This window comes from Nodosilinea sp. P-1105, assembly GCF_012911975.1.
In the GTDB taxonomy this organism is placed as follows: domain Bacteria; phylum Cyanobacteriota; class Cyanobacteriia; order Phormidesmidales; family Phormidesmidaceae; genus Nodosilinea.
In genome coordinates this window covers 1-115,343 of the sequence record NZ_SMDQ01000012.1, presented here as the reverse complement: position 1 = coordinate 115,343, position 115,343 = coordinate 1, and the positions used below count along the sequence as shown (strand labels likewise).

The following is a 115,343-nucleotide window of genomic DNA, read 5'->3' as shown; positions in this document are numbered from 1 at the left end:
TTGCTCTTTTGGCCCACCCCACTCAGGTCGATCGTCTGTTTAACTGGCTGGGGAAACAGCAGCAGGTACTGACTCACTTTCAGCTCTTAGCCCCGGCGGAAATTGCTCAGCGTTTGGCCCAAACCTGGGGGGCGAAAGGCATCGATTTGGTGTCGCTGTCAGGCAATACCCAGGGCAGTGATATTCAGCTCTCCGCCCAAATTTTGGCCGGGGAGATTGCTGGGGTTTTGTTTTTTGCCGATCCCCAGGGCCTTGATCGTGATTTCCCCAGCTTTACCTTAGTTCTGCGGGCCTGCCAACTCCAGGGTATTCCCATCGCCCTCAACGAGATATCAGCAATGTTGCTGTTGCGAGGCATGGCCCGCAGCCAAATTGCCTACATGATTTTTAATCCGGTGGCAGGGCAGGGGGATCCCAACGTGGATCTGACGACGATTCGCAACGTGCTGGAGCCTCAGATTTTGGTCAATGTGATTATGACCAAACCTGATGTCGATCCAGCCCAACAGGCTCACGAGGTGATTACCCATATTAAGTCCAAAACTGACCATGACCTGGGCAGCAGTCTATTGATTGCCTCGGGGGGAGATGGCACGGTATCGGCGATCGCCGGAGCCGCTATGAATACAGGTATTCCGTTGGGCATTATTCCGCGAGGCACGGCCAATGCCTTTAGCGTTGGCCTGGGTATTCCCACCAAATTGCGGGCCGCTTGCGAAACTATTCTGGCGGGCAATACCCATGTGGTAGACGCGGCCCGGTGCAATCAAACCCCGATGATCTTACTGGCGGGGTTAGGGTTTGAAGCGGGTATGGTCGATAAAGCCAGCCGTGAACTCAAAAATGAATTGGGGAATTTGGCCTACCTGCTAGCCGGGGTACGCCAGTTGGCTACGGCTCAGCCCTTTCAGGCCATCGTGGAAATGAACGGGGAAGTGACCGAATTTTCGACCACAGCAATTACCGTGGCGAATGTGGCCCCCCCCACCTCTGTACTGGCCCAGGGGTTGGGGGCCGTTATTCCTGATGATGGCCTTTTGGAGGTCACCATCTCCACTAGTCAAACCCGGTTGCAAAATATCAAGGGACTGGCTTCCCTGATGGCCTCGGCCGCTCGTAAGGTGCCTACTCAGCGGGATGATATTCTTTGTTTGCGCACCCCCAAACTGAAGGTCACCACCACCCCTGCCCAAAAGCTAGTCATTGATGGCGAGATTGTCGAGGCCAACCCGATTGAGTTTGAATGTCTGCCCCAAGCACTGACTGTGTTTGCGCCTTTGCCCACGGTCTAGCTACTTTCCCAAGACTACAGTTCCTGGGGCACACCCTCAGCCCAGTCGCGACCTACCCGAATCGTGATGTCTGAGTCTAGGTCGCCCGTCGATTCTGTCAAGACTCGTCCCACTCCGATGACAGATTGTACTGTAGCAGCACTACTGCGATCGCCCCGTTGAGCAATCACCTCGGTGCGACGGCTGACAGTGCTCCAATTTTCAGTCACGTAGACGTTTCTAAAGCCACTGTCATGGAGGTAACTAGCTACAGCAGAGGCGGTTTCGGCATCACCAGAAGCATTTTGCACCGCGATCCGCAAATTGGAGATAGAACGGACTCCAGAATTGTCGACATAGCGACCGGTGGTATTGACGTTGAAATAGGTTTGCAGCACGTCAGCGGATGCATCCCAGTCGGGTAACCAGTAGCTGGCAATATATTCGGCTGGTCCACTAAACCGTCCCGGCAGCATCACCATATTCAGGTCATTAGACTCAATGTCTAAGCCAAAGTTAGCTAGGGCTAGCATTTCCTCTAGGGTGAGGTTGGTATCAATGTATCGCTGCAGCACGCGCACCGCCTGGGGAAGGCGGGGAATCACCGTTGGGTGGGTTAACCGCTCCCGAAAGGCCCGCAGCAATAGTTGCTGGCGCTGCACCCGACCAATGTCCCCCGTATTATTGCGGTAGCGGGCAAACTGCTCGGCTTGGTCCCCGTCCAGGGTTTGCCAACCGGGGTACAAATCAATGTAAAGTTGCTGGGTTTGATCGGTGTACTCCATCCGTTTCGGTACATTCACCTCGATGCCGCCAACCAAGTCCACCATTTCCCGGAAGGCGGTGGTGTTGATGCGTACATAGCGATCGATGGGGATATCCCCCAGGTTGTAGGCAATGGTCTGAGCTGCCAGGGCGGCCCCCCCCTCGGCATTGGCCTGGTTAATTTTGTCCGTGCCATGGCCCGGAATCTGCACCCGCGTATCCCGGGGAATTGACAATACACTCAGGCTTTGGCTGTCTGGGTCAATCCGCACGAGCAGCAGCGTATCGGTACGACCTGCAAACACGGCGTCAGAGTGACTAGGGGTGTCCAGGACTTCATCAATGCCCATGACTAAAATGTTGACTGGACGAGTCACCTGGTAGCGAAAGCCCGATTTCCACAGATCGCCCAGACTGGCGGCAGGTCGAGATTGACCCATATGACCGGGTAGGGGCAGCATCAGCGCCGCCGTTGCCCCCAACAGCCCAGAAACCAGCGCCGTACCCACAAATAATCCACCCCAAAGGAAGTGTCGTAGGGCTTTACCCATGGGCGATCGCTTGGGTTTAACCGGCCCATGGCTTGCAGGGGCTTCACTGGGAAGCACCTCTATGGTCGCAGGAACAACAGCCACCTCTTCTGAGGTGGCGACAGTGGCGTTCGGCTGCGGAGGCTTAGTCTGATTAGTGGGTGGCTCGGCTGAGCTAGAACCATCTGAGGCAGGGGTCTCTGAGTTGGTTACCTGATGAGTTTCGGCTGGCTGGGAACCAGCTGGGAAGGACTCGGCTGCTGGGCCGTCGTCTTGGCTATGGCTAACACAGGTGGCCTCTGTCTCGGAACTGGGCTGGCTCCCATTAGATGGCAGTGATTCGTCGTCAATTAGTTTATTTTCCTGGGACTCAGACTTCTCGGTACCCTGGGATGGCGTAATCATCTGCACCTGCTTCGCTAGCTTCACTCCTCAACCCCCAACAGACCAACTCCAAGGTTTTGGGTAAAGCCGGCCCCATCAGTGCTCCCATCCTAACCAAATGGGGATAAGACCGGATCTAACCTAGGTTCAGCGTTGGTCAAAACTTCGTAACAGATTGATGTGTTAATCAATATTAAGCTAATTCTGACCCACTGCCTCCATCCAGAGAATAGGATTGGGGCTGTGGTTGACACCAAAGCCCTGGTTGCAGATTTTGAAGCAAAGCCTCAGGTTGTTCTAGGTCAAGGCTTTGAACCATTCACTATGAAATCTTGATATTTAGGATTGTTATACAAAATGGCGAAATTGATTCCAATTATCTTAGCGGGGGGCAAAGGAGAACGATTCTGGCCCGTCAGTCGTCTGGCGCACCCCAAGCAGTTTCTCTGTTTAGATGGCAGCGATCGCAGTTTGCTGCAGGCCACCGCTGACCGGCTGCTGCCCATAGCGGGGGGATGGCAGGATCTGTGGGTGGTGACCGCCGCCCATTTGGCTGACGGTGTGCGCCAGCAACTGCCCCACCTGCCAGAGGCTAACCTACTGGTGGAACCGGTGGGGCGCGACACCGCCCCCGCCGTCGCCTGGGGCAGCTTAGAGGTGGCCCGGCGCTATGGGGAAGAGGCGATCGTCGGGTTCTTCCCTGCCGATCACTGGATTGCCGATCAAGCCGCTTTTGGCGATACCCTGCAGGCCGCCGCTGAGATGGCTGTCCGTCAAGGGGCGATCGCCACCCTGGGCATTACCCCCACCTACCCCGCCACTGGCTATGGCTACATCGAGCAAGGAGAGGACGCTGGTGCCTATGGGGGACTCCAGGCTTACCAGGTCAGCCGCTTTACCGAAAAGCCTGACGCCCCTACCGCCCAAACCTTCATCAATAGTGGTCGATTCAGCTGGAACAGCGGCATGTTTATCTTTCCCGCCGGGGTAATGCTGAATGAGTTCAAAACCCACGCCCCAGAGTTAATTCAACCGATCCTAGAACAAGGGGTTAACGCCTACCCCAGCCTCGACAAGCTCAGCCTCGACTATGCGGTGATGGAAGCCACCGATCGCGCCTATGTGATGCCCGTCACCTTTGGCTGGGATGATCTGGGCGACTGGAATGCGGTGGAGCGACTGCTGAAACAACCGGGGGATAAAAACGTGGACCTAGCCACCCACTTGGCCATCGATACCGAAGGTAGCATTGTGTACAGCGCCAACCCTGACGAAGTAGTCGTCACCATTGGTCTAGAGGATGTGGTGATCGTTCGAGATGGCAATGCCACCCTGGTGGTCCGCAAAGACCGCACCCAAGACATCAAAGCGGCGGTTAAGCAGTTGGGCCAGGAGGATCGGTTTCAACATTTGCTCTAGCCGGCTGACAAGTCGGGATGATAGGCGGGAGGCTTTTGTTCCCCGATTTTTCCAGAGCCCCGGTTTTTCCAGAGCCCCGGGTTTTCCAGAGCCCCGGTTTTTCCAGAGCCCCGGTTTTTCCAGAGCCCCGGGTTTTCCAGAGCCCCGGGTTTTCCAAAGAATGATCCCCGTTTCCTAAGGGCTTGGTATAATGCGATGATCGTATCGTTATGAGCAGGCTGTCGCGGCAGCAGACCTGTGGCAGGGGGTTTTTTGCCATGCATCCAACCATTGACGACATCGACTTCCAGGCTCGCCAGGGAAGCGTAGCGGCCATCATTCAAAAGCTGAATGATCATTTTGTCGAGGACAGCATTCGCACCCGGGCTATTCAGGACAATGGCATTTTGCAACTCTTAGTTGAGGCACCTACCGCTGATCGTCTACCCAAAGACGACATTGTAGAGCAGGTGCGCCATGTGCTGGAGTCCATTAGCCCCCGGGGCATTACTCGGGTCAATATCAACAGCCGTCTGGTGAAAGAACAGCAGTTACTTTGGTTGGATGAAATTAAGCGCGATCCCGAAAATAGCTTGCTGTGGCGAGAGCCCATCACCCTAAAGCGACCCAACGCCCTGGTGCGATTTTGGCAAGACTTGCGGGCCCCCCGCCAGCGGAACCCCTACTTAGACGATGTGCCCCGCAAGAAAAGTCCCTCCAGTCGGCTGGCCTTTTGGCGGGGTATTATTGGCGGGGCCAGTTTGGTCCTATTACTGCTGATGGTGGGCTGGGCCACCAAAGACTGGCTGGGGCTGAATCTGAACTTGGGAGGGACACAGGTTCAGACAGATGAAGCAGAGGCGGAGGCTGAACCAACTGCCGCTGCCTCCCCCGACCAGGATCCGTTCGTTATGGCTGTGCGCATTGCCCAGCAATCCGTAGAAGATGGCCGAGCTGCGGCAACCCCGGCAGAATGGCTAGACCTGGCGGTACGTTGGCAGCGTGCCTCTGACCTGATGGCCGAAGTTTCCCCAGAGGACGACCGCTATGAGGTGGCCCAAGACCGCATTCAGTCCTACGCCACTAACAAAGCCCAAGCCCTGGAAGAGGCGGAGCGCCTCCAAGCGCAGCCCCAGAATTAGCCTGGACAGCATTAGCCTAAAATTAAGGACTGTTAAATCTATGCGACGGCTGGGTATACCCATGCAGAAATCGGATAATGGCCCAGCAGCACCCCCACTAAGTTTGTTATATCGAAGAGGATGACGCTTCAATACTCTTTTTATGAAATCCTCTTCTTCTGCTTCCTCTTCTACCCAGACCCCTAACGCTCGGTTGAAAGCTTCAGCCTGCCATGACCAGGACGACTTTAATGCCTGGGCTGAGGCAGTAAAACAACAGATGCTGGCGGCATTACAAAAACGTCAGCATGATTAGGGACTGGTGATCAACAGCTGCCAGCCCTGGCCCTGGTGGCCGTAGTCCAAAGCCTGGGGATGAAATATTTCGGCCAAAATTTCTAGGGATTCCACCAGGCGAGGGCCAGGTCGATTGAAGTATTGATTGCCATCGGCAATATAAACCCGCTGGTGACGTACGGCTTTAAGCCCCGCCCAGGCAGGATGGTCGATCAGGGCCTGGCTTTCTTGGCGGGTGACCGCCAGGTCATAGCCGCAGGGCATGATCACGATGATATCTGGGTCGGCGGCGGCCAGGTCTTCCCAGGTTATCCAGGGGGAATGGTGGCCGACGGTACCAAATAGGGATTTGCCCCCCGCCAACTGCACCAGTTCCGGTACCCAGTTGCCAGCGGCCATTAGGGGATCTGTCCACTCAATACAAGCCACCGTCGGCTGGGATTCTTGCTGGGTAGCTTGGCTGATACAGGTATTCAGGCGCTGTTGTAGGACTGTCAAGGCCTCTGCCACCTGGTCTTGATGGTTTTCCCCCAATAGCGCGGCTCCCACCCGCTGTATGTCGGTCCATACGTCTTGCAAGCAGGTGGGTTCTAGGGAAACGATCTGAGGCTGGCTACCGATAAGTTGAGCGACGGCAGTCTCTACATCGCCTAGGCTGACGGCGCATACCTCACATTGGGCCTGGGTCAGAATGTGGGTGGGTTGCAGGGTCTCTAGCAGGTCGGTTTTGACTCGGTAAACGCTAAGGGCGCCGGTAAGTAAATCGGTGACTCGCTGGTGAATGGTGGCGCTATCCCCGGTAGGGTCAAATTTAGGTTCGGTACAGACGGGCAGAGCCTGCACCGCCGGGGGATAGTCACATTCGTGGCTGCGGCCCACTAAAAACTCCCCCAACCCTAGGCTGTGGACAATCTCTGTCGCACTGGGGATGAGGGAGATAACCCGCAGGGGGGGCTGAGTCATAGGATTTAGGCGGAGGTACTGGCCAGAATCTTTTCGGCAATTTTGTCTGGCACCGGGTCTAGATGATCATAGCCCCATTTGAAGAAACCAACCCCCATGGTCAGCGATCGCAGCTCTAAGATCATAGTCTGCATTTCCGCCTGGGGTACAAAGCCCGACACCACGTCCCAACCGGACCAGTCGGCTTTGGCTTCATAGCCCAGGATTTGCCCTCGCCGTCCTGGAATCAGCTTCAACACATTGGCGGTAAAGCTGCTGGGCACGGAAATGTCCACCAGAGCGATGGGTTCCAACAGGGTGGGGCCACAGGCCAATAGCCCTTCCTGCATGGCAATGCGGGCCGCTTGCTTAAAGGCCTGGTCAGAACTGTCAACATTGTGGTACGAGCCGTTGGTTAGGGTGACCGCCAAATCCACCACCGGAAAGCCCAGGGGACCGTGGTTCAGGTATTCCCGTACGCCGGTTTCGACGCTGGGAATGTATTGCTTGGGTACGACCCCGCCGACGATGGTGTCACTAAAGCTAAACCCCTCCCCCCGGGGCAGCGGTTTAATCGACAGGTACACATCTCCAAATTGGCCATGGCCGCCGCTTTGGTGCTTGTAGCGCCCGTGGATGGAGTCTACTGGCTGGCGAATGGTTTCTTTGTAGGGCACCAGGGGCAAATGGGTGGTCATGGGCAGGTTATATTTGCGGTTGAGGCGATCGATGGCCAGGTTCAGGTGTACATCCCCCTGACCCCATAAAATCACCTCGTGGGTGTCGCCGTGTTGTTCCCAGGTCAGGGAGGGATCTTCTTCCATCAGCTTTGCCATGGCACCACTGAGCTTCACTTCATCGCTACGCTTTTCTGGGGTGATAGCTAGAGCATAGACTGGGTCGATGGTGGGGGCTTTGGGCAGAACAGTGCTGGGGGTAGTAGGGCTACCTGTGGTCAGAGTGTCGCCAGTTTGGGCGGCTTCTAGGCGGGCGATCGCTACCACTTGTCCCGCCTGGGCTGTAGATAGGCTGGTTTGCTGGGTACCCAGCAACTCGTACAGACCGCCCATGCGATCGCCGTTCAGGCTATCCCCATCCCGTAGTTCTCCCTGCCAGACGCGCACCAGGGAAAGCTTACCCCCTTGAGGGGTGTAGTAGGTCTTCAGCACTTGGGCTACGGTTTCGGCGGCGGGGAAGGCTAGGCCACGATTTGTTTGGGTGGTCTCGGGGGCGGGGGCTTCTTTAACCAGAGCATCCAATAGGGGACGCACCCCATAGTCCGCCTGGGCTACCCCAAACAGCACTGGCACCACTAAGTCGGCTCCCAACTCCATCTTCAAGTCGTTGATAATTTCCGTTTCCGGCGGGGCGATGTCTTCCAGCAGTTCTTCCAGCAGATGGTCATCAAAATCGGCTAGGGTTTCCAGCATCTCGGCCCGAGCCACCTGCTCCTCGGCTTGCAGGTCCGCTGGTAGGGGCACTGGATCCGCCGGGGCACCACCATGGTAATGGAAGGCCTGCTCGGTGACCAAATCGATAAAGCCCACGAGCTCCCGGTTTTGGCGAATGGGGTACTGCTGGGGAATCACGGGCCGTGAGGAAACGGTTTTGAGTGCCTCTAGCACCTCGGCAAAGCTGCCGTTAGCCCGATCCAGCTTATTGACCCAAATAAGGTGAGGAATATTCCAACTGTCGAGAAACTGGAGCAGGGGCGACAGGGTCAGCACCTTGTTGGGGTCGGCCTCGCACACCACCACTGCTGCCCCAACTCCCACCAGGGCATTCCAGGTTTCCTGCTGGAGCTCCACCGAGCCGGGGCAGTCTAAAAACGTAAAATGAATGCCGCCGTACTGGGTACTGGCGGCATTTAGTTCTACAGTCATCTGGCGATCGCGAGCTTCCGGTGAGCTGTCACCCAGAGTATTGCCATCGTCTACATTGCCTTTGCGGGTAATCGCTCCTGTTACTGAGAGAATACTTTCTAAAAGGGTGGTTTTACCGCTACCGTAGGCTCCCACCAGCGCTATATTGCGCGAGCCTAAACTGACGTTTTGAGTCATAGCTAACTCCTTGCCACTTATCTATGGCACTTAGGGAAAAGCCGATACCATTGCGAGCCAGCACCTGCGAGCCAGCGCTAGGGAGAAAACACTCGGCGAGCATCCACCCAGTCAGCCATAGCCGCTAGCTGTGAATCACAATTGCGCCTAGAAATCGCACCCAGACACGATCAAGCTAAACCCATACTAGTCAGCTGCAAACAGGTGGCTTACTTTACCCTAATCGCCTGGCATCTGAATGGGATGGACTTGAATTGAAGTGACTCGGCTGGTCTAACCTCAGATTAACCCAGCCATAAAACATGATTGACGTCAGTTTTAGAAAGTTCACCAAATAAAATGTTAATAGGAGTGTATTTATTAACTCGTAACATTACAGGGCTCAACACTTGCCTAATCCGATTTTGTTGAGCCATTAGTTGAGTCATGAACAAAATGCCAAAAGATTTAAGCTTCAGTTCTGGCTTGATTCTGGCTTGATTCTGCAGGATGCCTGTATGGTATTAGTAGGATATCATCTGGGTATAAAGGGTGGTTAATTTTTTTAGGCCAAAAAAGACAACGTTAACGCCACAACAACTGGCTCGTGCCTGCCGTCGTTTAGGCTGGATTGGCTTGGTCTTGCAGATTATGTTGGGAGTCGGGCCACTATTGGTCGTGATCACCCAAGTGCTGCTCAACCTGGGGCGTTGGCAAATGACCTCTTTTTCTGCCGGGCTATGGCTAGCTGTGGTCTGTCTACTGCTGTTGCTCTTCAGTATTTACTGGTGTTTTCGCTACATCTCGGTGGCTCGTCGTCTAGACAGCCAAGACCTAAGGCCCGCTAAATCAGAGGTGAAGCGCATCCTTAGCATTGGCCTGCTAACTAACCTGATCATTATGGCCCTATCGGTCTTGATCGCCCTTTGGCGGGTGAGTGAGCTGACCTGGAAAATGCTGCTACTCCCCCAAGGTGCTACGGTTATTAGCCCAGGACAAACGGCCACAACCATGACTCAAGGGGCATTGATTACCCCATCTAATATGATCGCTATCCATGCGATGATCAGTGCGATCGCAGCTGGGTTAGTAGGTGCGATCGTGGCTTTGATCCTAATCGCTCAGGTGGCTAAGCATCGCCCTCCGGCTGATGCCTTTAGTTAAGAAACCTCTCTTACCTATAGTTCCATAGAGGTTTCATATATTCCCGCTTTACCATATTGGGTAAGGCATTTTTTGGCTTGTCGTTCTTGGGTGAATAGCCTATAAGTGGTGAGCCCAGTTTTGCATTTATTCAGGTGACTGAGGATAAGCATGGTTTTTTCTCGTTATGTTGTGGCTACTGCTGTGTCGGCTCTAGCCCTAGGATCCGCAGCTTGTGTGGCCCCCACCGACGTGGCTGAAATGTCTCCCTTAGTGGGCACAGAGTGGGAACTGCGGCAAATTCAGATGAACGATGGTCAACTACTGACGGCACAGCCGCCCCAAAACTACACGGCGGAATTCTCAGATGATGGCGAAGTGTTTGTCCAAGCTGACTGCAACCGTGCCATCGGTCAGTACACGGTAGAAGACGACAACCGTTTATCGATAACCATGGGGCCCACCACCCTAGCCGCTTGTCCAGAAGGCTCCATTGGAACTGAATTTCTAGAGGCCTTGAATAACTCTGCGCTGTACTTCTTCCAAGGCGATGATCTGTTCATCGACATGCAGTTTGACAGTGGCACTATCCAGTTTTCTGGCACACCTACCCCACCGCTCGTGGGTACCGTATGGCAGATGCAGCAAATTCAAATGGCTGATGACACCCTGATTGTGGCTGATTCACCCGAAAACTATACGGTCGAATTGATGGACGACGGAGAACTGCTGGTGCAAGCTGACTGCAACCAGGGACGTGGTTCCTACACCTTAGGACCTGACCGCCGCTTGGACGTTGGCGAAATTGCTACGACTCGCATGGCGTGCCCTGAAGGTTCTGTTGACAATGAATTTGTCCAGGCTTTGAGTAGTTCTGACCTTTACTTTTTTCAGGATGGTGATTTGTTTATTGACCTGAGGTTTGGCAGTGGCACCATGCAGATGTCTGCCCAGTAGATGTGCCTGACTATCAACTCTAAATCTCTTGTCATCAACTAATTCAAGTCATTGAGGTAAATACTATGACAACCAATTTCACTCCTGCAGCAGAAATCAAAAAGGCGACTGGGTGGGTCATTGCCCTGAGTATCGCGCTAATTATCTTGGGTGTGCTTGCCATTTTGATGCCGACGTTGGGTTCAGCTTTCTTTACGGCTACGATTGGCTGGCTAGCCCTGATTAGCGGCATCATCATGATTGTTCAGTCATTCCAGTCAAAGCCAGTTAGGGGATTTTGGCTAAATCTGATTGTAGGTATTTTCTATGTCATTGCTGGTCTGTACATTTTGTTTAACCTGGGTGCAGCTATCCTAGCCCTAACCCTGGCTTTTGGCATTTTATTCATTGCCGAAGGGGTGTTTACGATTATTATGGGGTTTACTAACCGGACGGGTAACAGCATGTCTTGGTTGGTGGTGCTTAACGGTATCATTACTCTAATTTTAGGTATTTTGGTACTGAATAACTGGCCATTTAGTGCCCTGTGGTTAATCGGGCTTTATGTGGGCATTAGCCTGCTGTTCAGTGGGATATCCTTGCTAGCGGCCTCTCTGGCTGTGCGGAAGGCAACGACAGAGACCACCGCCACTTAGGAGCTTTTCAACCAAAGCAGATAGCCGCTTTGGTTAGTGATTTTGGTTGCCATAGGGTGGGCATTGTCTCCCTGTCAGAAAACTGTTGAAAAACAGTTTTCTGACAGCAATCAATCATGATGCGGTCCCCTTGGCTCTAACCAAATCATGGCGTTGGCGTAGTTTCCTGATCAGGTAATCTCTCTAGCGATCGCGATACCAGTAGCCTTCTACCACGATGATCAAGCCGCGGGACCAATTCCTTCGGGAAATTTACGAAGTCGATCCTGACAATAACGCCTACATGATCGAGGTGGCTCTAGATAGCTACGCTGACATTTTCAGTGAGTGGGACCCGGCTCCATTTAAACGACGTGATCTAGATCCTGATCTGGAAGTCTATCTGGAAGCTGGCGCAGAGGACATTCCCCAGCGTTATTCGATTGAGCTCTGCTTTATTTTGCCCTCTGGTAGCCGGGATAATCAAGCGGAGGTAGAATTTCTCACCGGGTTGAGGAATAGTTTTGCCTTTAAGACCTATCAACTGCGAAAAGAGATTAAAAAAGACAATCATCTGGTGCTGCGATACATTGTCATGGGGTTTGTGCTGCTATGGTTTGGCACCACTTTTCCGCGTTATCTTGTAGAAGGAACGGCCACATCAATTGCGGTAGAAGGGATCTTTATCGGTGGTTGGGTGTTTCTTTGGGAAGCGGTTTCGCTATTCTTTTTCACCAATCGAGAACTTTACATCAAACATCGCACCTATCAGCGGTTACAGCATGCCCCAGTGATTTTTCGAGAAACTGGTGGCTACAGCTAATCGGGGAAGGATGGGTGAGGCGAGAGGGAGATAGATGCTGATATCCAAAACTCAAAATTCAGAATCGAGAATTCAGCTCCCCATTTCGTGATAAAACCATGAAGCAAGGTGCCTGAACCAGGAAAACAGGCATTAGCTGTCTTGATCGAGGTATTCCCATGTCCCCATCCTCCCCATCCCTACAGGGCCAGGTCGCTGTTGTTACTGGTGCATCGAGGGGTATTGGTCGAGCCATAGCAAGCTCTTTGGCTGCCGCAGGGGCCCAGGTGGTGGTTAACTATGCTCGCTCTAGCACTGCGGCGGAAGAACTGGTGGCCCAAATTACTGCCGACGGCGGCAGCGCCCTGGCAATGCAAGCGGATGTGTCCCAAGTGGACCAGGTGGACGCCCTGTTCAAAACTACCTTAGAAAAGCTGGGCCGTATCGACATTCTGGTGAACAATGCTGGCATTACCCGCGATACCCTGCTGCTGCGGATGAAGCCCGAAGACTGGCAAGCGGTGATTGACTTGAACTTGACCGGCGTGTTTCTCTGTACCCGGGCCGTGGCTAAATCGATGCTGAAGCAGCGATCGGGTCGGATCATCAACATTGCTTCCGTGGCGGGGCAAATGGGCAACCCTGGCCAAGCCAACTACAGTGCCGCCAAGGCTGGGGTGATTGGCTTTACCAAAACCATCGCCAAGGAAATGGCCAGTCGGGGGGTGACAGTGAATGCAGTGGCTCCTGGTTTCATTGAAACCGATATGACTGGCGAGTTACCCAACACTGACGAGATCCTCAAGTACATTCCTCTGGGTCGATTTGGCCAGCCTGAGGACATTGCCGGTATGGTGCGATTTTTGGCAGCGGACCCGGCAGCGGCTTACATTACCGGCCAGGTGTTTAATGTGGATGGCGGCATGGTGATGGCCTAGAGGCTAGTACCGCCTGGTAGAAAGGTGACCACCTTGATGGAGGGTGTCAGGTTCTCGGTGTCAGGAATAGTTGGCCGACTTATGCCGCAGAGTACTGGGGAGTTGACTCCCTGGCTCATGGTTCTAGAAAGGGTTGCTTCTCCTGGGGGCTGAGGAAGGAGGCCCGGAAGGAATTGTGGGCCAGTTGTTGCATTTGGCGATCGCTAAGGTCCAGGGCGGTTTGGGCTGCGGTCATATTTTCCAGCAGATAGCCGCCAAAGTAGGCCGGGTCGTCGGAGTTGACGGTAACACATAGCCCCAGCTCCAGCAATTGCTTCAGGTTATGCTGGGCCATGGATTCAAACACACAGAGCTTGATATTTGACAGGGGACAGACTGTGAGTGGAATCTGGTGTTCGATTAAATAGTCCACCAGGGCGGGATCCTCCACGCAGCGCACCCCATGGTCAATGCGTGACACCTTGAGTAACTGAATGGCTTCCCAGATGTACTCGGGAGGACCTTCCTCCCCAGCATGGGCTACTGTTAAAAGCCCCTCGGCCCTGGCCCGGTCGAAGACGGCCTGAAACTTAGACGGGGGATGCCCCAGTTCTGAAGAGTCTAGGCCCACGGCAATGATGTCTTCCCCATAGGGCAGGGCTTGCTCTAGGGTGGCCATGGCGGCATCGGCACTGAGGTGGCGTAAAAAGCAGAGAATCAGCCCGGAGGAGATGTCTAAGTGGGTTTTGGCATCTCGCAATGCCTGGGTAATGCCATGGTGAACGGTTTCATAGGGGATGCCGCGATCGCAGTGGGATTGGGGATCAAAAAAAATCTCAGTATGGCGCACTCCCTGGGCTGCACACTTGTGCAGGTAGGCCCAGGTCAGGTCGTAGAAATCCTGCTCGGTTTGCAGCACCTGGGCACCAGCGTAGTACAGGTCTAAAAACGACTGCAAATTTTCAAATTCATAAGCCGCTCGCACCGCTGCTACCGAGTCGTAGGGCAGCGATATCCCATTGCGCTGGGCTAAGGCAAACATCATGTCGGGTTCTAGGGACCCTTCAATATGCATGTGTAGTTCCGCCTTCGGCAAGGTCAGTAGGGGCAATGCCATAATCCACCAGAGAATGAATCTTCCTGATTCTACTGGCTTTCCAGCTCAGCCCTGGTATTGGTTTACTCTATGGAGTGCTCTCCAGCCATGGGCGCCCTGGCCCTTCTGCTGATCCCTAGCTTAGCCTGGGGTTAGGCTGGCGGCGGTTGATAGATTGGCCATACCTGGGGCCAACCATGCTGGGCCTAAACGGCGTTATCCGGTGTTGATGGGGGGGCATCAGACTGACCCTCCTGGTCAAGGCGCGCTTGATCCAAAGGATTGTCCGGTTGGCAACGGGCCACGTGCACCAAGGCATCCCCTTGATTTACCAAGGGATTTTGGCCATGGCCAATCACCACCCCCGCCAGGGAGCTACGCACCTGCACCGGTTTGTCCCCAAACGTATCGGTGATAAACCCTAAGGGCTGACGCTTTTTCACCACGTCGCCTAAGCTCGCAGAGCGGTGCCAGATGCCCCCCCGCGACGCCCGCACCCAGCGACTTTCCCAGGCTTCTAGGGTGTCGATGGAGGCGACTGACTCTGGCGGAGGATACATGCCCAAGTAATCCATCACCCGATATATCCCCTCGACCCCAGTCTGGATAGCATCGGCATCAAACCGCAGCGCCTCCCCCGCTTCATACACCAAAATCGGGATGTTACGTTTGGCCGCCGCCTGCCGCAGGGACCCATCTCGATGACTGGCATGGAGCATTACCGGGGCACCAAAGGCTTGGGCAAACCTGTAGGCAGCCGGGTTTTCTAAGTCTGCTCTCACCTGGGGTAGGTTAGTGCGATGGATAGCTGCGGTATGCAGATCAATGCCGTGGGTGCATTGGCTGACCACTTCTCTCATAAATAGGGCCGCTAGTCGACTAGCCAACGATCCCCGCGCCGACCCCGGAAACGATCGGTTCAAGTCCCGCCGGTCAGGTAGGTAGCGAGACTGCTCTAGCAGACCAAAAATATTTACCACCGGCACCGCAATCACAGATCCGGTCAGGCGATGGGGTTTTAAGGCTTTAACCACCCGGCGAATAATATCCACGCCGTTAAGCTCGTCCCCGTGGATGGCAGCACTTAACCACAGCCGAGGCCCCGGCCTTTTACCGCTGATCACGGTTACTGGTAGGGACATCATCGTGCCTGTGGGCAGACGGGAAACGGGTAACTCTAGCCGTACCCGCTTACTGCGGGGAATCACTTCGCCACCGATTGCCAAGGGAGCAGGGATCACCGTTAGGCCATCTGCGGTTACCTGCCTCGAGGAGTCTGGAATATGTTTCACCGATAGGAACCTCCAACCCTGGGGAGGGCTCACTGTGTCGCCACTATAGCGAATAATCTCTCAAGTCCAAATTTATCGTGGCAGCCCCGAACGCCGATATAACTGCTAGAAAGACTCGGCATCAGTCGGTTACCTGTTCCCAAGCCCTGACCGCTGGTCCCTAGACCCTGATCTTCTATTGGACTGGCAAGACTGGCAACAACAGCGTGACGAAGTAATAGACTAGCGCCCCGGTGAAAACATAGCTGTCCGTGCGATCCAAGATGCCGCCGTGGCCAGGAATTAGATCCCCAGAGTCCTTAACCCCAGCATCTCGTTTCATCAGGGATTCCGTCAGGTCCCCGAGTAGACTAGAGGTACCAACCATCAGCCCCAGGGCTCCCCCCGATAGGGGCCAAAGTGGCCATTGCAACCAGTAACTGCCGGCTAAGGCCACAACCATACTGCCTAAGACCCCAAAAACAGCTCCTTCTACGGTTTTTTTGGGGCTGATGTTCGACAACGGTGTGCGGCCAATGATTTTACCGGCTGTATAGGCCCCAATATCAGCGGCCCAGATGCAGCCAAAGGCGATTAGCGTCAGGGTGAGTCCCAGGGGAATGGTATCCAGAGGCGGCCACCATTGATCGGGCCAGTAGCCCCCCAGGGGCAGGGTGGCTTCTAGGTTGCCCAAGTCTCGCAGGCGCACCCAAAAGCTAGGTAAATAGCCGCCATAGAACAGCCCCAAAATAGAGGCCGCTACATCTGCAATGGTGGCTACTTTGGGCTGAAACAGTAGGTAAAAGCAGATGAACGTGCCCCCTAGGGGCAGCATGGCATCGGCTAAAGACGAGGAAAGATGGGCGGTAATCAGCATAATTTGACTGACAACCAGGGTGGTTTTAGCGGCAGGTAAGATACCTTTGGCCTTGACTAGTCGAAAAATTTCGAGTTGCCCCAAAAAAATAATCACCCCAAACCCTAGGGTAAAGTACCAGCCCCCCAACAAAATCATGGCCAGGGCGATGGCGATGGCGACTAATCCACTAATAATGCGAGACCAGGGCATAGGCGGTAGCAAGTTAGATCTAGCCCTTAGGTTAGACAGAGGAGGTAAACAACTCCAAACCTTATACGGGTAGGGCTAGTCTAGGATAAGTCATTTATGCCCGTTGCATTGTCTACCGTTATTCAATGAAACGCCTCTGGACTTGGCCGCTACTAAGGTCGAGGTACTTGGCCAGTAAAGCTCTGCTGCAAAGTCGCTGTGCGGCTATCGAGGGTTTCTCGGGGGGCTGGCATCCAGAGGGATTCGTAGAAGAAGAAGGCCATACCGGCATAGTCGCGATCGCGTACTGCCACCATTTGATCGGTAATGTGATCCATGCCCACCGGAGCCGCTCGTAAGCCACTGAGGATGCCAATACTGGTGGGAATCCGCCGCCGAGATCCCTGGGCCGAGGGCTTATTCATTTCCCACATAAACCGGTTTTGGTCACTGCGGTACACCTGGATAATCATCTCATCCACAATGCCTCGGTTCACCCACTCCGGCCAGTCTTGCAGGTAATTCACATAGGCAAAGGGGTAGGGGTTGGGCGAAATGGATAGCACCGCCTGGGGCCGCCGGGCTTTCACCAGTTTGTATACCTCTTGTAAAAAGTCGGAAATCTTATTAGCTCGCCAGGCTAGCCACTCTGGATCCTGAGCGTTGGCGGGGGGGAGGCGACCATTGTGCTCGGCCCGGTACAGGTTAATGGTGTAGGGGTCATAGCCAAAGTCCACAGGCAAACCCAGATGGTCATCAAACTGGAAGCCATCCACCTCGTAATTCGTCACCAAATCGTCGATCAACTCCAGCATAAACTTCTGGACCTGGGGATGAAACGGGTTCATCCAGCGGCGGGGAATCACGCCCCCCTCCATCCAGATGCCAGGATCAAGGGTGGGGTCTGTCTCTGGTTCTTCTCCATCTAACTGGGCCTGCCAGGACTCCAGGGTTAATGCCTTGGTTTGGACCAGGTCCGGGGTGGGACGGCCTGGCACCTGAGCTCCCTGTAGTGCGGCTGTTAGCTGATCCCTAGCCTGAGGTGGGCGGCGATCGCCCCTGGAAACAGCCGGTCTCGGTTCTGCCAACCGCTGGGTGAACCAGTCAGGGTGACGACGATACAGCACATAGTTATCTGGGGCCATAAAGCCGAATTCAAACCAGGGCACCACCGCCATGCCCCGAGCGTGGCCAAAGTCGATGGCCTCTTGCATCATGTCCCGCTCTTCAGCGGCTTCCCCGGGGCGGGGGGGCCGCCGCTCTCCATAGAGAAAGTGACTAATGCCCAATTCTCGCTGGGCGGTGCGGCTGGGGTAGAGGGTGTAACCCCAGTTCCATACCACTGGGTAAAGGGTGTTGAAATTGAGGTCGGCCAGGCGATTGATCCCTGACTCTAGAGCCTCGGTGGAAAAGAGCACCTGGCTGTCGATGTTGGTCAGCCACACCCCCCGCAACTCGCGGTTGGGGGTAGCCACGGTCGTCGGTTGGACCTGGGCAATCCAGGCGGGGTCAATCCAGCGGCGCAGGTTGGGGTCGGGGGCGGCGCGACAGACCAGAGCCGCCGCTTCCCCCCGGGTTAGCCGCTGGGTTGGGTTGAGGCGATCGCCCTCTGGATAAGTCACCACCATGCCCTGGGCCAGGGCCGCCGCTACCCCTTCCCGGGCGTACTGGGGCACCTGCCGTCCATCCCTCAGGCTGGTGTTGATCAAGGTGTTGGCCGCCAGTTCGTAGTTGGCCCCTACCTTGGCTGCCAGGGCCATGATCGCCTCGGCCCGCACCAGGGGGCGGTCGGGCTGGTAATACTGGCTGGGATAGTGGGCCGCTACGGTAGGGGCCTCTGGAATCCCCAAGGCCCGCTCCAGGGGATTGGCCCAACCTCCCGATTGGGCTGGGGGACTGATCTGATTTAGTAACGCCACATAATCCCCCCAGAGGATGGGATCGTCGGGGTAAAAGCGTCCACTGGCATCGGCGGCAATCCACCGTTGCTGGGCCAGGGCGGTGATACAGCTAGCGGCCCAATGCTGGCGAATGTCGGTGGGAATCGCGATCGCTGGGGTGATCGGGCCATTATCGGTTGGCCACTGCTTGACCGCTGGCGAGGTGACCTGGGCTGCTGGGGTAGGCTTCGCTTGAAGCGGTGGCGTGCCCTGAAAGCCTAAAATTAACCCTAACACCGCCAAGAAACAGCCCAGTTGCTGCAACCGTCGCCACCCTAACCGATTCAAGCCCATCGTTTTCTCCACAACGCCAATGGTATCCCCATCAGCCGATCTGACCAACCGGCTAGATCAGCGTTAATTAGCACCTTCCCATGCCAAACTAATTGGCCTGGACTATCGGCTACTGCCACAAATTATTATCCACCGCTGCGTTTCGCTTGATAACCTTTGGCCACTAAAAGCTCCACCAGCGTTTGGGCGTGGTCTCCCTGAATTTCGATAACGTTATCTTTGGCCGTGCCCCCAGTGCCACACTGGGCCTTGAGCTGCTTAGCCAGAGTATTCAGCGTATCGGGCTTGTGCTGAAATCCGCTAATCACTGTGACAGTTTTGCCCCCTCGTCCCTTGCGGCTGACCTGTACTTTCAAGGTTTGCTGGTTAGGGGCGCGATCGGGCACCGCCCGTGCCATCGGATCGGGCTTGCCAAACTCGCGATAGACGTTGCGATTGCGATCTTTTCCTTTAGCCATAGGGGGGGTGGACGTCATGTCAGCTGCCTTACAGCATAGAACAGAACGAAAATAAGATGGCAAGCCCTTACTCTATCTAACGATTTGGCTATCCTCTGTCACACCTGAAAAATATCGGCGATCGCAGTGCTAAATCCTGGTAGTAGAGGAGACGATAGGGTATCACCTACCAGAAGCGTGCTGACCAGCTGAAGCTGGGCGTCAGTGCGGCGATAAATCTCCAGGGTTTTGAGTTGCCAGTTGACGATCCAGTACTCTTGCACACCGTAGCGGGAATAGAGCTTTGGCTTGACCTCTTTGTCCCGTTGTTCATTTAAGTCTCCTGGCGAGAGAATTTCAATCATCAATTCTGGAGCGATAGTTAGATGTCCGGCATCGTCCACACCATTGGCTAAGCGCCCTTGGCTAACCCATGCGACATCGGGAATGACGGCATCAGTCGGCGAGAAAATTACCCCTGGTGCTTGAAATGCTGCCCCCAACTTAGTTTGTTCAGACCAAAGGTCTAACCGTACGTGTAATTTTCCGGCTGCGCCCTGGTGGCGGATGTGGGGGGCACGGGTCACGTAAAGCTCTCCGTCAATCAATTCGTAGCGCTTCCAACCACCATCATCGGGCATGGCAGTCAGATCACGAATTGTCCAAGGCTGGAAGTTAGTAACCATGCCTGATTTTCCCTTAAACTGTCTGCTCCTGGAGCACCTGATTGTCTTGACGCAGGTAGGCTTGAATAAACGCCTCCAGCTCACCCGCCATTACATCGTCGATGGCGGTGGTTTCCACCCCCGTGCGCAGATCCTTCACCATTTGGTAGGGGTGAAACACGTAGTTGCGGATTTGGTTACCCCAGGCGGCTTCTACCATGTCGCCGCGAATTTCGGCGATTTCTTGAGCCTGTTGTTCCTGGGCGATAATCAACAGTTTCGCCTTAAGGATAGCCATCGCCTTTTCCCGGTTCTGCAGCTGCGATCGCTCTTGGGTACAGCGCACTGAAATTCCTGTAGGCAGGTGGGTAATGCGTACCGCCGTTTCCACCTTATTGACGTTTTGGCCCCCCGCCCCACCAGACCGAGAGGTTTTTATGTCCAGATCTTTGTCGGGAATATCCAACTCGATACTGTTATCTAAAATCGGCATCACTTCTACCCCGGCAAAGCTGGTCTGTCGCTTGCCATTGGCATTAAACGGGGAAATCCGCACCAGCCGGTGAGTACCCTTTTCAGCCTTCAGGTAGCCAAAGGCATAGCGGCCAGTAATTTCCAGAGTGGCCGACTTCAGGCCAGCCTCCTCTCCTTCTGACAGTTCTACCAGGTGTGCCTGGTAACCCTGTTGCTCAGCCCAGCGGGTATACATGCGCAGCAGCATTTCGGCCCAGTCTTGGGCGTCGGTGCCCCCAGCCCCGGCATTGATGGTGAGCACGGCCCCTCGCTTGTCAAAGGGGCCAGACAGCAGCTGTTGCAATTCCCACTGGTCCAGGGCGTGGGTCAGCTGGGCAACATTGGCCTGAGCTTCCTGGAGCAGGGCGTCGTCGTCGTCAGCCTGCAATAGTTCTAAAACTGCGGCGGCATCCTCTAGGCTGGTTTGCCAGTCACTCAGCTGGCTAAGATTGGCCTTGTAATCACTCAGCTCCTGTAGCGTGTCTTGGGCGGTGGTTTGGTCGTCCCAAAAGTCGGGCTGAGCCGCCAATTGCTCTAAATCTTGAATTTTGGCTTCCAGGGCCGGAACGTCAAAGATACTCCTGGGCTTTACCCAGGCGCTCAGTGAGCTGATCGAGATCACGTTTTAGATCGACGGTATCAAGCATGGGGAAGGTGGGTGAAGGGTTAAGAGGTGAAGAAGTAGGGGGTGGGGGAGATGGGGAGGGTGGGGGAGATGGGGAGGGTGGGGGAGATGGGGAGGGTGGGGGAGATGGGGGAATTTTGGATTTTGGATTTTGGATTTTGGATTTTAGATTTTGGATTGAAATCGTAGGGCGCATTAGCGGTAGGGGTCTTGGTCTTGGTGGTTAACCTAGGGCCGCAATGCACGGGCTGGTGGGGTGGTTTTGGATTTCAGATTTCAGATTTTGGATTTTTCTTTTTTCGTTCTGCTACGCAGGGGCTACGCCCTACGTTTTTCATCCCTCCCCTGTGGTGGGCGGTGCTCACCACAGGGGAGCATCTGCTCCAGAAGGTCACCCTAATCGCGGTTGATGGCAATCAGCAGCCGCAGAATAAACACAAACAGGTTGATGTAGGTCAAGTACATCGACAGGGCCGCCGACAGGTACTGCTCGTCTTTGTAGGTGCGGGGCAGAATGAAAAAGTCAACCACTGACGCGCCCACAAAAATCAGTACCCCAAAGCCGGAAATGGCGATATCGAGGAACTGAGGAACGGGACCGCCAAACAGGGTAAAGATAAACTGACCGACCACCGCCAGCAGCACACCCACTACCCCAAGTCCCACAGTGCGGGTGAGGGCAAAACCGTCTTCTTCAGACAGGTTAGAGCCAATTTGCCGAGCGGCGATGAAGACGACACCACAGGCCAGGGCAGCAGAACCAATGCCAGCGATACCTACCCCGGCAGTGCCCAGAGCTACGGCGATTAGACCGCTGAGGGTGTAGCCGGTGAGCAGGCTGTAGGTGGCCAGCAGCGGCAGGGCAGTACTGTTGTTGCCCTTGGCTGCAATATTGCTAGCCACAAAGAACAGGGCGATTTGGGCAATTAGCGCCACCCAAAAAGTTGGCATAAAAATGCCGGGGTTGTTGGTCATTACCCCTAAACCGCCAAAGGACCCTAGGGCGGTGATGATTAACCCGCCGCCCACAAAGGGTAGGGCGTTTTTAATCACGTTTGGCCCCACTAGGGCTTGACCCTGGGCCTTTTGAATGGCTTCACGAAAGTTACTAGTGTTACTCAAAGCCTTATCCCCTAGAACACAATAGATATAAGTCAACCATACCCAAAGCTAGCAGCAGCAAATGTAATGAAATGCCAAAGGCGATACCGCTGTGACATCTAGTCAGCGGGCCGAACCCCGCGAAAGTATTAGCTTTAGGTGTAATTTGATTGGTAATGACTTATGTAAATTCTAGTCAATTTTCTTGAATTAGGGCACCTATCCCCAGGTTCGGACATCCGTAGCTATAGCGCTACGTTTGATGATTGATACATTGGAGCACCACCATGGAGACGCCTACTGAGGGGGCAGATCGCCCCCGGTCACTGAGATATCCCAAGAAATATTTCAAGTTTTGGATTCAAACTGGTCTGATGACCGCCCTGATGGTGTTACCTAACTTAGGTACAGCCTTCGCCCAAACCACTACCGCCTCAAATGTGATTATCATTCGGCGGCGACCACCCGTGGTGATTTGGCCCTATCCCCGTCCTGCATCGGAAACGGAAACGGTGCGGGTGGAGTTTGACGCTCAGGGGACGGAATGGGGGGCAGTGTATTTGGATGGACGGTTGATCTATCGGCCCCACAATTTTGATCGCCGCAAGACGATTCACCTGCGCCCGGGGGGCTATCGCCTGGAAATTACCGGGGTGGTGCGATCGGATCTGTGGGCCAGTGGTTATTTGGATATTGGCCGCGATTCCTCGCAGATTGTGGTGGTGCGGTTTTCTAAGACCGGCGGGGTCTCGGTGTCTGGGAGTCCTTATGTTTGGATCCCAGATTAGCGGGGGTCAGCGATCGCGCCCATGAACAGTAGGCTACCGGTGTGGCGATCGCGGATAGCCGCAAAGAAAGGCCGGTCTACTTCCATCGTGAAGGGTTCCTCCTCCGGAATCATAATCGAGGTGGGCATGATGCCAATCGACGTGGCGGCGGCGGCTTCCGTCCCCTCTTCAGTGACATCGATAAAGGTTTTGTGGCGTACCTGGTTGATAAATGACTCTAGCTCGGTCAGGTTAGAGAAATCGGCCCGACCGGCTTCAAAGGCAATGCCCATGCCCAGTGCCTCCAGGGCTGGAATCAAATCCGCCTCATAGGCAAACTGAAATCGGGGCAGCTGAATTTCCCCATCCTGTCGCCGCATTTGCTGCATCCACTGTTGCCAGGTGGCGGGGGTAAGTTGGGCATAAAAGTCGTCCAGGTCGGTGCCTTCGGCTGGCAAAATTACCTCGAAGCTGAGGGAACCGTTGCCATAGGGCAGGCTAATGGCCTGGAATTGGTCGGTTTCCAGATAGAAGTAGTTGCCCCCCTGCACCATGCGAGGGTGCTGAATTTCGGTGCCGTCGGCCAGGGTAAAGGGGCGATCGCGAGTTAGTTCGGCCTCGAATGCTTCAGCCCAGTCCCCCTTGAAGTACACCGCATTAATCAAAAACATCAGTTGGTCCGGGGGAATGTCGTCCACGATGGTAGGAATGCGATCGCGGGTTTCCGCCTTTACCCAGTCATTGATCTGGTCCTTGGCGGCGGGGTCGCTGAAGTTCAGGTGTGCCACTTCGGCCCCATAAGCCCCCTCTACCCGTCGGATAAAGGCCTCGTACACGGGTAGGTTTTGGTTAACCCACAGGGAATTGGCGATGGCCAGGTCCACCTCTGGGTCTAGACCCACCAGATAACGGCTGAGGGCCTGGTTGGCCTGGTTTACCTGGTCCAGATCCATCCCCTGTAGGCCTAGTACCTCCGCCATGGCAGTTTGGGTTTCAGCCGCCGCCCCGTTATAGGCCATGGCCAACGCCATCCCCACGCTGGTGGGAGACACCAGCACATTATCGGTAGGAGATTGCTGGCGCAGTTGCTCAAACAGGCCAAAGCCGAACTCAAGGTTAGCCTGGGTCAATTGATCATCCACAGCCGTCGCCTCAGTCACATCATCAGTTTCAGCGGGGGCAGGCCGGACCTCAGTCTGGGCATCAGCTGCAGCGTCCAGGGAAGGGCGAGCCTCAGCTGTCCATAGCTTCAGCCCCAGGGTTAGGGCCACAGTACCGCCCAGTAAGGCGACCCAGCCGATCCATCGGTATTGCATGACACAAGGATTGGTTAACGATGGTTCTACCTTGCCACGACTGCCGGTGAATCTTAGCCTGGTTTCAGGAATGGAAACCTCAGAATTGATCAGCCCTATAATGATTCAGCCTTGCTTAGGAAATTTCTGAGAAAGACAATCCCGCTTGTTGCCAGCAATCGTAGCCTTCGTAGGGTGGGCATTGCCCACCATTGGGGAGACTGGTTTCCAGATGCTACTTAAGCTCCCAGGGTGCTTGGATCTATCCACGGTGAATCTCGGAGTATTCCAAGGCAAAACCCTGGGAGCTGTACCGGCATTCTAGTATTCTAAAGCTGAAGGAACTCACCGATGTGCTAAGGCCCAAACCCTGGACACACCGGGAGTTACCCTCTACCTGCTGCGCCCGAGCTACGCCCTTCTGCCTTCTACCTTCTGCCACTCACCCGCCTAAGCTAAGAAAGTAAAATCTGCTAATCCCCTACCTGTTGTCAATCCTGTGGTTTACCCCATTGCTTCCATCAAACAGCTTCCCCGTCCCAGGTTGCCGGGCGATCATCCCTGGCTCGCCCAGGGGCTCTCTGGGCTGAAACAGCCTGTGGTCCATAGCTTGCGCCAGCAAAACCCCTACCTCTGGGGACTGGGGTTGGGCAGCTTTACCCTGGGGCTGGTGAATGGCGCTTTGGTGATATCGGCGGGGATAGGACTAGTGGCTTACCAACAGTTTTTGGCGCTGTCGCCTGCCCAGTGGCAAACCTGGAAGCAGAAATTGCAGCAGACCCTGCCGCTGCCCAAAACGACACGGCAGCAGGCGTTGGTGTTCAGTGTGGGAGCGTGGGCCAGCACCTATACCCTGACGGCCCTGTGGCATAACACCCATTCCCTACTTTTGGCCCTGATTTTAACCGGCCAGTCTGCCTTAATGTTGTTTGTTGTGGCGGCTCTGTTGCGATCCAACGATGCCCGATTTCCGGCTCCCGGGGCAGTAAACTCTCAGCCTCCAGCCCCCCAGAGCGAGCCCATATACGCCTTTGAACAACGCCTGGAGCAGTTGAGCCACAGCGATCCCCTGCAGCGGTTGGTGGCGGTCCGGCAGTTGCTGCGGTTGGCCGCGGTGGCCCAGCAAGAGGTTGGGGTCGGGGTATCGGCGCGATCGCACCTGATCGACTGTTTCCACCTGATGCTGGCCCACGAACCGGAACCCATTGTGCGCAGTGCCGTGCGGGAGGGGTTAGCCCAACTGCGCCAGTCGCCCCAACTGCCCGAAGGGCCAGCCCCCCTGCCCGAAGCCGCCGCCCAGGCCCCGGCAGAACGCCAATGCCAGCGGGCCACCGTGGACTATGTTGAATATTTAGACCTCTGAGGCTACCCCTATGGATCGGTTTACGGTGGAGGTGATCTCCCAAACCCCCAACCCCCAGCAGACCATGTATGCGGCCATGCACCAGGACTATGCTGAGGGGTTTGTAGCCCATGAGCGGGGGCAGTGGCCCAGCGAACAGCGCTGCGGCCAGGTCCTGGTTACCAATTTACTCAAGGGCGGTCGCGGCCACTATGGCCCCCTGGAACATCCTCAAATGGTGCTGAATATCGGCTGGTTTCCCCACAGCACCATGCAACAGATCCGTACTCACCGGGTCGGCGTTTCTTTTGACGTACAGTGTCTGGCTGGGGATACCGAAGTTACCTTTGTTCATGCCTCGGGTCGGCTACGAAAAATTAAAATAGCTGACCTGTACGACCTCTGGACCAATGGCGAAAAGGCTGTTCGGCAGCGCAAGCAGCGTGGTCGCCAGGGCGAACCACCTGGAACCTACCGCCGGGACTGCAAAAGGCGCCTGAAGAAAATGCGGCTACGGGTGCTCAACGAAGACACTGGCGTGTTTGAAATTGGCCATCTCCAGGATGTCATGTGCACTGGTCTACAGCCCGTTTATCGCCTGACGTTGGCGGACGGCAAAACCCTGGACTGCACCACCAACCACCGCCTCTATACGTCCCAGGGCTGGCAGCACATGGGGGATGCCCTAGGGCTTGTCACCGATGCCAACCACCAGGTTTTGGCCACCACCAAATCCTGCCAACTCATGACCAATGGAGTTGTCCGTCCTGATGCGCTCTATAGCCAAAAACCCTGGCTATCAGCTCAGATCGATCAAGGGCTAACCGCCAGACAAATCGCGGAACAGTGCGGCTGCTCTGCCGAAGTCATTCGCCACTGGGCTAAGCGATACGATCTCCAACTGCCCTCCGGACGACAGCGGGGACCCAAGATAGTGGCAGGCAACGGCCTGTATCGCGACAAAGCTTGGCTTCAGGCTCAGCTAGCGCTGGGGCTGCACGCTGATGAGATGGCTGCTTTAGCAGGCTGCTCTGTGGAATCGGTGAAAAAATGGGTTTACACCCACGGGCTAACACTCAACCGGCGTCCACCGGGCACCGACACTCCCTGGAATAAAGGCCGCAAAGGGTATCGACTGACTCTGTCGACAGAAAGCATGGAGCAGCGTCGAGCTAATGCCAGGATGTTTACTAAACGTGGCGCTGACTCCAACTTTTGGAAAGGCGGTACCGCCACTGAGAGAGAGCTTATTGGAGCCTGGACCCGCCAGATTGCTCCGCAGGTACATGCTAAGTTCAACTACATTTGCCAACGTTGTGGCGAATCTGGGGGTAGCCTACACGCCCATCACTTAGTGCCAGTGTTTGCCGACGAATCCCTGGCCTACGAGTTTGACAACTTGGTTTCGCTCTGTAAGCCCTGCCACGAAGACCTCCACCAAAACCATTTAGAAGCCGAATTCGCTATCAGCTTTCAACCCATCTTAGAACCCAGTGGTTGGGCGGCTAAGCCGAAGCCTCCAGGGCGTAAGCTGAAGGCCCACCCGGTAGAGGTTGTCGCTGTGGAGTACCTGGGGATGCAGACGACCTACGATCTGGAGGTGGAAGGCCCCTGGCATAACTTTGTGGCCAATGGGGTAGTGGTTCACAACTCCTTTCGCTATACCGGCCAGCGCATCCTGGATGTGGTGGATGGCAAGCGCGACGTAGAAGAAGTCTTTTATCTGCGGCCTGTGGGCTTTTACAGCGATCGCCAGGGCAAGAAGTACGAATACACCCCTGAGGCTCGCCAGCAGGATGTGGACTGGTGTCTGGAGGCCAGTCGCCGCTACAAGCAGCGCATTGAGCAGGGCTTTGCCGAAGAACATGCCCGGGGGCTAATTCCCTTTGATATTCGCCAGCACTGGGTGATGTCGGCCAATGTGCGATCGCTGATGCACCTGCTAGATCTGCGTTGGAAAGCTGATGCCCAGCTGGAAGCCCAGAAAATGTGTGAAGCAATCTGGCCTCACTTTCAGGCCTGGGTCCCGGCGATCGCTGCCTGGTACGAAGAGAATCGACTGAAAAAAGCTAAGTTAGCCCCTTAACTGGCATAACTCAGCAGCCCAAGCAGCATCGTCTTCTTTGAGGGGTGGCTTAGCTGACTGGCGATAATCGATAGCTAGTTGGTACCGGCCTTTGTCATAAACTCGGTTTAGCAAGGGCTGAATAGGCAGCGTCGGCTCTGGTTCCCCTGCAAGTAGAGGAATGGGCACAGGCGGGATTGGCTGTCTGAGGTTGAACCGGTAGAGATCTGCCCTGGGTCGTTGAGTGCTACGGCACACGAGGATCCGATAGTCACTGGAGGCCGCATCTGATAAAGGGGGCGGCTGCCCACCACGCAGCAGGTCAATTTCTACTAAATGGGAGGCGCTGGCCAGCACTTGATTCCGTTTCCGCAAATAAGCCGTGCGGCCTTCCCCCGAGCGCTTATTTTTAGGCGAGAGCAGCTCAATCACAGTCACCACTTGGCCAGTGGTAACTTCGCGAATTTCCAAATAGCGTTCGGTGATTTCTGCAGCCATGGGGACCGTGACGGTCTCGGGTTGTACCGGTAGGGCTAGGGTGGCAGTTGAACTGGCAGGTTCAGCCGTGCGCCCTGTCGCTACTGCTACATCGGGAATTCCCACCAGCAAGCTGCCCTCATCACTGCTGAGGTAGGTGCGCTTTTCAATTTCAACCCGGAATCGCTGGTCTAAATGGTCTACCAGGTCATCCGCGATCGCCACGATCAACCGGCTGTGGACCGCTGACCATAGCTCTGGATTTTCAAGGTAGGGATCCATCCCCGGAAATGGTGACGCCATGGCAACCCCCTTGCCCTCTGCCTTTTACCTTCTGCCCTTTGCCCCTTTCCCCTCCGGGGAGGCTTCGCCAACGACAAGCTCAGGGCATGCTTTTGCCTTCTGCCTTTTGCCTTCTACCTTCTACCTTCTACCTTTCCCTACTCGTCCGCTTCCGGGTCGTAAGTGGAGGCCACGGATAGCTCCTTCAGTTGGGCCTCGTCCACAGAGGAGGGGGCCTGGGTGAGTAAGCAGCGAGCTTGCTGGGTTTTGGGGAAGGCGATCGCATCGCGGATCGACTCTTCTCCGGCCATCAACATCACCAGGCGATCCAGGCCATAGGCGATGCCGCCGTGGGGCGGGGTGCCATACTCAAAGGCTTCCAACAAAAAGCCAAACTTATCCTGGGCTTCCGCCGTAGACAGGCCGATGGTGTCAAAGACCCGTTGCTGCACCTCTGGCTGGTAAATCCGTAGGCTACCGCCGCCAATTTCGTAGCCGTTCAGGACCAGGTCGTAGGCCACAGCCCGGGCTGTGCCGAGGTCGTCCATGTCATCGGGGTGGGGAGCCGTAAACGGGTGGTGCAGGGCCTCCAGGCGCTGCTCGTCTTCGTTCCACTCAAACATGGGAAAGTCAGTAACCCAGAGCAAATTCAGCTGGTCAGCGGGAATCAGGTCCATCTCCTTGGCGATCGCCTGACGCACCCGATCCAGGGTGGCGTTGACGATGTCGGTAGGGCCAGCCCCAAACAGCAGCAGGGTACCCTCGGTGGCCCCAGTGCGACTGAGCAGTTCCTGCATTTGGTCGGGGGCCAGGTTATCTTTAATCGCCCCAATGGTGTCGATCGCCCCCTCGGCCCGCACCCGGATGTAAGCGAGTCCTTTAGCCCCAGCGGCGGCGGCAATTTTGAACAGGTCACCGCCGGGCTTGATCCGCACGTTAGAAATTTGCTCATTCCCCCCCGGGATCGGTAGCACCTTGACAATTCCCCCGGCGGCCACCGCCCCAGAAAAAACCTTAAAACCGCAGTCTTGCACCAAATCAGACACATCCACCAGTTCTAGGCCATAGCGGGTGTCGGGCTTGTCGGTGCCGTAGCGATCCATGGCCTCGGCGTAGGTGAGCCGGGGAAAGGGCTGGGGAATATCGCGCCCCTGCACAGTCTGAAAAATATGGGCCACCAGTGCCTCGTTCAGGGCCAGGATTTCATCCTGGTCCATAAAGCTCATTTCCATGTCCAGTTGGGTGAACTCCGGCTGGCGATCGGCCCGCAGGTCTTCGTCCCGAAAGCAGCGGGCAATCTGGTAGTAGCGATCCAGCCCGGATACCATCAGCAGTTGCTTGAACAACTGAGGCGACTGGGGCAGGGCATAAAATTCCCCTGGGTTGACCCGGGAGGGCACCAGGTAGTCCCGCGCCCCCTCGGGGGTAGAGCGGGTCAGCACCGGGGTTTCCACTTCCACAAAACCTTCGTCATCTTCCAGGAACCGACGCATGGCCTTGATCACCCCGTGGCGAATCTGCATGTTGTGGGCCATCCGCTCTCGCCGCAGGTCCAGGTAGCGGTAACGCAGGCGCAGGTCCTCCCGCACAGGTTCGACATCGGCGGTGGATACCTGGAACGGCAAAGGTTTACGCACCGCATTCAATAGCTCGATGGTGTCGGCGTAAATTTCCACTTCCCCCGTGGGCAGTTTGGGATTAAGGGACGCCTCTGGGCGCTGGCTGACCCGCCCCTGCACCTTGACTACGTACTCGTTCCGGAGTGGGTCCGCCTGGGGATAGGAGACGGGGGTGCGTTCGGGGTCGCTGACGATTTGCACTACCCCGGTGCGATCGCGTAGGTCAATAAAAATCACGCCCCCATGGTCGCGGCGGCGATCGACCCAGCCAAATAAGGTAACGGTTTCGCCAAGGTGACTGGCCTGAAGGGTGCCGCAGTAGTGGGTGCGCATAATAATAGTTGGACGAGCTAGAAGTTCAAAACCTTCCCATTATCTAGGATAGTGGCTGAGCTGAGAACCTACTGCACCTGAAAAGCGGCAAAAGAAATATTGCCATCGCCATCGGCAGCCAAGATACCCTAGCTTTGGTGCTGCATCTCCTGGTAAGCGGCATACACCCCCTGGACGTTATACCAGTTGAGAAACACCCGCGCTAGTTCTAGGGCCAGTTGGGGCTTGCCCTGATCGATCAGCCACCGCAGTAGGGGGGCCATCGTGTTTTCATTCAGGCGGCCCCCCAGGGACAGCCCTCCCCACAAAATCCGGTGTAGCCAGGTCATCTGAATCATCATCTTCACTTCCGGGGTGGGGTGCTTCTGGTAAAACAACACCCCCATGCGCCCCCGCTGAATCTCTTTGTCAATCAGGCTAGGTACATCATCGAGGGAAAACGGCGGATGCCAGTGATAGCCTACGGCTTCAGGTACCTTGACCAGCGATAATCCCAGGTTTTTTAGCCGCACCCCCAGTTCCAGATCCTCCCAGCCGTAGAGAGTGAACTGGGTATCAAATAGCCCTGCTGCCTGTAGCCAGTGCTTGGCGATCGCCACATTACCCGTGGCAAAAAAGGCCTGGGAATAGTCGGTGATTTTAAAGGGCTCAGCGGTGGGGTTCTCGAAGTTGCTGGTGTTGACCACCCGACCATAGGTGAAAACGCGATCGTGTCCCTGCTTTTGGTAGGCCCCCTGCAACGCTGTGGCATGGGCCTGCAAAAACCCTCCCAGCACCACCAGGTCGCTGTCAATGAAGATAATCGTATCCCCCTGGGCCACCTCTACGCCAAAATTACGCGCCGCTGCCGGCCCTTTGTGGTCTTGCTCAAACAGACGCCCATGGGGAAACTCCGCCTCCTGCTGCCGCAGCCAATCCACCGTGCCATCGGTGGACCCGTCATCGACCACCACGACTTCGTAGCCATCAATCAGGCTGCTATCAAACACCTGGTGCTCTAAGGCCTGCAGGCACTTTTCCAGAATCGGCTTGCGGTTATAGGTGGGAATAACAACGCTGAAAAACACGGGTGAGCCTCCAAACGGCTTCATTATCCTAGCGTTTCAATCAGCAAATCCACCTGTTGCTGCTTCTCTTGCAGATAGCCCTCGCATTGCTTCAGGGCCTGCACTGCCTGCTCGAACTGGGTGAGCACCTCTGCCAGGGGCAAGTTACCCGATTCGAGGTCGGCAATGATCGCCTCCACGGTGGCGACGGTCTCTTCGTAGCTCCAGGGGTTGGGCTTTGCTGGGGTTGATTTCTTTGGCATGGGAGGGCGGGATGCGAAGTGCAAAATTCAAAATTCAAAATTTTAAACCTCTTCCTACCCTACCCTGTAGGACGCCGCTTACGTGCGCTGCACACGCTTCGCGTTCCATGTCGCTTGCGAAACGCGTCCACCACCCATCACCTCTCGTCGTGATTCCTCGTCAGGGCGGACGCCCCCATCCATCACCCCATTCATCTGTCTTCCTGCGTTACCAATCCCCCCCAGGGCGGACACATGGGTCCGCCCCTACGCCATTCCTTCATTTATTCCCTCTCAAAAGCGGTGCATTGCGGCCCCAGGTTAACCACCAAAGCCCAGACCCCGACCGCTAATGCACCTTACGATTTCAATCCAAAATCCAAAATCCAAAATCCAAAACTCCCGGCCCCCATCCCTCTCACCTCTTCACCTCCCTACCTTCCCCACCTCCCCACCTTCCCTACCCTACGGGAAGCCGCTCCGCGTCTACACCCCATCACTCCCCCACCTCCACCACCTCCACCCTCAACTCCCCCCTGGCCAGCTGCACTTGCAACTGCTGTCCGGGGGTCACCTGACGGGCATCCGTCACCAGTTGATCGGCCCCGTCGCGCACCAGGGCATAGCCCCGACGTACCACTGTGTCGGGGTCGAGGGTGGATAGATGCTGGCTCAATGCTTGGGTGCGATCGCGGGCTTGCCGTAATTCCACCTGTACGCCCTGGCGCAGGCGACGTTTCAGCTGGTGCAGGTGGGTTAACTGCTGCTCCACCTGTTGATCCAGGCGAGTTCTGACTAATCGCTGGGCCAGGTAGCGGGTATTGTCCTGGGCGGCATTTAAGTGTTCTGCCACCAGGGACTGCACCAGGGCCGCCCGCTGGCGATGGGCTTCGATCAAGTCAGCCAGGGCCGGGACTACTGCGATCGCCGCCGCCGTGGGGGTATGGGCACACCAGTCGGCCGCCAGATCCGCTAAGGACTCATCCCGCTGGTGGCCAATGCCGGTCACCACGGGGATCGGACAATTTGCCACTGCCCGCACCACCCGCTCGTCATCAAAACATTCCAAATCTTCCGTGGCCCCACCCCCCCGCGCCAAAATCAGCACCTCGGCTCGGCCATCGGCCACCACCCGCTCGATCGCCGCCACAATCGACGCTGGTGCACTGTCCCCCTGGACGGTCGCTGGGGAAAAGACGATATGTAGCCCGGGATGATGCTGCCGCAGCGATCGCTGGATATCTCCCCAGGCCGCCGCCTGGGCCGACGATACCACCGCAATGGTTTTGGGTAGGGCAGGCAGAGGGCGCTTAAACTCGGGGTCAAATAACCCTTCTGCCGCTAACCGCTGTTTTAATTGCCGGTAACGCAATGCCTTCAGTCCATCGCCACCGGGCAACACCTGCCACACCGTCAGTTGGTAGCTGCTGCGCTGGGGATAGATCTTCACCGTGCCCAGCGCAATCACCTGATCGCCCACGGCAGGGATGGTCGTCAATCGAGTAAATTGGCTGCGCCAGGCCACACAGCTCAACGCCGTTTTGTCGTCTAGGTCCGTCAGGGTAAAAAACAGACCCTTAGGGTGGTTGTTGGCACTGGAGACTTCCCCCACCACCCAGACCTGGCGCAGGGTGGGGTCTTCTTCTAAAACCGCTTTGATGTAACCCACCAGACCAGCCACGCTAACGGCAGTAGGACTGGTAGCTAACTCAGTATCGTATTTCATGGCGGTCATTCCTCATAGACCTGTTTACCATGGGAAGGGATGTCACCCCATGTTGACCTGTGGATAACCTGCGACTCCGGGCCTATATTACCTTCAGGCTGGTGAAGCACCGACTGGTCAAGGCCGTTATCACCTGGCCAACTTGGCCCGACTGGTGGTTGGCGGCGCAGCTGACTGTTGTCTTTGCGGTGATTATCATCCCGTTGGGATTAGCCACTCAACTGTTAACCCCTACCCTCGCGGATGTCTCTGGGGCGGGCTATTTAACCCTGGCGGCGCGGCTGCTGGTTATTCCGGCGATCGCTGAAGAGGTCTTTTGGCGAGTTCTGCTGCTGCCCCACCGCACAGAAATTGTGGATACGCGCAAGCGTTGGGCCGTAGGATTACCGATGCTGGGCCTGTTTGTGCTGATGCACCCGCTCAATGCCATGACCTTCTACCCGATCGCATTCACCACGTTTACCCATCCGATGTTTTTACTAGCAGCCGGTCTGTTGGGACTATTCTGTACGATCACCTATTGGCGATCGGGCTCGGGGTGGATACCGGTGGCCATGCACTGGCTGGTGGTGACGGTGTGGCTGATGTTTTTAGGTGGGTATGGGCGATTGCTAGCCTAACTAAAGACTAGGGCAACTAGAGTTTTTGTACTATTCGCTTTTCTGGCCAACACTTTTCTGGCCAACAGCTATAACGTTCTACGCCCCAGCGTATTAAGGGAAATCGAAAGTATTTTACCGGGGTTACTGGAATCAACACTCCGGACAGTTTTTGAAAGCCAACGGTAGAATAAGGGTTTTAGTCCTCTCCTGCCGTAGTCTAGCCAACGAGAAACCACGGGTTTCAGCGCTTGTCCGGAAAAGTGTCCGGACTATTGGGAATGCACCGCTGATGCCAAACCGAAGTTCTAAATCAGCGGTGCTTCATGACCTAAAGCCCCTGGCGGGAAGCTAGCTTTTCGGCATCAGCCTGGGTCTGGTGCAACAGGCTTTGACGGCTATCTCCCTTTAGGTTCAGGGAGGGAACCAGATTACGAGCCTGGAGGGCCATGTGCAGTTGCAAATGGGCGACGTAGTCGGAAAAGTCGTCGCGGGTCGCGGTCAGGGATGCGGTGGTATGCTCTGACGGTGCCACGGTAACTGCCTCTCTAGTGTTAAACATCGATAAATATGCAACGGTATTGAAACTAACATAGGCGGTGTGCACCTCCCAGACTACGCAAAGAAGCTTAACGGTATGTCACATAAGCCATAGCAGAACAATGTCCTGGTTTACGCTGAGCTCCGTGCCCTCCCCACTGTGGTGCTACCGTGTATACACATCTCGGCCCTCACCCCCAAGCCCTCTGGACAGGCTACGCCAACAGTCCCCCTCTCCCAAAAGTGGGCGTAGCTTGCTTCTCGAAGAGGGGAGGAGGCCAGACAAGTCTTTCGGGCTCCCCGTCCTGGGAGTAGGCCGTAGGACGCGCGTAGCAGGGGTTGGGGGATGTAGAGCTTGCGCTTCCCGCAGGGTGGGAAAAGCACTAGCGGCAAAGGTTCTGGGACTTATGTGTACACAGTAGCCACTGTGGTGGGAGGTGATGAGGGTATTAATTTCGTCTGGGTGGGCTTGGTAATAAACTTGGGCTGCTAGCAGATCAAAGGGGGTTAAGCCGGGGAAGTTATGGATTAGTTATCCTTCACCCATGCCTTGCTGAGATAGAGAAACTAACGTCCACACAGCAATGCGGGTGTTGCGGATGCAGGCGTGACCACCGGCTACACCCGGCGTTTTTTTGACGATGTGACTTAGGAGGGCCGCCTGAAATGCCTGAGAATCTTCCAAGGATAGGGCCGAGACGGCTTCTGCCAAGGAGTTTGCCAGTTGGGGGTTCATTGCTTTTAAGAGACTACCAACAGTTTTTTTAGGGGTTCAACAAGGGCTGGCAGATTATTCTGAGCAGTTTCCCATACGATCGCCAGGTTCACCCGAAAATACTCATGAGCCATCATATTTCGCATGTCGCTCATTTGTCGCCACGGTAGATCTGGAGCCAGGGCTTTGATGTTGTCAGGAATATTGGCTGAGGCTTCTCCAATGACAATGAATTGGTAGACGATGGACTCTGCAAGGATGGTGTTGCTAGAAAAGGTTTCAAAATCAAGGCTATCTAAGCGCTGTTGAATCAAGTCAATGGCACTTAAAATATCTTGCACACGTAGCTGCCAACCTCTAGAAGACACGAATAGCATCCTCCAGCACAGGCTCTCTTAGGTGCTCTTTGAGGGAATCCGTAGTGCCCAGGTCAATAGAGCGCTCTAACAAGTCTTCTAGAAAATATTGAACGTCGAGCAACTGGAAGAGGCCGACGGGCTGGGAGAACTCTATGAGAAAGTCAATGTCGCTGGCGGGGTTAGCCTGGTTGCGGGCGACAGAGCCAAATAGGTCAAGGGATTTGACCCCCATGGTTTCAAGGGTGGCTTGGTGGGCTTTGACCAAGGTCAAAACATCGTTACAGCTTGGGGGACTAGCCATGACCAGGATTTACCGGAGATATAGTAATTATCTCAAAGTTTGCGAGCGATCGCACCCACGGGAGATCGCACCACAAAGACGCAACGGTAGCTTTGGCTCGGTGGCGACATCAATCTTTGCCCTCTTACCCCACTGTTGCAACCGAAAGACGCCCCTCTGAAGCAACAGTGCCATAATGTCTGCAGGTATAGCGGGTTACGACCATGGAAGCCGTCAAGGTTATGGGCACCATTGATGAGCGGGGGCAACTCACGCTCAATCAGCCTCTAGAATTGGTTGAGAATAGTCGGGTCGAGGTCATCATCATAAAAAACTCACTAGCTGAGGAGGTTTACCAATGATTCAGCCTTTTATCTTAGAAAAACTGGAAGCGTTGCCTGAGTCATTGCAGAATGAGGTGCTTCATTACATTGAGTTTCTTTCTGAGAAATATACTCGAACTGACTTAGATACTCTGAAAAATCTCTCAGACACTTTTCGAGGTCTGACAGAGGCAGAAGCTGAAAAACAATATGGCTATGGCAGTATGGTAGGCCAAATTATTATTGCTGACGATTTTGATGAGCCGCTGGAAGAATTAGCGGATTATATGTAATATGGCAGTGCTGCTAGATACCCATGTTGTGCTTTGGTATGTTACGTCTGACAATAGGTTGAGTAACAGAGCCAGGGAAATTATTAAAGCCAAGACGGGTCTATTCTTCAGTATGGCTAGCCTCTGGGAAATTTCTATCAAGCTAAATATTGGCAAGCTTCAGATGACGTCTTCCTTTGATGATCTGTTAGTGAGGCTTGAATTTATCAAGGCTAAGATTTTACCCATAGAGATTGAAGATGCAAAAGCTTATATTAGTCTGCCGCTAATACCAGAGCATCGCGATCCGTTTGATCGACTTTTAGTTGCTCAGGCTTTGAATCGTTCGCTTATATTAGTCAGTGAAGATGAAAAGTTTGATTTTTACCCGATTGAGCGGATATGGAAATGATCAGCCATTTAGGTTGGGTTGAGGTCACGAAACCCAACGCCAGCAATAGTTTCGTTGGGTTACGCTATCACTAACCCAACCTGCGGCTAATGCTGCAATCCTGGCGTGAGCGGCTGGTGGCGGCGGGCAAGACCAAAATGGCCATTGTCGGAGCCGCCATGCACAAGCTCATTCGCATTGTCTACGGCGTGTTAGCCTCCGGCCAACAGTATGACCCAACGAAACTGCTGCCCCCTAAATTGGCCTCAGCAACCCCTTGACGGCCCAAGGCCAACACAGTATCTGAGGTCTGGTGGTGGAAATTTACCGCAGTTGTCAACAGCATGTAGACTGCTTGGAATTCACCAATCAAGTGTAGGTTGGGTGGCGCGTCAGCAGAACCCAACAAGATTTAGATTGCCGACTCGTGTTAGATGACCCTGCATTTCACGCAACATACATTGGCTACCCTTTTTTTCCAAATCTTTACCTAAAGGTATCTAGGTAGTAAAGGTTTGCCAAGGTATCAAATCTCAGAGGTGAGCGGTTGAATACTAGCTTCACTTCTTATGCTTCAGTTCTTTTGATTCTCGTTTCTGGAGAAACCGCCACATGGATATGAAGGGAGTTGCTAAGGCAGCTGGTCAGGTCAATGAAGTGCGATCGAACTTGAAAACGGCTGAGGCCGTTATCAACACTGGGGCAGCGGCTGGCGCTGCCGTGAGTGCAGCAACAGGTTTATCTGTAGCAGCAACTTCGGGAGCTGGGATCACTTCTGGGTTGGCAGCAGCGGGTGGTGTGGTTGGCGGTGGTATGGCCGCAGGCCCAGCTGTTTTAGCTGCAGGCCCGGCGTATACAGGGGCAAAGATCATCAACAACACCCTCTTCAAAGATGAGCCCGGTTTGGACAATCAGGAACGAGATGCACGTTCGATAGCTCGCAAAGCGACAGGGCTTGGGGCCGCAGCTGGTGTAGCTGGAGCAGGTGCGGCCACCGTTGCAGGCGGCGCTTCAGGCGCTGCAATTATGAGCACACTGGCCGGTATTGGTGGTGTAGTAGGTGGTGGTGCTATTGCTGGTACAGCAGTAGTTGCCTTGGCTCCAGTTGCGGCAGCAGGTGCTATTGGCTATGGAATTTATAAAATTTTTGGAGGGAAAAAGTAAAACCTTGTCTGCACAATAACCGGACTGTGCAGTACTACCGGTGCCGGAGTTGCACTCGTAACTTTAACGGCTGCACAGGAACACCATGGCCCACCGCAGAGCCGCAATAGTAAATTTGGCTTGGTGGCAACATTGATGTTTGTTCTCTCACCCCACGGCTGAGGCTGAACGATACCCCCCTGAAGCAACGGTGTCATGAGTAATGGGCCGCATACCGTCGCGACTCTATAGACTCACTATAATGATGGCAAGCTTTCTAAGGCGCGATAGGCCAGGTATGAGTGTCTTAATCTCTGATGATATTTTGCAGGCGGCTCAGATTTCTGAGGTTGAGCTAAAGCGAGAAATTGCTATTTTGCTGTTTCAGCAGCAGAAGCTGGGGCTTAGCAAAGCCAGAGAACTGGCAGAAATGCCGCTAATTGAGTTTCAGCGAGAGCTAGCTGATCGGGGAATTGTAGTTTACGACGACGAAGCTGGCTTTCAGGCAGAAGTTGAGAATCTACAAGCTTGGGGTGATTTGTGACCGTTGTTAGCAATACCTCACCCATTACCAACCTGGCAGCTATTGACCAACTTCACCTACTCCATGAGATTTACGGCACAATTTTGATTCCTCAGGCTGTTTACGATGAGCTTACAGTTTTAGATCGGCCTGTGCCAGGAACAGCAGAAGTTCAAATGTTTGATTGGATCAAGGTGCGACAAGTGAGCGATCGCATTCAAGTGGCCAGTCTCAGACAGGTAGTTGATGCGGGTGAAGCAGAAGCGATCGCTCTCGCCTTAGAACTTTCAGCAGAGCGGTTGCTGATTGATGAAGCATCAGGGCGTGCCCTTGCAGAGTCACTGGGGATAAGAATTACTGGAATCTTAGGGGCGTTGTTGATTGCCAAGCAGCGCGGCTTATTTTTATCTGTTCAACCTCTGATAGAAGATTTAATTCAAAAAGCAGGTTTTCGACTTAGCTCTGGATTATATCGACTCGTTTTGGATAATGCAGGTGAGTAATGTTGTTTTGAAGGTTACAGAAACCGACGGAGACGCCCACCTCTGAGCATTGTTTTTAAATGCGATCGCTCTATGCAAATTGCTTTCCTACTGAGGCCGACGGGCAACTCTCATTGCGTAAAATAGCCGAGGTTGAGCAGACGATGAGATACTGTACGCACCTAACAAACAACGAGAACCGCTATATTATCTGGACAGGAATCAAACAAAATCTTATACAAAAAAGTATCAGTAACTGATCAAGGCCAAGTTCAGTTAACTGACATCTTATAGGCCAGTCAACTTAAGGTTCAAGAGATGGTCAAAAAAGAGATTTTCTATTCCTTGACTATCCTTATTGGTCGACTTTATTTTTATATACAATTTAATGCACCTATAGATAGACTTTGAAAACAATTCTTCAGCACTAGCAACATCTTCGCTAAAAACCTTGTGTTCTCCGCTATGAACTATTGCACTTCTGAGATCATAAAAATTTCTTACTTTTTTGTGGATATCAACTCTCTCAGAAGGGACAGGATGCAGGAGGGATATACAGTCAGCAAGTGTGACTCTCAAAGGAGTATATTTGTCCTTCGAAAATAAAGCTTCAACAGAAATCATGTAAAAAAGAAATCGCGCAACATTGTCATCGCTTGAAAATCCTTTGCTAAAAAATTTCAGAGAGTTGAATATTCTGCCAAAGAAGCTAACCTCAAATTCGCCCTTTTTCTTTCCACTTTTGAATTTATCTTCCAAAAATATTAAATTAGAAATCTCCTTGAAATCAGATGATTTAATCTGTCTAAGCAGATCATCGTTTAGTTCTCCAAGTATTCTGTTTTCACCCTTAAGAGAGAGACTTGAACGAACTGGAAATCTAAGAATTTTCCTGTTTCCTTCATTCATAAGAAAAAAGTGTAAACATATATTTTGTGATTCGTTGATAACCGCAAAACGTTTTTCAATTAGGGCAATAAATAGATTTTGAACCCAAGAAAAGAAATCGTAGTATTCCATGGCCCTACGCCTTGCCACTTGTTCGGAACCATTGACTTCAAAGCTTAGAATTGGTGCATTAAAAAGCAGTTCTTTTGTCGTCCTATTTTGGTGATTCAGCTCCTCTGAACCTAAACCTCTAAGATTATACTTTCTCTCATAAAAGCCCTTGAAATACTTTGCGTTTTTTCTATATGGAGAAAGAGTAAAAGAGCCGATGGGAGAAACTCTCTTTAATGGTGAATGACTAGGCTCTTGAAGAATAGTATTGTAGTTTAGTGGAAAGATCGCCACCCATTCTATAGGATATCCTAAGATAACGTCTTCGAGAATTTCAAGAAACTCTTCAGTATTTGATTTTTTCTCAGAAAAAAACACTTCTAAAGAAGACGAAAGCGCAGTAAATATATCATCAGAGTCGAAATTGGCCTTGGAATTTTCTTCCAAGAGAGATTTAGTAAATTCATTAAAGCTACTATTCTCTTTCCAAAGAAACGCTTCAAGATTAATAAAGCAATCTTCTTCTGTTTCAGAGAAATCGAATATTTCATTTATTTTCCTGATCAGAGACTTATTCTTTGCTAGTTTCATTTCTCTAGTTCTTAAACGTCGAATGGGTTCTGGATTGCGATAATGTAATCCAGAACCCATTTATTACTGTATTTTTATGGGTATTTTAGTATTTTTCAAGCGTGTAAGTGGTGATACTGATCACAAGTTTTAGAAGATAGAATAATCTTAAATGCTGGCTTTCAAAAAGCTATGTAAACCTATAGCGGTTCTCACTTGGATAAAGTACAAGCCAGTTGTCCAGGTCTATGCGTTCCAAATCTTTTCTCAGTCGAGGTGTACCTTATGCGTTCAAGAACCGCTATAGGCGCTCCTACAACCTTGAGCGGTGGCGAATGTAGCCATGGTGTGACTATACCCATCCCATGAAAGTACTGCTCCTGTGACAAGAGTATATTTATCTCGTGGGTGCTCGCACTCCATGACGATCACCCTGAAATGCGATCACCCTTGCACCACACACAAAACTCAAAGCCCAGTCCTTCAACCTCGAAAACTTCAGGACTGGGCGACTCACTATGGAGCTAAAAACTATGATGACAGAGACAAGACACTGCGATCGCCTGATCACCCCAGAGCCAGTTGTATTTTTGTCCGATCCTGCACCACAGCCACCCCTGATCGACCTGAGAGACCACCCCTCCCCCGAAATATTGCGGCTGCTGGCGATCGGCTCTCCCCCCGCCGTCAACGGCTGCGTAATCACCCTATATCGCCTAGGCTACGCCCGCCCCGAAGAATGGTCACGGCCATTGCCTACCGTCAACCCCAACGAAGTCATGCGCATACTGACCAAACGCATGCCCCTGTTCGAGCAGGTTTAGCGGGCAGTGGCACAAAGATCCCTCGGTTCTTGAAGAACCGAGGGATCTGCCCATAATTCTTGCTAAGCCCTAAAATTAAGACTTAGCCGCTATAGCTCCAACAAGGTAGCAACATGCAAAAAACCCTTGATCTGGAAGACGACGTATTGAACGTCATACAAGAACTAGCTAAGCAGCAAGGGCTTCCCATTGGCAGAGTGCTATCTGAACTCGTTCGCCAAGCCCTTACCCAGCGCCAGTCGTCCGCTACCCGCAACGGCATTCCTCTGTTTTCGGTTCAACCTGGTTCAAGGGTTGCGACTTTAGAGGTTGTAAACTCGTTACGCGACGAAACTCCATGACAGCTTATCTCCGTCAACTCCATGGCAGTAACCCTTAGTATAGAAACTAACCCCAAAATCTGATGCCTGCCCATGGCCACCATAAATCTGAAACTGATTGATAGCCTTGCTCAGGTCATCTTAGCTCTGAGCGAAGAAGAGCAGACATTACTAGGACAAAGAATTCAGCAGGGCAAAGAGCACCTATCTTCGTCAGCCTTAGATCAGTTTTTTGATGAGTTGTCTGCCTTGCCGCCAGACCCAGAACAGCTAAGTTTAGAAGAAATCAGCGAAGAAGTCCGTCAGGTGCGGCAGGCTCTCTGGTCGAATCCATGAAGGCGGTGATTGACGTCAACATCTGGATTTCAGGCCTGCTGTGGGGCGGCCCACCCAATGAGGTGATTCAGCTCAACGGCATGTCAGCTCTTGAGGTAATTGGCAACATCAACACTCATGCAAAACCAAGATCCCAGGGTTCTTGAAGAACCCTGGGATCTTGCTACAGAAGGCGTTTTCTACCGCTCCGTCAGCTTCGTCAACAGCGTATTGGATCGCTCCACAAATGCCTTCATGCCATCGGCATCAAAGCCCTTTTGGGCCATCAGGGCCGTGTCATAAACCTGGTTGCAGATCAAGGTGGCCAGGTCACCGGCGGGGGAACTGCCACCATCGACCCCAATGATGGTGCTTTGGCTCAGGCCCAGCAGGTTTTGAATCATCGGGTGGGCCGTGTTCACCATCAGCACATGGTCATCGGGGAACTGCATCTCCTGCTGCTGAATCATCGCCATGGTTTCCTGCATGCGGCGGGCGTCTTCGGGCAGCAGCACCATGGCTGGGGGCGCGCCCTCGCCCTTTAGGGCTTGGGGTTTGATGTTGACCCGAGGCTTGTTGATCGCCTTTTCAAACATCTCTTTGATTTCGTCGTCGCGGGTTTTATTGGTGGTCGGGTCAACGATTTCGCTCTGCTTGTCTTTATCCAGCAGGGTGTCGTCGAGATCCGCATCGACCCGGACGAATTTCACATCGGAGTAGTCGCGCTCCAGGGAGGGAATGAAGTGGGTGTCGATGAAGGAATCCATGAACAGCACTTCTAGTCCTTGGCCCTTGAACAGCTCTAGGTAGGTGGCCTGGGAGACTTCGTCGGTGGCGTAGAAAACGCGGTTTTCGTGCTTGTCTTTGTTGCGCTCCAGATACTCTTTTAGGGTGGTGTAGTAGTTGCCCTTGGCGTCGGTGGCGGGCTTGGTGTCAGCCACGTCTGACCAGGCATCTCCCTCGTCGCTTTGCACCTCCACCTTAGCGGTGTCATCACCCAGCTTGGCGGTGGTGCGGAAGATCAAGATATCTTCCACCTGCTTTTTGAACTTGTCGTCGTTGAGGGAGCCAAACTTGACAAAGTTGCCCAGGTCTTGCCAGCTAGCGATGTACTTGGGCAGGTCATCCCGGTACAGGGCTTTAAGGCTATCGCCCACTTTCTTGGCGATGTAGTCGGCGATGCGGCGCACCGTGCGATCGCCCTGCAAGAAACTGCGGCTCACATTCAGGGGAATATCGGTACTGTCGATTACCCCGCGCAGGGGTAGCAGGAAGCGGGGCACCACCTCTTCGCAGTTGTCGGTGACAAACACCTGGTTGCAGTAGAGCTTAATGCTGCTCTTGGTGATGTCGATGTCGGGCTTGAGTTTGGGGAAGTAGAGGATACCGTTGACCACGAAGGGGTAGTCGGTATTGAGGTGAATCCATAGCAGTGGGTCTTCCTGGAAGGGATACAGGTAGCGGTAGAACTCCAGGTAGTCCTCATCGCTGAGGCTGCTGGGGGACTGCTTCCAGGGGGCCTCATGCTTGTTGACCACTTCCCCATCCAGCTTGATCGGCACTGGCATGAAGTCGCAGTAGGTTTTAATCAACTGGCTGATGCGGGCAGTTTCCAGGTACTCTTCTTCCCCTTCCATCAGGTGCAAGGTGATGGTGGTGCCCACGGTGCTGCGTTCGGAGGGGCTGAGCTTAAATTCGGTGGTGCCATCGCAGGACCAGTGCACCGCTTCCGCCCCTTCCTGGTAGGAAAGGGTATCGATTTCAACGGTGGAGGCCACCATAAAGGACGAGTAGAAGCCCAAGCCAAAGTGGCCGATGATTGGGTCATCAGCGGCGCTATCTTTGTACTTGGTGATGAACTCTTCGGCACTGGAAAACGCCACCTGGTTAATGTACTGTTTTACCTCGTCAGCGGTCATGCCGATGCCGGTATCGGAGACGCTGAGGGTTTTCTTGTCTTTGTCTAGCTTAATTTCAATTTCGGGGTTGCTGATGTCACCGGAGTATTCCCCAGAACGGGATACCATGGACAGCTTTTTAATGGCATCCACAGCGTTAGACACCAACTCTCGCAAGAAAATTTCGTGCTCTGAATAGAGCGCCTTTTTAATAATCGGAAAAATATTCTCGGTATGGATCGAGATATTGCCCTGTTCCAGAATCGTCGTCATGGCGGTGGGGTACGTAGTTGAGATAACAGTTTTCTTAAGGCAATTTTTGTCGTTAGGGGGGCCGATGCACAAGCGGCGATTTCCTCCCCCCCAGAGGTTCGGTTGACCGACCGGGGGCAAGGATAAACGGGGCCTGGCTTACTGCGCCTTGTAAAAGGGCCGCTTGACCACCGTGGCAGGGCGCTGTTGTCCGCGAATATCAACGGCCAGCGCTTGCCCCACCTTGGCCAGGGGGGCCGCCACATAGGCCAAGGCAATGGGGGTGCCCAGGGTGGGGGATAGGGTGCCACTGGTGACGGTGCCCACCGATTCTCCATCCTGGACCACGGGATAACCATGGCGGGCGATGTAGCGATCGCTCAGCGTCAACCCCACCAGACGGCGGTCTACCCCCGTTTGCTTTTGTGCTTCTAACACCGATCGCCCCACAAAGTCGCCCTTTTCGTCCAGGTGCACCAGCCAGCTGAGCCCGGCTTCCAGGGGCGTGGTGGTGTCATCGATGTCTTGGCCGTAGAGGGCCATGGCGGCTTCCAGGCGCAGGGTATCCCGCGCCCCCAGGCCACAGGGGGCCACCCCCGCCGCTAGCAAAGCATCCCACAGGGCCACGGCGGTGGTCGGGTCGGTCATGATTTCAAAGCCGTCTTCGCCAGTGTAGCCAGTGCGGGCCACCCAGGCGGGGTGGTCGAGCACAGTGCCGTCCTGGTGGCAGAACCGCCCTACCTGGGTCAGGTTGATAGTGGTGATAGTTTGCAGCATCTCAGTGGCGGCAGGCCCTTGAATCGAAAGCAGGGCTTTGTCTCGGGACTGATCCACCAGGTCAATGTCAGCTTCCCCCAGGTGGTCGAGCAACCAGGTTTTGTCTTTGGCGGTGGTGGCGGCATTGACGATGATCGCCACGGTCTCCACTCCGGCCCCATCCTGCTCTTTTAAGTAAATAATCAAATCATCGATGATGCCCCCCTGAGGATTCAGCAGCACCGTGTACTGGGCTTTGCCTGGGGTCAGGCGCTCTAAATTCGAGGGGACTAGAGCTTGTAGGGCCGCGATCGCCCCTTTACCCCGCAGCTCAAACTTACCCATGTGGGAAATATCAAATAGCCCAGCCCGCTGCCGCACCGCCTGGTGCTCTTGCTTAATCCCCGAGAATTGGACCGGCATTTGCCACCCCGCAAACTCAGTCATGCGGGCCTTCAGGTCTAGGCAGCGATCGAATAAGGGGGTTTGCAGCTGAGTCATGGATTGCCAGAGGAAGTACATCCCGAGTGTATGGTCCCCAATGGCTAAGGATCAACTGCCCATACCCCCAGCGTTCTGTGGCATCGTTATCTGAATAAGCGGCTCAATTAATCGTTGAGCCAACCAACCAGTCCTGACACCTGGAACCTGACACCCTCAGCCAAAGAAGTCATCGCTACACCAGGTAGTGCTAGAGCATCGGTACAGTATGCCAAGATCCCAGGGTTCTTGGGTTCATTGACCATGAATTTTGGGGCACTCCAGGACAGAACCCTGGGATCTGTACCGGCGTTTTAGAGTCTGCCCCGATTCCCCCCCATGTGAGTCAGCCAATGGCTGGCCCCAACCCCAAACTGACCTGATTCAAACCACTGGGTCTGAAACAACGACCACCAATCCGCTGTTAGCCCCGATAGCACATAGTCGTAGGGCAACCAGCCATACCCGCCCTGCCCCCAGGCTGTTCCCCAGGAGTTGCGGACTAAAATGGCCCCTTGCGATCGCGTACCATCAGCATTTTCGATCAGGCGACTATCGTCGTAGCCGATGGCGACAGCTGCATGTCCCCCTTCTAACTTATCGAATTTGCTGGGGATAGGAATATAACCGTTTTCAGTGTTAGATTCGTCATGAATGGAGGTGTAGATGGTAAAGCCAAACATGCAGGGAAAGCCAGCGGCCAAAACAGCCTTGACTTGAATCAGTAGGGCGTCTAAGCTAATGCCAGCATAATCCAGGCGGAAATACTTGAGCGCCTTGTAATTTCCGGCGAAGGAATAGCAAAATGTTGTCGGTTCTTGATCATATTTCGCCTCATCATAGGGCCAGTGTTCTTCCGGTGGAATGCCAAATAACACCATAGCCTTCATGGTCTCGCGCACAGACGTTCCAGAATCTCCCAGACGACGCATGAGGTTGCGAGTTGTTTTGTACAAAAACAGCCGAGATGCTGCGGTGAATTTACCAAAGGTCTTTTTGGCGAAATATTCCACTAGAGCCACTCCGGCGTGGGCTGTACAGGCATCAATTGAACCCTGGTCAGCCACAGGTGAGCACCAGAAACTCAGATCCACAAAATCAGGTAGCTCTAAATATATCCTCTGCATTGGCTTTTGATTAGCGTTGCCTGATTCTGTTGCCCCAGCCATCGTTGCTTCAGATGCTTCGGGGTTTGGCTTTGATCTTTGAATCAGGTTTTGATAGGAGGCCCAGTCTATAGGAATCTTTAAATCTACTGGATCATGTCGGCCGTTTTCTGGGTCCACTAACTCTAGCAGAGGTTTCGCTCTGAATGTTTCCCCAAGCTTACCAATTGTTTCGGGGTCAAGTTCAGATAGCTTATCTTGGGTGATGTGTGGGGCGATCGCATTGGCCATAAACTCAGTCAGCAGGCTTCTGGACTCTGCGCTCAGTCTATAGAAAATACTACGGATCGCTAGCAGAGAAATACGCCTTAGGTGTTCATAGTGATCAAGTTGGCTTGACTTGGGTAAACGACTGTTTTTGCTGCCTACTGGTATGGCTGGCGATGGACCTTCACTTTCCACAGACTGCCTTAACAAACCCCAAAAAACTTCTAGCCCTTCTCGAACTGAGCGCTCCAAATTAGTGTGTCTTCCCAAAGGTGAAATGATTTCTAGCACCGCTCTGGCAATAGGCAAGACAAAACTGTAAACTTTCTCTTGCACTTCAATTGCGATCTGTTCGAACAACAGGGTGTAACGATAATTCAGGTAAATATTATTAACCTCGTGACTATTTATGTGATCTCGATGCATACCAGTTTTTTCTTGGAATAATTCATTAATCATGGCTTTAAGCTGAGCATTATCGTGCTCAAACTCATCAATGCGGGCATAAGCTTCGTTCCAGGCTTCTTCCTGGCTTCCTCCTGCACTAAAATACTGATCAGGTGCAGAGAAGCCTAATATATCAAGCTGGCTGTTAACTCGTTGGGCCGCTCGCTCTCGCTGCTTAAACACATAAGAAGAGGCATCGTAGCTGTTCAAATCTGTATCTGAAGAAACGACACTAAACTCTAACCGGGTTAACGGCTGCATTAGCTGTAAGAGTTGAGCCGCAGCTTCACCAGAGAATAGATTTCTAAAGACACTATCAAAAACCTGACCAGGCAACAAAGGATCGAGCTTTTCTATGGTGGAATCGTCATTTCTAAATGGGGCTGGCACTGGCAATGTACCAGGTATATTAATAATTCGATTAATGAGAGTTTTAATTAAAAGTAATGCATCTACCTGTAGTCCAATCAGGCTTGAGGTAAAATCGGGAAACTCACTATCAGCTTGTCTCTGGGTTGACTGCTCTATCAGGGCTTCTAGCTCAGCTTTAATATGCTTTTCCCTTGCATCATTCAGCCATACCTCCACCAACGGCGACAAGGCGACATGATTATCGTTTAAAGCTTCCTTGACGATGTTGCGACTATGCTCAAGCTGCTCAGTAGCCTCTCTCAGTAGGCTTTCATTCTCGGCCTCGGTTAAGGAGGAAGTGTCTTGCTGTAGCCTTTTTTGAAGATTTTTCAGCCGCTCAACAGTAGCCTGAATTTGCTCGATGTCTTCATGGCGACAGTAATGGTAGTAGTCATAGAGTCCAGAACTACTTTTCACTGTATCGGCCCACCACAGAGCGGCCATGGTTGTTATGTTGACCTGACCATCGGCTGGCAAACCTCTATTCTGTTGAAAGTCTTGGATCAGATCTTTAGTTAAAGTATCAAAGGTCGGATTAAAGACATCAAACGTCCGGGGACTCAAAAAGTCATCGTAAAGAGACTTTAGATAACGTTTGACCCTCAAAACCTCTGGGTCACTCATTCCCTGACTTAATATCTTATGAATTTTAATATCAGCAAAAAAGAGTCCTCCCGTTGCTTTTTTGTCTAAGTTGCCGATCAAGTTATTTAATTCTCGAGCCAGTCCTTTACTCTGATCATTTTCATCAGCCCCACTCAAGGTTTTGGACTGTGACATTAACAGCCTCACCGCTTGTGCAAGCTGGTCTGTGATCGCTTCGTGGGATGCAGTGGATTTATCTTTTTGTAGTTGTCCAACCAGCAATTCAATTTGTTTGCCTTTCAAAGTATAATCTTTGACATTCGGAAAGTCGGGAATCCAGCCAGTTCCTTTTTTCGCCATAAGATGCACCCCTGGATTTGTTAAAAACTAATAATACTGGATCAAACAGATTTCTAGGGCAGTGTTAAGAGTAAGCAATATGGCGATCGCAGGTTAGGTCAGCCTCAGACTTTCCACAGCATCAGCTAGGATGCTGAGTGACTGACAAAAGTTTGCCCTGTAGGTTGAGTTGATGTCACCTTGGCACAGCCTTGCCGAAGGCAATAACCCAACACTCGCCAAGGACTTAGGACTTGTTGGGTTCTGCTAGCGCGCCACCCAACCTACGATATATCAGGGTTTTTCTGCCTTTTGCCTTCTGACTTCTGCCTTTCTGTACTAGTCACATAGATTTGCAGGAGCCTGAGCCGTTTTTGCCAAGTAGTTACTGAGCCAGCTACAGCTTGATTCCAGTAGCTCGTCAAAGCTTAGGGATTGAATATCCCACATCAAGAGTTGCCCATTGGCATCAGCAGAGACCAACCTACTGCCATCTGGGCTAAAACTGAGCCCATTGACGGGACCTTGGTGTCCTATCAGGGTTGTGATCAAGGTGCCATCTGGTTGCCACAGCTTGACAGTGCTGTCATTGCTGGATGTGGCAACCAGATGGCCATCGGCACTAAAGCTCAACCCCCATACCCCTGCCCCATGAGCCTCTAGCGTGGCCAGTGCTTCACCCTCCAGGGTCCAGAGTGTGGCGGTATTGTCTTCCCCAGCAGTTACTATCGTCTGGCCATCGGGGCTAAATCGGACTCGATAAATTGCGCTATCGTCCTGGCTAGAAAACGTTTGTAGTAGGTCTCCACCAATCGTCCAGAGCTTAGCGGTACCGTCGGTGCTGGCGGTGGCCACCATCTGCCCGTCCGGGCTAAATCGAATATCGTCTACCTCGGCACTATGGCCTTCTAGGGTGTGGAGTAATGTGCCATCTAAGTGCCAGAGTTTGGCTGTAAAGTCCCAACTGGACGTGGCGATTACAGGGCTGTTTTCTGGCACAGGATTAAAGTCAATACCCACGACTGCCGCTTGGTGACCGATGAGGCGGTTGAGTTCCTGACCCTGGTGGTCCCATAGTTTTACCGTGGTATCTGAACTGGCAGTGGCAATTACGTCCCCATTAGGGCTAAATCTGACGCTGTTAACGTTATCCTGGTGTCCGTCCAGCGTTTGGCGCAGATTGCCCTGTTGACTCCAGATTTTGGCGGTGTTGTCGGCGCTGGCGGTGGCAACTTTGTGGCCATCAGGGCTGATATCTACACCGTAAATCTCTGCTGTATGGGCGCGATCTATGGCAATTAGGTGCGCTAACGGCACCTGCCAGCGTTTGATGCTGTTGTCGTGGCTGGCTGAGAGCAAGGTTTGCCCGTCAGGGCTAAATGCTACGGCTGTAACAGGCCCCCGGTGACCCTTGAGGGAAAGTATCTCTTGCCCATCAGGTGTCCAGAGTTTGATAGTTTCATCGGCACTGCCAGTGGCAATCGTCTGGCCATCAGGGCTGAACTGAACATGGTTCACGGCACCTTCGTGTCCCCGCAGGGCCAGGCTTGGCTGGTTGTCAGCCAGATTCCAAAGGATAACGGTGCGATCGCCACTAGCGGTTGCTAAGGTTTGGCCGTCGGGGCTAAAGTTGGCGGCCAATACCCTATCCTGATGACCATTCAGGGTATGTAGAAGGTCTCCCTCTGGGGTCCAAAGTTTGACCGTACCGTCATAGCTGGCTGTGGCAATGGTTCGACCATCAGGGCTAAAGCTGACACCATTGACGCGATCGCCATGGCCGCTCAGGGTAACAATGTTTTCCCCAGAAAGACGCCACAGTTTTGCCGTGCCATCATCGCTGGCGGTGGCCACCAGTTGCCCATCAGGGCTAAACCGGACCAGCCTGACCTCGCCTTGGTGCCCAGTCAGGGTGAGGCGCTCTTGCCCGTCCAAGCTCCAGAGCTTAGCGGTTTGATCAAGGCTGGCGGTAGCCACTGTTTCGCCATCGGGGCTAATGCTGACACTAGAGACGAAATCTGTGTGACCAGCTAGGGTGTGCAGCACGTGACCGGCTTGATCCCACAGTTTGGCGGTACCATCTATGCTGGCAGACGCCAGTAGGGTGCCGTCGGGGCTGAACCCTACGTCCAGAATATAGTCACGGTGTGCTGTGAGGCGATCGCGCTCCCGCACCCAATAGGCCCCTTGGGCCAGCACCGTCATCACCTGGGCCCGCAAGTCTGGATTATGGCGGATCCCCATCGACTGCTGTTGCAGTCGGGTGCCAGCCTCCAGGGCCTGTAACAGGGCATCCAAGCTATGGCGGTTGGCAATAAACGAGGCTTGGGAGGCTTGGCTGAGGGCCTGAATTTCGCTTTGGGCGGCGCGATGGGATTGGCGAATCGCCAGGGTACTGGTGCCGATGGTGACAATCAAGGCCACGCTGACGGCCCCCAGCAAGGCACGCAGTACCTGCTGTTGGCGTTTTTCGCGCTGTTGCTCGGCGGCGATCGCGGCCTGGCTACTATGAATGAACGCCTGCTGCAACTCTGTGGGAGGTGGTTGTTTATGTTGGGCGATCGCATCTTGCAGCCAGGCCTGAGCAATGGCAAACTCACTGCCTCGCAACAGTAAATCCTGGGTGCGTTGTTTTTGCTGCCATTCCAGAGCCCGCTGCGACCATTTGGTATGGTTTTGCACATGGGCGCGATCGGTCTCTAACACCCGCACTAACTGGTTAAAGTGATCCCAAAAGTCGCCATCGGGATGATGGAAATCAATCCATTGCACCCTAGCCAGTTCAGGATGACAGTCTGTCAATGTTATAGGCTGATGTAGCACGGTAATGAACCGTTTATTCAGCCTGGCGGCATACTCCACTTCATCGGCACAGTAGGGGGAGTTCACCGCCCGAGGAGACAAAATAAATAAAAAGTTGTCAGACGCTTCAATGCCACGATAAATTTCGGCTTGAAAGTCAGCGCTAGAGGCGGCAATACTTTCTTGATCAAACCAGGTCAGTTTGCCATAGATTTGCAAATTATCATTCAACTTGCGGGCAAAATCGGAGTCTGCACGGGAGTAAGAGATAAACACATCCAGGGACTCTGCGGGAGGTTGGCGCAAACTTTCGTTGATAAACTCGATCTGCAGGTCCGTCGGGGGATGATTGGGGCGAATCTTGGCTGTTTTGAGCCAGGTGGTCGCCTGCTTCAGGTTATAGCCTCGCAGCAAAATACCGGGGTTACGGTGTTGTTGCTGCCACTTCAGAGCTTTAGTCAGTAATAGTTTGTGGTACTGATAATAGGTCTGGTCAGTTTTCAGAATGCGCAGCAGTTGACTTCTGTCTAGCTGATAGTCTTCTTCCTGTTGGTTATCTGTGAGATCAATATATTGCAATTGGCTTAGGGCTGGTGGCTGGTCGGCCAAGGGGGTGGGGCGCACCAGAATCGGCACAATTCGCTTATTTAAAGCAAGGGCATAGTTGAGTTCGTGTTGACAGTAGGTGGACTTGGCCGCATCGGGGGACAATAAATACACCAGGTTATCCGCCTGCTCGATGCCCTGGTCAATGGCTTGCTGAAACGCCGCCCCTGTCGGAATATCTGCACCATGGGTCCAGACCGTAATGCCCTCTCGCCAAAGCCACTGGCGCACGTTCACCATGGTGTCAACATCGGCTTCAGCATGGGCGAGAAACACCTGAGTCATCAAGTTATGGGCATTCTTGATGCTTTCTGTGATGTATTCCCCATGGAGGTTGGTGGGCGTGCAGGGGGGCTGTTCTGATTGAAATTTTTGGTTTAGCCAGGCTTCGGCCTGCTCTCGCTCCTGGCCAATCAACAGCAGCTGTGACTGCCGTTGTTGAGCTTTCCACTGGAGGGCTCGAACCAGGATATGGGTGTGCTGATGAACATAGTCTTTATGTCGCTCTAAGATATTAATTAATCCAGCAAAGGCCGATTCCCAGTCGCCCTGGTTCGCACGACCATCAACCCAATTAATTTTTCCCAGAGCTGGATGCATCCTGGGGTTGCGGACATCACCAAAATGATAATTTTTGGCTACATACTCTTGCCATTCTGTCTCTGTGCCCTGTGGATACCTAGCTTGCCAGGTTGCCTGGTCAATTTTGTCAATATGTAGCAGCGGAATAATCCGTTTATGTAAGGCGACGGCTCGCTCTACCTCGATGTAGCAATATTTAGAATTAACCGAATGGGGCGACATAATAAAGATGAAATTATGCGATCGCTCTAAATCCGTATCAATCTGCGATTGATAGTTAACCCCCAGGGGAATGTCGTTTAAGTCTAGCCAGACTCGATAACCGTTGGCAGTTAATTGCTGACAGAGATTTTTGGCAAACCCTTTGCTATCTGCCCGCCCATAGGAAATAAAAACATCATAGAGTTCTGACATATGACTTCTGACCCATAGGTAAAGCACACCCAAATTATTCAAATAGTTTGGCATGAGAGCGCCCTTAACTTGGTATGAGAGCGCCCTTAATGACATACCTGTTCTATCAGGCAGCAGTCATCGTCTTTATCGTAACGTTGCATCTGGCCCACGATCGCTGCTGTCAGCGATAGACTCAAACCAATGGGTAATATAGGGGGAAGTGCCATGGCTCACCTAACGGCACGGCGATCGCAAAACGTAGCTGGCGACATTTACGTCGATAGCTCCTGCATTGACTGTGACACCTGTCGCTGGATGGCCCCCGATATTTTCAGCCGCGAAGACGGGCAGTCAGCGGTGTATCACCAGCCGCAAACAGCGGCAGAACGGTTGGCTGCCCTACAAGCTGTGCTGGCCTGCCCCACCGCATCGATTGGCACTGTTAACCCGCCGACGGACATGAAAGCGGCCCAGGCCAGCTTCCCGATCCCGATTACAGGGCAAGTTGACCACTGCGGCTACCACTCGGAAAAATCCTTTGGGGCAGCCAGCTATTTAATTCGGCGCCAAGAGGGCAACGTGTTGGTGGATTCTCCCCGGTTTGCGGCCCCCCTGGTCAAGCAGATCGAGGCCCTGGGGGGAGTGCGCTACATGTACCTCACCCATCGGGATGATGTGGCTGACCACCAGCGGTTTCACGACCACTTTGGCTGCGATCGCATCCTTCACACCGACGACATCAGTGCCAGCACTGCGGCTGTAGAGATGCCGCTGAACGGTACCGACCCGATTCAGTTTGCCCCCGATCTACAGATCATCCCGGTGCCAGGGCACACCAAAGGGCACACCGTCCTGCTGTATGAGAACCGGGTGTTGTTCACAGGTGATCATCTGGCTTGGTCGGTGCGGTTGCACCAGCTTTATGCCTTCCGCCGCCACTGCTGGTATTCCTGGTCAGAACAGATTCAGTCAATGGAAAAGCTGACCGCCTACCGGTTTGAGTGGGTGTTGCCCGGCCATGGTCGTCGCCACCACGCCGACCCCGCCACCATGACCCAGCAGCTACAGAAGTGCCTCGACTGGATGAAAGCCCAGTGTTGAGTCAACAAAATAATGACGGGAGATATAACTTACGATTCACGGTTCACGGTAAGCGGTTTAAGGCGAGCCGTAGACCGTGAACCGTAGACCGTGCACCGCAGAACCCCTACTCAATAGCTGTCTTCACTACCAACCGTGTGTAGGGCCAGATCGTGGTTGGCCTGGTTCAGCCGATCGGCGATCGCCAGTCGCCATTTCAAGCTAATGGTTGGATCGGCCAAGATCATCAGCGCTTCCTCACGATAGGTCGCACTTTTGACCGTGCCGGCCTTCTCTAGTTCCTCGAGGTGTTCAAATACAACATTGGGTGCAGTCATCGGGATTCATTCCTTCGGCTGAACTTAGCCACTGTCCTAGGCCCGTAAGCCAGGCCATGTCTAGATATTTTTCTATTGTCCTTTAATCCACTGTAAGCGACCAGTTTCGTCGCTGAAGCTTCATGGGCCGATAAACTTCGTTGTGGTTAGCAATATGTCGTTGCACTTTTTGAGTGGATACCTGTGGTACTGGAGCGCCAGGTTGGGTTTACATAAGGTTTACTAATGACGAACTACGATAATTCTTTAGCTGAATCCTGACGAACATCCTGGGCAAAGGGTAGAATTTAGCTTGTTTTTAAGCTTTGGATCATATTTGATATCATGGCGGACTCTGGAACTTCCCTAGTGGGTGAAAATTTTGAGTTGTTGCCCCGCGAAGTCAGGGTCGACAATCTGCGCAATGTGTTGGAGACCCTGCAAATTGCCGATGAGATTGCCAAGCAGGGCTATTTGATTACCAGTTCCGAGTTGGCAGACCTGATGGATGTCAACCCCAGTGCCGTCACCAGTCGCGGCGAGTTTTGGGCCTGGCGCAACTGGTCGGTATCGCGAGTGCGGCGGGAAGGTAACCAAATTTTGTGGCAGATCGAGCGGATTGATTAATCTAGTCTGACTGCCAATGCTCTAACCAATGTCGTAGGGTTGGGATGATGGGGCAGGGGGTGGCCGGCTGCAGGTTATCGGGCTTGCTCCAGGTAAAGGGGGCCTGCTGGGCCGCAGACATCCACAGCAGGCGTTTAGCTCGGGTCATGGCCACATAGAGCAGGCGATATTCTTCGGCAATTTTCAGGTCCTTAGCCTGCTCCCAGGCGCTGATCGTATCGGGAATTACCGGGCTTGCCCCGGTGCCGTGGGCATAGGCGCGAATCTGAGCTCGGGCCACTTCGGCCAGGGTGAACTCCCCCAGAAAGTTGGACTGGGGGGGCACCCACAGAGTACCGGGAATGGTTTTGTCGTGGAGGAAGGGCAGGAAGACCACATCCCAGTCCAGCCCCTTGGCCTTGTGCATGGTAATCAGTGTCAACTGCCCCCGTCGGGTGTAGAGCTCCTCGGTGTCTTCCGTTTCCACTGCCGTGAACCGTTCGGAGCCGACGATATCCTGCAGCACTTGGATGGCGGCAGGTAGAGTATTGTCATGGCGGATTTGTTGGCTGACCCGGGCGGCCAGTTTGTCGGCGGTGGCCAGTTCACTCTGGTTGTAGCCCAGGGTCAGACCGATAAAGGAGAACAGGCTGTAGGGGGGCAGTTCCAGGCGCGATCGCAGCAGACTGACACAGTAACGGCGGGCGGTGCGCGCGGCCGCCGTATCGGGGGGGGTATCCAGTGGGCCAGGGTAGAGAAACTGTTCCGGAGCATTGGCCAGGGCATTAAGATCTTGGGTGGGCACCTTTTGCCGATCCACCAGCACCCGCAGGGCAGCTTTCAGGTAGTCGGGGGAATGGGGCCGCTCAATGAACCGCAGCATCGCCAGCATTTCTTCGGGCACCTGGGTTTGGCGATCCTGCTCGCCGACGTCATAGAGTCGCAGACCCAGGGCAGCCAGGTCTACTCCCACCTGCTCTGGATCGCGCAGCAGATGGCCCAAGAACTGGCCCTGGCGCCCTTCCCGCACCAGAATGGCAAAGCTGGTGTCGGGATTGTCTTGGTAGAGGGCCTGCACTCGCCGGGCTATCTGCTTAACCGCATCGGTGACGGTGGGGGGCGACACCAGTTCCAGACCATCCCCTAAGGGGGCAGGGTTAGCATTGGGCTGAGGATCATCCGCCTCCACAGGCCGAATCAACTGATCCCGAAAGGGGGTTTCTGGCCCCGCCACCTGGGCCTGGTTGACCCAGCGCAGCAGCCGATTGGCCGCCGCCATAATCATCCAGGTGCTGCGTCCGGCCTGGTCCATGGTGACCAGGCGGTGGTGCGGTTGACAGCGATCGCAAAACTGATTGAAAAACACCGGGTCCGCCGGGGTAAAGGTGGAGTTGATCGCCTGGTTGGGGTCCCCCACCCGCACCAGGTTCGGTTCGCCGTCTGGCTCGTCAGGGTGCGCCGCCAGCACCGTCAGCAGTTGACTTTGCAAGGGGGATGAATCCTGGGCCTCATCTTCAAACACTGCAAACACCCGTTCTTGCCACAGTCGCCGGTTGTCTGGTAGCTCCAGGGTGCGCAGGGCCGCTAAAATCATGTCGTCGTAGTCGATCCAACCCCGCTGGTGCAATAGGTGCTGGTAACGGTCATACAGCCCGGCGGCGATGGTGAGCAGGGCATAGCTGTCCCCCTGGGCCGGCAAGGTTTGGGCCAGGGTATACAGGTCCTGGGGCATCAGCCCCGAACTTTTGGCTTCCCGAATGACGGTGTGGGCCAGAGCGGGCAGCACTTCCGTCCGCAACACCGACTGCCGTCGCAGGCGTTCAGTTTCTTCGCCGTCAAACTGTCGCCCTTCAATCAGTCGCTGGTAAAGGTCCGGGTGGGCCACAATCCACTGCTCCACACAGGCCCGCAGCAGCCGGTTGTTCTGGGCCGGAGACACCAGAGTCAGGGTATCGAGGCTGAGGTTAGAGAGTTCCGGGTTGCGGGTGGCAATGGTGAGCGCCAGTCCATGCAGGGTCGAGACCGTGAAGCTGGTCTGGGGTAACCCCAACCGCCGCAAATGGCCCCGCACCTTGGCCTTCAGGTTAGCCGCCGCAGAGCGGGTAAAGGTGACCAGCACCAGTTGGCGATTCAGGTGGAGTTGGTGACGGGCGATCGCGATCGCCGCCGCCGCCGCCATACCCGTAGACTTACCCGACCCCGGTACCGCTGACACCGCCAGCCGCCCCCCCTGCCAGTCGGCCAAAGCCTGCTGCCCCTGGCGCAACCCGGCCCGCAGTTCCGCTAAGATGGCCTCTCGATCGATCGGTGCCGCGATCGCCATAACAACTACTCCCCTATCACCACTACCGAATCATCGTTGCTTATCCCAAGTCCAGCTCGAGATCTGGCGTTTTCCCCCAGGCAGACCTCCAGGTCTGGCCTTGGATCTGGTTTAATGAGCCCCCACAGCTATCGGCCCCAGCCGCTGCAACACTTGCAACACCGGGTATAGCTCGTTGCCAGGGTTCAACAACGAAAACAGACGCGAGTTGGCATATTCAGCCCTTGGCTGGCGCAGCGCCTTGAGAAACAAAAACTCGCTGCCATTAGTGATCAGTCCAAAGGTTGGCCTGGCCGGGGACGGGGTAGCCAGCATATAGGCTAGAGCCTGAGGGACCGCCACTGTCACCGCAAAATCACTCCGCTTCGACTCAACCACCAGTAGCCACAGTCGCCCTTGTAACACCAGCACATCAACTCGACCCCGAATCACCTGGTTGCCATCGGCCATCTCCAAGGTGAGGCCAGTTTCAGTTTCTAGCCGATAGGGCGGACGATAAAAGCCAGCTAAATCCAGCAGTGGGGCGAGAACCACCATTTTGACGGTATTTTCCAACAGTGGCGGGGTTTCCCATAGGGTAGTAAAGTTAGCCTTTACCCGGTCCAGGGCCTGGCGCTCCTGGTCAGATAGGGCTGTGGTGGAGGTCGCCCATTCCGGGAAAAAGGCGGGATCATCCACCTGCTGTAGGCCAAAGGCCGCCTTCAGTTGACCCAGGGTAGCTTGATTGGCGGGAATGGCTTGAACCATAGGGCGATCGCGTTTGGGAAAGTGATATTTAGGGCACCCGTGCAGTCCGTCAAGATCCTCAGGCTCTTAGGCTCATTGGCGATGAACGTTGGGTAATTCCAGGACAGAACCCTGGGATCTGTACTAGATCGTAGGTGGGCTCTGCCCACCAGCTAGATCGTAGAGTGGGCTCTGCCAGCCCTGTCAAGGTGAGGCAGATTTAGGGGTCGATCCCTCGGATTGGCCGCTGAGCCAAGGACTAGAAGTCCAAGGCTCAAAGCAGAAATCCTCTGAAGAGGATTGGGAGCGGCGTTCTCCAGTCTGCTTTAGCAGACTTCTGCGGTGAGCCAGGGAGTTCACTCCCTGGTGGTTGTGGCCGAAGTCCCTTAGTTCCAGGGGTTTTCGGGAAAAGTACCACCACCTTGACAGAGCTGACCTTGAACCCTAAACCCTTTCAGACCGTCATCTTTAATTCGATAGGCCGCTACCGAACTAACTCTATGGTAAGGGGTTTGAACCCGTATCTAAGTCCCTTTAGCGTTATAAGTGATCCACAACATTCCCCCATTACCGATACAATCAGCCCAAAGCCCCTTAAACATCACTCTTTACCGTGGCTCAAGATATCGAGACCGTTCGTGCCAGACTCGTTGATCGTTACCACCAGTTGCCCGACCTACAACGGCAGTTGGTGCAGCTATTTTCAGTGATCTACGCCGCCGTCGGCAAAAATAAAGTGGTGGACTGCTTCAATGCTTACCTGCGCCACAGTGGCCAGCGCCAACAAGTCACCCTGGCCGAACTTAATCCTCATTTTAATCGGCTGATTAAGCAAGGACTGCTCACCACCGCCAGTAGTTATGCACCGCAGTGTCACCCCCTATTGGTGGAAGTGGCCACCCGCGACGCCCTGCACCAGGGCACCTTTGAGTTCATGGTCAAGGCGGTGCAGGAAAAGCTGCCCATACAAACTGTGCCCTGGGACAAAAGCCAGCGCCACTTTCACAGTCAAGATCAATTGATTCGGGAGGTGCGGATCGGGCTGTACCGAGTCGACTGGGATTACATGGCAGCCCAATTTGACGCTTACTACAACACCCTGTTTTCTTCTAACGCTATTTCCATCACCCAGGTGATGGAACTGATTTGTAACAATCCCTTCGATCGCGACTGGTTCGTCACCCTCAAACAAACTCCCGACCTGTACGAAGTTGCCCTCAGCAGCCTCTGTTTCAACTCGATGATGACCGTCACGCCAGCGGAGGATGCCTTTGCCCTACTGCAGGAAGCGTGTAGCCGCCCCGACGCCACTGTCTCCGAGCGCTTGAGGAACCTCTGGATTGAACAACTGCTGACCCGAGGCCATCTGCAGGAGGCCCAGACGGCCTTGACCGAATTAGCCGAGGAGTCCCCGGAAGAGACACTGCTGTTGCAGGGGTGGCTGAACAGCTTGCAAGGGGACTATGACCAAACCATCGAAGTGGGTACTGTGGCCCTAAAGTGGCTGAAAAAAAAGACCGGCAAGCGCAAGGTTTACTTCAATAGCACGGCTGGGCTGTTTCTGGTGATGGCCTTGATTCAAGCGGGCTCCCCCACCAGCCTAAAGCAGGCAGAAGAGTATGCTCACCTGATTGCTGACCAGGGCTATCACCACTGGATGGGTGTGATGTATAGCTGTTTGGAAAAAGTCGCCCAGGTGTTGCAGGGCAATACAACGGCCAAGCGCTATCTAACTAATACTCCGGTCAGCACCCTAGAGAATGCCTCAAGCTTTGAGACGCTGATTGACATGCTCAGTCTCTATTGGGTGGACCTGGACAATGCCCGTCAGCGACTGCCCAATTACGTGGGGCAGTTTTATAAGCACGCCCAGACCGCTGGATATGACTGGTTTGCCCTGGAGATGGCGGAACTCCTGGCCCGCCTACAACCCGATAGCACCTACGGCCAACAAGCCGCCGAGCTACGCCAGAAAACCGGCATTCACCCCCTGGTGACCTTAATTCAACCCAAGGAACCCTGGGAACTGTCTCTGACGGCGCTCATGGGGCTAAACCCCACTACCCCCAAACAGGCCACCAAAGCCACCGCTACCAGCTATCGCCTGGTCTGGTTGTTGACCGTTTATCCCCATGACAGCTGGCAACTCCAACCGAAGGAACAAAAAATTAGCGTCAAGGGGGGCTGGAGCCGGGGACGGGCGATCGCCCTCAAGCGCCTCAAACAAGAGCTGCGCTCTTTTGATTACCTCACCCCCCAAGACATTCAAATTTGCTCTAACCTGGTACAGGATAACTACAGCTACGGCTACGACAACTACAAATTTCAAGAGCAGGCCCTGCTGGATCTGGTGGGTCATCCCCTGGTGTTCTGGGAAGACTCCCCCACGACGCGGGTGGAGGTGGTGAAGGGGGAACCCGCCCTGCTGGTGCGCCAGGCCAAGGCGGGCAAGCTAGCCATTTCCCTGACCCCAGCGGTGGAGCCCAAAGCGGCGATCGCCCTGGTGAAAGAGACCCCCACCCGGCTGAAGGTGGTGGAATTTACCGCCAACCACCGTCGCATCGCTGAGGTGCTGGGTCCCCAGAACTCCCTAGAAGTGCCCGAAGCCGCCAAAGAACAGGTGCTGGCCGCAATCAACGCCGTGGCTGGGCTGGTGACGGTGCATTCCGACATTGGTGGCGGGGTAGCCGACGCCGAAGCGGTGGAGGCCAATCCCCAACCCCACCTGCACTTGCTCCCCGCCGGGGAAGGGCTAAAGGTAGCCCTACTGACTCGCCCCTTTGGGGATGATGGCCCTTACTACCGTCCTGGCAGCGGCGGCGAAATGGTGATTGCTGAAATCGACGGTAAACGGCTACAAACCCACCGTGACCTGAAGCAGGAAAAAGCCCTGGCCCGCACCGTCGAAACCACTTGCCCCACCCTGCAGCGGCTCGATGATGAAGCGGGGGAGTGGCTGATTGATGACCCCGAAGCCTGCCTGGAACTGCTGCTGGAAATTCAGGAGTTGGGGGACCAGGCAGTGGTGGAATGGCCGGAAGGGGAAAAGATGCGCATCGCCAGCCGGGTCAGCCTCAGTAACTTCAAAATCCAGATTCAGCGGCAGCGGGACTGGTTTGCCGCCAGCGGTGAGCTTCAGATCAGCGATGACGAAGTGCTGGACATGCAGCGGTTGATGGAGCTGCTGGAGGCCTCCCCCGGTCGGTTCGTGAAGCTGGCCGATGGTCAGTTCCTGGCCCTAACCCAGGAGTTCCGCAAGCGCCTGGACGACATGCGCGCCTTCTCCGAGAAAAGCGGCAACGGCGTCCGGTTTCACCCCCTGGCCTCCCTGGCCATGGATGACTGGATGGAGGAAGCGGGTCAACTCAAAACCGACAAGCACTGGAAAAACCATGTCAAACGCCTGAAAGAGGCCCAAAATCTGCAGCCCGAGTTGCCCTCTACCCTGCAGGCAGAGCTGCGGGATTACCAGGTGGACGGGTTTAACTGGCTGGCCCGCCTGGCCCACTGGGGGGTGGGGGCCTGCCTGGCCGATGACATGGGTTTGGGCAAGACCCTGCAAGCCCTGGCGGTAATTCTCACCCGCGCCCCCGACGGCCCCACCCTGATTATTGCCCCCACCTCGGTGTGCATGAACTGGATCAGCGAGGCGGAGAAGTTTGCTCCCACCCTGACGCCGAAGCAGTTGGGCAGCGGCGATCGCCAAAAGCGGATCGATAACTTGCAACCCTTTGACCTGCTGGTGTGTAGCTACGGCCTGTTGCAACAGGCCGATGTCGGGGACATGCTGGCCCAGGTACAGTGGCAAACCATTGTGCTCGACGAGGCCCAGGCCATCAAGAACTCGGCCACCAAGCGCTCCAAGGCAGCGATGAAACTCCAGGGAGACTTTAAAATCCTCACCACCGGCACCCCGATTGAAAACCACCTGGGGGAACTGTGGAACCTGTTTCGGTTCATTAACCCCGGCTTGCTGGGCTCCCAAGAGCAGTTCAGCCAGAAGTTCGCCAACGCCATCGAACGCAACCAGGATAAAGCCGCCCGCAACCGCCTGAAGCGGCTGATCCAACCCTTCATTCTGCGCCGTACCAAGAGCCAGGTGCTGGACGAACTGCCCGCCCGCACCGAAATCACCCTGCAGGTGGAACTCAGTGCCCAGGAAATGGCCTTCTATGAGGCCCTGCGGCGGGATGCGATCGAAAAGCTGGCTGACCCCAATGTGGAAGCGGGCACCAAACACCTGCAAGTGCTGGCAGAAATTATGCGGCTGCGGCGGGCCTGTTGCAATACCCGCCTGGTGAATGCCGACACCCCTCTGCCCAGTGCCAAATTGGAAGCCTTTGGGGAAATTCTGGAAGAACTAACGGAAAATAACCACAAGGCCCTGGTATTCAGCCAGTTTGTGGACCACCTCACCATTTTGCGAGAGTTCCTGAACGGTCAATCCATCCACTACCAATACCTGGACGGCAGCACCCCGGCCAAAGAACGCCAGAAACGGGTGGAGGCCTTCCAGGCGGGAGAGGGGGAGGTGTTCTTGATTAGCCTGAAGGCGGGGGGCACTGGCCTTAACCTGACAGCGGCAGACTATGTGATCCACATGGACCCCTGGTGGAACCCAGCGGTGGAAGATCAAGCCAGCGATCGCGCCCATCGCATCGGCCAGCAACGCCCGGTCACCATCTATCGTCTGGTGGCCAAAAACACCATCGAGGAGAAAATTGTCGACCTGCACCGACAAAAGCGCGACCTGGCCGATAGCCTGCTGGAAGGCACCGACATGAGCGGCAAGATCTCCACGGAGCAATTACTGCAGCTGATCAGCGAGGGGTAGGGATGAAAACTTGCCTGCGATCGCGGTGTCTGCTGAGATACGTTAGCCAGGGAAAGCGTTGCCCTGGATGGTGAGCCTGTACTATTGGCGTAGGCCACCCCCGCTAACCTGCTTAGAAGACCCATGTTTGAACAGACCTTCAGAAACATTGATGACCTGAAGGAGTTTGTGGAACTCCAGGGGACGTTTGCGGAAACGGAGAAGTCTTGGTTCCTGGATCTGGAGGATGTTGACCCCGAAACCTTTGACCTGTCGGTGAAAAACCCCAATGCCCCAGAAGAAGCCCCCCTTCGCGACCCGCAGGAAATTATGGATGAGATTGCGGCCCTGGATAAGGAGAGTGCTGAGATTTTGGCTGGAATTGGGGGAATCTTGTGATGGGTTTGGCTTCGGCTACGCTCAGCCAACGGGGTTTCGGCTGTGCTCAACTAGCGGGGTGGTGGTCGAGCCGTGAGGGCTGAGCGAAGTCGAAGCCCGATATCAGGTGCATTGAGGACGGAGGACCTATGCCTTATATGTATATTTTGGAATGCGTCGATGGTTCTTTGTACACGGGTAGCACTAGGGATTTGCCGCGCCGCCTGTGGCAGCACCAGAACGGTATGGGAGCCAATCATACGGCGAAACGCTTGCCTGTTAAGTTGGTCTATGCAGAGGAATTTGAGCGTGTGGCAGATGCTTTTTATCGTGAGAAGCAGGTGCAGGGCTGGAGCCGAGCGAAGAAGATGGCGCTGATGGAAGGCGATTGGGATCGGCTGCATATTTTGGCGGAGTGCCAAAATGCAACGCATTATTTAGGGGGTGGTTGATGAGTGGGTTTTGGCTTCGGCTACGCTCAGCCAGCGGGGCTTCGGCTACGCTCAGCCAGCGGGGCTTCGGCTACGCTCAGCCAGCGGGGCTTCGGCTACGCTCAGCCAGCGGGGCTTCGGCTACGCTCAGCCAGCGGGGCTTCGGCTACGCTCAGCCAGCGGGGCTTCGGCTACGCTCAACTGGCGGGGTTTCGGCTACGCTCAACTGGCGGGCTAGGGCAATCTAAGAGGGCTGAGCGAAGTCGAAGCCCGGTCTCTGCTCAGGTAGCAGGGATCGCGGTGCTGGATAAGGAGAGTGCGGAGATTTTGGCTGGAATTGGACAGATGTTGTGAGTGAGGCCAATAATTTATGGCTCATGCGGCAGTTTTACTGTGAGTATAGGGATAAGCCAAATCTCCAATCACTGATTGGAGAAGGTAGTGGGCAAAAATCTATTGATGCTTGAAATCTCAGGAATGTGTGTGAGTTTGATTGTACCTATGCCACTCGACCAAATCTGCAACTGCTGGTTGCAGAAATTAGCGGAACAATTCTTTGAATATTTGGCAGGTCCACAGCTCAGGGCTAACGGAGGGGAGGAATGATGCTGGTATCAGGCATGGGGATTGCTGAGATTTTGGCTGGAATTGGAGGGATGTTGTGAGCCTAAGCGTTCGGGCTAACGGTAAATATACCGTTTGGGCTGAGCCTACATTCGTTCGGGCTGAGCCTGTCGAAGCCCAGCCGCCCTTCGACAGGCTCAGGGCTAACGGATAGCCGCCCTTCGACTGTTCGACACGCTCACAGCTCAGGGCTAACGGAGGAGAGGAATGATGCTGGTATCAGTCATGGGGAGTGCGGAGATCTTGGCTGAAATTGGGGGGATGTTGTGATGAAAAGTTGGGAGGTTAAAAAAATAGGTGATGTCTGCACTCTCAAGAGCGGCACTACAGTCAATAAATCATTGGAAAAGACTTCGGGAGATGTGCCTTATCTGAAAGTCGCGGATATGTCTCTTCCTGAGAATGATCTGGTAATCACTACATCATCGCGCTTTCTGAATGAAGATGCTCTCAAAAAGAATTCTCTATTCCCAATAGGGACAACCATCTTTCCAAAAAGAGGTGGTGCGATTTTGACGAACAAAAAGCGCCTAACCGCTATACCTGTTTGTGCGGATTTAAACATTATGGGGGTTATTCCATCAAAAGCTTTACTTCCAAAATTTCTATATTTTTACTTTCTCAATATAGATATGAGAGAGCTAGGTAGTGGCTCTTCAATTCCCCAAATCAATAATTACGATATTGCACCCCTAACCATTGCATTCCCCACATGCGCAGAACAAAAACGCATTGTGGCGATATTGGATGAGGCGTTTGAGAGGATTGATGGTGCGATCGCAAACACCGAAAAGAACCTCGCCAACGCCCGTGAACTCTTTGAAAGCTACCTAAACTCCATCTTCACCCGCAAAGGCGATAACTGGGTAGATGTGAGGTTGGGTGAGATTGCCACATTTCGAAATGGACTCAATTTCACCAAGAACAGCAAGGGCGAATCAATCAAGATTGTTGGTGTTAAAGACTTTCAGAACAACTTCTGGATTGATGAGGAGCAATTAGAGACAGTCACTATAGATGAGGATCTGAAAGAGATTGATATTCTACGGGAAGGCGATATATTGACCGTCCGCTCAAATGGAAACAAAGAGCTGATTGGACGTTGTATATTGGCTGGCGAACTCTCTGAAAAGACGTCTCACTCTGGATTTACAATTAGGATTCGCATTGAGAGGCCAGATGTCTACTTACCCTTCGCGGTACATTACCTCAAGTCTCGAACATTACGGAGAAGGCTAATTGAGAGTGGAGACGGCATCAGTATCAGCAGCTTAAACCAACAGAAGTTATCGCTGATTGAGTTGAGCTTTCCCCCTTTGGAAAAGCAGCAATCCCTGGTTACAGCTATCGATGAGCTATCGGGTGCTTCTCAGCGCCTCGAAGCCATCTACCAACAAAAACTCGCCGCCCTCAACGAACTCAAGCAATCCATCCTGCAAAAAGCCTTCTCTGGCGAACTCACTACCGACACTGCCGCCCAAGCCGCCAACGCAGCGCAGGAGGTGACAGCAGCGTGAGCAATGACCTGACCCAACCCAGCGATCGGCTCTTTAAAGACATTGGACAGCTCATTGATGCCGCCAAGCAACGCGCTGCCGTAGCCGTCAACGCCGAACTCACCCTGCTGTACTGGCAAGTGGACACCCGCATCCAGACCGAAGTGTTGCAGGGGCAGCGGGCCGAGTATGGCAAGCAGGTCATTCGCACCCTCTCCCAGAAACTCACTCAAACCTATGGGCGCGGCTGGGGCGAACGGCAACTGCGGAACTGCCTTCACTTCGCCGAGCAATTCCCCGATCAGCAAATTGTGCAAACAGTGTCTGCACAATTGAGCTGGTCTCACCTACAGTTGCTGAGCACCCTCGACGACCCGCTAAAACGCGACTTCTACATCGAAGTCGCCCAGCTCGAAAATTGGAGCTTTCGCCAGCTCAAAGAGCGCATCGACTCCATGCTCTACGAGCGCACTGCCCTCTCCCGTAAACCCGAAGCCACCATCCGCCACGATCTGGCTCAGCTCCGCAACGAGCAGAAGCTCTCCCCCGACCTGCTGCTGCGCGATCCCTACATCCTCGACTTCCTAAATCTGCAAGACCGCTACACCGAGCGCGACCTCGAAGACGCCATCCTGCGAGAAATCGAGCGGTTTCTGCTGGAAATGGGGGCAGGCTTCACCTTCGTTGCCCGTCAGAAGCGCCTGCAAATCGACAACGACGACTTTTACATCGACCTGCTGTTCTACAACCGCAAACTCAAACGCCTGGTCGCCATCGACCTGAAGCTAGGCAACTTTCGCCCCGAATACAAAAGCCAGATGGAACTCTACCTGCGCTGGCTGCAAAAACACGACCAAGAGCCAGACGAAGCGCCGCCCCTCGGCATCATTCTCTGCGCCGGAAAGAAGCAGGAGCAAATTGAGCTACTAGAGCTGGGCCGCAGCGGCATCCATGTTGCCGAGTACCTCACCGTCTTACCCCCCAAGGATGTTCTACAAACTAAGCTGCACCAGGCGATCGAGGTCGCACGGGAGCGGATGGGGCCATCCCCGTTCAATAGTGACAATGGCCCAATCTCTGAGCCATGATAGAAACGTTTTTGGGGAACTCTGGGCAAAAGTGCTTCAAAGCAAAATGAGGGCATCGTGAACGAAGCCGAAACCCGTGCCGAACTGATTGACCCCGCCCTGCGGGCCGCTGGCTGGGGCGTGGTAGAAAACAGCCGAGTGCGGCGAGAAGTGATTGCCCCCGGTCGGCTGGTAGGGGGCGGGCGGCGGGCCGCTGCCGAATTTGCCGACTACGTGCTGGAATACCGTGGCCACAAGCTCGCCGTCATCGAAGCTAAAAAGCGCGATGCCCGCGATACCGAAGGCGTCGGGCAGGCCAAACGCTATACCTATGCCCTCAAAGACGGCATCAATGACGGCTTCCTTACCCCCTTCAAAGTGCGGCAGATCGAAACCAACCTCGACGAATACCGCTACAGCCCGGACGATGACCTACTAGAAGGAGCCATCGACAGCGATCGCGTCTACACCGAATCCGACTTCAACCGCATCATCGAAATCAAAGCGCGAGAACGCTACCGAGTTCAGCTGTTCATGGAGATGATCAACCAAAACGAAAAAACCCTCGTATTCTGCGCCACCCAAGATCACGCCCTAGCCATCCGCGACCTAATCAACGACTACAAAATCAGTACCGATCCCAACTACTGCGTCCGCGTCACCGCCAACGACGGTAGCCTCGGCGAACAATTTCTCCGCACCTTCCAAGACAACGAAAAAAACATCCCCACCATCCTGACCACCTCTCAAAAACTCTCTACCGGCGTCGATGCCCGCAACGTTCGCAACATCATCCTGTTGCGAGTTATCGGTACCATCATCGAGTTCAAACAAATTGTCGGACGCGGCACCCGACCCTTCGAGGGCAAAGACTACTTCACCATCTACGATTTCGTAAAAGCTTATGAGCACTTCAACGATCCGGAGTGGGATGGCGAACCCCAGGAGCCAGTGCGAGTCACCTCTCGCGGTCCCCGTGAACCTGCTGGCGACTACAACGTTGATTCCCCCACCGACGACCTCGACTCCGACTCCCCTACCCCCGGCCGTCCTCAGAAAATCGTCATTAAGCTGGCTGACGGCAAAGAGCGCACCTTGCAAAACACCATCCAGACCAGCTTCTGGAGTCCAGATGGTAAACCGATCCCGGCGGCTGAGTTCGTAGAGCGCCTGTTTGGCGACATCCCAGAGTCATTTAAAAACGAAGCCGAACTGCGACAACTCTGGAGCCGACCCGACACCCGCAAAGCCCTTCTAGACGGCTTAGCCGAAAAAGGCTATGGCAATGAACAACTCACCGAAATTAGCCGCCTAATCGACGCTGAAAACAGTGACTTATATGATGTGCTAGCCTACATCGCCTACGCCAATGCCCCAATCAGCCGCCGCAAACGGGTCATGGCCCATAAGGAGTTGATCTTCTCCCGCTATACAGGTAGGCAACAAGACTTTCTAGACTTTGTGCTCAATCAATATATTGAACAAGGGGTAGGGGAACTCGACCAAGATAAACTGCCGCAACTGCTAGAGTTGAAGTACCACAACCTCAGAGACGCCATTGCCGACCTCGGTGAGGTGAACAACATCAGATCGGTTTTTATCGGTTTTCAACAGCACCTGTATTCAGACGATAGAGTCGCATAAGCTTCAACACGCTCGGGCTGAGCCTGTCGTATGGCTTTTAAACCGGCTTTCGATCTAGTAGTGCCGCGATCGCCCCATCACCGCAAATCATAGCCAAACAAATTGGGGTCCACATCCCCCAGGTTCAAATCCTCCAAGCCATACTCGGCCCAGCGGCTATCCACCAGGGCGGCCGTGTCCGGATCGGGCACCAGTTCATCGCTCCAGGGGCGATCGGTTTCGGGATAGACCTTGGTTGTGGCATCAATGCCCATGCGGCTGCCCAGCCCTGGTTTTTCAGTGGCAAAGTCGAGGCGGTCGAAGGGATTGTTGGGCAAAATAAACACGTCACGGGCCGGATCCACTTTAGAGGTGACCGCCCACATCACCTGGCGGGGATCGCGAATGTTAATCGCTTTATCGACCACGATCACAAACTTGGTGTAACTGAACTGGGGCAACGCCGACCAAAAGGCCAGGGCCGCCCGTTTGGCCTGCCCCGGATAGGATTTTTCGATGGAAAGGACCGCCGCCTTATAGCTCAGCCCTTCCATCGGTAAGAAAAAGTCCTGAATTTCCGGCACTTGCTGGCGCAGGATCGGGTTATAGATGCGGTTGAGGGCGATCGCCATCATGGCGTCTTCTTTGGGGGGGCGACCGCTGAAGGTAGTCATGTAGACCGGATTTTTACGCTGGGTGATGCAGTGAAACCGGAGTAACGGGGCCTGTTCGTTCACCCCACCGTAATAGCCAATATGGTCTCCGGCTGGACCGTCTACGGCGGTTTCCCCTGGGGTAATGGTGCCTTCCAGCACAATTTCAGCCTGGGCTGGCACCTCTAAATCCACCGTTTTGCATTTGGCCATGTGTATCCCCTGACCTGCGTACAGCCCGGCAAACAGCCACTCCGACAAATCGATTGGTAGGGGGGTGGCAGCCGCCAAAATTAGCAGGGGGTGGACCCCAATCGCGATCGCCACCTCCAGCTTTTGGCCCAGAGCCGCTGCCTTGCGTAAATGGCGACTACAGCCCCGCACCGACAACCACTGCACCGTGGCGGTGTTTTTAGACTGCAGCTGTAACCGATAGACGCCGACATTGGGAATGCCACTTTCTGGATCCTTGGTGATCATCAAGCCCAGGGTGATCACCTTACCCGCATCACCGGGATAGACCCGTAGCAGAGGCAACTGGGTGAGATCCACCTGATCGCCCTTCAGCACCACCTGGTGGCACGGGGGCAGCAGATCCCGCATTGGTTTGGCCTTGACCACATCAAACAGGGCTTTACCGAGGGTCACAGCCTGGGACAGACTCTTGGGGGGGCGGGGCTGGTACAGCAGCGCCAACTTTTCCCCCAGGGTTTCCAACTCGGCGGGGTGATCCATGCCCATAGCCCAACACACCCGCTCCACGGTACCCAGCACATTGATGGCCAAAGGCATGCTGGCCCCCTTGACGTTTTCAAACAGCAGGGCCGGGCCGCCCCCCAGCAAGAGCCGGTTGGCAATTTCGGCAATCTCCAGATTGGCATCAACGGCTGCCGTAATCCGGCGGAGTTGCCCCCGCTGCTCTAGCAGGGTCAAAAACTGTTGCAAATCTTGGGCCATGGCATCGAAACGGTTATGAACGAGTGTTAAGCACACCCCTTAAATTATGGGGGATAGCAGGGGGGCACCGCCACCTGTACAGGGTTGGCCATGGAGCTTAGGCCATTGACCGCTAACCCAGCTGGAAACTAGATGACACCAAGGCAGATAGCCATCGCTTCCAGCGCATCGGTATGTCCGACCTGTTCTGGCGATGGCTATACCTTGACTGCCCTAACCAAAGCAAACGACAAAAAGCCAGCGAACTGCCTTCTGCCTTTTGCTTGCTTAGGTGACGCCTAAACCAGATCCCAGTCCAGACCTGGAGTTCTGCCTGTGGGAAAACTCCAGATCTCGAGCTGGACTTGGTATAGGAAACTTTCTGCCAGGTGGTGGGCAATGCCCACCCTACAAGAGCTACGATCGCTGACTAAACGCAGGATTTTCTGGCTCGGAAGGCGCCTTAAGTTCCTACCGTCCAGGAGTTAATATAAATCTCCTGCTCAGGGGTGAGGCTGTCCACCTCAATCCCCATGGCCGCTAGCTTCAGGCGGGCAATTTCCTTGTCCACCGCTTCAGGGATGGAATGCAGACCGGGCTGCAGGGAGCCCCGCTGCTTCACCAGGTACTCGCAGGCCAGGGCCTGGTTAGCAAAGCTCATATCCATCACTGCGCTGGGGTGGCCTTCAGCGGCGGCCAAATTCACTAGGCGACCTTCGCCCAGCACAATCACCGACTTACCACTGGTGAGTCGGTACTGCTGGGTGAAGTTGCGCACTTGCTTCACCTCAGAGGCCATTTTCCCAAGGGATTCCAGGTCAATTTCGATGTCAAAGTGGCCTGAGTTGCAAACCATGGCGCCATCTTTCATCAGCTCGAAGTGCTCTTGGCGGATGACATGCTTGTTACCGGTCACGGTAATGAACAGATCGCCAATCGACGCCGCCTGGGCCATGGGCATCACCCGGAAGCCATCCATCACCGCTTCGATCGCCCGCACGGGGTCAATTTCGGTAACCACAACGTTGGCCCCCATGCCCCGCGCCCGTAAAGCTGTACCTTTACCGCACCAGCCATAACCCGCGACGACCACAGTTTTACCGGCCAGCAAAACGTTAGTGGCCCGAATAATCCCATCCAGGGTAGATTGCCCGGTGCCGTAGCGGTTGTCAAAGAAATGCTTGGTGTCAGCATCATTGACGTTCATCGCCGGGAAGCTGAGCACTCCGTCTTTGAACATAGCCCGCAGCCGCACGATACCTGTGGTGGTTTCTTCGGTGGTGCCGATGACATCACTCAGCTGGGCCTGACGTTCTTTAACTAAGGTGGCAACCACATCACTGCCGTCGTCAATGATGATGTTGGGGCGGTGGTCTAGGGCCGTTTCCACATGGCGGTGGTAGGTGGCGTTGTCTTCCCCTCTCAGGGCAAACACAGGAATGCCGTAGTCAGCCACCAGGCTAGCGGCCACATCATCCTGGGTTGACAGGGGGTTACTGGCAATCAACACCGCATCGGCCCCGCCGTTTTTGAGGGCGATCGCCAGGTGGGCGGTTTCGGTCGTAACGTGGCAACAGGCCGAAATCCGAATACCTGCTAAGGGCTGTTCTTGGCTGAAGCGATCTTGGATTTGCCGCAGCACCGGCATTTCTCGCCCGGCCCACTCGATCCGCTGTTTACCCTGGGGGGCCAAAGCCAGGTCTTTAACGTCGTACTTGAATTGCAAAGTTGTGGTCATAGGACAGTGTTAGCTGTAATGAATCTGATCTTGTAATGAATCTGATCTAAGTAGGTTTAGGCACGGCCCATCACTCGGTAGACAGTTTTCTAAAAGTTACCGAAGCAGGCTTGGGGTAGTGTCCGGGGTTAGCTTACCTAGCTTAACGGAAATTTATGCCGGATACTGTCCCGATCGCACCTCTTCACAGAACCGTTGAGCTGCCTCAATCGCTTGGCTACGTAGATTAGCATAGGCCTTGGCAAAGGGGGGCTGCCAGGCCGAGAGCCCCAGCACATCAGCAGTGACCAGCACCTGACCATCACAGTGGATTCCCGCCCCAATGCCAATCGTAGGGATGCCAAGGGCTTTGGTGATCGTCCCAGCCAGGTCCGCTGGAATGTGCTCTAGTACAATCGAAAATACTCCGGCCTGCTCTAGGGCCTGGGCTTCCGCCAAAATTTGCTCCGCCCCGGCGTGGGATTTACCCTGTTTACGAAACCCGCCCAACTGGTTCACCGACTGGGGGGTCAATCCCACGTGTCCCATTACTGGTATCCCCCACTGCACCAGGCGACTGACAATCTCAACTGCTGCCTGGTGTCCGCCTTCCAACTTGACCGCCTGTACCCCGGCTTCCTTGAGTAATCGGCCTGCTGTGTGGATAGCCTCCTCCAAGCTGGTCTGGTAGCTTAAAAACGGCAAATCAACCACCAGCAAGGCACTTTTCACCCCCCGCCGCACCGCCTTAGCGCAAATCAGCATGTCGTCTAGGGTGAGGGGCAGGGTGGTGTCATACCCTAGGGTCACCATCGCTAATGAGTCCCCCACCAGCACAATATCAGCCCCAGCCTGGTCAACAATTTGGCCCGACATCACATCCCAAGCAGTCAGCATCGTAATCGGGTGGGATGGCTGGTGAGTTTGCTTCCATTGAAGAATTTGCTGAACACTAACTGCCATGGCTGCGCCTAAGGAACCTGGTTGTCAGAATAGCAAACTGCAGGCAGGCTCTAGCTATCGAGTAGTGGTCTGTCAAGCCAGAAGTGACGGGTCAACAGGGTCGCGGTTAACGGTCTACGGTTAACGGTCTACGGCTTGCCTTGAACCGCATACCATGAACCGTAAACCCTAAGTCATATCTCCCGTCCTTATTTTTTGACTCAACACTAGGCTTTCCCCCAATTCGACCAAAAAAAGTGACGATGGTAGCTGGGGGGCAAAGACAACTGGTTACTGGCATGAAAGTCTTCTTGCACCTTGCGGGTCAGCCGTTTCGACACCTGCCTTACCACTTGATTCAGCAGCCGATCGCCAGATCCTTTGACCAAGGCATAGGGCAATGCATTCATAAATCTAGGCTTATGGATTTTTACCGTTAGGGATAGCTCCCAGTCCACCTTGGTAATCCCGGGGGCAGCTGAGCCCTCGGTTGCCCCCGGGCCTTCACCCTCGACCAGGCGTAGCACCGAGCGAAAGTCCACATCGTAGCCAGGGGGCACATAGCCCGGAATCGGAATAGTGTCGATGCGATACACCTGATGGTCAACCGGCGATAGGTAAAGTCCTACCTTCGGTTCTACCTCATAGCTCAGCACTGAAAAGCGCCCTACCACCAGGGCATAGCCATGGTCCGAAATTGGCTCCACTTGCATCGGATGGGCACAGCGGGTAAACCAGCCTCGATGGCTGTCCAAATACTCTCCGACGGTATCAATGCCAGCGGCCATATCCATTTGACCGGCGTACTGTCCTTCAAACAGGAGGACTGAGCATTCTGACTCGGGCCGTTCTGGCTCGGGCGATTTTGGCTGGGCCAGGCCTGGCCCAGCATAGTTCGGCTCAGCGTAGCTTGGCCCAGGGCCGTTTGACTCGACCAGGTCTGGCTCGGTGTAGTTTGGTTGAGTGTAGCTTGGCGCTGGAGTCCTGCTTTCGACGCCATCAGTCAGGGTGGGGACGCCCGACACTGGCGACACCTGAAGCTTTGACGAAGAAGGCTGCATTGGTTCGAAGGTCACGGCAAAACCACGTATTTGAACATCACCATGCAGAAACAGATAAGGCTTAAGCCTATGGTAAGGGTTCCCTGGGACTTCAGTAGAGTTAACCTAAGTTGGCCTATGGAACTGTGACAATTATCACGCTTTTGTTAAGCGGAGCGACCCCGGTAGCCCCCCGAGCCAGAGGTCACTGGATTCTCTGTCTCCAGCCCAGCAGAAACTCCTTTTTATTTTCTTTTATTGTCCAGCCCTGTAGACCAACCCTGCCGGAGGGATGTTCCTATTTCCTAGGAGATTTCTTAGTATCTAGACAGCGTAGTAGAGGATAGGGATCATGAAAGTATTTGTTGCGGGTGCAACAGGAGCAACGGGCTCCAGGGTTATCACCCAACTGGTACAGCGGGATATTGAGGTGAAAGCCTTTGTGCGCGATGCCGCCGCCGCCAGGTCCCTCCTACCCCCCCAGGTAGAATTGGTCGAGGGTGATGTGACCGACAAAGACAGTATCCGGCGGGCGATCGAGACCTGCACCGTGGTCATCTGTGCCACCGGGGCGCGACCTAGCCTTGATCCCACTGGCCCTTACCAGGTGGACTACGAAGGCACCAAAAACCTGGTTGACGCCGCCCAACAAGCTGGGATTGAGCAGTTCGTGATGGTGTCGTCCCTCTGTGTGTCTAAGTTCTTTCACCCCTTAAACTTGTTTTGGCTGGTGCTGTACTGGAAAAAACAGGCGGAAGACTACCTGCAAGCCAGCGGTCTAACCTACACAATCGTGCGGCCAGGGGGGTTAAAAAATGATGATGACGACACCCGTTCACTGGTGATGGCCCCGGCTGATACCCTGTTTGAGGGCAATGTTCCCCGCTGGCGGGTGGCCGAAACCTGTGTGGAGGCCCTACACCTGCCCGAGGCCCGCAACAAAATTGTGGAAATTGTGGCCCAGGAGCATGCCGCTGCCGAACCGTTTTCAACCCTCTTCGCTGGCGTGGCCTAAGGGACTAGTTCCCCCAGAATCTTAAACCGCATATGGTTGACGGCCAAATCCCCTAGACGTACCTCCGGGTTATTCTCCGGGCGGATCAGCTTCTCAAAGGGGATGCCCTTACCCATTTCCACATGCCACCAGGGCAGCCCCATGAAAAAGCGGGTGGGGTAGGGACCGCCGTCTTCCACATCATCGGGGTTTGATTCCATGGGCAACCAGCCAAAACCAGGAAGGTAGAACTCGATCCACACATGGTTAAAGTCGGGCTCCAGGTAAATGCCAGCCTGGTCAGCCTGTCCGGGGCACTTGTAGCGCCCCACGGTGCGGCAGGCAATGCCGTTAAGGCGCATCAGGGCCAGTAGCAGGCCCACGTATTCGCCGCAAGAGCCACGCCCCCGTTGCAGGACGACGTCTGGGGTTTCAATCGCTGGGGTGACCGCATAGGACAATTTGTCATAGACGTAGTTGCGAATGCTAAGCACCTGGCGCAGCAGGTTAGTCTCAGTGCCAACGCTATCGCGGGCTGCCGCCTGGATGGTGGGGGTATGCATGGCTAGCTCATCATCGTCAATCAGGTAGCGGGGGCCAAATTCTGGGGGCAGGGCCGGGGCCGATTCCACCTGGCGGGGGGTGAGTTGATATTTGATGCCATACACCTCAACCAGGGCTTTCCAGCCGAATAGGTGACGCTCGTGGGGGTCTAACTGGTCAAAACGATAGCTGGCTACTCGCTCCCCGTTTTGCATCACTTCCTGAAATGGCATGCCCACGGGTTCCACAGACCGCACCACCTGGCGATCGGTGGTGGTGGGGAAGGCAATCCGCCATTCGACATTCTGCAGGGGAATGGCGTCTTCTAGGGCGTCGATTTCTTCCACATAGGTCATTTCCATCAGGTAGCCGTTGGTGCGGCAGTAGTTGGCGTCCTCGTACCAGTGGTAGCTCAAGGGGTGAATTAGGGTGCGATCGCGGAACGTCAGCTCATAGGGTTCTTCGCCATTCGGGTCATCCCGCACGTAAGGCTCTTCGTTGGCATAGGCTACCCACAGGGTGCCACTCTCGGGCCGGGTGCGGGGTGGCACCGCCAGTCCAGTGGGGGTGGGAAACGGGGTCAACATTTTCACCACCAGTTCCCCCGTGGCCCGATCTAGGCAGTAGACGGTTTGTTCTAGCTGGTCACAGCACCACAGATAGTCTCCCCAGACAGAGAGGTTTTGTACCCCGATACCAGGGGCAGGAAACTGGGTAATCCGCTGCCCAGATTCGCGATCGCATACATAGATGTAACCTGCTTTTTTGCAGCTGACATAGAGGGTGCTTTCCCAAACGGCAACGCCATCGGCGGTGTAGGGTAGGGTCAGTACCGGCGTAGGGTTGATGTCGGCCAACGGCGTGACAAAGATGCCGTGGTCCTTAGCTACCCAGACCCGATCTTGCCAACAGGCCACCCCCGTAGCCCCCTCAAAGGCCTCTGCGTGGCGGGGATTCAGAATTTCGAGATTGCTGGTTTTGGGGTCAATGCGCAACAGATAGCCCCGAAACGGGTCCACCGCTAGCAGCGACTCCCCCTGCAACGTTAGACCGTAGAGCGCTTTGACGCCAATGGGCTGAATCAGCGGTACGGCTTGGGGGGAAGCCAAGGGAGAGATGTCCGGAGGGGAAAAGATAGATTCAACCATAGATGGCGTAGGACAAGCTGTAAAGACAAGACAGAGCAGAGGTGGTCCTATCCTAGGGGACAGCGATCGCCAAAAAGGTTTAAGGCGATACCGCCGCAGTATCTGGTTCGTAATAGGGTTGCAGCCAGTCTAAGGTCAACTCATACAGGTGGTCAATTGCCCAATCAGCCCGGCGATGAATCATTTGGTAGGGATAGGCATGGGCTACCCCCAACACCGGCACCCCAGCCGCTTTAGCGGCCGCGATACCCGCAAATGAATCTTCTATTGCTAAGCATTCTGCCGGGGTCAGGTCTAGCCCTGGGAAGGTTTGGTTCAACTGCTGAATCGCCAGTTGGTAGCTGTCCGGTGCCGGTTTACTGCCGGCCTCCGTGACATCATCCCCTGAGACAATCACCGCCATGTACTCGTCGATGCTGGCCAGGGCCAGGACCGCTTCAATCTCCGATCGCCGTGCCCCTGATACCACCGCCAGCTTCAACTCGGCCGCCCGACACTGGTAAATCACATCCTCTAGGCCAGGATACAGAGGCAGCGGATCCATCTGGGCTAGGTGCTGCTGGTAACTGGCCGCCTTACGCTCTAGCAAGCGGTTTAAATACTCCTCTGACACCACCCGTCCTTGCCGATTCAGCAAGGCGCTGAGACAGGCCCGATCGGTACGCCCCAAACAATAGTGGTTGTAGGCGTCTAGGTTGGGGCGCAGATTTTCCTTTAGCAGCAGATCCTGGATCAGGCGTTGGTGCAGGTCTTCGTCGTTAATCACCACCCCATTAAAGTCGAGTAAAACTGCCCTTAATGCCATAACCCCAGCGTAAGAAATGTTAAGAGGTGCTACACCCCGCATTGCTACCTCTAGCTTAGCCTGGTTTGCGGGTACTCAAAGAGGGTGAAGCCCGGTCTCAGCCAGCCATTGATTCCGTCCTGGGATACCCACAATAAGCAGAATACGAGTCGGCCTGGTCGCCTGCCTGGAGGCGATCGCCCCAAACGAGCGCTGGCGTCAACCCCGTAGTTTCACTGAAATCCTGCGCTACCCCTGCCCAGAGTACCGTAGATCAACGATGGTGACAGCCGGTGCCAACTCGGAGAATAGGACACAGTTCTCAAGGCACTCGCTCTCCCAAGGACACCTACAGATATGGCTACTCAAACTTCCACCATTCGCTCCCGGGGCATGGAACTGCTGATGGAGTACAAGCAGTCCCCCTCTGTAAACCTGCGCAATCGCCTAGTCAGGCTGAATGCTGGGTTGGTGAGAAAGATTGCCCACCGGGTTAGCCACCAGTGCTCAGAACCTTACGAAGATTTAGAGCAAATTGGCTACATTGGTTTGATTCGTGCCATCGAGCGGTTCAACCCCGCCCAAGGCTGTGCCTTTAGCTCCTTTGCGGTGCCCTACATCCGGGGTGAGATGCTGCACTTCCTGCGCGATCGCGGTACTACGGTTAAGATTCCCCGCCGCTGGCAGGATCTACAAAAAGAATCCCAAAAACTTCAGATGGAGCTCATGCGCTCCTTAGGCCGCAACCCCAGCGATGGCGAAATGGCTGAAGCTCTTGGGGTATCGGTGAAAGAATGGCGGGAAGCCAAAATGGCCCACAAGAACCGCCTGCCCCTCAGCCTCGATGCCACCGTTTGCCAGCAGGTTGACTCCAGCATTACCCTCGGCGAAACCCTACCCGATACCCACTACCAACTGATGCAGGCCCTGGAAGAAGACCGCCAGCAAATCCAGCGGGCCCTCAACCAACTGGAAGTTAAAACCCGCACCGCCATCGAGTTTGTCTTCTTCAAAGGGCTATCTCGCAAGGAAGTGGCCGAAAAGATTGGCGTCAGCCCGATGACCGTTACTCGCCGCATCCAGCGAGGGGTAGACGAAATGATTGCCTTCCTCCAGCCCCAAGAACTACAAACCGATCCTTAAATATTCTGATTATTTAGAGCACTACCCATTTCGTCACGCGCTAACCCCAACCGCTGTCAATGGTTCTCGTATAACCCATTGGTGGCGGTTTTTTGCGGCCCGGCGACCGCCACCGGTCTCTGGCTGGCTGCTCAATCGCGCTATCCTAAACGTGCAACCTCAGGCTGCTTGCCAGCTATCGTACCCCCCTGCCCATGACTCTGTTTACCCTGCGTTCTGCCACCAAAGACTTTGGCATCAAGGAAATTCTGCGCGATGCCAGCTTTAGCTTAGAAGAAGGCGAAAAAGTTGGTCTGATCGGCATCAATGGCTCCGGCAAATCCACCCTGCTGAAAATGATCGCCGGGTTAGAGCCCTTTGATGGCGGCGAGTTTTGGGTCAACTCTGGATCGAAGGTGGTCTATCTACCGCAGCAGCCCGACTTTGAGCCAGGCCATACTGTGCTGGAACAGGTCTTTGCCGATGCCGGGGAGCAGATGGCGCTGATTCGCGAGTACGAAGATCTGTCTCATCATCTGGCCCAGGGCGATGGGAATACCGCCACGTTGATGGCAAAGCTGTCGACGGTGACCGAAAAAATTGCCGCCGCCGATGCCTGGGATTTGGAAACCAATGCCAAGGTAATTCTGAGTCAGCTGGGCATTGACGACTTTGATGCCAAGCTAGGGGATCTGTCGGGGGGATATCGCAAACGAGTGGCGATCGCGGCGGCCCTGTTGTCTGATCCCGATGCGCTGTTGATGGATGAGCCCACCAACCACCTCGATGCCGAATCGGTGGAATGGCTGCAAAGTTATCTCAGCGGATTTCGGGGAGCGTTGCTGTTAATTACCCACGATCGCTACTTTCTTGATCAGGTGACGAATCGAATCTTAGAAATCGACCGGGGAGACCTCTACAGCTACGCCGGTAGCTACGCCTACTACCTAGAGAAAAAGGCTCTGGCCGAAGCCGCCGAAGTCAGCAGCCAAAAAAAACATGCTGGGGTGCTACGGCGGGAGTTGGAATGGCTAAAGCGTGGGCCTAAAGCTCGCAGCACTAAGCAAAAGGCCCGCATCGATCGCATCGGCGATATGCAGAGTCGTGATTTTAAGCAAGCCCTGGGTAAAGTTGATATTGCCACCGCTGGTCGCCGCATTGGCAAGAAAGTGGTTGAGCTAGAAGCGGTTTCAAAACACTATGACGGGCGGGTCCTGTTCAAAGATGTGACCTATGCCTTTGCCCCTGATGACCGGGTCGGCATTATTGGCCCCAACGGGGTGGGCAAATCTACCCTGATGAACATTGTCACTGGCCAGCTAGAGCCCGATACCGGCACCGTCGATATTGGCACTACCATTCATATTGGCTACTTTGACCAACATTCCGAAGATTTGTTCAAAAATCCCAACCAGCGGGTGATCGACTACCTGAAAGAAACCGCCGAGTTGGTCACCACCGCCGATGGCAGCGTAATTACCGCCTCCCAAATGCTGGAGCGGTTTTTGTTTCCCCCCAATCAGCAGTATGCGCCACTGCACAAACTGTCTGGAGGGGAGCGGCGGCGCTTGTTTTTGCTGCAAGTGCTGATGTCAGCCCCCAACCTATTGATTTTGGACGAACCAACCAACGATTTGGACGTGCAAACCCTGGGGGTGCTAGAGGAGTACCTGGAGGAGTTTAACGGCTGCGTGATTGTGGTGTCCCACGATCGCTACTTTTTAGATCGCACGGTCAATACCATTTTCGCCTTTGAAGGTAACGGCGTCCTGCGCCAGTACCCAGGGAACTATTCCCTGTATTTGGACTACAAACAGGCCGAAAAAGAGCGAGCCGAGGCCGAATTGGCCAAGGCCAAACCCGGCCCCCCGCCAGCTGCCCATAACGGCAAGGCCGAGGCCCCCTCCCCCCAGACCCCAAAAGATCGGGGAAAAAAGCTGTCTTACAAAGAAAAGCGGGAGTATGAGCAGCTAGAGACTCAAGTCCCTGAGATGGAGGCGCAAAAAGCAGCCATTGAACAGCGACTCTACGGCGATCCCCCCAATGACTACGAAGAGGTTACCCGTTTATCGGCACAGCTCGGCGACCTGTCGGCGGCCATTGATGCGGCCACAGAACGCTGGTTAGCGCTGGCAGAGCGCATAGATGGTTGACGCCTAGCCCCAAGTTGCCCTTAGGATCTGAAAAAGTAGCATGTTGGGCCTCGGGCTCAGGTGCTATGGTGGTATGACATTGGCATTAGATTGGGAGAAAAGCTGTGGTTGAGCCTTTGCTGAGTGGAATTGTTTTAGGGCTAATTCCGGTGACCCTGGCCGGGCTGTTTGTGGCCGCTTATTTGCAGTACCGTCGCGGCAATCAGTTTGACCTGTAGCTTCGGTTGCAGCTGACTACAAATGGTTCAGCCCTAAAGATGCTACCCCCACAGCCGCCTCGGTCGAGGCGGCTGTTTCAATTGGGATCTGCATCAGGTGCGATCGCAGTTTTGTCCATACATCATTCTTGGCCCCACCCCCAGCCGTGTATACCTGCTGCAGCGGGGTTGCCCCCAGGGTCGCCAACCGTTGATAGCCCCGCTGTTCAATCCGGGCGATACCCTCCAGCAGCCCGTGCAAAAACAGGCGATCGTCCGCCGGGCGGGGGGTGAGGCGCGGCGGCCAGTTGGGGTCGTTGATCGGGAAGCGCTCCCCTAGCCTCAAGAGAGGATAGTAATTTAAGCCGGTGGCTTGGGTTGGATCAAGGGTCTGGCTCAGATCCGCTAAAGCTTGATCATCAAAAAAACGACGTAGCACCGCCCCACCGCTATTGGAGGCCCCCCCTGCCAGCCACAGGTCCCCGAGACGGTGACTGTAGATGCCGTACTGACTGGCATCTACCCGGGCGCGGCTTAAGAGCTTGATCACCAGGGTGGACCCCAGGGAGGTGACCCCGTCACCGGGTACTCTGGCCCCACTGGCTAAAAAGGCGGCAATGCTGTCGGTGGTGCCCGCCACCACCTGGCACTGGGGCGACAGACCAAATCGCTGGGCGATCGCAGCGGTAATTGGACCCACCACCGCCCCAGGAGCCAGCACCTGGGGCAGTAAAGTCGACCAGGCCTGGTGCCGCATCCAACCGGGGTAGGTGAGGTGACCCACGTCGTAGCCCAGCTTCAGACTGTTGTGATAGTCGCTGATGCCCCATTGCCCATGCAGCTGTGCCCCCAGCCAGTCCGCCTGATGCAGCAAGTAAGCCGCCCGCTGCCAGGTGGCTGGGTCCAGGGTATGCTGCCACCACAGCAGCTTGGCCAGGCTGGAGGTGGCACTGAGGGTGAGGTGATTGGCGGGGGCGATCGCCCTCAGGTGTTCCAGCACCGCCTGGCCCCTGGCATCGTTGTACAGCAGTGGTGGGGTCAGGGGGGTGCCAGCGCGATCGCAGAGCAACACCGTGCCTGAGGTACCATCCAGCCCAATCCGCCCCAGCCGCAACGCCAGGTCTGCTGGTAAAGCGGCCAACACCTGAAACAGGGCCACTCGCCAGCCCTCGGCTAAGTCAGCCAAAGATGGGTAATCCAGCCGATGACTCCACAACGGTTGCCGTTGCCGGTCCACCACCGCCGCCCGCACCCCAGAGGTGCCAAAGTCGATGCCAAGGGCTAAATCAACACGCGCCATGCTGGAACCCGGACTTCAGCCACAACCACCAGGGAGTGAACTAGGATAGCCCTTTAAGCCCCAAAGGACTTGCCACAGCCGCAGGTTTGCGCCGCATTGGGGTTTGTGAACTGGAAGCCGCCGCCAATCAGGGCATCGCTGTAGTCCAGCATTAGCCCATAGAGGTAGAGCAGGCTTTTCTTGTCGCAGACCACCTGGAAGCCGTCGTAATCGTAGACCTCATCTTGGTCATTGATATTACTGGCATCTTCAAAGTCCATGGTGTACGACATGCCAGAACAGCCCCCTTGGCGAACGCCCACCCGCAGGCAAAGCGCCTGGCCTCCCTGCTGCTGCTGGAGCGCCTTAACATGCTTGAGAGCTGTATCCGACATGAGGATGCCGCGGGCTTGCTCAGCGACTTGTGTCATAACAACCTTTGGATGGAGAACAACTACAATAGGTGTCTATCTTAGCGCCCATAGCTAAACCAATTCGGCAGAAATGTTGTGAAATCTAACACTTTCGCCCATCGGCTCCCGTGGTTTCGGCTAAGACTTCTTATAGTTTTAGTGTAGCTTAGGTCTTTCTCATGCCTGGCTGAAATTCCCCGATCGAGCCACTGTTGGTATTTGATTTGTCTATGCTTACCCTAGAACGCCGGTACAGATCCCAGGGTTCTGCCCTGAGATGTCCTAAAGTTCATGGCCAATCAGCCTGAGAACCCTGGGATCTTGCCATACTGTACCGATGCTCTAGCCCCAGCCAAATCTAGCTAAGCGCTGACCATCCCATTCCTAGAATTGTCCTACCTCCTAGCCCATGACTCGATTGAACCGCGTTACCGTCGACCGTTTGAAGCAGCTACCTCGCCTGGCCAGTGTATGGGAAGGGGACCGACGGTCTGTGAATGGTTTTATGGATGATGAATGGGGGATGTCACCCCAGGATGCGGGGGAAAACAGCGACTGTATTCTCTGGGTTGACAGTAGTCACGGTACTGTACGGGGCATTACCATCGTGCCCTCTAGCAGTGGTTACGAGCCTGTGGTGCGCACCCTGCTGCAAGCGATTGAAGCACCCCAGGGAGGGCTCAACCCCGCCCGGCCTCAAAAAATTGTGGTGCGCGATCGCGAGATTCAGTTTTACCTGCGCGGTGCCCTGCAGGGGCTAGATATCGCCATTGACTATGCTCCGGAGCTACCTCTGATTGATGAACTCTTCCATGCCCTGCTGCAATCCAGTGAAATGGCGGATGCAGAACTGCCTGAACGCTATGGCGATGCCATGGTGGATAAGGCCATGGAAATATGGGAACTGGCCCCCTGGCACAGCCTCAACGAACAGCAAATTTTGGCGGTGGAACTGAATGCCTGGGAAGTGGATACCCTATATGTGTCGGTATTGGGCATGGGCGGGGTGGAATATGGCCTGCTGATGTACCGCAGTCTGGATTCCCTGAAGCAGTTTCGCGATCGCGTGTTGATGGGTCCCCAGTCTCCTAAGCAAATGCAGGAGGCCTTTCTAGAGCAGGACTGTCTATTTTTGAACTTCGAGTTGTTTGATCAGCCCCCCGCCAGTGCCCAGTATCAGCCCCCTGCCTGGTTAGCCATGGCTCCAGAATCGGTACAGCCAGACTTTGGTAGCATCCATCCCCTAGAAGGCATGCGCAATCAATTAGCTGACGAAGAAGGGGCCACCTTTTTAGTCGCCATGGAGGCGATTAAGCGCTTCTTTAGCAAGTACCGTCACCAGTTGGAAAAGCCCCCTTTCAAGGCTTTGGAGGGGCATTACCGCATCCCTAACCCCGAAAAAAACGGCTCCGCCAGTCTCCCAGTTACGGTCAAAACCCTACCCGAGGTGACTGCTGACCTGGCGGCCCAGACCGATCTGGCCTTTACCGATGAGCCCCCAGCCATGGACTCCTTTCCAGTGCTGCGGGATGACTATGTGCCTGATGGGGCCCTAATTGTACTCACCCAGTTCAAGCCAGATTGGCTGAACGGCTTGCAGCACGATAGAACGGTCACCTATCAATCCTTAGCGGCTGACCATCAGGTAACGGCATTGCCCCTACCCACCGTCTTGATCCAAACCTCGCGGCCTAAAGCCAAAACCCTGATTCAGCACCTCCAAGCGGCCGAGGGAATACAGGCCGTGTGTTTTAACCCTGGGAACGATCCCTTCAGTGGCGATGCCTTTGAGCTGGGCCTGTTACAAACCGGCGATGGTGAACTGCACCTGTTTGCCGAATATGACACCCATGAGGGCTCAGACCGCAACTTGCTCGATCGCTGGCACCAATGGCAGCAGGAGTCCCAGGGCAACTGCGCCGTGGTGATTGCCAGTGGTGTGACGGGTAAAACCAGGGGACATCCTCGCCTCAAGGATGTGGTGGGCGTATTTGAAGCCCGTTGCTGTACCCCTCAGGATCTAGATTTACCGCCCCTGATGCTGCAATATGCCGCCGACTGGGACATGGACGGCTAGTCGTGTCATCAAATGCTCAAAATTAAATGCTCAAAATTGCTGGGCTAAGTCATAGTCAATCCGGTTTTACCCACTACAATAGTTAGAATCGATACATTTGTGCCGTGATTGTCTTGTGCCGTGATTGTCTTGTGCCGTGATTGCCTGTCAAAGGCGACTGCCTAGAATTCTGCATCCTGCCTGTTATCTGACGAACTGTTGTCTATCCCATGGGAGTCACCATGCGCCAACCCGCCAACCCAGACCGAATTTTGATCTTTGATACCACCCTCCGGGATGGGGAACAATCCCCCGGAGCTACCCTCAATGTTGAGGAAAAAATCACCATTGCGCGGCAGCTGGCCCGTCTGGGGGTCGACATCATTGAGGCCGGGTTCCCCTTTGCCAGTCCTGGGGACTTTGAAGCGGTACAGCGCATCGCCCAAGAGGTAGGGACCGCCGATGGCCCCACCATCTGTGGCCTGGCCCGAGCCACTAAAGCTGATATTCAGCGAGCGGGGGAAGCCCTGAAGCCAGCAGCCCATGGGCGCATTCATACCTTCATCGCCACCTCCGACATTCACATGCAGTACAAGCTGCGCAAGAGTCGGGACGAGGTGCTGGCGATCGCCCCAGAGATGGTGGCCTATGCCAAAACCTTCACCGACGATGTGGAATTTTCCCCAGAGGATGCCGGACGTTCGGACCCCGAGTTTTTGTACCAGGTGCTAGAGGCCGCGATCGCCGCTGGGGCCACCACCGTCAATATCCCGGACACCGTGGGCTACCTGACTCCCTCAGAATTTGGCGGCCTGATTCGCGGCATCAAAGAAAATGTGCCCAACATTGACCAGGCGGTGATTTCCGTCCATGGCCACAATGATCTGGGTTTGGCGGTAGCCAACTTCTTAGAAGCGGTGAAAAACGGGGCTCGCCAGCTAGAGTGCACCATCAACGGCATTGGCGAACGGGCCGGTAACGCCGCCCTGGAAGAGTTGGTGATGGCCCTGCATGTGCGGCGCGCCTTCTATAACCCCTTCTTTGGCCGCCCCGCTGACTCCGAGGCGCCTCTGACCACCATCGACACCCGCCAGATCTACAAAACCTCTCGCCTGGTGTCGAACCTGACCGGCATGTTTGTGCAGCCCAACAAAGCGATTGTCGGGGCCAACGCCTTTGCCCACGAATCTGGCATTCACCAGGACGGCGTCCTCAAGAACAAGCTCACTTACGAGATTATGGATGCCCAGTCCATCGGCCTCACCGATAACCAGATTGTGTTGGGTAAGCATTCGGGCCGTAATGCTTTCCGTACCCGCTTGCAGGAACTGGGCTACGACCTGGATGATCAGTCCCTGAATCGGGCCTTTCTGCGGTTCAAGGAACTGGCCGACAAGAAAAAAGACATTACCGACTGGGATATCGAGTCCATCGTCAACGACGAAACCCGCCAGGCCCCCGAGCACTTTCATTTGGATCTGGTGCAGGTGTCCTGTGGCGACAACTCTCGCCCCACCGCCACCGTCATCGTTCGCACTCCCGAGGGGGACGAACTGATGGATGCGGCGATCGGCACTGGCCCCGTGGATGCCGTCTACAAGGCGATTAACCGAGTGGTGAATATCCCTAACCAGCTGATTGAATTCTCGGTGCAGTCCGTCACCGAAGGCATCGATGCCCTGGGGGAAGTCACCATCCGCATCCGCCATCAGGAACGGGTGTTCTCGGGCCATGCGGCCAACACCGACATTGTGGTGGCCTCCGCCCACGCCTACCTGCACGCCCTGAACCGGCTGTATGGAGCCCTCCAGGACGGTCAGGCGCTCCATCCCCAACGGGACGCTGAACCGGTGGCGGCTTCCCTGTAACGGCATAGGGTGAATGATCACACAGCTGCTGACGACGGGGAATGAACCAATCACCTTTACAACAAACCTCCCATCGGCCTGAACCCAACAGGATCAGTCTCTCCTTACTTCCTTTAATACTGGCTGTTGTCTTAATTTTTCCTTAATAAAATTTATCCCCTTTTCTTAAAATCTGTGGTCTAAGGTCAAACATTGACGTTTTGATGTTGACGGAAGCTTCGATGCGCTTACCCCTGACCGCTTGCCTATTCGCTGCAATTAATCTTTCGCCGATTGCGGTATCAGCCTTTGAACCCCACGTTTCAGAAACTGAGGCAGCCCAAATTCGTTTGTCTGTTTTGGGCCAGTACCAGTCCGGCATTTATCGCCAGAGTGCGGCTGAAATTGTCACCTATGACCCCGCTACCCAGCGGGGTTTTGTGATCAATGCGGCCTCTGGCCAGGTGGATGTGCTCAATCTGTCGGAGCCGAGCAACCCTAGCCTAGCGTTTACCATTAATGTGTCTGACCTGGGGGCCGATGCCAATAGCGTGGCGACGAAAAATGGTGTAGTGGCCATCGCCGTAGAGGCAACCAACCGGGCTGACAATGGGTTTGTTGCCTTATATGACACTGACGGCAATCGTCTATCGGTGGTGCAGGTAGGGGCGCTCCCCGATGCGCTGACCTTCTCCCCTAATGGGCGCTGGGTATTGGTGGCTAACGAAGGGGAGCCGGTGAATGACTACGCCCAGGATCCAGAGGGTTCTGTCAGCATCATTGACCTCTCTGTGGGGGCCGCCAATGTTACCCAAGCCCAGGTGCGCACCGCTGATTTTAGAGCGTTCAATGGCCGGGAAGATGGCATGCGAGCCCAGGGCATTCGCATTTTTGGTCCTGGAGCTAGTGCCGCCCAAGATTTCGAACCTGAGTGGGTGGAAGTGGCTGCCGATAACCGCACAGCCTATGTCAGTTTGCAGGAAAACAACGCCATTGGGGTAGTTGATATCGAAACGGCCACGGTTACCGCTATTCACCCCCTGGGCTTTAAAGACTGGTCTGAATCTGGAGAGTGGGCAGGCAATGGCTTTGATGCTAGCCGCCAGGGGGACGTCAACATTCGGCATTGGCCGGTGTTTGGTATCTTTCAGCCCGACACCATCCGCATTTTTGAAACTGGTGGTGAAACCTATATTCTGACTGCCAATGAAGGGGATGCGAGGGATTATGACGAAGATGAGTGGTGGTCAGAGGAGTTTGCCCTGGGGCGGCTGCAACTGGACCCGGTGGCGTTCCCCAATGCTGAAGCCCTCCAGGCCCCTGATCAACTGGGGCAGCTGTTAGTTACCTCCACCCTGGGGGTGGCCAATGACTGTAATCCCTCATTGACTACGGCCGAGGCCCAGGCGGCAGGCTACGACAATGTGCGCGCCTATGTGGAGGCGGAATGTGTTTACGGGGCCATCTATACCTTTGGTGGACGGTCTTTTGCGGTGTTTCGCATGACCGATGAGGGGCTGGACCTAGTGTGGGATTCGGCTAGCCAGATGGAAGAAACGGTGCTAGCTTTGACCCCTGACTTTTTTAATGCCGACCATCGCGATCGCGAAGTACAACTCAAGCGTCGCTCCCCTAACAAAGGCCCTGAACCCGAAGGGATTGCCGTGGGCACGATTGGCGATCGCACCTATGCGTTTGTCGGTTTGGAACGGGTAGGGGGCGTCATGGTCTATGACATTACCATTCCCGCTGAAACCACCTTTGTTAAATACATTAATAACCGTGACTTCAGTGTGGCTACTACCGCTGAGGGAGGCACCACCACCGACCTGGGGGCGGAAGGGCTACATTTCATCCCCGCCGCCGATAGCCCCGATCCCCAGGGCCGTCCGGTACTGATGGTGGGGAATGAGGTCTCGGGTACCACGACCCTGTTTGCCATCGACGAACTGAACTAAGGCCATGGTTTCCCCTGGGTAGTCCCTAGGGGAGTCTTCGATGGCCTCTGGGTACAGGGGAATGGGGGCAAAGGCTATGGTGTTTCCTTGAGGCCTGCGGTTGGGCGGTTCGGTCTTCCGGACTGTAAAATTATGGGATTCTAGTTAAGATAGGCATTCAGACCTAGGTCTATAGGTTTCTGTATCAGAAGCCTATAGACTGAAAGCTAACGTTGCCTTAGTTTCTTAAACTAGTGATATATTGTCTCGGCTAACGAGATGCATCCGACATGACCTTAGACAAGTATCGTCTCCGTTCTGACTTCTTAGGTACCCAGGTGATTACCCGTAATTCTGGCCAACGGCTAGGGGTAGTCAGTCAGGTCTGGGTTGATGTAGATCAGCGGGAAGTCGTAGCCATTGGCCTCCGGGAAAATATTTTGTCTGGGTTAGCGTCTACGACGCAGCAAATCATGCCCCTCAGCACCATTCGCCAAATTGGGGATGTGATTTTGGTGGATGATGAGGCGGCACTGGATGACGAGGTGAATGTCGCCCCTTACAGTACCCTGGTCAATTGCGAGGTGATTACCGAAACCGGGGAACCCTTGGGGCGGGTGCGAGGGTTTAAGTTTGATGTCACGAACGGTCGGCTTGAGACGATTGTGATTGCTTCTTTTGGGTTGCCCCAAATTCCTGACCAGGTGATTAGCACCTACGAATTGTCGGTGGATGAAGTGGTCAGCAGCGGCCCCGACCGCCTGATTGTGTTTGAAGGGGCAGAAGAAAAATTGGTGCAGCTGAGCATGGGGCTGCTAGAGCGGTTGGGGATTGGCAGTGCCCCCTGGGAGCGCAATGCCGACAGCGAGTACATTATGCCAGTGTCCACCGCGAATCAGCTGCCCTCCGGGGTCCAAGCTCCAGCTGAGTTTACCAAAGCTAATGCCCCGGCGGCAGAACAGCAGTGGCATGATCAGGGCTGGGGTGAACCCGAGTTGGTGCAAGAACCAGTGACCCGAGCTCAATCGGCTGAGCGATATCAGGCGGCGGCGCTTGATCAGAATGACAGCCGGAATAAACCTGTTGAACCGGCCTACGACGCTGATTTTCAAGATGTGACGGATGATATTTGGTCTGAGGGCGAAGAAGACAAACCCTATCAGGCTCCTCCGGTGAATATTCCTCAGCGGAAAAAGGTGACTGAATACGAAGAAGAACTGGACTATTAATGTCCCATCTTATAACTTCTGCCCTAGGCAGATAGGCATGGAATCATGCGCCTAGGACAGCTAACTGAATTGCAACAGCATATGTTCATTGGTGCCTACCTGTTGGGCTAAGTTGGTTGGCCATCACTATCAGCGGTAGACTGGGGAAGCCTTGGGGAGTGAGGTCATTGCATTAGGCATGCCCTTGGCCCTAAGAGAAGAAAGACAGTAACACGCGACAAGATTATGGTTACGACTGGGCTGATTCTGCTGGCGGCGATCGCGATTCTGGTCTGGGGTTACCTCAGGGCTCGTCCTTATGGCAAGGTGGGGATACTGGCCTGGTTGCAATCGGTGGTTTTAATGGTCCCTTGGCTGCTGTTTTTTGGTCTTTTTGCCCTGGGGCTCTATATCAATCTGGCCGGGGTATTGGTGTTGCTGTTAGGGTCTACTGGGCTCTACATTTTTTTGGGGCGACGCCTGAGGGCTATAGGGCAAGATCAACTGTCTACCCAGCGTCCGGCCATGGCCGCTGAGGCGGCTCCAGAGAGTACAGAGAGTGACAATAGTGATAACGACACCACCGCAAGCGACCAGCCCACAGCCGCCCCTGACCCATCCACCACAGATGACACTCTGGCGATCCCACCAGAAGATCTAGCCCAAATTGAAGGCATCTTTGGGATTGATACCTACTTCCGTACCGAAACAATTCCTTATCAGCAGGGGGCGATCTTTCGCGGCAATCTGCGGGGCGAACCAGCCGCCACCCGCGCTCAACTGGCAACATTGCTGACAGAACGGGTTGGCGATCGCTATCGCCTGTTCTTGGTAGAAAACATGGACCAAAAACCCACCGTGGTGGTGCTGCCCGAAACCGCCGATCCTCCCAAAACTACCCCAACCCAGTGGGGGCTAGCGGGCCTGCTTGCCCTAGTCACAGTCTTTACCAGCCTAGAAGCGGGGGCAATTCTGCAGGGCTTTGATCTGCTGGAAGATTTTTCTCGCTGGATCGCCGCTGTACCGTTTTTGCTTGCCCTGGTGGTGATTTTGGCCAGCCATGAAATTGGTCATTGGGTGATGGCCAATAAATATGGCATCCGCCTCAGCCCCCCCTTTGTGATTCCCACCTGGCAGATTGGTTCGTTTGGTAGCCTCACTCGGTTTGAATCCCTGCTGCCTAGCCGCAGCGTGTTATTTGATATTGCCGTGGCGGGGCCTGCCGCTGGCGGCTTAGTGTCGTTGGCGATGCTGTTGCTGGGGCTGGTACTTTCCCATCCCGGTAGTGCTTTTCAGGTGCCTTCGGGCTTTTTTCAGGGGTCAATTTTAGTGGGCTCTTTAGCTCGGGTGGTGTTAGGGGCAGCCCTACAGGAGCCCCTGGTGGATGTTCATCCGCTTACGATCATGGGGTGGCTGGGGTTGGTGCTGACGGCCCTGAACCTGATGCCCGCCGGACAACTTGATGGTGGACGGGTGGTGCAGGCCATCTATGGCCGCAAAACCGCTGGCAGAACTACCGTCTTTACGCTGGTTGTGCTGGCCCTAGTGTCGTTGGTCAACCCTTTAGCCCTGTACTGGGCGGTGCTGATTTTATTTTTGCAGCGCAATCTAGAACGCCCCTGCCTTAACGACATTTCTGAGCCCAATGACGCCCGCGCGGCACTGGGATTGTTAGCCCTGTTTCTCACCTTGACGGTGTTACTGCCGTTAACCCCGAGCCTGGCAGGTCGCTTAGGGATTGGGGTCTAGCTGGTTAGTTTTTACGTTTGCTTAACGTTTCATCAAGACTGTCAGCTAGGATCCTACCAGAAGATAAATAAGGTGATATAACAGAGAAATAATTCTCATCTTCGGTATTCCGACCGGCAAACCGTAGATTAAGCTTTTCCTTTAACGTTTATGCGATCGCCCTCAATTCACTGCTATGGCCAGCCCAATATCCTTAGCTAACGATAGCTCATCTGGCTTCAACCGCCAGGAGGAATGGTTTTATTACTTTGCCTACGGGTCCTGTATGTGTCCGGTTGATCTCAAGCGTTCGTTGGGGGAGAGTACCCATGCCTATGTGGTGGGTCCAGCCACATTGAACGGCTATCGTCTAGGGTTTTTCCGGCGATCGCGCCTGCGCAATTGCGGCGTTTTAGATGTCATTCCTGACCCCAGGGCCTCGGTGCATGGGGTTTTGTACCATTTGCCCTGGCGCCTGAGCGCCGCTCTCGATCACCGGGAAGAAGGTTATCATCACGAAGCCGTGGAGGTGGTGTGTGGCGATCGCTGCTATGGCCCGACCCGCACCTATACGGTCATGGACAAGCTCAGTGAAGAAATTGCCCCTAACGACTGGTACCTGAATGTGGTGCTGCGGGGGGCCACCACCTGTGGTCTACCCGAGGAATATTGCTGGAACCTGTTCCATCACATGCATACTTTGCAGCGGCGGCAACATTCCCCTGTGCCAATCATGCCCCGCAGTGCCTAAAATTGTCACCATCCCCGTTCAACCTGGGGCTCCAGCAACAGGCCCCACACCAGGTTGTAGGGGTGCACTGCCCTGGTTACTTGCCCATTCTGCTGGAGGGGGCGGCCTTGGTTGGCCCATAAAAATAACGAACCAATCAAATTCTGCACCTGGGTAAACCCCTGCTGTTGCAGTTGGGCCGCCAACCGGGCTGAGCGATAGCCCACAGAACAGTAGACGACGATCGGGTGCTGAGGGGCTAGATCTAAAGCCAGAGCAGCCTCTAAGTTAGGGGCATGACGAGCCTGGGGTAAATGGCTCACCGCAAATTCCTCGGCAGTGCGGGCGTCCAGCAGCAGGGGGCTACGCGCTGAGTCCTGTTGCAGCCATAGCTCAAGCCTCTGGGGCGAAAGGGTTTCTACAGTTGGGAACCGTACCCTAACCCACCAAGCCATCCAGGACCAAGCTACCCTTCGTAGGGGTTGAGTAAGATAGGGGTACTCAGCCCAGCTCAGAACGGGTCCTTGCATATCAGATCAACCTCCAGGCGGATTTCTTAAGACCGGACTTATGCCTGGAATAGAACTCAGAATACAAGCAGGGACTGGATTCTGGCTCCTGGATTCTGGCTCCTGGCCCATGTGGAATTTCCCAATTTAAATTTTACGTCACCCTCTTGGAGCATCCATTGCCCGCGCAACTATAATTCATCAGAAAAGGCCACCGCAATGCTGAATGTTGACCCCTGGGATACTCTGTTACAGACCTATGTGGATAACCAGGGACAGGTTGACTATGGCCGCTGGCAGCTAGAGGCCGCCGATGCGCTGAATGCTTGGCTAGGGTCGATGACATCAATCAGCCTAGGGGCACTGTCGTCGGAAGAGCAGTTAGCCTTACTGCTAAATCTCTATAATGCGCTCGTGATTCAACAGGTGCTGAGGCGATATCCTATCCGTTCGATTCGTCCCAAACGCATAGGCATCCCTAACTGGCTCAGCTTCCTGAGATTTTTTAGTCGCCCGATTTATGTTCTAGATGGGCAATCGTTGAGCCTCAATACCATTGAACATCAGATTTTGCGCCCTCAGTTTAAGGAGCCGCGCATTCACTTTGCCCTTGTCTGTGCAGCTTTAGGCTGCCCCCTCTTGCGTAGTGAGGCCTATTACCCCACCATCGTGGAAGCTCAACTGGATACCGATGCCCAGCGCTTTATCCATAATCCTGACAAGGTGCGTTACGACCCTCAAATGGAGGTACTATACTGCAGCCAAATCTTTAAGTGGTATCAGGCTGATTTTTTACAGGCTGCTGACTCAATTCCAGCCTATGTGAGTCAGTACCTGCCCTTAGTCCCGCATACAGCTACAGTTCAATACCTGCCTTACGATTGGGGCTTAAATCAGCGGACCTCGTCATAGAATCGCTTCAAGGTTGTAGCCGGGACCCCCAGACCCCACAGCAGGCCAACCATCAAGTATATGCCGTTGGCTTTAAGGGAGCCCCAGGCCGCAACCCGACGATCTGAGGACTGCACAACCCGGTTGAGCTGGCGAATGCGCCCCAACCGACACAGCTTCAAACACAGGTCTGCTTCCTCCATGATCGGCAACTCAGGATCGAAACCACCGCAGGCGTGAAAGGCTTGGCGGCGACAAAACATTACCTGATCCCCAAACAGCAGCCGCAAGCCTCGCCCAAAAAATAAATGGGGCCGAAATAGCAGGGGGGCGTAGTAGGTTTTGAGGGTGTTGTGCAGAGAAACCCCCCAGCGGGTGGTGTAGGTCCCTGTCATCAGGGATAAAAAGCCGCCACAGACCACATTGTCCTGGGCCAGGGTGGTTTGGATGAGGGCACACAGGTCGTCGGGAACCAGGGTATCGGCATGGAGAAAGCAGAGGCTATGCCCTGATGCCCGGGTCGCCCCCAAATTCATCTGGTGCGATCGCCCCAGATCGGACGATCGCACCACTGACAGCGGCAAGCCATACTGCTGGGCCAGGGCTTGGGCGATCGCCACCGTATCATCGATACTGCCCCCATCGACCACCACGATCTCCCTCGGGGGCGGGTCCAAAATCCTCAGTCCATTCAATGTGCGCCCTAGACAGCGGGCCTCATTCCATGTGGGAATGATGATCGATACATCCATAACCTGTGGTTCCATGTCCCATCAACCGATAACCCGTAACAACTTGGCATTCTACGATCAACAAGCTCCCCACTGGTGGGATGCCGCTGCCACGATCGCCCCCTTAAACCAACTCAACCCCCTCCGGTTTAACTACTTTGATCAGAAGGCACCCCAGTGGGCAGGGCAGCGGGTTTTGGATGTGGGCTGTGGCGGCGGCTTTACTGGCGAGTTTTTGGCGCAACGGGGAGCCCAGGCGTGGGGTATTGACCCGTCATCCGCCTGTATTGCCGCAGCCCGAGTCCATGGGGCTGCGGCTGACTTCTCAATCACCTATAAGGTGGCAACCGCAGAGGCGTTACCATTTCCCGATTGCCATTTCGATCGAGTCATTTGTGTGGATGTGTTGGAGCATGTGGCCGATCCCCAGCAGGCTATCGCCGAAATTAGCCGAGTGCTAAAGCCAGGGGGCCTATTTTGCTTTGATACAATTAATCGCACCCTGCGATCGCGCCTGATCATGATCTGGCTGCTGGAAGATCTGTTGAGGCAAATCCCTCGTGGTATCCATGACTGGCATAAGTTCATTACCCCAGCCGAATTAACGCATCTATTGGCCCAGCATCGCTTCCAGGCTATACAAATTGACGGCTTCAACCTGTTTGGCAGTACCATAGCTGAGCATCTAGCAGCCTATCGCTACTACCAGTCAACAGGGCTGTTTCGGGCTCGCTTTGATACTGACACCCGCGTCATGTATATCGGTACAGCGATGAAAGCAGAACCCAATAAGGTTTAAAAAGAGAAGTTCCGCAGGATGTATACCCTTACGGAACCTCTGGTGAATACCCCCAGGGGAATTCGAATCCCCGTCGCCTCCGTGAAAGGGAGGTGTCCTAGGCCTCTAGACGATGGGGGCCTGTTTTTCACATTTCTCAGTATAGATAAGTGGTATACCCTTGTCAAACCTTTTTAGGCTTGACCTCAAAAATAACCCGTAAGCAGAGGAAAAAGGCACAGGGACTGGCTTACAGCGGCTAACCTGATCCAGGTCAGGTCACAACCTGAGCAGGACAACCCGCTGCTGTCAGGGGTGCTCTTCTAAGGTGAAGCAACCGCAGGCACCATCTGGCCAGAAAGGGTTAGCGTCAAGGGGATGCCTAGATATTGGCCTAAAACAACATCACCATCAGCAAAGTCAGCCCAGCTACTTGGCTCCACCCATGTTTTGCAGGCGAATGAGTTGACGCCTCATCAGGGGAGAAGCGCTCACAGGGGAGACCTCAGCCACCTCCACCTGAGCCGCCAATGACTCAATAAACTCGTCACTACCGTAGGAAAACGCATCGAGCAAGAGTTCTAGCAGATGCTCACGATTATGCATGACATGATTTTCTTCCAGGATGCGAAACCGCAGCGTAATTTCACATTCATATACGCCGACCTGGGTGTCTGTAGATGGGGTGGGTGCAGAATTAGCCATAACTATTGGTGTACTCCCTAACATTAAATGCAAGGGTCATCAGGAGAGGGGGCAACCATAGGGCAGTTTTGCAGGGGGACAAAAGGCCGTGCAAACTCAGGGATCCGAGATAGACACAGGCAGTCGGTGAAGATGCAACTCCGATGATGACGCTCTCGTCTATCAAAACAATTTTTTGGGGAAGTCAAAGATAGTCATGGCATCTTTTACAAGATTGACACAGATTTATGAGGCCTAGATTAACAAAAACAATCTATCCGTAAGTTCTCTGATAAGCGTCGCTTTTTTTATACACAGCAGCCCCTGGAATCTCTGTAAAAACTGATTTATCTGATTAAGTGATGACTAGCTTTGAGAGTGATTTTATGATGGTTCTCTCTCTTTGAAATGAGTTTGATGCTGAAGTCTATTGGCTCACAATTGTTAGAAGCATGATTAGAATTTCATGTCCTAACCACAGCGGCGATCGTTATAAACCAGATCCAAGTCCAGACCTGGAGTTCTGCCTGTGGGAAAACTCCAGGTCTGGACTTGGTATAGATACGTGAGATTGTCCCTTTGTTGGTCGCTGCGAGTGTTGCCGAGGGCGACTTCTACTTGTAGCAAGATTGGGCTAAAGCTTGGCTCACTGAGCTCTAACTATTGACATAGGTCTCAAGATTTTATCTGGTTAAAGCCAAATAAGATTAGCTATCTTTGGATAGAAGGTGACTGAGTATGAGGCTGTTATTCTACTGGTTAGTCTTTAATGATAGGGGTTAACCCATGAGAACTAACCATAATAAAAACGATTCAAATATCGATGATCGAACCGATCGCGAGTTTGTAGATTCGATTCAGACTCGCCCCGTCACCCCGGATGAGGTGGCCTATCGAGATGGCTATGTCCATGGCATGTCAGCTGAACAGACTCAGCAGCGACAATTAAGAGATCGAGATGCTCGTTTTTATGAACAAGAGGCCCAGGCTCGGGCCAGTAATGGTGCTGCCAGTGGAGTATTTATCGGCTTTTTGCTGGCTTTAATTGCTGCTGTGGTAGGGGGTATAGCGTTCTTAGCCATGGACAGTGGTAACCCAGGAGACCCTGGCACAACTGAACCGCCCACGTCGGAGGCCCCGACCCAAGACACCACGATTATTGATCGCACCATTGACCGGACCCAAGAGATTGTGCCAATTCCAGTCACCCCAACCCAATCTAACACCCCAGACCAGGCCCAGCCCGAGACCACGACTCCCGAGTCTAACCCTGAATCCAATGCAGCCACGGCGGACGATCCAGCTGAGCCAGCCGCTCAGGGTACCTCGGCTGAGTAGTGATTTGATTGAATCGGAGCTGGCTGTGTCGCTTACTCTTGGAGATGCTTCATGCTAAAAACTCCTCCCTTGATCGATTGGTTAGTGCCGATGTAATCAAGGGGGGAGTTTAGCCAACATGGGTGGATGTTGATGATGGCTTATTTAAAGCCAATGGCAGCTTGCCATACAAAGGCCAGAAGCAAGAAAAATATTGGAATAATCGGCAGTACATCCACCAGGGGATCGAACAAGGAATAAGCCTCAGGAAGCTTCGCTAGCAGCATTACGACATCCATCGATTAAAACCCTCTCTATACACAGCCTTACAAAACAGCCTCACAAACTTGGCCCGGGGGCAAAAGCAGGCACTTGCCCAGGGAAGACCCCACTGCAGTTTGAATTTGGCAGAATTTTTTAGCATTTTATCACGGCAAGGTCTCTGCACTGGATGCTGACACAGGGTTGTAACCTAACCAATGGCCAAAGTCTTGGGTAAATCGATTGGCTAGAATGGCCGATCGCATCGCTTGGGTGAAGCGCACCAATTCGGTGATGTTGTGGATGGATAGTAAGGTAAAGGCCAGCATTTCCTTGGCATGAATCAGATGACAGAGGTAGGCCCGGGAAAAGTTTTGGCAGGTATAGCAGGGGCAGGTGGCATCGAGGGGGGTATAGTCACGGCGGAACCGCTGGTTTTTTAAATTCCAGCGATCGCCCCCCACCAAGGCGGCCCCATGCCGCGCCAACCGAGTCGGGATCACACAGTCAAACAGGTCTACCCCCGCCGCGATCGCCTGGGCCATTTCCCGATAGGTGCCTACCCCCATCAGGTAACGGGGTTTATGGTCGGGCAAGTGAGGGGCTGTGGCTTTGACAATCGACTCGATTAGCGATGGAGGTTCGCCAACACTAACCCCGCCGATGGCATAGCCCGGTAAGTCAAGCTGGGCCAAATCTTGTGCCGCCGATTGGCGCAAATTAGGGTACACACCCCCCTGCACAATGCCAAACAACGCCTGATCCGGTCGTTGATGGGCCTGAATACATCGCCGTAGCCACCGCCCAGTCCGTTCGGTGGAGGCTTTCATGGTTTCGTAACTGCATGGGTAGGGGGGGCACTCATCAAAAGCCATGATCACATCGGCCCCTAGGGCATTTTGGATCTGGATTGAGGTTTCTGGCTGGAGGTGAATAATCCGCCCATCTTTAGGAGACTTAAAAGTGACCCCGGCTTCGGTAATGGTTCGCATCTGACTCAGGCTAAACACCTGAAACCCCCCCGAATCGGTGAGCATGGGACCATTCCAGCCCATGAATTGATGTAGCCCCCCGGCTTCGGCCACAATGTCTTCGCCGGGCTGTAAATGCAGGTGATAGGTGTTAGACAGCACCATTTGGGCCCCCGTGGTCGCCAGCTGGGCTGGGGTCACCGTTTTGACATTAGCCAGGGTACCCACAGGCATAAATCGGGGGGTATGCACGGGACCATGGGGGGTGTGAAACGTGCCAGCTCGGGCCTGGGTATGGCTACAGCAAGCATCGCATTGGAAAGAAAAGGCAGTGGTCAAGGAGAACCCGGCAATAAAAACGGCTCAGATCATACCATTTCTGGCCTACTGCCCTGGAATCGGTGCTCGGTTAGCCAGGGTGGTCAACTCGCGCAGACGGTGACGCATGTCGTCGGTGAGCGCTTCTGAGCGATAGCGCCAGGCCCAGTTGCCATTGGGCTGACCAGGGGTATTCATGCGGCAGTCACTGCCATAGCCCAATACGTCTTGGAGCGGGATAATCGCCTGATTAGCCACCGACATCAGGGCCAGACGAATCATGGTCCAATGAATCCCTTCAGGGCATACGCAGCCAGCATACAGTAACAACCGCCCCCGTTCGTAGTCAGAGAGTTTGTCGAACCAGCCGACGGTGGTGTCATTGTCGTGGGTGCCGGTATAGACCAAGCAATTGTGGACGTAGTTAGTCGGTAGGTAGGGGTTGTTGTTATCTGAGCCAAAGGCAAAGTGCAAAATCTTCATGCCCGGAAACTCAAACTGGTCCCGCAGGGCTTCGACGTCAGGGGTAATCACCCCCAGATCCTCCGCCAGGATGGGGAGACTACCTAGCTTTTGTTTCACAGTTTCAAACAGTTCGGCCCCTGGGGCTTCAATCCATTGCCCGTTCATGGCGGTAGTTTCGCCAGCGGGCACAGCCCAGTACGCTTGCAGCCCGCGAAAATGATCTACCCGAATCAAATCGACGTAGTCTAGCAAGGCGGTGAGTCGCTGCAGCCACCAGTCAAAGTCGTTGCGTTTGAGTTCATCCCAGTTATAGGTGGGGTTGCCCCATAGCTGGCCGGTTTCGCTGAAGTAGTCTGGGGGCACCCCAGCCATCTGGGCTGGGGCCAGAGTTTCCCAGTCGATCATAAAGTTTTCGGGGTAAGCCCACACGTCAACGCTGTCGTGGGCCACATAGATGGGGATGTCGCCGACAATTTTAATCTGCCGCTCATTGGCGTAGCGCTTCAGGGCACCCCACTGTTGGTGAAATTCAAACTGCAAGAACTTTTGGCAAAAGATGTCGCTGGCTAGCTTTTCGCGCCACTCGGCTAGGGCGTGGGGCTCGCGGCGGGCCAGGTCGGGTTCCCACTCAGTCCAGCTGGCGCCACCGTGGGTATTTTTCAGGGCCATAAAGAAGGCAAATTCGTCAACCCAAAAGTGGCAGCGATCGCAGAATTCTTTAAAGGCAGCCCGGTCCTGGTCGGAGGCCACATTGCTGAACCGGCTCGCCGCCCGCTCTAGCAGCCGCATTTTAACTGGAATAATATCGTCAAAGGCAACCCAGTCGGCGGGCTGTTGTTCTAAGTCGTGTAGTTCGTCGGGGTAGAGCAGATTGCGATCGCACAGTTGCTTTAGGCCAATCAAAAGTGGGTTGCCAGCCATTGATGAATAAGCCAGATACGGTGAATTGCCATGTCCCGTAGGCCCCAAGGGCAGCACTTGCCAGAGCTGCTGTTGGGTATCCGCCAAAAAGTCGATAAACTGATAGGCCTCTTGGCCTAGGGCACCGATGCCAAACCGACCGGGCAATGAGGTGGGATGCAGCAAAATACCGCTGGCTCTGGGAAATGGCATAGTTCATCCTGTGCAATTCCAGACGACTCTAGCATGGTCACCGGGGGGGTTGGCTATAGCCACAAGTCAGGTCTTGGGAATTTTTTGGGGCAACCCATCCTTATAAAGGGGCAGGCAAGCTGAGCCTAGGCTAATCACAGGTTTGTTGCCCTGGCCTCCCTACTCCTGGTTCACTCATATCGCCTAAAGTTTGAGGTCTGGCCCCGCCGGAATAATTCCCCCCGGGTTGAGCGGAAATAAATTACCGAAGTAGTCCCGCTTTATGGCCTCTAAATCACAAGTGGCGGCAACCCCAGGCAAGTGATACAAGCGGCTCAGGTAAGGTCCGAGGTGGGCATAGTCTTGAATCCGCCGACGGTTGCATTTGAACAGGGTGTAGTACACCACATCAAACCGAAACAAGGTGGTAAACAACCGCACGTCCGCCAGGGTGACGGTTTCACCACAGAGGTAAGGCTGTTGGGCCAAGGTCTGATCAATTTGATCCAGCAGGTCAAATAAAGCGGCACAAGCGCGATCGTAGGCGGTCTGGGTCTGGGCAAAGCCGCAGCGGTAGACGCCGTTGTTGATGGCTGTATAGATGCGATCGTTCCAGCTATCAATGGTGGCTTGCAAGTCGTCAGGATAGAGCACCCGATCGGCATTGGTACCCAGATGATGGCAGGCCCGATCCAGCATGACAATAATGTCGGCACTTTCATTATTGACGATGGTGTTGGTGACCCCGTCCCACAGCACTGGCACCGTGGAGCGCCCGCTATAGCCCGATTTGGCCCGGCGATAGAGCTCTGGCAAGGTACGGCAGCCCTGAAATGGGGTTTCAAACACCCAACAGCCCTCGTTTGGGGAAGGCACCACCAGAATCACTCCAATCGCATTATTGAGCCCCTTAAGGGCACGAGTGACCAGGGTGCGATGGGCCCAAGGACAGCCCAACCCCACCATTAAACTGTAGCGATCGGCCTCAGGGGGGTAAGGGCCATCAGCATCCAGCCAGCTCCGAAACTCACTGGTCGGACGCTGGTAATCACCGCTGTCGCTGGCTGGAGCCATTTGGGCCATCATCGTGCGCCACATCGTGGTCCAGACAAACTTGCCCGTGCGAATCAACAGTCCAGGGGGTAGGCCAGCCATCGTTATTGCTCTTGCATCAATCGTAAGTAGTTCTGCTTAAGCTGGATATGGCTTTCCGTCAGGCGATCTGACAGTCCCTTTTCCACTTCAGATACTTGCTCCCAAAAGCGAGATGACCGCTGGCTGCGGATGTGAGCTTGCCACAACTGCTCAAACAGGGAGGCCAACTCTGGGTTCTGGGCCTGAACGTCGGCCAGCAGGGTTTGGAATGCGGCTTGGGCCTGACTGTGGGTTTCCACCTGGCGAGCCAAGTCTAGGGCAGCCTGCAACTGGGCCGCGAGATCGGTGGCGGATGAGTCGGTAGCAGAGGTCATAGGGAAGCAGATTGAGATAGTCTACTGAGAATGGCAATATCTACAATCTAACGAATTTTTACCTCAGGGACTTAGGGGCTTACCAAGTTAACGATGTCGGGCTGACAGGGTTCACGGTTTACAGTGCAAGGTCTACGGTTCACGGTTCACGGCTCGCCTTAAACCACGTACCGTGAACCCTAAGTCACATTTCCTGTCCTGATTTTTTGATTGAGCGCCCTTACCCTGCGGCATACGTCGGCCCACCATTCCTGACACCTAAAACCTAGAACCCGAAACCTGTAGCAACGGTGGCCATACTTCTGCCAGGCAGTATTAGGTGGCTGACACCCAACCTTTGACCAGCGCCATGGGCACACTGATATAAGGATTTTTGGTAAAAACCCGCACTAATTCGCTGCTACCCGCTTCCACGGCCTTCAGAAAGCGGGCCTTAAAGTCAGGATTAGTCGAGGCTTTTTTCTTGATCACATTGGCTACCACCTGAGGTCGCTGGTGGGCTGGCACTTGGGCCGCCTTGTGGGACAAGTATTGAAAAATTTGCTCCATTTCAATGGCCACATTCCAGTCGGGTACCGTGTCCATACTGTGTTGGTTGTATTGCACAGATTGTTGCTGACCCCCTGCTTCAATGGTGTCGGCAAAGCTACCGATATTGGCACCGCGTAGATCGTACTTAGATACACCGGTCATGATGCTATTCTCCAAAACAGAAACAGATTGGACGTAAACGTTTTGCCGACTCATGGCTTTCAGTAACTCCAGCAGCTCGTCGTTTTGCCGTTGATAGGTGGCAATTTGTGCCTCTTTCAGCTGCAGCTGCTGGCGGTAGTAATCGCCGCGCCCCAGGGTACTGATTAACTGCTGATAGTTGGGTTTAGGCGCTGTGGCCGGCACAGCAGCCCCTAGACTGGAGAGCCCAACCCGCACTAGAAAGCCCCCATCCGCCTGGCGCTCTACCGATTGGATGGCAATTTCTGGTCCCTGGGATGCGGCCCCAGTGGGCCAGGCTATTCGATAAAACGGCGAATTGAGGTGATCGCAGGTGGCGACAAAGCGTTGATAGAACTGATGCAGCTCAGCCCGAAAGTGAGTGGTATAGGTGTTGGTGGGGTTGGTATCTGGGCTGTGGCTTTGGGGCACACAGGAGAGTACATAGACATGGTCACAAATCACCTGCTGGAGGTTGGCCACTAGGCTGATATCTAGATCAGTGACCATGATGCCGGTCAAATTGGCCCCAGTCAGCCGGGCTGCGGACAACTTGGCGTTGGTCAGTTTAGCCCCCTTAAAATTCGCCCCGGTTAAATCAGCTGCGCTGAGATCGGCCCCAGCCAGGTTAGCCATACTTAAATTAGCCTGGTGTAAGTTGGCTTGGCTAAGGTCGGCCTGGGAGAGGTTGGCACCAATCAGGTCGGCTTCGGCCAGGTTAGCGGCAGTGAGGTTAGCGGCAATTAGGTTGGCGCTGCTGAAGTTAGCGGCCCGGGCATCAGCACCACTTAAGTCTGCCCCCCATAGATCGGCTGAGTATAAGTCAGCTTTTGTGAGTTGACTGTGGCTGAGATTGGCGGCACTCAGGGCCGCAGCACATAAGTAAGCGTCTTTTAAGTCAGGTTGTAAGCTGGGGTTTTCTGTCCGCCAGCGATTCCAGTGTTCAACATTGCGTTTGAGATGCATGAGGTGGGTAGAGTTAGTCATGCGACACACCTCCCCTATAAATGGCCCTGATGGTGAATAAATATCCTGTTTGGAGTTAAGGATGATGGCGTTGATGCTGGACGCTGAATCGATGCAGAAATTCAGCGGTGGTTGAAGTGCTGTTGGCAGCGTGGTGATGGTAGAACGTGGGGGGCATTCGGGGGCTTATCGAGCCGGGGGGATGGCTGGATCGCGGCTGGGGCGGTGGACGGCCGGGTTATTCTTGGGGGCTAGGCGATTCTGGCAGCGCCACTCGCACAATGGTCTGCTGCCCTGGGATACTTTCAATCAGCACATCCCCTTGGTGAAGCTCGATCATGCGCTTGGCAATGATCAGGCCTAGGCCGGTCCCTTGGGCCTGTTCAGACTCGGGATCAAACTGTAGATAGGCACCGATGTGGGCAATTTGCTCTGGGGTCATGCCCTGGCCATAGTCGATCACGTAGAGGGTGACGGTGCCCTCGCCAGTGGTGGCGAAAATTTTGATGGGGGTACCCATGGGCGAGAATTTGAAGGCGTTATCGATTAACTCCTCACAGACTTTTCTCAGTTGGGCTTCAGACATGGGCACCGATAACGGCTCTAGGGTGATATCGAGGTCATCGTCCCTTAGGTAGTCGGCGGCTAGGGTTTGAGCCACATCGATGATCACTTGATCTGCCTGCTCGGTGCGTTGAGGGCTGCGGGTGCCTGGGAAAAGACGATCGCGGCTCATGCGCTCTAGCTTGGCAAACAGCATGATGTTTTGGGTCAGGCGGGCCGTGCGTTGGGCACTGCGGTGAATTGCCTTGGCGATGGTAGTCACCTCGTCGGGGGACAACTGGGGGGCCTGTTCGGCCAAATTGGCTGATAGCTTTAAGACTTCTCGCATGGGGCTGCCTAGCTCCCGCGGTAGGGCGGTGCTGATGCTACTGCGCAGAGCATCGAGTTGGGCCTCAGTTTGTTGGGCGACCGCAGTTTGAGCCCCCAACCGGGCATGAATCATGCTGAGTAAGTCATCATGGCTGAAGGGTTTAGTCAGATAGTCGTCAGCTCCCAAATCCATGCCGCTACGGAAGTCGACCCGTTCGGCTTTGGCGGTGAGAAACACAAACGGTAGGGTGGCTAAATCAGGAGCCTGACGCACCTGTTGCAAGACCCCATAGCCGTCTAAGACGGGCATCATCACATCACAAATCACCAGATCTGGATGGAAATCTCGAATTTGCTGCAACCCCTCTTCACCGTTGGTGGCACTATCGACAATAAAATCTTCGGCATTTAGGATATCAACAATACTGTCGCGGACCCCCGCTTCGTCTTCAATTACTAGGATTTTAGCCATTTTTCTATCTCCAACACACTAATTAATTCATTCAAATCATTCAAATCATTCAAAAATGAGTAGTCGCCACCTAGGAGATGGGCTTTATGAATCACCTCCCCGTTCTAGCGGCAGCGTGATCGTAAACGTGGTGCCAACGCCGGGCTCGCTGACAAAGGCAATCTGCCCCTGGTGTGCCTGTACTGCTCGTTTGGCAATGACCAGACCCAGCCCTGTACCCGAGATATTGCCCACATTATGGGCTCGATGAAACGCCTCGAATAATTTGACTTGGTCCTCAGTGGGAATACCAATGCCCCGGTCGGTGACCTGGATAGTAATTTGGCGATCGCGGCAGTCTAGTTCTAGGGTGATGGGGGTATGGTCAGGGGAATATTTGACCGCATTAGACAGCAGGTTCAACACCATGTGACGCAGCAGTTTTTCATCTGCCATTACCTGGAATGACTCGCCGGTACACACCGCCTTGATTGGGGTAATCGGCGGAGACTGGGCGAACTGAATTTCGTCGATCAGCTCTAGACAAAACTGTTGAATATCTAAGGGTTCCGGCTGGTAAGCCAGTTTACCTGCCTCGGCTTTGCCCACCGTCAGCACATCATTTAGCAGACCAATAACATGATTGACTGAGGTTTGAATCCGTTTTAGGACGGCCACTTGTTTCTCTTCTGAAAATTTATGTCGATAGCGTTCCAGGGTTTCGGCAGAGGCCATGATCGTGGTCAGGGGGGTGCGAAATTCGTGGGAGGCCATGGAAATAAACCGAGTTTTCAGCTCGCTCAGTTCTTTCTCTTTGGTGAGGGCTTTGCGAATGTCCAGCTCAATTTGCTTGCGCTCGGTGATGTCGCGGGTAATACCGCGATACCCTTGAAACCGCCCCTCGGGGCTAAAGATCGGTGAGCCGCTGATTTCCAGGACTACCGGCTCGCCGTTCGGCCCCAGGCAGGTGGCTTCGATCTGGGTAAAGGGGGCTTGCCGCTGGGTGAAATAGCTAAGAATGGTGCTAAATCGCACCGCCTCATCTGTGGCCATGAAGTCGATAAAGCCCCGCTGCAGAATGGCCTCAGCCCCATAGCCCAGGATTTCTGTGGCCCTGGGGTTCACATACATAAACTGAAGCTGCTGATCTAATTCCCAAACCCAGTCGTTGGTTTGTTCCACCAGGCTGCGAAATTTAAGTTCACTTTCTTGCAGGGCAGCTTTGGCTTGCTCGCGATCGCTAATATTTAATCCCACAAACACCGCTGCCTTACCTTGGTCGTACTTTTGGGCCGCCAACAGCCAATGGTTGGCCACCCCGTTGACGGCAAACTGAATTTCCTCACTGGCGGTGTCGTTAGACCCGGATAAAAAGCGATCTGCAAACGTTCCGAAGGGGGATGAAGGCTGATTCAAAAAGCCCACCGGCTGGCCAATAAAATCGGCTGGGGTGAGGTTAAACGCAGCCGCTAGGCGGTGGTTGCAACCCAGGTAATAACCATCGACTGTTACCCAAGACACCATGGCGGGTACGGCATCTAGCACCGCTTGCAGTTGTTGATTGGCCTTGGCCAAAGCCGTTTCGGCCTGCCGTCGTTGGTCGACCTCCTGCTGCAGTTGCTCGGTCACCTGTCGCCAGGAGGCGGTGCGGGCCTCGACCCGCTGTTCTAATTCATCATTCAGCTGCTGTAAATGAATTTGGTACTGTTTGCGGGCCTCTAAATCCGCTTGCAACTGTTGGTACAACTCCGATTGGCGAATGGCGATGGCGACAGATCGGGCGAGCTGTTCAATCAGGCGAACTTCCCAATCGCGCCAGCGGCGAGTGCCACGGCACTGGTGAATCACCAGTAGGCCCCATAGCTTGCGATCGCAGACAATCGGTACAACCAAATTAGCTTTCACCTGCAACTGGCTTAGCATGGTGATGTGGCAAGCACTCAGCCCAGCCTGTTCAATATCGTCTACGGCCTGAATCCGCCCATACCGGTAGGCTTCGGCCCAATGTTTGTCAAAGCAGTCATCGTTGATCACCTGGCCTAATAGCGGTTTCCAGGGGGGGATGACGGCTTCTTCTACGACTGTCCCCCGGGCCGTCGTCTCAAATTGATAGATTAAGGTGCGATCCGCTTGCAGCAGTTGTCGCACCTCTGACACCGTGGTCGATAGGATGTCGTGGGCATCTAAAGATTCATGAATCCGCTGGGTCAAGGTGGTCAAGAGGCGATCGCCTTTGACCTGTTCTTCCAGCTGTTCAGTACGAGTCTGGACCAACCGCTCCAGTTCAGAGTTGTGACTCTTCCAAAGGGTAACCTGTTCGCTGTCAGAGCGGCGAAACGATTGCCACAGCTGACTAAAGGAGTTCTGTATTTCGCTGGGATCAAGACTGGAGAGCAGATCGGCCTGGGTAATCATGCCGATAGGCTGCTGCTGGGGCGTCACCACCAGCAAACAGGGTAAGTGCCGCTGCTGCATGACCTGGTAGGCCAGCCAGAGGGAATCAGTCGGTTTCAGGCAAAACTGAGCATCCCGCATAATCGCTTGTACCGGCAGTTCAGCCAAATCCAGCTGACGCGCCTGGAACCGCAGCACATCTTGGCGCAGCACCAGCCCTGCTACTATGGCAGGGCCATCCTCAGGGCCACTGACCACCACAATGCTATTGACCTGATATTCGGCCAGGGACAGGGCGGCGGACAGGGCAGAATCTGTGGTTTTAGCTGTAACCAAATGATGAATCATGTGCGATCGCGCCGTTTGCAGCTTCAGCACATGGGGCGGTGGCAGCACCTGTTGCAAGGAATTTGTGGTGATCAGCCGCACCGGGCGATGATCATCATCCACCAAGGGCAGGTGGTGAATTTGCCGCTGTCGCATCAGGTTCAAGATAGCCAATGGATTCAGCTGCTGATCGACCGATAGGGTGGCCAGGGAATCGGTCATGTACTGACCGATGGAATGATTTAAGGCAACCCCATTGGCCATCAGGCGAATCACATCCCGTTCGGTCACGAGCCCCACCAGGCGCTCATTCTGCACCACCAAGACACAACTGTTATTGCGGGCCTCATCCCCTAAATGGGCAATGACCGTTTGCAGGGTAGTCGCCTGGGACACGGCTACGGGGTCATCTCCTAAACCCCAGAGTAATGAGTGATCCAGGGTAGTCGCTAGGTGGGTGAGCTCGAGGTTAGACATGACGAGGACCGTCGATAGCTGGGGTGAACTTGGCCTGTCAGGAAGCACCGATACGCGAGACGATCCTTCCCTATCCCTACCCTAGTGGTGATTTGTCTTAGCCTGTATCGGGAGATACCTGAGATCGCTTCAGTAAATCCCTGAGAGATCGGTGTTGATTCTGTGCTGATATCGAGAGCCCTGTTGCGATCGCCCACTTGAGAAAGTGGCTCAGGGTTTAGGGAATGGCGGCTAGCCGGTCTGAAGCCGACCCTATCGCCACCGCCCCGTTGCTGAGGACATGTCAGCCCCTACAGATCATCTCCTAGCCCTTGGCGATAGAAAACCACGACTGGCCACGACGATGGGGCCAACGTTCCTAATTCAGTATTCAGTGTTTGGAAACTTGCTATGCAAATACCCGCTTCACATCCATCGGTTGCCTGGCTGCTGTCCTGTTGGCAAGGCATTGCTCAAGCGGAAGGAGATCTGCCGGTGATTCATCGCTGGTTGCTAGTCCATCCCCCCCAAGCCCCTTTGGACCAGTTGTTATCGGCCCTACCCGTGGCCGCCGACGCTTGGTTACAGGCTTACCCCGCTAATCCTGGGCTGGCGACTCGGGTGATGGCCACGTTTGGCACAGTTATGCAGCAATGCCCGTTAACCGACCCAGTGGCTCAGATCGAGCTGGCGATCGCGGTCTATAGCCTCACCCTAGACCACATCACCCCGACGGCCGATCCCAGTGACTGGGCCACCACCATCAATAATTTGGCCACCGCCTATCGCCATCGCCGCCAAGGGAACCGGGCAGATAACTTGGAAAAAGCCATTCATCTTTATCGCCAGGCTCGGGCCATTCAAACCCCAGACAACACCCTTTGGCCGGTTACCCTGACCGGCCTAGGAATGGCTTATGAGCAGCGGACAATCGGGGATCCAGATGAAAACCTAGAGCAGGCGATCGCTGCTTACGAGCAAGCCCTACCCATGATTCCGGCCAATACACCCGCCTGGAGTTGGGTACTGAACCGTTTAGCAGCAGCCTACAGCGATCGCCAACGGGGCGATCGGCAGACCAATATCACCATGGCGATTAAAACCTATCAGCAGGCCCTTGTGGGTAGTGCCGTCAGGCCGACCTAAGCCAGCGAGCCGAGTTTACCAGTCTGGTTCAGTAGGCATTTGTGATGGGCCAGGGGGTTTACTCCCTAACGGTCTAACTTTGTCTGAAGTGACCTAAATTCTGAGTCAGCCCAGACCTGGGCTAGGGGGATGGATTGGTAATATTTTATCTGACCAGATTTTATTTAACGTTTTGAAACAAAAATGAGACAACCACCGCTGATTCACTGTAAATTTTCTTTACAGAGCGCTGGCCTGTATATTTCAATTTGTGTCGCCTGACTCCCCTAAGCCTTATGGCACAGGGTTTTCTGATACAAACATGTATAGGTCTTTGACTTTGCTTCCATTGCGAAATATTTCTTCATGACGTTTTGTTCGGTGGTCAAAGCCGGTCAAACGGCCGGTTGAAACCGGTGTCATGGCTGGTTCGCCCACAGCATTAGCAGCAAAAGGAGTTTTACTGCATGTTCACCCACGTCAAGCCCACTGTGAGACACATTGCCCCCGAGCAACTGAACGGGCGGTTGTTAGTCAAAGTGGTCTATGTGGTTTTAGAGCCTCAGTATCAGAGTGCTCTGTCCTCAGCCATTCGAGCCATCAATGCCAACAATTCCCAGGTGGCTATTGAGGTGAATGGTTACCTAATTGAAGAACTACGGGACGCCAACAACTACGAGGCGTTTAAGCAAGATGTGGCCGATGCCAATATATTCATTGCTTCGCTCATCTTTATTGAAGATCTGGCCGACAAGGTGGTGGAGGCGGTCACCCCTGTGCGCGATCAACTGGATGTGGCGGTGTGCTTCCCCTCCATGCCCCAGGTGATGCGCCTGAACAAGATGGGTAGCTTTTCCATGGCCCAGTTGGGTCAGTCAAAGAGTGCGATCGCCTCGTTCATGAAAAAGCGCAAAGAAAACTCTGGGGCTGGCTTTCAAGATGCCATGTTAAAGTTGCTGCGCACCCTGCCTAAGGTCTTGAAGTACCTACCGGTGGAAAAGGCTCAGGATGCCCGCAACTTTATGCTGAGTTTCCAATACTGGCTGGGGGGGTCCCCCGATAACCTGGAAAACTTTTTGCTGATGTTGGCCGATCGCTATGTGATCACCGACAAGCCGATTGAAGGGGCCCCCCAGGGGGAAGGTAGCCTGGAGTACGAAGAGCCTGTCACCTACCCTGACATGGGTATCTGGCACCCCATGGCTCCCACCATGTTTGAGGATATTAAGGAGTACTTGAACTGGTACGGCTCCCGTCGTGATATTTCTGAGGATCTTAAGGATCCCCTGGCTCCTACCATCGGCCTGGTGCTGCAACGTACCCACCTGGTAACTGGCGACGAAGCCCACTATGTCGCCATGGTGCAGGAATTTGAGTACATGGGAGCTAAGGTGATTCCAGTGTTTGCTGGGGGCTTAGATTTCTCTAAACCGGTGGATGCCTATTTCTTTGATCCCCTAAATCCTGAGAAGGCGATTGTGGATTCAGTGGTGTCCTTGACGGGCTTTGCCCTAGTGGGTGGCCCGGCTCGCCAAGATCACCCCAAAGCGATCGAAACCTTGAAGCGTCTTAACCGACCCTACATGGTGGCCCTACCCCTGGTCTTCCAAACCACCGAAGAGTGGGAAGACAGTGACCTGGGGCTGCACCCGATTCAGGTGGCGCTACAGATGGCGATTCCGGAGCTAGATGGGGCGATCGAGCCGATTGTACTGTCAGGCCGCGATGGACTCACTGGTCGGGCCATTTCCCTACAAGACCGGATTGAATCCATTACCCAGCGGGCCATGAAGTGGGCTACCCTGCGGCGCAAGCCCAAGGTGGACAAAAAGCTGGCCATTACTGTGTTCAGCTTCCCTCCAGACAAGGGCAATGTGGGCACCGCCGCCTATCTGGATGTGTTCGGCTCCATTTATAAAGTCCTGGAGGCGATGAAGCGGAATGGCTATGACGTCCAGGATCTGCCCGACTCGCCAGAGGCCTTGCTGCAAGAGGTGATCCACGATGCCCAGGCCCAGTATGCCAGCCCAGAGTTGAATATTGCCTACCGCATGCCGGTACGGGAGTATCAGGCCCTTACCCCCTATGCCGAACGGTTGGAAGACAACTGGGGGCCACCGCCAGGCACCCTGAACACCGATGGCGAAAATATGTTGGTGTACGGTAAAGCCTTTGGCAACGTGTTTATTGGGGTGCAGCCCACCTTTGGCTACGAGGGCGACCCGATGCGGCTGCTATTTTCCCGCTCCGCTAGCCCCCACCATGGGTTTGCCGCCTATTACACTTTCCTTAACAAAATTTGGGGGGCGGATGCGGTGCTACATTTTGGCACCCACGGCTCTCTGGAGTTTATGCCCGGTAAACAGATGGGCATGTCTGGTACCTGCTACCCTGACAACCTGATCGGCAGTATCCCCAACCTTTACTACTACGCCGCCAACAACCCCTCAGAGGCCACCATCGCTAAGCGCCGAGGCTACGCCGAAATCATTAGCTACCTAACCCCCCCCGCTGAAAATGCCGGGTTATATAAGGGGTTAAAGGAACTGAGCGAGTTGATTGCTTCCTACCAGGGCAATAAGGAAAGCGGTCGAGCGGTACAGATTGTCAATGCGATCGTGGAGACGGCGCGGGTCTGCAATTTGGATCGGGACGTCCCTCTGCCGGCAGCCGATGCGGGCGACTTGTCTGCGGAGGAGCGGGATAACCTGGTGGGCAAAATTTACATCAAGCTGATGGAGATTGAGTCACGGCTATTGCCCTGCGGGCTACATGTGGTGGGTAAACCCCCTACGGCTGAAGAGGCGATCGCCACCCTGGTCAACATCGCTGGCCTCGATCGCGATGAGGATGGCATCAAGAGCCTGCAGCGGATTATTGCTGAGAGCCTCGATCGCGATATTGACGACATTTACAGTAATAGCGATCGCGGTCACCTGGACGACGTGCAACTGCTATACGACATCAATCAGGGGGTGCGGGCCGCCGTCGCCGCCCTGGTGCACGAGCAGATCGACGCCGAAGGACGGGTGACCATGGTGTCGCGGCTCAACTTCCTCAACATTGGCCGCAAAGAACCCTGGATCAAAGCCCTGAATGATGCGGGCTACAAAAACGTGGACAGTGAAGCGGTCAAACCGCTGATGGAATATTTGGAGTTTTGCCTAGAGCAAGTCTGTGCCGACAACGAGCTGGGCGGTCTGCTCCAAGCTTTGGAAGGGGAATATATTCTCCCCGGCCCCGGTGGCGACCCCATCCGTAACCCAGATGTACTGCCCACGGGCAAGAACATCCACGCGTTAGATCCTCAGTCCATTCCCACGACGGCGGCCGTACAATCAGCCAAACTGGTGGTAGAACGCCTGCTAGAACGGCAGCGGCAGGAAAACGGTGGGGCCTACCCCGAAACTATCGCCACCGTGCTGTGGGGCACTGATAACATCAAAACCTACGGTGAATCCCTGGCCCAGATGCTTTGGTTTGTCGGGGTGAAGCCCGTGCCCGATTCCTTGGGCCGAGTGAATAAACTAGAGCTAATTTCCCTAGAGGAATTGGGGCGGCCTCGGGTTGACATTGTGGTCAATTGTTCTGGGGTCTTCCGGGATCTGTTCATTAACCAGATGGCCCTGTTGGATCGAGCGGTGAAAATGGCCGCCGAAGCCAACGAGCCCCTGGAGATGAACTTTGTCCGCAAGCACGCCCTGCAGCAAGCCGAAGAGATGGGTATTGACCTGCGTCAGGCCGCTACCCGGATCTTCTCCAACGCCTCTGGTTCCTATGCCTCTAACGTCAACCTGGCGGTAGAAAACAGCACCTGGGAAAACGAAGCCGAACTGCAAGAGATGTACCTGAAGCGCAAGTCCTTTGCCTTCAATTCCGACAACCCCGGCATTATGGACAGCAATCGGGGTCTGTTTGAGTCGGCCCTAAAGACAGCGGAAGCCACCTTCCAAAACCTGGACTCCTCGGAGATTTCCCTTACCGATGTGTCCCATTACTTCGATTCTGACCCCACTAAAGTGGTGGCTAACCTGCGGGGGGATGGCAAAGCGCCGTCGGCCTACATTGCCGACACCACCACCGCCAACGCCCAGGTGCGCACCCTATCGGAAACCGTCCGCCTGGATGCCCGCACCAAAATGCTGAATCCCAAGTGGTACGAGGGCATGCTGTCCCACGGCTACGAAGGGGTACGGGAATTGTCCAAGCGATTGGTGAATACCATGGGTTGGTCAGCGACCGCTGGGGCGGTAGACAACTGGGTCTACGAAGATGCCAACTCCACCTTCATCCAAGACCCGGAGATGTGTAAGCGGCTGATGGATCTCAACCCCAACTCGTTCCGTCGCATGGTCTCGACCCTGCTGGAGGTGAATGGGCGCGGCTACTGGGAAACCAGTGATGAAAATCTGGAGCGCCTACAAGAGCTCTACCAGGAAGTGGAAGACCGCATCGAAGGGGTTGAGTAATCCCTGGATGGATAGTTGAATGAAAGGGGCGGGCGCAATCCTGCCCCTTTTCGCTAAGAATATTTGCTCTTGCCATTAACCAGTATGTCTATCTGGTTCCTTTCGTAGAAAATGGGTATCAACTTAAGCCGGGACAGGTTGCGTCAGTAATGGGCTTGCTCCCTCTGGGAGCCACTTCGTGAACGACAAGCTCAGGGCGAGCGCGCTGAAACCGTTCGCCCTGAGCCTGTCGAAGGGCATCGTCTAAGACTGATACACAGAGCTATCCGTGTGTATGCTTCCCGCCTTGCGTTGATACCCTGGTGGTGGAAGATAAGTGGCAGGCCACGCTGAGGGGAGCTGTTACCGCCGAAATTGAGCAGGTGACGCAGCAACTGGCGAACCGGGTGAAGGATTTGGAGGAGCGCTACGCGGAACCGCTAAGGAGCAATTGGCCTGGGCCACTATGCCGTCATCTGGCGCGATGGCAAACCTGTGCTCACCGGCTTCGATGCCCCCAGCGCCACCTAAAAATGCAATGTCTTCAGGGTAAACAGCGAGGCCTCGCCACCCACCTAATCTCGGCAACGAGACTGAAACGCGATCGCGGTGGTGATCTGGCGATACAATCCTGAAGCAGTGTCCCAAGTTTTCCATGCGTCTTTACACCCTGCTGGCTGCCGCCAAAATCAACTTGTATTTGGAAATCGTCGGCGATCGCCCTGACGGCTTCCACGAGCTGATTATGGTGATGCAGAGCATCAGTTTGGCCGATCGAGTTACCGTGCGCAGCATCGGCGTCGACGAGATTCGGGTGCGCTGCGACCATCCCCTGGTGCCCACCGATGACACCAACCTGGCCTATCGGGCCGCTGCCCTACTGGCAGACCGCTTTCCAGGAATCATAGCCAAACTGGGCGGCGTCGAAATTACTTTAGAGAAGCAGATTCCGGTAGGGGCTGGGTTAGCCGGGGGCTCTGGCAATGGGGCCTCCGTGTTGGTGGGGCTAGACTTGCTGTGGCAACTGGGGTTAACCCAAGAGGAATTGCAAAACCTGGGGGCCGAATTGGGCTCAGATATACCGTTTTGTGTTAGCGGCGGCACGGCGATCGCCACGGGACGGGGGGAACTGCTCGATCCATTACATGGGGTGGATGGCTTGCACGTGGTGCTGGCTAAATATGGCAGCGAATTTGTCTCTACCCCATGGGCCTACCGGACCTACCGGGCCGAGTTTGGCGACAGCTATCTGGTTGATGCTGCCGGGTTTGAACAACGGCGATCGCAGGTGCGATCGGGGGCCATGGTAGCCGCCATTGGCCACCAGGATAAGGGCGCCATTGGCCAGCATCTGTCCAACGATTTAGAGAAAGTGGTGCTGCCCGCCCATCCTAAAACCGCCCATCTGAAGACAGTCATGGCGTCTTTAGGAGGGCTGGGCACCCTGATGTCAGGGTCGGGGCCTACCGTGTTTACCCTGGTAGACTCCCAGGAAGCCGCAGAGACCATGGCCCAACAGCTCAAAGTCGAGATCCCCGATCCTGACCTGGGGGTCTGGACGGCGGCCTTTACCTCCACTGGCATTCAGCTCGAAACGTGACTAGGGTAACAATCCAGTAGGATAGCTGTAGAACAGAGATGGTACTGTATGGCCGACGATATCCCCACACCTGATCAGGGCACCCCAGCCCCGATCGCAAAAGTCTTGAAGTGCTTCAGCGGCTCCTTAATCGCGGGCACCATTGCCCTATTGGCCTATCGCCTCACCCTCTCCATTGCCGCCACCTTTGCCGCCAAGCCGGTGCTCTCCGACAACCCGGCGGTGGTGAATATTACCGCAGCGGTACGGACCCTGGTGGTGGGCATGGTCGCCCTGGGAGCGGGGGTGTTTGGTCTCGCGGCCTTGGGGTTGGCGCTGTTGGGGTTGCAACTTTTGGGTCAACGACTGTTTGGGTCAGCTGCGTCACAATAAAGCTGGCGTTGTTAGGACGAACAGCTATGACCATTGGGGTTTGGGTTTTAGGCAATCAGTTGTGGCCAGAGCAAGCGGCGTTAGCCAGCTGTGACCACCAGCGCCAGGACACCGCAGTACTGCTGATTGAATCCAGCCAATTCGCCCAGCAACGCCCCTATCATCGGCAAAAGTTAGTACTGGTCTGGTCGGCCATGCGCCAATACTGTTCGGATAAACAGAATTTCAGTATATTTGCACTGTTCTGACAGAGCAGGTGTATGGTGCAACTCAAGGA

Annotated in this window: 96 protein-coding genes, 1 tRNA gene and 2 pseudogenes (1 of these 99 running past the window's edge); 49 read left to right on the top strand and 50 right to left on the bottom strand. The window is 54.5% G+C overall.

The features are described 5' to 3' along the window. Positions 1–1,292, top strand: partial view of a YegS/Rv2252/BmrU family lipid kinase gene (locus E1H13_RS07990; protein WP_169612876.1) — the 3' portion only. Its footprint begins 13 nt before the window's first position; the window shows 1,292 of its 1,305 coding nt (coding positions 14–1,305); the start codon falls outside the window, past its left edge; the stop codon is at positions 1,290–1,292. A gap of 14 nt (positions 1,293–1,306) precedes the next feature. On the opposite strand, the gene E1H13_RS07985 is transcribed toward E1H13_RS07990, so the two are convergent. Next, complete coding sequence (locus tag E1H13_RS07985) at positions 1,307–2,971, bottom strand: LCP family protein (RefSeq protein WP_169612887.1); 1,665 nt, start codon at positions 2,969–2,971, stop codon at positions 1,307–1,309. Positions 2,972–3,307: 336 nt separating this feature from the next. Between E1H13_RS07985 and E1H13_RS07980 the strand changes: the two genes are divergently transcribed. The 3 genes from E1H13_RS07980 to E1H13_RS07970 all read left to right on the top strand — a co-directional run bounded on the left by E1H13_RS07980 (position 3,308) and on the right by E1H13_RS07970 (position 5,785). After that, positions 3,308–4,369 (top strand): mannose-1-phosphate guanylyltransferase, encoded by a 1,062-nt coding sequence (locus E1H13_RS07980; protein WP_169612875.1) that lies wholly within the window; start codon positions 3,308–3,310, stop codon positions 4,367–4,369. A gap of 209 nt (positions 4,370–4,578) precedes the next feature. Beyond that, positions 4,579–5,490, top strand: a complete 912-nt coding sequence (locus E1H13_RS07975; protein ID WP_240966528.1) for a hypothetical protein — start codon at positions 4,579–4,581, stop codon at positions 5,488–5,490. A 142-nt stretch (positions 5,491–5,632) separates the two neighbouring features. After that, on the top strand, positions 5,633–5,785 hold the full coding sequence (locus E1H13_RS07970; protein ID WP_169612874.1) for a hypothetical protein: 153 nt from the start codon (positions 5,633–5,635) through the stop codon (positions 5,783–5,785). On the opposite strand, the gene E1H13_RS07965 is transcribed toward E1H13_RS07970, so the two are convergent. Beyond that, entirely contained in the window at positions 5,782–6,729 is a 948-nt protein-coding gene (locus tag E1H13_RS07965) for a cobalamin-binding protein (protein ID WP_169612873.1), read from the bottom strand. The genes E1H13_RS07970 and E1H13_RS07965 overlap by 4 nt on opposite strands. A 5-nt stretch (positions 6,730–6,734) precedes the next feature. Then, positions 6,735–8,768, bottom strand: coding sequence for an elongation factor G (locus E1H13_RS07960; protein WP_169612872.1), 2,034 nt, complete (start codon positions 8,766–8,768; stop codon positions 6,735–6,737). A gap of 531 nt (positions 8,769–9,299) precedes the next feature. On the opposite strand from E1H13_RS07960, the gene E1H13_RS07955 reads away from it, so the two are divergent. The 5 genes from E1H13_RS07955 (at position 9,300) to fabG (ending at position 13,201) form a co-directional block, all read left to right on the top strand. Then, positions 9,300–9,911, top strand: coding sequence for a DUF3611 family protein (locus E1H13_RS07955; RefSeq protein ID WP_169612871.1), 612 nt, complete (start codon positions 9,300–9,302; stop codon positions 9,909–9,911). A gap of 150 nt (positions 9,912–10,061) precedes the next feature. Beyond that, on the top strand, positions 10,062–10,847 hold the full coding sequence (locus E1H13_RS07950; protein WP_169612870.1) for an META domain-containing protein: 786 nt from the start codon (positions 10,062–10,064) through the stop codon (positions 10,845–10,847). A 65-nt stretch (positions 10,848–10,912) separates the two neighbouring features. Beyond that, positions 10,913–11,482, top strand: coding sequence for an HdeD family acid-resistance protein (locus E1H13_RS07945; protein ID WP_169612869.1), 570 nt, complete (start codon positions 10,913–10,915; stop codon positions 11,480–11,482). A 217-nt stretch (positions 11,483–11,699) separates the two neighbouring features. Beyond that, positions 11,700–12,284 (top strand): hypothetical protein, encoded by a 585-nt coding sequence (locus E1H13_RS07940; RefSeq protein ID WP_169612868.1) that lies wholly within the window; start codon positions 11,700–11,702, stop codon positions 12,282–12,284. 158 nt (positions 12,285–12,442) lie between these two features. Beyond that, positions 12,443–13,201: a 3-oxoacyl-[acyl-carrier-protein] reductase gene (gene fabG, locus E1H13_RS07935; protein ID WP_169612867.1), complete on the top strand. Its 759-nt coding sequence runs from the start codon at positions 12,443–12,445 to the stop codon at positions 13,199–13,201. Between the two features lie 115 nt (positions 13,202–13,316). Here the strand turns inward: fabG and E1H13_RS07930 are convergent, their stop codons facing one another. The 8 genes from E1H13_RS07930 to E1H13_RS07895 all read right to left on the bottom strand — a co-directional run bounded on the left by E1H13_RS07930 (position 13,317) and on the right by E1H13_RS07895 (position 22,191). Beyond that, on the bottom strand, positions 13,317–14,297 hold the full coding sequence (locus tag E1H13_RS07930; protein WP_169612866.1) for an adenosine deaminase: 981 nt from the start codon (positions 14,295–14,297) through the stop codon (positions 13,317–13,319). A gap of 185 nt (positions 14,298–14,482) precedes the next feature. Beyond that, the gene (locus E1H13_RS07925; protein WP_169612885.1) at positions 14,483–15,496 is read right to left on the bottom strand and encodes a succinylglutamate desuccinylase/aspartoacylase family protein; all 1,014 of its coding nucleotides are present in this window, start codon (positions 15,494–15,496) and stop codon (positions 14,483–14,485) included. Between the two features lie 247 nt (positions 15,497–15,743). Then, positions 15,744–16,616 (bottom strand): phosphatidate cytidylyltransferase, encoded by an 873-nt coding sequence (locus E1H13_RS07920; protein WP_169612865.1) that lies wholly within the window; start codon positions 16,614–16,616, stop codon positions 15,744–15,746. A 152-nt stretch (positions 16,617–16,768) separates the two neighbouring features. Continuing rightward, positions 16,769–18,877, bottom strand: a complete 2,109-nt coding sequence (locus E1H13_RS07915) for a family 10 glycosylhydrolase (RefSeq protein WP_206070195.1) — start codon at positions 18,875–18,877, stop codon at positions 16,769–16,771. Positions 18,878–18,954: 77 nt separating this feature from the next. Continuing rightward, complete coding sequence (locus E1H13_RS07910; protein ID WP_206070193.1) at positions 18,955–19,287, bottom strand: translation initiation factor; 333 nt, start codon at positions 19,285–19,287, stop codon at positions 18,955–18,957. Between the two features lie 98 nt (positions 19,288–19,385). Next, positions 19,386–19,952: a Uma2 family endonuclease gene (locus tag E1H13_RS07905; RefSeq protein ID WP_169612862.1), complete on the bottom strand. Its 567-nt coding sequence runs from the start codon at positions 19,950–19,952 to the stop codon at positions 19,386–19,388. 13 nt (positions 19,953–19,965) lie between these two features. Continuing rightward, a protein-coding gene (prfB, locus tag E1H13_RS07900; protein WP_169612861.1) for a peptide chain release factor 2 occupies positions 19,966–21,091 on the bottom strand; the annotation gives its coding sequence in 2 pieces (ribosomal slippage) (positions 19,966–21,015 and positions 21,017–21,091; 1,125 coding nt in all). 374 nt (positions 21,092–21,465) lie between these two features. Further along, a complete protein-coding gene (locus E1H13_RS07895) occupies positions 21,466–22,191 on the bottom strand; it encodes a Bax inhibitor-1 family protein (protein WP_169612860.1) in 726 nt (241 codons plus the stop codon). A 266-nt stretch (positions 22,192–22,457) separates the two neighbouring features. Here E1H13_RS07895 and E1H13_RS07890 point away from each other — a divergent pair, with 266 nt between their 5' ends. Further along, the gene (locus E1H13_RS07890; RefSeq protein WP_169612859.1) at positions 22,458–22,958 is read left to right on the top strand and encodes a hypothetical protein; all 501 of its coding nucleotides are present in this window, start codon (positions 22,458–22,460) and stop codon (positions 22,956–22,958) included. Here the strand turns inward: E1H13_RS07890 and E1H13_RS07885 are convergent. Beyond that, positions 22,955–24,253: a serpin family protein gene (locus E1H13_RS07885; RefSeq protein WP_206070191.1), complete on the bottom strand. Its 1,299-nt coding sequence runs from the start codon at positions 24,251–24,253 to the stop codon at positions 22,955–22,957. The genes E1H13_RS07890 and E1H13_RS07885 overlap by 4 nt on opposite strands. 478 nt (positions 24,254–24,731) lie before the next feature. Here E1H13_RS07885 and E1H13_RS07880 point away from each other — a divergent pair, with 478 nt between their 5' ends. Further along, a complete protein-coding gene (locus E1H13_RS07880) occupies positions 24,732–25,595 on the top strand; it encodes a hypothetical protein (RefSeq protein WP_169612858.1) in 864 nt (287 codons plus the stop codon). 10 nt (positions 25,596–25,605) lie between these two features. Next, positions 25,606–27,660, top strand: a complete 2,055-nt coding sequence (thyX, locus tag E1H13_RS07875; RefSeq protein ID WP_169612857.1) for an FAD-dependent thymidylate synthase — start codon at positions 25,606–25,608, stop codon at positions 27,658–27,660. Here the strand turns inward: thyX and E1H13_RS07870 are convergent. The 5 genes from E1H13_RS07870 to xseA all read right to left on the bottom strand — a co-directional run bounded on the left by E1H13_RS07870 (position 27,649) and on the right by xseA (position 33,373). After that, positions 27,649–28,419, bottom strand: coding sequence for a DUF4058 family protein (locus E1H13_RS07870; protein ID WP_169612856.1), 771 nt, complete (start codon positions 28,417–28,419; stop codon positions 27,649–27,651). The genes thyX and E1H13_RS07870 overlap by 12 nt on opposite strands. A gap of 137 nt (positions 28,420–28,556) precedes the next feature. Continuing rightward, positions 28,557–30,350, bottom strand: a complete 1,794-nt coding sequence (aspS, locus tag E1H13_RS07865) for an aspartate--tRNA ligase (protein WP_169612855.1) — start codon at positions 30,348–30,350, stop codon at positions 28,557–28,559. A gap of 128 nt (positions 30,351–30,478) precedes the next feature. After that, positions 30,479–31,417: a glycosyltransferase gene (locus E1H13_RS07860; RefSeq protein WP_347404136.1), complete on the bottom strand. Its 939-nt coding sequence runs from the start codon at positions 31,415–31,417 to the stop codon at positions 30,479–30,481. Between the two features lie 23 nt (positions 31,418–31,440). Next, entirely contained in the window at positions 31,441–31,659 is a 219-nt protein-coding gene (gene xseB, locus E1H13_RS07855; RefSeq protein WP_169612853.1) for an exodeoxyribonuclease VII small subunit, read from the bottom strand. Positions 31,660–32,134: 475 nt separating this feature from the next. Next, a complete protein-coding gene (gene xseA / locus E1H13_RS07850; RefSeq protein ID WP_169612852.1) occupies positions 32,135–33,373 on the bottom strand; it encodes an exodeoxyribonuclease VII large subunit in 1,239 nt (412 codons plus the stop codon). 50 nt (positions 33,374–33,423) lie between these two features. Here xseA and E1H13_RS07845 point away from each other — a divergent pair, with 50 nt between their 5' ends. Continuing rightward, positions 33,424–33,984, top strand: coding sequence for a CPBP family glutamic-type intramembrane protease (locus E1H13_RS07845; RefSeq protein ID WP_169612851.1), 561 nt, complete (start codon positions 33,424–33,426; stop codon positions 33,982–33,984). Positions 33,985–34,294: 310 nt separating this feature from the next. Here the strand turns inward: E1H13_RS07845 and E1H13_RS07840 are convergent, their stop codons facing one another. The 4 genes from E1H13_RS07840 to E1H13_RS07825 form a co-directional block, all read right to left on the bottom strand. Further along, on the bottom strand, positions 34,295–34,498 hold the full coding sequence (locus E1H13_RS07840; protein ID WP_206070217.1) for a hypothetical protein: 204 nt from the start codon (positions 34,496–34,498) through the stop codon (positions 34,295–34,297). A 537-nt stretch (positions 34,499–35,035) separates the two neighbouring features. Beyond that, complete coding sequence (locus tag E1H13_RS07835; protein WP_240966526.1) at positions 35,036–35,239, bottom strand: DUF433 domain-containing protein; 204 nt, start codon at positions 35,237–35,239, stop codon at positions 35,036–35,038. A gap of 5 nt (positions 35,240–35,244) precedes the next feature. Then, the gene (locus E1H13_RS07830; RefSeq protein ID WP_206070189.1) at positions 35,245–35,595 is read right to left on the bottom strand and encodes a DUF86 domain-containing protein; all 351 of its coding nucleotides are present in this window, start codon (positions 35,593–35,595) and stop codon (positions 35,245–35,247) included. Next, positions 35,576–35,878 (bottom strand): nucleotidyltransferase family protein, encoded by a 303-nt coding sequence (locus E1H13_RS07825; protein ID WP_240966525.1) that lies wholly within the window; start codon positions 35,876–35,878, stop codon positions 35,576–35,578. The genes E1H13_RS07830 and E1H13_RS07825 overlap by 20 nt, the downstream gene beginning before the upstream one ends. Positions 35,879–36,215: 337 nt before the next feature. Here E1H13_RS07825 and E1H13_RS07820 point away from each other — a divergent pair, with 337 nt between their 5' ends. The 6 genes from E1H13_RS07820 (at position 36,216) to E1H13_RS07795 (ending at position 39,012) form a co-directional block, all read left to right on the top strand. Continuing rightward, positions 36,216–36,473, top strand: a complete 258-nt coding sequence (locus E1H13_RS07820) for a DUF2281 domain-containing protein (RefSeq protein ID WP_169612848.1) — start codon at positions 36,216–36,218, stop codon at positions 36,471–36,473. A gap of 1 nt (position 36,474) precedes the next feature. Beyond that, positions 36,475–36,864: a type II toxin-antitoxin system VapC family toxin gene (locus tag E1H13_RS07815; RefSeq protein ID WP_169612847.1), complete on the top strand. Its 390-nt coding sequence runs from the start codon at positions 36,475–36,477 to the stop codon at positions 36,862–36,864. A gap of 89 nt (positions 36,865–36,953) precedes the next feature. Beyond that, complete coding sequence (locus E1H13_RS07810) at positions 36,954–37,124, top strand: hypothetical protein (RefSeq protein ID WP_240966524.1); 171 nt, start codon at positions 36,954–36,956, stop codon at positions 37,122–37,124. A 331-nt stretch (positions 37,125–37,455) separates the two neighbouring features. Then, entirely contained in the window at positions 37,456–38,007 is a 552-nt protein-coding gene (locus tag E1H13_RS07805; RefSeq protein ID WP_169612846.1) for an RNA polymerase subunit sigma-24, read from the top strand. A 277-nt stretch (positions 38,008–38,284) separates the two neighbouring features. Beyond that, positions 38,285–38,530, top strand: a complete 246-nt coding sequence (locus E1H13_RS07800) for a UPF0175 family protein (RefSeq protein WP_169612845.1) — start codon at positions 38,285–38,287, stop codon at positions 38,528–38,530. Next, positions 38,527–39,012 (top strand): DUF3368 domain-containing protein, encoded by a 486-nt coding sequence (locus E1H13_RS07795; protein WP_169612844.1) that lies wholly within the window; start codon positions 38,527–38,529, stop codon positions 39,010–39,012. The genes E1H13_RS07800 and E1H13_RS07795 overlap by 4 nt, the downstream gene beginning before the upstream one ends. A 267-nt stretch (positions 39,013–39,279) precedes the next feature. Here E1H13_RS07795 and E1H13_RS07790 read toward each other — a convergent pair whose 3' ends face one another. Beyond that, complete coding sequence (locus E1H13_RS07790) at positions 39,280–40,641, bottom strand: HEPN domain-containing protein (protein WP_169612843.1); 1,362 nt, start codon at positions 40,639–40,641, stop codon at positions 39,280–39,282. A gap of 437 nt (positions 40,642–41,078) precedes the next feature. On the opposite strand from E1H13_RS07790, the gene E1H13_RS07785 reads away from it, so the two are divergent. The 3 genes from E1H13_RS07785 (at position 41,079) to E1H13_RS07775 (ending at position 42,186) form a co-directional block, all read left to right on the top strand. Continuing rightward, a complete protein-coding gene (locus E1H13_RS07785) occupies positions 41,079–41,384 on the top strand; it encodes a hypothetical protein (protein WP_206070215.1) in 306 nt (101 codons plus the stop codon). A gap of 413 nt (positions 41,385–41,797) precedes the next feature. Beyond that, positions 41,798–42,040, top strand: coding sequence for a hypothetical protein (locus E1H13_RS07780; protein ID WP_169612791.1), 243 nt, complete (start codon positions 41,798–41,800; stop codon positions 42,038–42,040). After that, positions 42,037–42,186, top strand: coding sequence for a hypothetical protein (locus E1H13_RS07775; protein WP_169612841.1), 150 nt, complete (start codon positions 42,037–42,039; stop codon positions 42,184–42,186). The genes E1H13_RS07780 and E1H13_RS07775 overlap by 4 nt, the downstream gene beginning before the upstream one ends. A gap of 33 nt (positions 42,187–42,219) precedes the next feature. Here E1H13_RS07775 and htpG read toward each other — a convergent pair whose 3' ends face one another. From htpG to E1H13_RS27650, 5 genes are all read right to left on the bottom strand, one after another. Further along, positions 42,220–44,190 (bottom strand): molecular chaperone HtpG, encoded by a 1,971-nt coding sequence (htpG, locus tag E1H13_RS07770; RefSeq protein WP_169612840.1) that lies wholly within the window; start codon positions 44,188–44,190, stop codon positions 42,220–42,222. A gap of 138 nt (positions 44,191–44,328) precedes the next feature. Further along, complete coding sequence (gcvT, locus tag E1H13_RS07765) at positions 44,329–45,426, bottom strand: glycine cleavage system aminomethyltransferase GcvT (protein ID WP_169612839.1); 1,098 nt, start codon at positions 45,424–45,426, stop codon at positions 44,329–44,331. Between the two features lie 293 nt (positions 45,427–45,719). Next, on the bottom strand, positions 45,720–48,581 hold the full coding sequence (locus E1H13_RS07760) for a peptidoglycan-binding protein (protein ID WP_169612838.1): 2,862 nt from the start codon (positions 48,579–48,581) through the stop codon (positions 45,720–45,722). A gap of 318 nt (positions 48,582–48,899) precedes the next feature. Beyond that, on the bottom strand, positions 48,900–52,964 hold the full coding sequence (locus E1H13_RS07755; RefSeq protein ID WP_169612837.1) for a TIR domain-containing protein: 4,065 nt from the start codon (positions 52,962–52,964) through the stop codon (positions 48,900–48,902). Positions 52,965–53,050: 86 nt separating this feature from the next. Next, positions 53,051–53,173 carry a hypothetical protein gene (locus tag E1H13_RS27650; RefSeq protein ID WP_256378500.1) on the bottom strand — a complete coding sequence of 41 codons (123 nt, stop codon included), beginning with the start codon at positions 53,171–53,173 and terminating at the stop codon, positions 53,051–53,053. Here E1H13_RS27650 and E1H13_RS07750 point away from each other — a divergent pair. Further along, positions 53,172–54,047, top strand: a complete 876-nt coding sequence (locus E1H13_RS07750) for an MBL fold metallo-hydrolase (RefSeq protein ID WP_169612836.1) — start codon at positions 53,172–53,174, stop codon at positions 54,045–54,047. The genes E1H13_RS27650 and E1H13_RS07750 overlap by 2 nt on opposite strands. Before the next feature lie 110 nt (positions 54,048–54,157). Here the strand turns inward: E1H13_RS07750 and E1H13_RS07745 are convergent, their stop codons facing one another. Continuing rightward, complete coding sequence (locus E1H13_RS07745; RefSeq protein ID WP_169612835.1) at positions 54,158–54,364, bottom strand: hypothetical protein; 207 nt, start codon at positions 54,362–54,364, stop codon at positions 54,158–54,160. A 324-nt stretch (positions 54,365–54,688) separates the two neighbouring features. On the opposite strand from E1H13_RS07745, the gene E1H13_RS07740 reads away from it, so the two are divergent. Beyond that, positions 54,689–54,970: a hypothetical protein gene (locus tag E1H13_RS07740; RefSeq protein ID WP_169612834.1), complete on the top strand. Its 282-nt coding sequence runs from the start codon at positions 54,689–54,691 to the stop codon at positions 54,968–54,970. 1 nt (position 54,971) lies between these two features. On the opposite strand, the gene E1H13_RS07735 is transcribed toward E1H13_RS07740, so the two are convergent. Together E1H13_RS07735 and E1H13_RS07730 are read right to left on the bottom strand one after the other, a co-directional pair. Further along, a complete protein-coding gene (locus tag E1H13_RS07735) occupies positions 54,972–57,272 on the bottom strand; it encodes an ATP-dependent helicase (RefSeq protein ID WP_169612833.1) in 2,301 nt (766 codons plus the stop codon). Between the two features lie 111 nt (positions 57,273–57,383). Then, positions 57,384–58,019 (bottom strand): type I restriction enzyme HsdR N-terminal domain-containing protein, encoded by a 636-nt coding sequence (locus tag E1H13_RS07730; protein ID WP_169612832.1) that lies wholly within the window; start codon positions 58,017–58,019, stop codon positions 57,384–57,386. 592 nt (positions 58,020–58,611) lie between these two features. On the opposite strand from E1H13_RS07730, the gene E1H13_RS07725 reads away from it, so the two are divergent. The 7 genes and pseudogenes from E1H13_RS07725 (at position 58,612) to E1H13_RS07695 (ending at position 68,451) form a co-directional block, all read left to right on the top strand. Then, positions 58,612–62,832, top strand: a complete 4,221-nt coding sequence (locus E1H13_RS07725; RefSeq protein WP_169612831.1) for a DEAD/DEAH box helicase — start codon at positions 58,612–58,614, stop codon at positions 62,830–62,832. Positions 62,833–62,976: 144 nt separating this feature from the next. Further along, a pseudogene (locus E1H13_RS07720) lies at positions 62,977–63,210 on the top strand (SAM-dependent DNA methyltransferase); the annotation flags it as partial. Between the two features lie 128 nt (positions 63,211–63,338). Beyond that, complete coding sequence (locus E1H13_RS07715; protein WP_169612830.1) at positions 63,339–63,641, top strand: GIY-YIG nuclease family protein; 303 nt, start codon at positions 63,339–63,341, stop codon at positions 63,639–63,641. A gap of 10 nt (positions 63,642–63,651) precedes the next feature. Further along, positions 63,652–63,858 carry a hypothetical protein gene (locus tag E1H13_RS07710; protein ID WP_169612829.1) on the top strand — a complete coding sequence of 69 codons (207 nt, stop codon included), beginning with the start codon at positions 63,652–63,654 and terminating at the stop codon, positions 63,856–63,858. A gap of 655 nt (positions 63,859–64,513) precedes the next feature. Continuing rightward, positions 64,514–65,761, top strand: a complete 1,248-nt coding sequence (locus E1H13_RS07705; protein WP_169612828.1) for a restriction endonuclease subunit S — start codon at positions 64,514–64,516, stop codon at positions 65,759–65,761. Beyond that, the gene (locus E1H13_RS07700; protein WP_169612827.1) at positions 65,758–66,828 is read left to right on the top strand and encodes a PDDEXK nuclease domain-containing protein; all 1,071 of its coding nucleotides are present in this window, start codon (positions 65,758–65,760) and stop codon (positions 66,826–66,828) included. Before E1H13_RS07705 ends, E1H13_RS07700 begins: the two co-directional genes overlap by 4 nt. A 57-nt stretch (positions 66,829–66,885) precedes the next feature. Further along, positions 66,886–68,451, top strand: coding sequence for a type I restriction endonuclease subunit R (locus tag E1H13_RS07695; RefSeq protein ID WP_169612826.1), 1,566 nt, complete (start codon positions 66,886–66,888; stop codon positions 68,449–68,451). Between the two features lie 77 nt (positions 68,452–68,528). On the opposite strand, the gene E1H13_RS07690 is transcribed toward E1H13_RS07695, so the two are convergent. From E1H13_RS07690 to E1H13_RS07675, 4 genes are all read right to left on the bottom strand, one after another. Beyond that, on the bottom strand, positions 68,529–70,040 hold the full coding sequence (locus tag E1H13_RS07690) for a UbiD family decarboxylase (RefSeq protein WP_169612825.1): 1,512 nt from the start codon (positions 70,038–70,040) through the stop codon (positions 68,529–68,531). A gap of 442 nt (positions 70,041–70,482) precedes the next feature. Further along, a complete protein-coding gene (gene ahcY / locus E1H13_RS07685) occupies positions 70,483–71,757 on the bottom strand; it encodes an adenosylhomocysteinase (RefSeq protein WP_169612824.1) in 1,275 nt (424 codons plus the stop codon). 153 nt (positions 71,758–71,910) lie between these two features. Further along, positions 71,911–72,699, bottom strand: coding sequence for a 3-methyl-2-oxobutanoate hydroxymethyltransferase (gene panB / locus E1H13_RS07680; RefSeq protein WP_169612823.1), 789 nt, complete (start codon positions 72,697–72,699; stop codon positions 71,911–71,913). Between the two features lie 206 nt (positions 72,700–72,905). Then, positions 72,906–73,754, bottom strand: coding sequence for a DUF1997 domain-containing protein (locus tag E1H13_RS07675; protein WP_347404135.1), 849 nt, complete (start codon positions 73,752–73,754; stop codon positions 72,906–72,908). Between the two features lie 316 nt (positions 73,755–74,070). On the opposite strand from E1H13_RS07675, the gene E1H13_RS07670 reads away from it, so the two are divergent. Beyond that, on the top strand, positions 74,071–74,733 hold the full coding sequence (locus tag E1H13_RS07670) for an SDR family oxidoreductase (RefSeq protein ID WP_169612822.1): 663 nt from the start codon (positions 74,071–74,073) through the stop codon (positions 74,731–74,733). Here the strand turns inward: E1H13_RS07670 and E1H13_RS07665 are convergent. Continuing rightward, positions 74,730–76,403: a transglutaminase family protein gene (locus tag E1H13_RS07665; RefSeq protein WP_169612821.1), complete on the bottom strand. Its 1,674-nt coding sequence runs from the start codon at positions 76,401–76,403 to the stop codon at positions 74,730–74,732. The genes E1H13_RS07670 and E1H13_RS07665 overlap by 4 nt on opposite strands. Before the next feature lie 79 nt (positions 76,404–76,482). Beyond that, on the bottom strand, positions 76,483–77,208 hold the full coding sequence (locus E1H13_RS07660; RefSeq protein ID WP_169612820.1) for an HAD family phosphatase: 726 nt from the start codon (positions 77,206–77,208) through the stop codon (positions 76,483–76,485). A 336-nt stretch (positions 77,209–77,544) separates the two neighbouring features. Here E1H13_RS07660 and E1H13_RS07655 point away from each other — a divergent pair, with 336 nt between their 5' ends. The 3 genes from E1H13_RS07655 to petG all read left to right on the top strand — a co-directional run bounded on the left by E1H13_RS07655 (position 77,545) and on the right by petG (position 80,680). Then, positions 77,545–78,330, top strand: a complete 786-nt coding sequence (locus E1H13_RS07655) for an RNA polymerase sigma factor SigF (protein WP_169612819.1) — start codon at positions 77,545–77,547, stop codon at positions 78,328–78,330. Between the two features lie 194 nt (positions 78,331–78,524). After that, complete coding sequence (locus E1H13_RS07650; protein ID WP_169612818.1) at positions 78,525–80,462, top strand: ABC-F family ATP-binding cassette domain-containing protein; 1,938 nt, start codon at positions 78,525–78,527, stop codon at positions 80,460–80,462. Between the two features lie 104 nt (positions 80,463–80,566). Continuing rightward, entirely contained in the window at positions 80,567–80,680 is a 114-nt protein-coding gene (gene petG, locus E1H13_RS07645; protein ID WP_106882944.1) for a cytochrome b6-f complex subunit V, read from the top strand. 16 nt (positions 80,681–80,696) lie between these two features. Here petG and E1H13_RS07640 read toward each other — a convergent pair whose 3' ends face one another. Both E1H13_RS07640 and E1H13_RS07635 read right to left on the bottom strand, forming a co-directional pair. After that, positions 80,697–81,959: an FGGY-family carbohydrate kinase gene (locus E1H13_RS07640; protein ID WP_169612817.1), complete on the bottom strand. Its 1,263-nt coding sequence runs from the start codon at positions 81,957–81,959 to the stop codon at positions 80,697–80,699. 53 nt (positions 81,960–82,012) lie between these two features. Then, on the bottom strand, positions 82,013–82,369 hold the full coding sequence (locus E1H13_RS07635) for an iron-sulfur cluster assembly accessory protein (RefSeq protein WP_169612816.1): 357 nt from the start codon (positions 82,367–82,369) through the stop codon (positions 82,013–82,015). Positions 82,370–82,760: 391 nt separating this feature from the next. Here E1H13_RS07635 and E1H13_RS07630 point away from each other — a divergent pair, with 391 nt between their 5' ends. The 6 genes from E1H13_RS07630 (at position 82,761) to E1H13_RS07605 (ending at position 91,878) form a co-directional block, all read left to right on the top strand. Next, the gene (locus E1H13_RS07630; protein WP_169612815.1) at positions 82,761–84,428 is read left to right on the top strand and encodes a hypothetical protein; all 1,668 of its coding nucleotides are present in this window, start codon (positions 82,761–82,763) and stop codon (positions 84,426–84,428) included. A 221-nt stretch (positions 84,429–84,649) separates the two neighbouring features. Then, on the top strand, positions 84,650–86,275 hold the full coding sequence (locus E1H13_RS07625; protein ID WP_169612814.1) for a 2-isopropylmalate synthase: 1,626 nt from the start codon (positions 84,650–84,652) through the stop codon (positions 86,273–86,275). Between the two features lie 203 nt (positions 86,276–86,478). Next, the gene (locus tag E1H13_RS07620; RefSeq protein ID WP_169612813.1) at positions 86,479–88,212 is read left to right on the top strand and encodes a choice-of-anchor I family protein; all 1,734 of its coding nucleotides are present in this window, start codon (positions 86,479–86,481) and stop codon (positions 88,210–88,212) included. Between the two features lie 269 nt (positions 88,213–88,481). Continuing rightward, positions 88,482–89,420, top strand: a complete 939-nt coding sequence (locus E1H13_RS07615) for a PRC-barrel domain-containing protein (RefSeq protein WP_169612812.1) — start codon at positions 88,482–88,484, stop codon at positions 89,418–89,420. Between the two features lie 225 nt (positions 89,421–89,645). Further along, on the top strand, positions 89,646–91,148 hold the full coding sequence (locus E1H13_RS07610) for a site-2 protease family protein (protein WP_169612811.1): 1,503 nt from the start codon (positions 89,646–89,648) through the stop codon (positions 91,146–91,148). A gap of 175 nt (positions 91,149–91,323) precedes the next feature. Beyond that, the gene (locus tag E1H13_RS07605; protein WP_169612810.1) at positions 91,324–91,878 is read left to right on the top strand and encodes a gamma-glutamylcyclotransferase; all 555 of its coding nucleotides are present in this window, start codon (positions 91,324–91,326) and stop codon (positions 91,876–91,878) included. A 5-nt stretch (positions 91,879–91,883) separates the two neighbouring features. On the opposite strand, the gene E1H13_RS07600 is transcribed toward E1H13_RS07605, so the two are convergent. Next, positions 91,884–92,387: a rhodanese-like domain-containing protein gene (locus tag E1H13_RS07600; protein ID WP_169612809.1), complete on the bottom strand. Its 504-nt coding sequence runs from the start codon at positions 92,385–92,387 to the stop codon at positions 91,884–91,886. Positions 92,388–92,585: 198 nt separating this feature from the next. On the opposite strand from E1H13_RS07600, the gene E1H13_RS07595 reads away from it, so the two are divergent. Then, complete coding sequence (locus E1H13_RS07595) at positions 92,586–93,278, top strand: DUF547 domain-containing protein (protein WP_169612808.1); 693 nt, start codon at positions 92,586–92,588, stop codon at positions 93,276–93,278. Here E1H13_RS07595 and E1H13_RS07590 read toward each other — a convergent pair. After that, positions 93,260–94,009 (bottom strand): TIGR04283 family arsenosugar biosynthesis glycosyltransferase, encoded by a 750-nt coding sequence (locus E1H13_RS07590; protein WP_169612807.1) that lies wholly within the window; start codon positions 94,007–94,009, stop codon positions 93,260–93,262. The two genes, E1H13_RS07595 and E1H13_RS07590, sit on opposite strands and share 19 nt — an antisense overlap. Positions 94,010–94,022: 13 nt before the next feature. Between E1H13_RS07590 and ubiG the strand changes: the two genes are divergently transcribed. Continuing rightward, entirely contained in the window at positions 94,023–94,787 is a 765-nt protein-coding gene (gene ubiG, locus E1H13_RS07585; protein WP_206070185.1) for a bifunctional 2-polyprenyl-6-hydroxyphenol methylase/3-demethylubiquinol 3-O-methyltransferase UbiG, read from the top strand. A gap of 47 nt (positions 94,788–94,834) precedes the next feature. On the opposite strand, the gene E1H13_RS07580 is transcribed toward ubiG, so the two are convergent. Both E1H13_RS07580 and E1H13_RS07575 read right to left on the bottom strand, forming a co-directional pair. Next, positions 94,835–94,907: transfer RNA gene (locus E1H13_RS07580), tRNA-Glu, on the bottom strand. Positions 94,908–95,195: 288 nt separating this feature from the next. Further along, entirely contained in the window at positions 95,196–95,471 is a 276-nt protein-coding gene (locus E1H13_RS07575) for an Npun_R1517 family heterocyst differentiation transcriptional regulator (protein ID WP_169612806.1), read from the bottom strand. A 765-nt stretch (positions 95,472–96,236) separates the two neighbouring features. Here E1H13_RS07575 and E1H13_RS07570 point away from each other — a divergent pair. Continuing rightward, positions 96,237–96,788 (top strand): hypothetical protein, encoded by a 552-nt coding sequence (locus tag E1H13_RS07570; RefSeq protein ID WP_169612805.1) that lies wholly within the window; start codon positions 96,237–96,239, stop codon positions 96,786–96,788. Between the two features lie 140 nt (positions 96,789–96,928). On the opposite strand, the gene E1H13_RS07565 is transcribed toward E1H13_RS07570, so the two are convergent. The 8 genes from E1H13_RS07565 to E1H13_RS07530 all read right to left on the bottom strand — a co-directional run bounded on the left by E1H13_RS07565 (position 96,929) and on the right by E1H13_RS07530 (position 107,542). Further along, positions 96,929–97,066, bottom strand: a complete 138-nt coding sequence (locus E1H13_RS07565) for a photosystem II reaction center protein K (RefSeq protein WP_169612804.1) — start codon at positions 97,064–97,066, stop codon at positions 96,929–96,931. Between the two features lie 129 nt (positions 97,067–97,195). Continuing rightward, entirely contained in the window at positions 97,196–98,338 is a 1,143-nt protein-coding gene (gene tgt, locus E1H13_RS07560; RefSeq protein WP_169612803.1) for a tRNA guanosine(34) transglycosylase Tgt, read from the bottom strand. Between the two features lie 45 nt (positions 98,339–98,383). Beyond that, complete coding sequence (gene malQ / locus E1H13_RS07555) at positions 98,384–99,895, bottom strand: 4-alpha-glucanotransferase (protein WP_169612802.1); 1,512 nt, start codon at positions 99,893–99,895, stop codon at positions 98,384–98,386. A gap of 183 nt (positions 99,896–100,078) precedes the next feature. After that, positions 100,079–101,029, bottom strand: a complete 951-nt coding sequence (locus tag E1H13_RS07550) for a glutathione S-transferase C-terminal domain-containing protein (RefSeq protein ID WP_169612801.1) — start codon at positions 101,027–101,029, stop codon at positions 100,079–100,081. 2 nt (positions 101,030–101,031) lie between these two features. After that, complete coding sequence (locus E1H13_RS07545) at positions 101,032–101,343, bottom strand: hypothetical protein (RefSeq protein ID WP_169612800.1); 312 nt, start codon at positions 101,341–101,343, stop codon at positions 101,032–101,034. 315 nt (positions 101,344–101,658) lie between these two features. Then, positions 101,659–103,041 (bottom strand): pentapeptide repeat-containing protein, encoded by a 1,383-nt coding sequence (locus E1H13_RS07540; protein WP_169612799.1) that lies wholly within the window; start codon positions 103,039–103,041, stop codon positions 101,659–101,661. A gap of 217 nt (positions 103,042–103,258) precedes the next feature. Then, entirely contained in the window at positions 103,259–104,365 is a 1,107-nt protein-coding gene (locus tag E1H13_RS07535; protein ID WP_169612798.1) for a response regulator, read from the bottom strand. 84 nt (positions 104,366–104,449) lie between these two features. Continuing rightward, on the bottom strand, positions 104,450–107,542 hold the full coding sequence (locus E1H13_RS07530; protein WP_169612797.1) for an ATP-binding protein: 3,093 nt from the start codon (positions 107,540–107,542) through the stop codon (positions 104,450–104,452). A gap of 390 nt (positions 107,543–107,932) precedes the next feature. Between E1H13_RS07530 and E1H13_RS07525 the strand changes: the two genes are divergently transcribed. The 5 genes and pseudogenes from E1H13_RS07525 to E1H13_RS07505 form a co-directional block, all read left to right on the top strand. After that, on the top strand, positions 107,933–108,667 hold the full coding sequence (locus tag E1H13_RS07525; RefSeq protein ID WP_169612796.1) for a tetratricopeptide repeat protein: 735 nt from the start codon (positions 107,933–107,935) through the stop codon (positions 108,665–108,667). Positions 108,668–109,113: 446 nt separating this feature from the next. After that, positions 109,114–113,115, top strand: coding sequence for a magnesium chelatase subunit H (locus E1H13_RS07520; protein ID WP_169612795.1), 4,002 nt, complete (start codon positions 109,114–109,116; stop codon positions 113,113–113,115). Positions 113,116–113,749: 634 nt separating this feature from the next. After that, the gene (gene ispE / locus E1H13_RS07515) at positions 113,750–114,694 is read left to right on the top strand and encodes a 4-(cytidine 5'-diphospho)-2-C-methyl-D-erythritol kinase (RefSeq protein ID WP_169612794.1); all 945 of its coding nucleotides are present in this window, start codon (positions 113,750–113,752) and stop codon (positions 114,692–114,694) included. Positions 114,695–114,742: 48 nt separating this feature from the next. Next, a complete protein-coding gene (locus E1H13_RS07510; protein ID WP_169612793.1) occupies positions 114,743–115,066 on the top strand; it encodes a DUF3082 domain-containing protein in 324 nt (107 codons plus the stop codon). A gap of 26 nt (positions 115,067–115,092) precedes the next feature. Further along, a pseudogene (locus E1H13_RS07505) lies at positions 115,093–115,272 on the top strand (cryptochrome/photolyase family protein); the annotation flags it as partial. Positions 115,273–115,343: the final 71 nt, after the last annotated feature.

Coding starts and splice junctions, on each gene's coding strand:
- E1H13_RS07985 (WP_169612887.1), bottom strand. CDS start 2,971: ATGATTACGCCATCCCAGGGTACCGAGAAGTCTGAGTCCCAGGAAAAT.
- E1H13_RS07980 (WP_169612875.1), top strand. CDS start 3,308: ATGGCGAAATTGATTCCAATTATCTTAGCGGGGGGCAAAGGAGAACGA.
- E1H13_RS07975 (WP_240966528.1), top strand. CDS start 4,579: ATGAGCAGGCTGTCGCGGCAGCAGACCTGTGGCAGGGGGTTTTTTGCC.
- E1H13_RS07970 (WP_169612874.1), top strand. CDS start 5,633: ATGAAATCCTCTTCTTCTGCTTCCTCTTCTACCCAGACCCCTAACGCT.
- E1H13_RS07965 (WP_169612873.1), bottom strand. CDS start 6,729: ATGACTCAGCCCCCCCTGCGGGTTATCTCCCTCATCCCCAGTGCGACA.
- E1H13_RS07960 (WP_169612872.1), bottom strand. CDS start 8,768: ATGACTCAAAACGTCAGTTTAGGCTCGCGCAATATAGCGCTGGTGGGA.
- E1H13_RS07950 (WP_169612870.1), top strand. CDS start 10,062: ATGGTTTTTTCTCGTTATGTTGTGGCTACTGCTGTGTCGGCTCTAGCC.
- E1H13_RS07945 (WP_169612869.1), top strand. CDS start 10,913: ATGACAACCAATTTCACTCCTGCAGCAGAAATCAAAAAGGCGACTGGG.
- E1H13_RS07940 (WP_169612868.1), top strand. CDS start 11,700: ATGATCAAGCCGCGGGACCAATTCCTTCGGGAAATTTACGAAGTCGAT.
- fabG (WP_169612867.1), top strand. CDS start 12,443: ATGTCCCCATCCTCCCCATCCCTACAGGGCCAGGTCGCTGTTGTTACT.
- E1H13_RS07930 (WP_169612866.1), bottom strand. CDS start 14,297: ATGGCATTGCCCCTACTGACCTTGCCGAAGGCGGAACTACACATGCAT.
- E1H13_RS07920 (WP_169612865.1), bottom strand. CDS start 16,616: ATGCCCTGGTCTCGCATTATTAGTGGATTAGTCGCCATCGCCATCGCC.
- E1H13_RS07910 (WP_206070193.1), bottom strand. CDS start 19,287: ATGGCTAAAGGAAAAGATCGCAATCGCAACGTCTATCGCGAGTTTGGC.
- E1H13_RS07905 (WP_169612862.1), bottom strand. CDS start 19,952: ATGGTTACTAACTTCCAGCCTTGGACAATTCGTGATCTGACTGCCATG.
- E1H13_RS07890 (WP_169612859.1), top strand. CDS start 22,458: ATGGAGACGCCTACTGAGGGGGCAGATCGCCCCCGGTCACTGAGATAT.
- E1H13_RS07885 (WP_206070191.1), bottom strand. CDS start 24,253: ATGCAATACCGATGGATCGGCTGGGTCGCCTTACTGGGCGGTACTGTG.
- thyX (WP_169612857.1), top strand. CDS start 25,606: ATGGATCGGTTTACGGTGGAGGTGATCTCCCAAACCCCCAACCCCCAG.
- E1H13_RS07870 (WP_169612856.1), bottom strand. CDS start 28,419: ATGGCGTCACCATTTCCGGGGATGGATCCCTACCTTGAAAATCCAGAG.
- aspS (WP_169612855.1), bottom strand. CDS start 30,350: ATGCGCACCCACTACTGCGGCACCCTTCAGGCCAGTCACCTTGGCGAA.
- xseB (WP_169612853.1), bottom strand. CDS start 31,659: ATGCCAAAGAAATCAACCCCAGCAAAGCCCAACCCCTGGAGCTACGAA.
- xseA (WP_169612852.1), bottom strand. CDS start 33,373: ATGACCGCCATGAAATACGATACTGAGTTAGCTACCAGTCCTACTGCC.
- E1H13_RS07835 (WP_240966526.1), bottom strand. CDS start 35,239: ATGAACCCCCAACTGGCAAACTCCTTGGCAGAAGCCGTCTCGGCCCTA.
- E1H13_RS07830 (WP_206070189.1), bottom strand. CDS start 35,595: ATGCTATTCGTGTCTTCTAGAGGTTGGCAGCTACGTGTGCAAGATATT.
- E1H13_RS07825 (WP_240966525.1), bottom strand. CDS start 35,878: ATGGCTAGTCCCCCAAGCTGTAACGATGTTTTGACCTTGGTCAAAGCC.
- E1H13_RS07820 (WP_169612848.1), top strand. CDS start 36,216: ATGATTCAGCCTTTTATCTTAGAAAAACTGGAAGCGTTGCCTGAGTCA.
- E1H13_RS07815 (WP_169612847.1), top strand. CDS start 36,475: ATGGCAGTGCTGCTAGATACCCATGTTGTGCTTTGGTATGTTACGTCT.
- E1H13_RS07810 (WP_240966524.1), top strand. CDS start 36,954: ATGCTGCAATCCTGGCGTGAGCGGCTGGTGGCGGCGGGCAAGACCAAA.
- E1H13_RS07805 (WP_169612846.1), top strand. CDS start 37,456: ATGGATATGAAGGGAGTTGCTAAGGCAGCTGGTCAGGTCAATGAAGTG.
- E1H13_RS07800 (WP_169612845.1), top strand. CDS start 38,285: ATGAGTGTCTTAATCTCTGATGATATTTTGCAGGCGGCTCAGATTTCT.
- E1H13_RS07790 (WP_169612843.1), bottom strand. CDS start 40,641: ATGGGTTCTGGATTACATTATCGCAATCCAGAACCCATTCGACGTTTA.
- E1H13_RS07785 (WP_206070215.1), top strand. CDS start 41,079: ATGGAGCTAAAAACTATGATGACAGAGACAAGACACTGCGATCGCCTG.
- E1H13_RS07780 (WP_169612791.1), top strand. CDS start 41,798: ATGGCCACCATAAATCTGAAACTGATTGATAGCCTTGCTCAGGTCATC.
- E1H13_RS07775 (WP_169612841.1), top strand. CDS start 42,037: ATGAAGGCGGTGATTGACGTCAACATCTGGATTTCAGGCCTGCTGTGG.
- htpG (WP_169612840.1), bottom strand. CDS start 44,190: ATGACGACGATTCTGGAACAGGGCAATATCTCGATCCATACCGAGAAT.
- gcvT (WP_169612839.1), bottom strand. CDS start 45,426: ATGACTCAGCTGCAAACCCCCTTATTCGATCGCTGCCTAGACCTGAAG.
- E1H13_RS07760 (WP_169612838.1), bottom strand. CDS start 48,581: ATGGCGAAAAAAGGAACTGGCTGGATTCCCGACTTTCCGAATGTCAAA.
- E1H13_RS07755 (WP_169612837.1), bottom strand. CDS start 52,964: ATGTCAGAACTCTATGATGTTTTTATTTCCTATGGGCGGGCAGATAGC.
- E1H13_RS07750 (WP_169612836.1), top strand. CDS start 53,172: ATGGCTCACCTAACGGCACGGCGATCGCAAAACGTAGCTGGCGACATT.
- E1H13_RS27650 (WP_256378500.1), bottom strand. CDS start 53,173: ATGGCACTTCCCCCTATATTACCCATTGGTTTGAGTCTATCGCTGACA.
- E1H13_RS07745 (WP_169612835.1), bottom strand. CDS start 54,364: ATGACTGCACCCAATGTTGTATTTGAACACCTCGAGGAACTAGAGAAG.
- E1H13_RS07740 (WP_169612834.1), top strand. CDS start 54,689: ATGGCGGACTCTGGAACTTCCCTAGTGGGTGAAAATTTTGAGTTGTTG.
- E1H13_RS07735 (WP_169612833.1), bottom strand. CDS start 57,272: ATGGCGATCGCGGCACCGATCGATCGAGAGGCCATCTTAGCGGAACTG.
- E1H13_RS07730 (WP_169612832.1), bottom strand. CDS start 58,019: ATGGTTCAAGCCATTCCCGCCAATCAAGCTACCCTGGGTCAACTGAAG.
- E1H13_RS07715 (WP_169612830.1), top strand. CDS start 63,339: ATGCCTTATATGTATATTTTGGAATGCGTCGATGGTTCTTTGTACACG.
- E1H13_RS07705 (WP_169612828.1), top strand. CDS start 64,514: ATGAAAAGTTGGGAGGTTAAAAAAATAGGTGATGTCTGCACTCTCAAG.
- E1H13_RS07690 (WP_169612825.1), bottom strand. CDS start 70,040: ATGGCCCAAGATTTGCAACAGTTTTTGACCCTGCTAGAGCAGCGGGGG.
- ahcY (WP_169612824.1), bottom strand. CDS start 71,757: ATGACCACAACTTTGCAATTCAAGTACGACGTTAAAGACCTGGCTTTG.
- panB (WP_169612823.1), bottom strand. CDS start 72,699: ATGGCAGTTAGTGTTCAGCAAATTCTTCAATGGAAGCAAACTCACCAG.
- E1H13_RS07670 (WP_169612822.1), top strand. CDS start 74,071: ATGAAAGTATTTGTTGCGGGTGCAACAGGAGCAACGGGCTCCAGGGTT.
- E1H13_RS07665 (WP_169612821.1), bottom strand. CDS start 76,403: ATGGTTGAATCTATCTTTTCCCCTCCGGACATCTCTCCCTTGGCTTCC.
- E1H13_RS07660 (WP_169612820.1), bottom strand. CDS start 77,208: ATGGCATTAAGGGCAGTTTTACTCGACTTTAATGGGGTGGTGATTAAC.
- E1H13_RS07655 (WP_169612819.1), top strand. CDS start 77,545: ATGGCTACTCAAACTTCCACCATTCGCTCCCGGGGCATGGAACTGCTG.
- E1H13_RS07650 (WP_169612818.1), top strand. CDS start 78,525: ATGACTCTGTTTACCCTGCGTTCTGCCACCAAAGACTTTGGCATCAAG.
- E1H13_RS07640 (WP_169612817.1), bottom strand. CDS start 81,959: ATGGCGCGTGTTGATTTAGCCCTTGGCATCGACTTTGGCACCTCTGGG.
- E1H13_RS07635 (WP_169612816.1), bottom strand. CDS start 82,369: ATGACACAAGTCGCTGAGCAAGCCCGCGGCATCCTCATGTCGGATACA.
- E1H13_RS07630 (WP_169612815.1), top strand. CDS start 82,761: ATGACTCGATTGAACCGCGTTACCGTCGACCGTTTGAAGCAGCTACCT.
- E1H13_RS07625 (WP_169612814.1), top strand. CDS start 84,650: ATGCGCCAACCCGCCAACCCAGACCGAATTTTGATCTTTGATACCACC.
- E1H13_RS07620 (WP_169612813.1), top strand. CDS start 86,479: ATGTTGACGGAAGCTTCGATGCGCTTACCCCTGACCGCTTGCCTATTC.
- E1H13_RS07615 (WP_169612812.1), top strand. CDS start 88,482: ATGACCTTAGACAAGTATCGTCTCCGTTCTGACTTCTTAGGTACCCAG.
- E1H13_RS07610 (WP_169612811.1), top strand. CDS start 89,646: ATGGTTACGACTGGGCTGATTCTGCTGGCGGCGATCGCGATTCTGGTC.
- E1H13_RS07605 (WP_169612810.1), top strand. CDS start 91,324: ATGGCCAGCCCAATATCCTTAGCTAACGATAGCTCATCTGGCTTCAAC.
- E1H13_RS07600 (WP_169612809.1), bottom strand. CDS start 92,387: ATGCAAGGACCCGTTCTGAGCTGGGCTGAGTACCCCTATCTTACTCAA.
- E1H13_RS07595 (WP_169612808.1), top strand. CDS start 92,586: ATGCTGAATGTTGACCCCTGGGATACTCTGTTACAGACCTATGTGGAT.
- E1H13_RS07590 (WP_169612807.1), bottom strand. CDS start 94,009: ATGGATGTATCGATCATCATTCCCACATGGAATGAGGCCCGCTGTCTA.
- ubiG (WP_206070185.1), top strand. CDS start 94,023: ATGTCCCATCAACCGATAACCCGTAACAACTTGGCATTCTACGATCAA.
- E1H13_RS07575 (WP_169612806.1), bottom strand. CDS start 95,471: ATGGCTAATTCTGCACCCACCCCATCTACAGACACCCAGGTCGGCGTA.
- E1H13_RS07570 (WP_169612805.1), top strand. CDS start 96,237: ATGAGAACTAACCATAATAAAAACGATTCAAATATCGATGATCGAACC.
- E1H13_RS07565 (WP_169612804.1), bottom strand. CDS start 97,066: ATGGATGTCGTAATGCTGCTAGCGAAGCTTCCTGAGGCTTATTCCTTG.
- malQ (WP_169612802.1), bottom strand. CDS start 99,895: ATGCCATTTCCCAGAGCCAGCGGTATTTTGCTGCATCCCACCTCATTG.
- E1H13_RS07550 (WP_169612801.1), bottom strand. CDS start 101,029: ATGGCTGGCCTACCCCCTGGACTGTTGATTCGCACGGGCAAGTTTGTC.
- E1H13_RS07545 (WP_169612800.1), bottom strand. CDS start 101,343: ATGACCTCTGCTACCGACTCATCCGCCACCGATCTCGCGGCCCAGTTG.
- E1H13_RS07540 (WP_169612799.1), bottom strand. CDS start 103,041: ATGACTAACTCTACCCACCTCATGCATCTCAAACGCAATGTTGAACAC.
- E1H13_RS07535 (WP_169612798.1), bottom strand. CDS start 104,365: ATGGCTAAAATCCTAGTAATTGAAGACGAAGCGGGGGTCCGCGACAGT.
- E1H13_RS07530 (WP_169612797.1), bottom strand. CDS start 107,542: ATGTCTAACCTCGAGCTCACCCACCTAGCGACTACCCTGGATCACTCA.
- E1H13_RS07525 (WP_169612796.1), top strand. CDS start 107,933: ATGCAAATACCCGCTTCACATCCATCGGTTGCCTGGCTGCTGTCCTGT.
- E1H13_RS07520 (WP_169612795.1), top strand. CDS start 109,114: ATGTTCACCCACGTCAAGCCCACTGTGAGACACATTGCCCCCGAGCAA.
- ispE (WP_169612794.1), top strand. CDS start 113,750: ATGCGTCTTTACACCCTGCTGGCTGCCGCCAAAATCAACTTGTATTTG.
- E1H13_RS07510 (WP_169612793.1), top strand. CDS start 114,743: ATGGCCGACGATATCCCCACACCTGATCAGGGCACCCCAGCCCCGATC.